A 113,943-nucleotide genomic window follows, 5' to 3' on the forward strand; every position below is an offset into this window, starting at 1 on the left:
CCCCCCCCCCCCCCCCCCCCCCCCCCCCCCCCCCCCCCCCCCCCCCCCCACGCCTGTCTCAGGCTCCGAATCTGCGGCATACTCGGCGCACCTCTGTGCCCGGATTTCACCATGCGCCCGCTGCTGCCCCTCGCCCTGATCCTGCTGCTCGCCGCCTGCGGCGACGGTGAACCCCTGTCGCCGCCGGATGCCCGGCTGCCCGATGGCGGCCGCTATCGGGGCCAGGTGATCGACGGCCTGCTGCAAGGCGAGGGTCGCATCGATTATCCCAACGGCAGCTGGTACGCCGGCACCTTCAAGGACGGCCAGTGGCAGGGCCAGGGCGAGTGGCATGGCAGCAACGGCGAGGTGTATCGCGGCCAGTTCGCCGCCGGCCTGTTCGAGGGGCTGGGCGATCTGAGCACGCCGGGCAGCCACTACGCCGGAACCTTCAAGCACGGACGACGCGACGGCGACGGCAGCCTCAGGCAGCACGACCAGACCTACCGGGGGCAATTCAAGGACGACCAGTACGAGGGGGCCGGTCAGCTGGAACTGGCCGACGGCAGCCGCTACCAGGGCCTGTTCGCCAAGGGCAAGCCCAATGGCGCGGGCGTGCGCAGCGATGCCAGCGGCAACCAGTTCAGCGGCCAGTTCGTCGACGGTCAGCTCGAAGGCGCCGGGACCTACGACAGCGTCGAGGGCGAACAGTACATCGGCGAGTTCAAGGCCAATCGTCTGGAAGGACGCGGCCGTTACGAAAATGCCGATGGCGATGTGTGGATCGGCGACTTCAAGGACGGCGCGCTCAGCGGCCAGGGCGAACTGCTCGGCAGCGATGGCAGCCGCTACAAAGGTGGCTTCCAGGACTGGCGCTTCGCCGGCCAGGGCCACCTGTTCCTGGCCGACGGTAGCCAGTACATCGGCACTTTCGACAACGATGCCTACCAGGGCCAGGGCCGGCTGATCCACGCCGATGGACGCGTGGAGGCCGGTCGCTGGGTCAATGGCGTGCGGGTGCGCGACGAGAAAGGCACGCTGTTGCCCGACCCACTGGACCTGGCCCTGCTCAACCAGGGCAAGCTGCTCGACCAGATGCTGGCCCGGGTCCCGCGCGCTGCGGCGAGCATCGGGTTATACAGCCTGGTCCTGGCCGGCGATGGCCAGCAGAGCGTGTTCCTGCGCGAAGCGGACTACGTCAGCAACCTGCTCAAGGTGCGCTTCGGCGCCCGGGGTCAGGTGACACTGGTCAACCACCGTGATCACTTCGCCGATCGGCCGATGGCCACTCGCGAGAACCTCACCCGCGCCGCGCGCACCCTGGCCGAGCGCAGCGGCCCGGACGACCTGGTGTTCGTCTACCTGACCAGCCATGGCAGCCACGACCACCAACTGGTGCTCGACCAGCCGCGCCTGCAACTGGCCGACATGAGCGCCGACGAGCTGGCCAGTGCCCTGGCGCCGCTGAAGAACCGTGACAAGGTGATCGTGATTTCCGCCTGCTACTCGGGCGGATACATCGCGCCGCTCAAGGACGACCGCACCCTGATCATCACTGCGGCACGGCCCGACCGGGTTTCCTTCGGCTGCTCGGAGGAAGCGGACTTCACCTACTTCGGTGACGCACTATTCGCCCAGGCCCTGAACCAGACCGACGATTTGAAACAGGCGTTTGAACTGGCGCGCGCCAGCGTTGCCGAACGGGAACGAAGGGAGGGCTTCGAAGCGTCCGAGCCACAGCTCTGGGCGCCGTCGCGAGTACTGGAACATTGGCAGCGACTGCGCCGCCAGCAGGCCGAGCAGGCCCTCGAAGACACCGCTCAACCCGCAACGGCGACGCAGGCGAAAAGGCCTGCCGCCCGCTAAGCTGAGCGTTATTGAAGGGAGAGTCATCATGTATCTGACGCCTCAGCATGTCCTGATCGCCGGCGCCACGGGCCTGACAGGTGAGCACCTGCTGGATCGCCTGCTCAACGAACCCACCATCAGCCGTGTGCTGGCGCCGACCCGGCGCCCCCTGGCCGAGCACCCTCACCTGGAAAACCCGGTTGGCGAGCCAGGCGTCGTCCTGCCGCAGTTGGCCGGGCGCGTGGACATCGCCTATTGCTGCCTGGGCACCACCTTGAAACAGGCAGGCTCGGAAGCGGCCTTCCGGGCGGTGGATCTGGACCTGGTGGTGGCGTTCGCCAAGCGTGCACGTGAGCTGGGCGCACGGCATCTGCTGGCGATCAGTGCGATTGGCGCCGACCCTAAGTCGTCGATCTTCTACAACCGGGTCAAAGGCGAAATGGAAGAGGCGCTCAAGGCCCAGGGCTGGCCGCAACTGACCCTGGCGCGGCCTTCCCTGTTGCTGGGTGACCGCCTGCAACCGCGGCTGGCTGAGCGCCTGGCGGCACCGTTCTCGCGCCTGTTGCTCGGCAAGTACCATGGCATCGAAGCCTGGACCCTGGCCCGGGCTCTGTGGCGGCTGGCCCTGGAAGAGGAGGACGGCGTGCGCGTGGTGGAGTCGGACGACCTGCGCAGGCTCGGCAAGAACTGACCCGCTCCGGTAGAGACCGGGTCAGAGACCGCCTCTGGCATTGAACATCACGCCCAGTGCCGTCAGCGCGGACAACGGCAGCAGCAGGGTATCCAGGAGCATGCTGCCCGGCAGGTCCAGGTGCGGATAGCGGGGCGCTTCGGTGCCGAAGCGGTCACCTGCGCAGCAGCCGCCATTGATCGCGTACAGGTCCAGCCGCGTACCGGCATACACCACAGGGGCGCCTGGCTGATTGGCATCCAGGGTACGCACCGTCGCGCAGCCGGTGGCAGTGACGAGCAGTCCGACACACAACGCGCGCTTCACTCTTCACCCCCATGATGATGTTCGCCCCAGCGCGGCAACATGTCCTGGGGAATGTCGAGCAGGTTCAAGATCCGCGCCACCACGAAGTCCACCAGATCATCGATGGTTTGCGGCTGGTGATAGAAGCCCGGCGCGGCCGGCAGGATCACTGCGCCCATGTGCGACAGCTTGAGCATGTTCTCCAGATGAATGGTGGAAAACGGCGCTTCTCGCGGCACCAGGATCAGCTGTCGACGCTCCTTGAGGGTGACGTCCGCCGCCCGCTCGATGAGGTTGTTGCACGCTCCCGTAGCGATCGCCGACAGCGTGCCAGTGGAACAGGGCACCACCACCATTGCGGCGGGCGCGCCTGAGCCGGAGGCCACCGGCGACATCCAGTCTTCCTTGCCATACACGCGGATCTGCCCATCGGCGGCACCGGTGTATTCGGTGAGAAAGGCCTGCATTGCCTGGGGCTTGGCCGGCAGCACCACGTCGGTCTCGGTGGACATCACCAGCTGTGCGGCCTTGGAGATGAGGAAATGCACCTCACGCTCTTCACGCACCAGGCAGTCGAGCAGCCGCAGGCCATACTGCGCGCCTGAGGCACCGGTCATGGCCAGGGTGACACGCTGAGGACCGCTCACTTGAGCGCCTCGGCCAGCTTGCCATGCAGGCCACCGAAGCCGCCGTTGCTCATGATCACCACATGGGTGCCGGGCCGCGCCAGGCCCTTGACCCGCGCGATGATCGCTTCGAGGCTATCGGCCACCACGCTCGGCACGCTGCACTGCGCGGCCGTGGCCGCCAGGTCCCAGCCCAGGTTCGGCGGGGCGTACCAGATCACCTGGTCGGCATCCTTGACGCTGTCGGGCAGACCGTCGCGGTGGGCGCCGAGCTTCATGGAGTTCGAACGCGGCTCGATGACCGCGATGACCGGCGCCTCCCCGACGCTCTTGCGCAACCCGTCCAGGGTCGTGGCGATGGCGGTGGGATGGTGGGCGAAATCGTCGTACAGGGTCACACCCTGTACCTCGGCGACCTTTTCCATACGCCGCTTGACGCTCTTGAACCCGCTCAGGCCCTCGATGCCCATGGCCGGAGCCACGCCTACATGGCGGGCCGCTGCCAGCGTGGCCAGGGCATTGGCCACGTTATGCTGGCCAGTGAGCGCCCAGGCCACCACGCCTTGTATCTGACCCTCGAACGACACCTCGAACCGCGAACCATCGGCGCTGAGCAGACGTGCCTGCCATTGGCCACCCTCGCCGGTGGTCTGCACCGGTGTCCAGCAGCCCATGCCGATGACTCGCGCCAGTGCCGGCTCGGTGGTGGGGTGGATCACCACGCCCTCGCTGGGAATGGTGCGCACCAGGTGGTGGAACTGACGCTCGATGGCGGCGAGGTCCGGGAAGATGTCCGCGTGGTCGAACTCGAGGTTGTTGAGGATGGCGGTGCGCGGGTGGTAGTGCACGAACTTGGAACGTTTGTCGAAGAAGGCGCTGTCGTACTCGTCCGCCTCGACCACGAAGAACGGCGTGTCGCCCAGGCGCGCCGAGACCGAGAAGTTCTGCGGCACGCCGCCGATCAGGAAACCCGGGCTCATGCCAGCATGCTCCAGTACCCAGGCCAGCATGCTGCTGGTGGTGGTCTTGCCATGGGTGCCAGCCACTGCCAGCACCCAGCGCCCTTGCAGCACGTGGTCGGCCAGCCACTGCGGGCCGGAAACGTAGGGCAGGCCCTTGTTCAGCACGTGCTCGACCGCCGGATTGCCGCGCGACAGGGCATTGCCGATCACCACCAGATCGGGCGCCGGCTCAAGTTGCGCCGCGTCGTAGCCCTGGGTCAGCTCGATGCCCTGGGCCTGCAGCTGGGTGCTCATCGGCGGATAGACATTGGCGTCGGAGCCGGTGACGCGATGGCCGAGCTCCTTGGCGAGCACCGCCAGCGAGCCCATGAAGGTGCCGCAAATACCGAGAATGTGAATGTGCATGATCGACCTCGCAAAACGTCGAGGCAGGGTAGCCCAGGGCGAGGCAAATCGCACCCGCTGTTTCGTATCAGACTGTGCGTGCGAGGCCGTGCCTGCGCAGTTTCCGATACAGCGTGTTGCGACTGATGCCCAGGTGCTCGGCCACGCGAGTGAGGTGCCAGCGGTGTGCCTCCAGCACGCTCAATAATGCGTCGCGCTCGGCGTGCAGCAGTGGCGTGGGGGCGCCGGTATGACCGCCTGACTCGCCCCCGCCCCGCCGGTCCTCGGTCGGCGCGGCCGCCGATCCACGCCCGCCGCGCAGGCTGCTCGGCAGATCAGCCAGGTGCACCACTGCGCCATCGCACAACGCCACCAGGGTTCTCAGCACATTGCGCATCTGCCGCACATTGCCCGGCCAGGCGAAGTCCAGCAGCGCCTGGCGCGCCTGGGGATGCAGGACGATCGTCTGCCCTGCGGCCTCCTCGGCCAGCAGCGCGTCTAGCAGCGCGGCCCGGTCCGCCCGCTCGCGCACGGCGGGCAGGTGAATTTCCAGCCCGTTGAGCCGGTAGTACAGGTCTTCGCGGAAACTGCCCTGCTCCACCCGCTGCAACAGGTCACGGTGAGTGGCGCTGACGATGCGCAGGTCGACCGCCTGCGGCGCGCCGCCGATCGGTACCACATGACGCTCTTCCAGCACCCGCAGCAGGCGCGTCTGCAACGCCAGCGGCATGTCGCCGATCTCGTCCAGCAGCAAGGTGCCACCGTCGGCCTGCAACAGCTTGCCGCGCATGCCTTCCTTGCGGGCGCCCGTGAAACTGCCGCCGCGATAGCCGAACAGCTCGCTTTCGATCAGGCTTTCCGGGATCGACGCGCAGTTGATCGCCACGAACGGCTGGTCACGCCGCGCGCTGGCCTGGTGCACGGCGCGGGCGAAGGCTTCCTTGCCGCAGCCGGTCTCCCCGCGCAGCAACAACGGCACGTCACGCGGGTAGACGCGCACCGCGCGGCGAAAATCCGCTTGCAGCCCAGGGTCCATCAGGCACAGGCCAGGCGCGGGCGAGCGCTCCACCAGAGCACGCGGCACGGCCTGTACGCGCGGCGCCGACTGCCCGCGCAAGCTGGCGTACACCTGCCGCCCATCATGGGTGTGCAGCGGCCAGACCGCGCTCCCTTCGGGGCTGGCGCGACTGAACAGCTGGTCGTGGCTACAAGCGAAGAAGCGCTCCAGGGGCAGACCCAGCACCGCCTCGCGGCGGCTGCCGAGCAGGTTCAGGGCGCTCTGGTTGGCAGCACGGATGCGGCCCTCGCCATCCAGCGCCAGCAGCGCTTCGCTGAACAGGCCGACCGACTCGGCGTGCAGGTGAAAGCGCAGCAGCCAGTGCTGGTCGAAGTGGCGCAGGAAATAGCGGCTCTCGATCATCTTCGCCGAGAGGTTGACCAGCGCCATGGTGTGGAACTGGCTCTGGCGCGAAACCGCGACGCGCGCCGAGGACACGTCCAGCACTGCCAGCAGCTCGCCATGGGGATCGAACACCGGGCTGGCCGAGCAGGTCAGCCCGGTGTGAAGGCCGCGGAAATGTTCTTCCTGGTGGATGGTCAGCGGCTGGCGCTCGACCACGCAGGTGCCGATGCCATTAGTGCCCTCGCGCGCTTCGCTCCAGTCGGCGCCCAGCCACAGCCCGGCCCGTTCGAAGGTGCGGCGCTCGCTGGGGGCGGTGATGCGATCAAGGATCACTCCACGGGCATCGGTCAGCAGCACCGCATGGCCGGCGCCGCAGAGCTGCTGGTGCAGGCTGTTCATCTCGCCCTCGGCGATCTGGCGCACCTGATGCAGGCGCTCGCGGCTCTCCAGCAAGCGCTCGTGCTCGAGCACCACCGGGGCCTGGGCCAGGGCCGGGTCCAGGTGGTGGTCTTCCAGGCAGCGCAACCAGGAACGCGCGATGGAGGGGTCGCTGCCTGGCCCGTGAGCCGAGCCCTGGGCGACCGTGAGTACCTGCCGGGCATGGCGGCTGAAAGCGGTGCTCTGCATGTTTGTTGTTCTCCGCAGATCGAGCATCACCCCAGCATCCTCTTGCGAGGAACGCTTTGCAATATCGACGCGACTGGCGAGTCGCGATCGTTCCGAAATCGGTACGAAATGTCACCCGCACTGTCTCGCCACTGGGGCATGCGGACAAACTGCGCGACTTGAAAAATTTCCAAACCGTTGATTTGCAAGGCCTGCCAAACGCTGGCCCGGGCTTTGCTCTACGCTTGATCACTCCCCATAAACACAATAGCCAGGAGACACACCATGCGTTATGCACATCCCGGTACCGAAGGCGCCAAGGTGTCCTTCAAGCAGCGCTACGGCAACTACATCGGCGGCGAATTCGTCGCCCCGGTCAAAGGCCAGTACTTCGAGACCACCTCGCCGGTCACCGGCAAGCCAATCGCCGAATTCCCCCGCTCCAGCGCCGAGGACATCGACAAGGCCCTGGACGCCGCCCACGCCGCTGCCGACGCCTGGGGCCGTACTTCGGTGCAGGAGCGCGCCAACGTGCTGCTGCGCATCGCCGATCGCATCGAGCAGAACCTCGAGGTGCTGGCCATCACCGAAACCTGGGACAACGGCAAGCCGATCCGCGAAACCCTCAACGCCGACATCCCCCTGGCAGTGGATCACTTCCGTTACTTCGCCGGCTGCCTGCGCGCCCAGGAAGGCGGCGCTGCCGAGATCGACGAACACACCGTGGCCTACCACATTCACGAGCCACTGGGCGTGGTCGGGCAGATCATCCCGTGGAACTTCCCGCTGCTGATGGCCGCCTGGAAACTCGCCCCGGCCCTGGCCGCCGGCAACTGCGTGGTGCTCAAGCCGGCCGAGCAGACCCCGCTGGGCATCACCGTGCTGCTGGAGCTGATCGGCGACCTGCTGCCCAAGGGCGTGCTCAACGTGGTGCAAGGCTATGGCCGCGAAGCCGGCGAAGCCCTGGCCACCAGCAAGCGCATCGCCAAGATCGCCTTCACCGGCTCCACCCCGGTGGGCTCGCACATCATGAAATGCGCGGCCGAGAACATCATTCCGTCCACCGTCGAGTTGGGCGGCAAGTCGCCCAACGTCTACTTCGAAGACATCATGCAGGCCGAGCCGAGCTTCATCGACAAGGCGGCCGAGGGTCTCGTGCTGGCCTTCTTCAACCAGGGTGAGGTGTGCACCTGCCCTTCGCGCGCCCTGGTGCAGGAATCGATCTACCCGCAGTTCATGGACGTGGTGATGAAGAAGGTGCTGCAGATCAAGCGCGGCGATCCACTGGACACCGACACCATGGTCGGCGCCCAGGCCTCTGAGCAGCAGTTCGACAAGATCCAGTCGTACCTGAAAATTGCCCAGGAAGAGGGCGCCGAGCTGTTGACCGGCGGCAAAGTGGAGCAGCTCGAAGGCTCACTGGCCAGCGGCTACTACATCCAGCCGACCCTGCTCAAGGGCAACAACAAGATGCGCGTGTTCCAGGAGGAAATCTTCGGGCCGGTGGTCAGCGTCACCACCTTCAAGGACGAAGCCGAGGCCCTGGCCATCGCCAACGACACCGAGTTCGGCCTCGGCGCCGGCGTCTGGACCCGCGACATCAACCGCGCCTACCGCATGGGTCGCGGCATCAAGGCCGGCCGCGTATGGACCAACTGCTACCACCTGTACCCCGCCCATGCGGCATTCGGTGGCTACAAGAAGTCCGGCGTCGGTCGTGAAACCCACAAGATGATGCTCGACCACTACCAGCAGACCAAGAACCTGCTGGTCAGCTACGACATCAACCCGCTGGGCTTCTTCTGAGTCGCTGCGTGCCCATCGCGGTCGTTCCCGCGCCTGCAAGTCTGCAGGCGCGGGAACACCTGCACTGAATCGACCCGACACCCCGAGCGCTCATCGTCGATGAACCGCTCTGGCTCGCTTCCTGCACTCGACCACATCACCAAAGGCCCGGCGTCCCTCCGGTGACCTACAAGAACAAACAGGTGAAACCATGCCAAGCGATCAGTCCGCCGGTACGCCGGCCCATCATTCCGTCGACTTCGAGAAGGTCGGCAGCGACTATTTCCAACAACGCGAACTCAAGAAAGGCGCCGCCGGCTGGGTGCTGCTGGTGGGGCTGGGGGTCGCCTATGTGATTTCCGGCGACTACGCCGGCTGGAACTTCGGGCTGGCCCAAGGCGGTTGGGGTGGCATGTTCCTCGCGACCCTGCTCATGGCCACCATGTACCTGTGCATGTGCTTTTCCCTGGCCGAGCTCTCCTCGATGATCCCCACGGCAGGCGGCGGCTATGGCTTCGCCCGCAGCGCCTTCGGCCCCTGGGGCGGCTTTCTCACCGGCACGGCGATCCTCATCGAGTACGCCATCGCCCCAGCGGCCATCGCTACCTTCATCGGTGCGTACTGCCAGTCGCTGTTCGGCATCGGCGGCTGGATGATCTACCTGGCCTTCTACGTGGTGTTCATCGGCATCCACATCTTCGGCGTGGGTGAGGCGCTGAAGCTGATGTTCGTGATCACGGCCGTCGCCGCCATCGCCCTGGTGGTGTTCCTGCTGGGCATGCTGCCGCATTTCGACGCCGCCAACCTGTTCGATATCGCCGCCACCGACGCCGCCGGTGCCAGCAGTTTCCTGCCGTTCGGCTACGTTGGCGTGTGGGCGGCGATTCCCTATGCGATCTGGTTCTTCCTGGCCGTCGAAGGCGTGCCGCTGGCCGCCGAGGAAACCAAGAATCCGCGCCGCGACCTGCCTCGTGGCCTGATCGGCGCAATGCTGGTGCTGCTGGCCTTCGCCCTGCTGATCCTCGTGGTCGGCCCCGGTGGCGCGGGCGCCGATGCGCTCAAGGCCTCGGGCAACCCGCTGGTCGAAGCCCTGGCCAAGGCCTACGGTGGCTCGACCTGGATGGGCGGCTTCGTCAACCTGGTGGGCCTGGCCGGGCTGATCGCCAGCTTTTTCTCGATCATCTATGCCTACTCGCGGCAGATCTTCGCCCTGTCGCGGGCCGGTTACCTACCGCGCAAACTCTCCGAAACCAACAAGAGCAAGGCGCCGGTCATGGCCCTGGTGATTCCCGGGCTGATCGGCTTCGCCCTGTCGCTGACCGGCCAGGGCGACCTGCTGATCCTGGTGGCGGTGTTCGGCGCCACGCTGTCCTATGTCCTGATGATGGCGGCGCACATCACCCTGCGCATCCGCCGGCCGAAGATGGCCCGCCCCTATCGCACCCCAGGCGGCATCTTCACCTCCGGGCTGGCGATGGTGCTGGCGTGCATCGCCGTGGTCGCCGGTTTCCTGGTGGATCCACGGGTGGTGATCGGAGCGGCGGTGATCTATGCCATATTGATCGCGTACTTCGCTTTCTACAGTCGCCACCACCTGGTCGCCGGTACGCCGGAAGAGGAATTCGCCGCGATCCAGCAGGCCGAAGAGGCCCTGCACTGATCGCCGACCCACGCCGCAGGCCCGACCTGCGGCGCCCTGGAGATTCTGTATGGCACGTTTCGTACACACGGTAGGCAACCTGGTCTACCGCTTCGACAGCCTCAAGGAAGTCATGGCCAAGGCCAGCCCCGCCCGCTCGGGCGACTTCCTGGCAGGCGTGGCCGCCAGCAACGACGGCGAACGGGTGGCGGCGCAGATGGCCCTGGCCGACATCCCGCTCACCCACTTTCTCAACGAAGCGCTGATCCCCTACGAACAGGACGAGATCACCCGGCTGATCGTCGACACCCACGATGCCAAGGCCTTCGCCGCGGTCAGCCACCTCACGGTGGGCGGCTTGCGCGACTGGCTGCTCGGCGACGCGGCGGACGAAACCAGCCTGCGTGCGCTGGCCCCGGGCCTGACGCCGGAAATGGCCGCCGCCGTGTCGAAGATCATGCGCGTGCAGGATCTGGTGCTGGTGGCGCAGAAGATCCGCGTGGTCACCGCGTTTCGCGGCACCATGGGCCTGCGCGGACGCCTCTCGACCCGGCTGCAACCCAATCATCCCACCGACGAACCCGCCGGCATCGCCGCCAGCATCCTCGACGGCCTGTTGTACGGCAACGGCGATGCCATGATCGGCATCAACCCGGCCACCGACAGCCTGTCCTCGATCTGCGCGCTGCTGGAAATGCTCGATGCCATCATCCAGCGCTACGACATTCCGACCCAGGCCTGCGTGCTGACCCACGTCACCACCTCGATCGAGGCGATCAACCGTGGCGTGCCGCTTGACCTGGTGTTCCAGTCCATCGCCGGAACCGAGGCGGCCAACGCCGGCTTCGGCATCAACCTCAACCTGTTGCAGGAAGGCTACGAGGCCGGGCTGTCGCTCAAGCGCGGCACCCTCGGGCAGAACCTGATGTACTTCGAGACCGGCCAGGGCAGCGCGCTGTCGGCCAACGCGCACCACGGCGTCGACCAGCAGACCTGCGAAACCCGAGCCTACGCCGTGGCGCGGCACTTCAAGCCGTTCCTGGTGAACACCGTGGTCGGCTTCATCGGCCCGGAATACCTGTACAACGGCAAGCAGATCATCCGCGCGGGTCTGGAGGATCACTTCTGCGGCAAGCTGCTCGGCGTGCCGATGGGCTGCGACATCTGCTACACCAACCACGCCGAGGCCGACCAGGACGACATGGACACCCTGCTGACCCTGCTGGGCGTGGCCGGGATCAACTTCATCATGGGCATCCCAGGCTCCGACGACATCATGCTCAACTACCAGACCACCTCGTTCCACGACGCGCTCTACGCGCGCCAGACCCTGGGCCTGAAGCCAGGTCCGGAGTTCGAAGCGTGGCTGGCGCGCACCGGCATCCTCACCCAGGCCGACGGCCAGGTGCGCTTCGGCGACAACCTGCCACCGGCCTTCCGCCAGGCCTTGGCACAGCTCGCATAGGGGGCATCATCATGGACCGACACGTACCGAGCGCAGACAACCCCTGGCTGGCCCTGCGCAACCTGACCCCGGCGCGCATCGCCCTGGGCCGCACCGGCACCAGCCTGCCGACCGGCGCACAGCTGGACTTCCAGTTCGCCCACGCCCAGGCCCGCGATGCGGTGCACCTGCCCTTCGACCATGGTGCGCTGCGCGAGCAATTGCAGGCCCGCGGGCGCGAAACCCTGCTGCTGCACAGCGCCGCCGCCGATCGACACCAGTACCTGCAGCGCCCCGACCTCGGCCGACGCCTGTGCGACGACTCTGTCGCCGCCCTGCGCGAGCACGCTCAGGCCCATCCGGGGGGCGTCGACCTGGCGATCGTGGTCGCCGACGGCCTGTCGGCGCTGGCAGTGCATCGACACACCCTGCCGCTGCTCGGCCGATTCGAGGAACAGGCCAGCGCGGACGGCTGGAGCATGGCGCCGATCGTGCTCGTCGAGCAAGGCCGCGTGGCGGTGGCCGACGAAGTGGGCGAACTGCTGGGTGCGCGCATGACGGTGATGCTGATCGGCGAGCGTCCCGGGCTGAGCTCACCCGACAGCCTGGGGCTGTACTTCACCTACGGGCCCAAGGTGGGCCTGACCGACGCCTACCGCAATTGCATTTCCAACGTGCGCCTGGAAGGCCTGAGCTATGGCATGGCCGCGCATCGCCTGCTGTACCTGATGCGCGAGGCCTGCCGACGCAAGCTGTCAGGGGTGAACCTCAAGGACGAAGCCGAAGTCCACAGCCTGGACGCCGACCAGCCGCCGGCCAAGGGCGGCAACTTCCTGCTCGGCGACCGGTAAGGACCTGCTGTCCCGGGCCGATTGCGCTGGCAACCTGGCCTGGGGCAGCATGGCGGTCTGCGTACCCTTTCCGAACGACGCTGAGGCCTGTGCATGCGCATCATCAAGGCAACCCTGGATCACCTCGACCTGCTCACCCCGCTGTTCGTGGAGTACCGCGAGTTCTTCGGCGAACAGCCGTACCCGGACACCTCACGGCGCTTTCTGGAAAAGCGCCTGAAGCGCGACGAGTCGGTGATCTACCTGGCCCTGGCGGACGATGACGCCAACCGCCTGCTGGGCTTCTGCCAGCTCTACCCGAGCTTTTCTTCGCTGTCGCTCAAGCGCGTGTGGATCCTCAACGACATCTACGTCGCCGGAAGCGCCCGACGCATGCTGGTCGCCGACCACCTGATGCGCGAAGCCAGGAAGATGGCCCGTAAAACCAACGCCGTGCGCATGCGCGTGTCCACCAGCCGCAGCAACGAGGTGGCCAAGCGCACCTACGAGTCCATGGGCTTTCGCAAGGACGCCGAGTTCGAGAACTACATCCTGCCCCTCCAGCCGGAGTGAACGATCGGCACCTCACGCAGATCGTAACCCCTCGCTACAAACTCCCCGGGCATCTTCACGACTTAGCCGTATAATGCCCCGTTCGTCATCCTGGAAAAATCGCCCCCATCGCGGGGAAGATACCCACGCCAACAATGACCCCGTCCGTCATCGCGCGCCCGTAGAAGCGGGTCAAGCCAACAGGTGCTGTACATGGAATTCAACCCGCTGGACCTTATCCTGCATCTCGATGCCTACCTCGACCTGCTGGTGACCAACTACGGTCCCTGGATCTACGCCATTCTCTTCGCCGTGATCTTCTGCGAGACCGGCCTGGTGGTCATGCCCTTCCTGCCCGGTGATTCCCTGCTGTTCATCGCCGGCGCCGTGGCCGCCGGTGGCGGCATGGACCCGGTGCTGCTGGGCGGCCTGCTGATGATCGCCGCGATCCTGGGCGACAGCACCAACTACGTGGTCGGGCGTACCGCCGGCGAGCGGCTGTTCCGCAATCCCAACTCGAAGATCTTCCGCCGCGACTACCTGCAGCGGACCCATGAGTTCTACGAACGCCACGGCGGCAAGACCGTCACCCTGGCGCGCTTCCTGCCCATCCTGCGCACCTTCGCGCCGTTCGTCGCCGGCATCGCCCACATGCACTACCCGCGTTTCCTGGCCTTCAGCGTGGCCGGCACCGTGCTCTGGGTGGGCGGCCTGGTCACCCTCGGCTACTTCTTCGGCAACGTGCCGTTCATCAAGCAGCACCTGTCGCTGATGGTGGTCGCCATCATCGTCCTGTCGCTGGTACCGATGATCCTCGGGGTGCTGCGCGGCCGCCTGGGTCGCACCGCCAAGGCGCAGTGACGGTCCATGTGGTCGTTCGCCGCCTGGCGGCGCAAGCGCACGCTGGCGCGCTACCCGGTTCAGCCCGAGTCGTGGCAGGCGGTACGCCAGCGCCTGCCGCTGCTCGACGGACTTGATGACGAAGAGGACCGCTGGCTGCGCGAGGCCAGCGTGCTGTTCCTGCACGACAAGCACCTGACCACCTTGCCCGGCGTGGAACTGGACGACGAGCAGCGCCTGTTTCTCGCCGCCCAGGCCCAGCTGCCGCTGCTGCACCTGGGCGCGCTGAACTGGTACCAAGGCTTTCACGAGATCATTCTCTACCCCGACGACTTCAAGAGCCCGCAACGACACCGCGATGCCAGTGGCGTGGAGCATGTCTGGGACGCCGAGCACAGCGGCGAGGCCTGGCAGCAGGGGCCGGTGATCATGGCCTGGCCAGGGGTGCTGGCCAGTGGCGGGTGGGAGGCCTACAACCTGGTCATCCACGAGCTGGCGCACAAGCTCGACATGCTCAACGGCGAGGCCAACGGCCTGCCGCCGCTGCACCCGGACATGGACATCGGCGCCTGGGCCCAGGCCATGCAGCAGGCCTATGACGACCTCAACCGCCAGCTCGACGCCGACCCCGACCTGGAAACCGTCATCGACCCGTACGCGGCGGAAAACCCGGCGGAGTTCTTCGCCGTCACCAGCGAATACTTCTTCAGCGCGCCCGATCTGCTGCACCAGAGCTATGCCCAGGTCTACCGGCAACTGGCGCTGTTCTACCGCCAGGACCCGCTGGCGCGCCTGAGTCGCCTGCAGGCCGAGCACCCGGAGTACCGCGACGCCCCCGCCTGAGCCGCCCGCGCCGCAGTCGAGCCGTGCATGCGCTGACGGAATGTGCCTATAATCGCCGCCACTTTTTCTGGTCAATCAGGGGGGCGAAGCCCAATGAGCTACAGCAAGATTCCTGCGGGCAAAGACCTGCCGAACGACATCTACGTCGCCATCGAGATCCCGGCCAACCACGCGCCGATCAAGTACGAGATCGACAAGGACAGCGACACTCTGTTCGTCGACCGTTTCATGGCCACTCCGATGTTCTACCCGGCCAACTACGGTTTCATCCCTAACACCCTGGCCGATGACGGCGACCCGCTCGACGTGCTGGTGGTCACCCCTTACCCGGTCGCGCCCGGCTCGGTGATTCGCGCTCGCCCGGTCGGCGTGCTGAACATGACCGACGACGGCGGCGGCGACGCCAAGGTCATCGCCGTGCCGCACGACAAGCTGTCGCAGCTGTACGTCGACGTGAAGGAATACACCGACCTGCCGCCACTGCTGATCCAGCAGATCGAGCACTTCTTCGCCAACTACAAGGATCTGGAGAAGGGCAAGTGGGTCAAGATCGAAGGCTGGGACGGCGCCGATGCCGCCCGCGCCGCGATCACCAAGTCGGTCGCGGCCTACAAGGGCTGATACCGCTCGAGAGGGGTCGCCCAGCGGCCCCGCTCCCACTGCTGGGTAGGCAAGCACCCTCAAGCTATGCAGAACTTTCCCACAGAGCCCTTCAAGCCCTTCTGACGCATCCCGCCAACACCCTTCCTCGCCGTCATCACCGCGTTTATTCCCTCGGCCAGCGCCACCCTCTAGACTCGCGGCCATGAACAACTCCGGTGAACGCCTCAAGACACTGCTGCTCGAATGCGGCCTGACGCCGTCAGACTTCGCCGCCCAACGCCACGTCACGCCCCAGCACGTGAACAACTGGTTCAAGCGCGGTGTGCCCCTCGCGCGACTGGACGAAGTCGCCGACCTGTTCTGCGTCAACCGCCGTTGGCTACGCAGCGGCGAAGGACCGAAGCACCCCAGCCCGATCCTGCGCCCCTGCCCCACGCAGGTGGAGCCTGCATTGCCTGGCCACGGCGGCCGGCAGGTCTGCGTCGACTTCCATCGCCTGCAGGACGGGCTGTTGCAGGCCGACCCCGAGCGCCACCTGCTGATCTCGGCCCAGGCCCTGGAAACCCTGGGGATCGCGGCGCAGAACGTGATCTGCCTGGATATGCCGGCGGCCAACATGGCGCCGCTGATGCCCATCGGTGCGGCCCTGGCCATCGACCGCAGCCTCACGCGAGTGGTCGACGGCCAGACCTACGCCCTGCTGCACGAGGGCAAACTGCGGGTGCACAGCCTGAGCCTGGGCCAGAACGACACCTTGTGCCTGCACAGCAACGACCGGCGCAATTACGCAGTGGAGCGCTACACCTCAGCCCAGCGCCACGCCCAGGGCATGCAGGTGCTCGGCTGGGTGTTCTGGTGGTCGTGGTTCAGCCGCCAGCGGCCGCTGTGACGATTGCGGACAATTTCCGCTGGGCATCCCCGACCCACCCTTGTATGCTACCGGCCACCCCTGCTCGGGCCGGCCAAGCCGCATCCCAGAGCAGCTGACGACGCCCCACATGGCCGTCCGTCATCTTTTTCAGGCCTCCATGGCCAACCTGTTAAGGCGGTTGCGGCTTACCAAAAATGAGCCAAGCCCGTCCCCTAAAGCCGGCCACAAGCCGGCTTTTCAATGCCCGCAGACTAGCCCGCAGCTTCACTCGCACGACCAGCCGCCATCACTAGGCCATTGCCCTCCCCCACGCCGAATGGGATCATTCGCAACTGCATCTGATTCCTATCAAAGGCCTGCCGCGGTGCCCATCAAGCTTCTCCTAGCCGAAGACGACCCTCATCTGCGCCACGACCTGCAGCAGCATTTCCTGCGCCGCCAGTTCCAGGTGCAGGCCTGCGCCGATGGTAGCGAGGCGCTGGCGGCGATGTCGTCAGGGACCTTCGACCTGGTGCTGCTGGACATCATGCTGCCGGGCATCGATGGCCTCAGCCTGCTCGATGTGTTGCGCCGAGGCCAGGCCGTGCCGGTGATGCTGATGTCGGCGCTGGGCGCCGAGCAGGACCGTATCAGCGGCTTCACCCGCGGCGCCGACGACTACCTGCCCAAGCCCTTCAGCCTGGCCGAGCTGGATGCGCGGGTCGATGCGCTGCTGCGCCGGGTAGCCTTCGATCGCCAACCGCTGCCGACCCGCGCGCACAGCGACCTGAGCATCGATACGGTGAACCAGGACGTCAGTCACCAAGGGCGCCGCGCCGGGCTCACCGGCTCCGAGTTCCGGCTGCTGGACACCTTGCAGGCCCACGCCGGCGAGCCCTTGAGCAAGCCGTTCCTGTACCAGAGCGTGCTGCACCGACCCTACACCCGGCTGGACCGTGGCCTGGACGTGCATGTCTGCAACCTGCGCCGCAAGCTGGCTGCCATCGGCGCAGCGCATGTGCAGATCCAGGCGGTGCGCGGCCAGGGTTACGTGCTGATCGACAGCGTCAGCGCCTGATGCGCCGGCATCCGCTGCTGTGGAAACTGGCGCTGCTGCAGGTGTGCTTCTGCCTGCTGCTGACCTGGATTCTCTGGACCTGGGGCTTGTCGGTCGAGCGCAGTACCTATTTCCTCGCCCCGGCCGACCGGGCGTATCTGGCGCAGTTCGCCGCCCAGGCCGAGCAGGCCTGGCGGCGCGACGGTGCCCAAGGGGTGGAGGAGTTTCAGCGTACCTTGGCCCAACGCGAGCAAACCTGGGTGGCCGTGGTGGGCCCGCGCCTGGAGAGTCTCGGTCGCACGCCGTTGAGCGCCGATGAAGCCAGCCGCCTGACGTTCATGCGCAAGCTCGACTGGCCCATGAGCCGGCGTTTGCAGGACGAATTGCCCTTCGTCAGCATCGCCTTCCCCGAGCACCCCGAAGACGGTCGCCTGGTCATCCAGTTGCCCGAACACCTGCTGCCCACCGGCCTCACGCCCTGGACACACGTGGTCACCCATGGCGTGGCGCCCGCCTTGCTGGCCTTGCTGCTGGGGTTGCTGCTGTACCGCCATCTGGTGGCGCCCCTGAACAGGCTGCGCGATCGTGCCGATGCCCTGCGCGCCGACGACCTGGACAGCCCCGGCCTGGCCCTGGAAACCCGCCACGACGAACTGGGCGAACTGGCCCAGGCCTTCGAGCACATGGCGCTGCGCTTGCGCCGCAGCCTGGAGCAGCAGCGGCTGTTGTTGCGCACCCTCTCCCATGAACTGCGCACGCCCCTGGCGCGCCTGCGCATCGCCCACGACAGCGAACTGCCCCCCGAGCAGTTGCGCCAGCGCCTTGCACGGGAGGTGGACGACATGCAGAAGCTGCTCGAGGACACCCTGGACCTCGCCTGGATGGACACCGAGCAGCCCCGACTGGTCTGCGAAGCGGTCCAGGTGGTGTCCGTCTGGGAAGCGCTGGTCCAGGACGCCTGCTTCGAAAGCGGCTGGTCGCCCGAACGCCTGATCTGCTCCCTGGGGCCGGACTGCCGGGTACAGGCTCACCTGGACAGCTTCGCCCAGGCACTGGAAAACCTGCTGCGCAACGCCATTCGCCACTCCCCGACCGGTGGCGAGGTGCGCCTGGACGGCTGGCGGGAGGATGGTCATTGGCACCTGTGCTTGCGCGACCAGGGCCCGGGGGTGCCACCGGCCGAGCTGGAGCAGATTTTCCAGCCCTATCGCCGTCTGCCCGACAGTGGCAGCGGTTTCGGCCTGGGCCTGCCGATCGCACGGCGCGCCATCGAACTGCAGGGCGGCAGGTTATGGGCCAGCAACGGCGAGCCTGGCCTGGTGCAGCACCTGTATCTGCCCGCGGCGCCAAGTGTTTAGAAAGTTAATGCGCTTTACTCTCAAATAAGAGTAATTACCATCTGTGATCTCTCGAACTCAGCCCGTCGTGCCGGAGATCCCAATGTCACCCCGTCCGCTTACCACCCTTCCTTTCCTGCTGCTCTCCAGCGGCCTGCTGGCCAGTGCCGTGCAGGCCGCCACGGCACCTGACGCGCCAGCCCCGCTCGAACTGGAACCGCAGTCGGTGGTCGCCACCGCGCTGGAAGAAACCAAGCAGGCCCCCGGCGTGTCGGTGATCACCGCAGAGGACATTGCCAAGCGCCCACCGGCCAACGACCTGTCGCAGATCATCCGCACCATGCCAGGCGTGAACCTCACCGGCAACTCCACCAGCGGCCAGCGTGGCAACAACCGCCAGATCGACATCCGCGGCATGGGCCCGGAGAACACCCTGATCCTGGTCGACGGCAAGCCCGTGGCCAGCCGCAACGCCGTGCGCTATGGCTGGCGCGGCGAGCGCGATACCCGCGGCGACAGCAACTGGGTGCCCGCCGATCAGGTCGAGCGCATCGAGGTGATCCGTGGTCCCGCCGCGGCGCGCTACGGCTCCGGTGCCATGGGCGGGGTGATCAACATCATCACCAAGCAGCCGGGCGAGCAGACCCACGGCAACATGACCGTGTACCAGAACTTCCCGCAACACGGCGAGGAAGGCGCCAGCAAACGCGTGAGCTTCGGCCTCAACGGCCCGCTCACCGATGCCCTGAGCTACCGGGTCTATGGCAACGTGGCCAAGACCGACGCCGACGACTGGGACATCAACGAAGGGCATCAGTCCACCCGCAGTGGCAATCAGGTCGGCACCCTGCCGGCCGGGCGCGAGGGCGTGCGCAACAAGGACGTCAACGGGCTGCTGAGCTGGAAGCTCGATCCTCGGCAGACGCTGGACCTGGAAGCCGGTTTCAGCCGCCAGGGCAACATCTACAGCGGCGATACCCAGAACACCAACTCCAACGCCACGGTCAAGAACCTGCTCGGCCACGAAACCAACCTGATGTACCGCGAGAACTACGCCCTCACCCATCGCGGCGACTGGGACTTCGGCTCCAGCATGGCCTACCTGCAATACGCCAAGACCCGCAACAGCCGCATCAACGAAGGGCTGGCCGGCGGCACCGAGGGCATCTTCAGCAACGCCGACATGTCCACCTCGACCCTGCGCGACCTGACCGCCCATGGCGAGCTGAACCTGCCACTGCACGCCTGGCGCGACCAGACCCTGACCCTGGGCAGCGAATGGAGCCAGCAGAAGCTCGACGACCCCAGCTCCAACACCCAGAGCACCAGCGAAGGTGGCAGCGTCGCGGGCCTGGCCAGCAGCGGCCGCAGCACCACGTCCCAGGCGCAGATCTTCTCGCTGTTCGCCGAGGACAACATCGAGCTGCAACCGGGCACCATGCTCACCCCGGCGCTGCGCCTGGACCATCACAGCGTGGTCGGTGACAATTGGAGCCCATCGCTGAACCTGTCCCATGCGCTCAGCGACACCCTCACCCTCAAGGCCGGCATCGCCCGTGCCTACAAGGCGCCGAACCTGTACCAGCTCAACCCCGACTACCTGCTCTACAGCCGCGGCCAGGGCTGCTATGGGCAGAGCACCAGTTGCTACCTGCAAGGCAACGACAAGCTCGAAGCGGAAACCAGCGTCAACAAGGAACTGGGCCTGGAATTCCAGCGCGACGGCTGGGTGGCCGGCCTCACCTACTTCCGCAACGACTACAAGAACAAAATCGACTCCGGCCTGGGCCGCATCGGCAGCGCCAGCGGTGGCACCGGCAGCTACGCCAACGCCGCCATCTACCAGTGGGAGAACATTCCCAAGGCACTGGTCGAAGGCCTGGAAGGCACCTTGACGATTCCGCTGGCCGAGCAGTTGAAGTGGAGCAACAACTTCACCTACATGCTCCAGTCCAAGAACAAGGAAACCGGCGACACCTTGTCGGTGACCCCGGCCTATACCCTCAACTCGATGCTCGACTGGCAGGCCACCGACGACCTGTCGCTGCAACTGAGCGTGGCCTGGTACGGCAAGCAGAAGCCCAAGAAGTACGACTATCACGGCGACCGGGTGACCGGTTCCTCCAACGACCAGCTCGCCCCCTACGCCCTGGTCGGTGCCAGCGGCACCTACGCGATCACTCGCAACCTCAGCGTCACCGCCGGCGTCGACAACCTGTTCGACAAGCGCCTGTTCCGGGCCGGCAACGCCCAGGGCGTGAACAACATCGATGGCGCGGGCGCCGCGACCTACAACGAACCGGGTCGCACCCTCTACACCAGCCTCACCGCGTCCTTCTGAAGCCGACCTGCGCGCCGTCCACCACGGCGCGCAGGCCGCCTGCCCCGCCTACCGAGATCGCCCGATGAACACGACCCTCCGCGGCCTGGCCCTGGCCCTGCTACTACCACTGGCCGCCCAGGCCCAGCCCCCTGCGCATCCGCACCCCGACCAGCCGATGGACACGCGGCTGTTGCAGCGCGAGGACCTACCCTATCACTTCAGTACCCTGGACCTCGACTCGGCCGATGGCCAGCGCCACTATCGGCTGTGGATCGGCAAACCCGACCGACCGGCGCCCGCCAGTGGCTACCCGGTGCTATGGATGCTCGATGGCAACGCGGCCCTTGGCGCGCTGGAACCTTCCGCCCTGCAAGCATTGGCCCAGGGCCAGGCGCCACTGCTGGTGGCCATCGGTTACCAGAGCGCGCGGCGCATCGAACGCGACGCCCGCACCTACGACTACACGCCACCCGTGCCGGGCCGGGCCGAGCAGCGCGATCCGCTGACCGACCTGCCCAGCGGCGGGGTTGACGCGTTCCTGGACCTGCTGCAACAGCGCATGCGCCCAATGGTGGCCGAACGTGCGCCGCTGGACCCGCAGCGCCAGACGCTCTGGGGCCATTCCTATGGCGGCCTCGCCGTGCTGCATGCACTGCTCGCCCGCCCCGGCCTGTTCAGCGATTACGTGGCCGCCAGCCCTTCGCTGTGGTGGAACGACGGCGCGATCCTGGCCGAGGTCGATGGGCTGGATGCCCGCCTGCACGCGTACCGACCCCACCTGTGGCTGATGCGCGGAGGCGAGGAGCCAGGCGATCCGCGCAGCGCGCCGGGCGAGGACCGCGAAAACGCCATGGACCGCCTGCGTGCGCGGCTCGCCTCGACCCCTCAGGTGCAGGTGGAGTACCGCCGCTTCGACGGCCTGGGCCACGGGCCGATGCTGCCCGCGTCCCTGGCCGCGGTGCTGCAGCGCCTGAGCACCGCTCCCGCACCTTGAGCGAACATGCCGCTCAGGTCGGGACACGGGTTGCGCAACGCCAGACGGTCTCGCACAGGAAGCGATCCAGCGCCTGGCTGTCTGCGCGTTCCCCACGCGCGACCTCGACGCCCTCGGCCCGCGCCAGCTCACCCTCGATGAACGCGTGCAGCACGGCGTCCCGCGGGCCATGTTCCGCTTCGCCAGCCTGGCGCTTGCGCTCGAGCAGGCGATCGATGGCCTGGCGCAGCTCAGGCTCGTGGGCGGTGCGCGCCAGCAAGGTGGTGAACGCCGTGGGCGGCATGCCCAGCCCCTGATCGATCCAGCGCACCGCCAGCAGCGGGCGGATCACGTACAGGTATTTCTTCAGCCGCACCGTGTCGCCCAGCAGGTAGCCGCGCAGGTTCTTGCGCGCCATCGCCAGGTAGTGATGACGCACCGCCCGTGGCGAGTAGAAGGTCCGCGCCAGCGCGGCCAGGCCCTCACGTGCCTGCGGGTCGGCGCGGTAGACCAGTGGCGAGCCCAGCCATTCGAGCAGGCTCGGGTTGGCGCCGCGCAACAGCCGCAAGGCCTTGCGCAGCTCCCAGCCGCTGACGTCCAGTTCGTCGTCCAGCGGTCGCTCGATGACGTCGCGCGGTTCATCCACCCGCAGATACCACTCAGGCCGCTGCACGTAGACGAAGCGCACATCGTAGTCGCTGTCCGGCGAGGCGAAGCCCCAGGCGCGGCTGCCCGATTCGCAGGCGTACAGCACCGTCACCTCGTGCTCGCGTTCGAGGCGTTGCAGTTCATCCAGCACCCGCGCGCGCATGGCGTCGGACAAAGGGTGCGGGTCGTGTTCATTCATGATCTGACTCCTGTTCTGCGTGCGGCGCCGCCTGGGCGCCGCTTTCAACCTTTCACGCACACCACCTGACGCAGGGTGTGCAGCACTTCGACCAGCTCGCGCTGGGCGTGCATGACCGCATCGATGTCCTTGTAGGCCATGGGAATCTCGTCGATCACCGCCGCATCCTTGCGGCATTCCACATGGGCCGTGGCCCGGCGCTGGTCGTCGAGGGTGAAGCGCTGCTTGGCCTGGGTCCGGCTCATCACCCGGCCCGCACCATGGCTGCACGAGCAGAACGATTCGACATTGCCCAGGCCGCGCACGATGAAGCTCTTGGCGCCCATGGAACCGGGAATGATGCCCAGCTCGCCCTTTTTCGCCGACACCGCGCCCTTGCGCGTCACCAGCACCTCGTGCCCGTAGTGCTGCTCGCGCTGCACGTAGTTGTGATGGCAGTTGATCGCCTCCAGGCTGGCCTCGAAGGGCCTGCCCAGCACGCTGCGAGTCGCCTCCACCACAGCACGCATCATCAGCTCGCGGTTGTGCCGGGCGAAGTCCTGGGCCCACTCCACCGCTTCGACGTAGTCGGCGAAATGCCGGCTGCCTTCCTCGAAATACGCCAGGTTACGATCCGGCAGGTTGGCCAGGTGCTGACGCATGTCGGCCTGGGCACGCTCGATGAACAGGCTGCCGATGGCGTTGCCCACCCCGCGCGATCCGCTGTGCAGCATGAACCAGACCCGGTCGGCTTCGTCCAGGCACACCTCGACGAAATGGTTGCCACCCCCGAGGGTGCCCAGGTGCTGGCGGTTGTTGGTCTTTTCCAGCTGCGGATACTTGTCGGTGATGGCCTTGAAGCGCCCCGCCAGCGCGCTCCACGCCTGGTCGGCCTGGCTCGGCACATCGCCCCACGCGCCCTGGTCGCGGCGCCCGTGCGTTTTGCCATGGGGCACCGCTTTCTCGATGGCGCTGCGCAGGCCGTGCAGGTGGTCCGGCAGGTCACGGGCATGCAGCGAGGTGCGCGCCGCGATCATGCCGCAGCCGATATCCACCCCCACCGCAGCCGGGATGATCGCCCCGACCGTGGGAATCACGCTGCCGATGGTCGAGCCCTTGCCCACATGCACATCGGGCATCACCGCCAGGTGTTCGAAGATGAACGGCAGGCGCGCCGTGTTCATCAGTTGCAGGCGCGCAGCCTCGTCCACCGGCACGCCCTCGGTCCACAGCTTGATGGGCTTGCCGCCCGCCACTTCCAGTATGTTCATGTCCTGTTCCTCGTGGATCAGCCCGCCTTCAGGCTGACCAATCCGTTCAATACTTGATCCAGGCCGCCGAACACCGAAATCCGGTCGATCCGTTCGGCCACCCGCTCCAGGGTTTCGAGCTCCTTGAGCCGCAGCGCCGTCGGGCTGCCCTCCATCACCTTGGCGGTGTTGAGCAACGAGCGCGTCGCCTGGGTTTCCTCACGACGCCGAATCACGTTCGACTGCGCGGCTTTTTCCGCCTCCACCACCTGCGCCAGCAAGGTCTTCATCTCGCCCGGCAGGATGATGTCGCGCACTCCGAGGCTGCTCACTTCCAGCCCGCTGCCGGGCAGCAGTGCCTGCAAGTGCTGGCCGACGCTGTCGTCGATGCACTGCTTGTCGTCGAGCAGTTCATCCAGCGTGCGGGTGCCGACCGCCGCGCGCAGGCCGAACTGCAGCTCACGGTACAGATGCTCCACGGGCTTGCTGAAGCGCGAGTGGGCTGCCAGCACATCGGCGAAGCGCCAGTTGGCGACCAGGTTCAGGCGCAGGCTGACCTTGTCGCGGGTCAGGATCTCCTGGCCGTTGACCTCCAGGGCCTGGACCCGGGTGTCGATGGCGTCCACCGTCACCTGGCTGCCGCAGCGCCAGAAACCGTATTGCCCGGCCTGCAACAGGTCGTGCACGGCGCCATCGATCTTTAGCACGCCGACATGGAAGGCCGGCACCGTGACCAGCAGCACATGCTCCAGCCCGGCGATGCCTGGGCGATTCAGACGCGCCAGCAGCGCCGACGGCACTTGCCGGCCCTGGGTCAGGTCGACGCGCTCCAGACGCTGTTCGGCCTGGCCTTTCCAGTACAGCCGACGGCTGTCCGGGCCGAGCAGTTCCACCAGCTTGCCATCTTCCAGGCGCAGGCCCAGTTCGTGCTCGCCCAGGTCCATCGCCTCGAAATAGCGCTCGACCAGCTGCGGCTGGTGCTGACGCAGGTAACCGGCCAGCGGATGGTCGAACAGCGGTGAGTTGAGGCTGAAGGTCTGCACCGCCAGCCGGTCGTGCCAGTCGAAACGCTGGTACAGCCCGGGTTCGAGGAGCGCCTCGAAGTCGCCTTCGTTGAGCAACAGGCCGCGTTCGTTCTTTTTCACGATGAAGCGTTTCAACAATTTCATGGATTCGTTCCTTTCTCGCTATCCAGGGGTGCCGGTGGTGCCGCCCCACCGAGCGCTGCGGGCGGGACCTGGCGGGAGTCCGGTGCCGGGAGCCAAGCTCCGGCGGCAGCCTTCGTTGCGCCAGGCCCGGCCGGCAGGCCGGGTGAAGCGGCGGTGGTGCCGAGGATCCTCCTCGTGTGGCGGCCTTCCTGGCCCTGCACCGCACCAGCGGGTGTTGCGTTCGAGCTACCTTAGAAGGGTAGTGCCGGGTAATCCGGCGAGCGTCCGAGCAGCCGTTTCACGGGTCGTGCGCGGTATGACCGGTCGTTGCGGCGGCGGCATGCACGACACCGACACCTGAGTGGGTACGTGCACCGGCGGGGTTGGAACCCCTGGCCCAGGGCCTGCCTGGCGAATCGGTCGCAAGGGATATAGCGAGAGGCGTGCCAGACTTTCACGAGCACACTCAAATTTTTCTTAACTAATTGATTTAAATGAATTTATTAAACGGATCAATGTTTCCTAGCCTATGGGCCGCTGGGCTTGAAGACGTCTAGTTTTATATACTGAGATATATGCTTATCTTTTTGGATAAACCCAATGACTCGTCCACGCGTCGCCATCGGCTTTCTCGGCACCACCCTCGACCGCAACGGTAAAGGCGCAGCCCGCTGGAACCGCTGGCGCCCCACCATCGGCCTGTGTCGTCAGCCCGAGCTGCCCCTTGATCGCCTGGAACTCATCCACGGGCTGGCCGCACGCGACATCGGCCTGGCCGAACGCATCCGCGCCGACATCCGCCAGGTCTCGCCGCACACCGAGGTGCGCCTGCACCCGCTGACCCTGGGCAATCCCTGGGACTTCGAGGAGGTCTACGCCGCGCTGCACGACTTCGCCAGCGCCTACCCGTTCGATACCGAGCGCGAGGACTACCTGGTGCACATCACCACCGGCACCCACGTCGCGCAGATCTGCTGGTTCCTGCTGACCGAAGCCCGCTACCTGCCGGCGCGGCTGGTGCAGACCGCCCCTTCGCGCCAGCGCGAAGAGGCCAGCGACCCCGCCGGCCAGGTCACCCTGATCGACCTGGACCTGTCGCGTTACGACCGGATCGCCTCGCGCTTTCGCCAGGAGCAAGCCCAGGGCCAGTCGCTGCTCAAGTCCGGTATCGCCACGCGCAACGCCGCCTTCAACCGCACCATCGAGCAGATCGAGCGGGTGGCCCTGCGCTCCCAGGCGCCGGTGCTGCTGGTGGGGCCGACCGGTGCCGGCAAGTCGTTCCTCGCGCGGCGCATCCACGAACTCAAGCGCGGCCGCCACCAGCTCGAAGGGCGCTTCATCGAAGTGAACTGCGCGACCCTGCGCGGCGACGGCGCCATGTCCACGCTGTTCGGTCATGCTAAGGGCGCCTTCACCGGCGCGCAGAACGCCCGCGAGGGCCTGCTGCGCGCGGCCGATGGCGGCATGCTGTTCCTGGACGAGATCGGCGAGCTGGGCGCGGACGAGCAGGCCATGCTGCTCAAGGCCATCGAAGAGAAGCGCTTCTTCCCCCTGGGCTCGGACCGTGAAGTGCAGAGCGACTTCCAGCTCATCGCCGGTACTCACCGCGACCTGCGCGCGCGGGTCGCCGACGGCACCTTCCGCGAAGACCTGTTCGCCCGCATCAACCTGTGGACCTTCGCCCTGCCGGGCCTGGCCCAGCGCCGCGAAGACATCGAGCCGAACCTGGATTTCGAGCTGCAACGCCACGCCCGCGAACAGAATCGTCAGGTGCGTTTCAACCTCGAAGCCAAGCGCCGCTACCTGGCGTTCGCCCACGCCAGCGAAGCGCGCTGGGCGGGCAACTTCCGCGAATTGTCGGCGTCGATCACGCGCATGGCCACCCTGGCCGACAGTGGGCGCATCGATGAAGCCTTGGTCAACGAGGAGATCGAGCGGCTACGCCACGCCTGGGGCCTGGAGTCAACGGTGCAGGCCGATCCGCTACTGACCGGGCGCGAGCTCGACCTGTTCGATGAGGTGCAACTGCGCGCCGTGCTCGAGGTGTGTCGACGCAGCGCCAGCTTGTCCGAGGCCGGACGCGAGCTGTTCGCGGTGTCCCGGCAGGAGAAAGCCAACCCTAATGACGCCGACCGCCTGCGCAAGTACCTGGCACGGTTCGGATTGGACTGGCAGGGGATCAAAATCAAGGCCTGAACGCTACACGCCCTGCGCCTCGATCACATCCAGGACCTGATCCAGGCGCGCGCACCGCAACGAGCTCAACCAACTCAGCGGCGCTGTTTTGCTGGTTGCAGGCTTCTGCCAACAGCGTTTTCAGAGGGCGCGGCGCATCGTCATTGCCCGGCTCGTCTTCCAGTCGTTCGCAGTGCTGGTAGGCCGATTGGCGCATGGCACAGAGCAGCCAGGATTCGGACTTGGGCTGTGGCAGCATGGGCACACCGATCGTCGAATCACCCGACTCGAAGCCATCGAGCATGGACTGCCATTTTTCCTGCCATTGCTGGCGAGAAGACGAGCACAAGGTATCGGCGTCGCGAAACAGCACAGGAATCACGGGACGCCCCTGTTCCGCCGCCATTTGCACAGCCGTGATCGCAAGCCGTTGAGCATTTTCGAAGTAGTATCGTGTTTCCTGCTCCTTGCGCTTGCCCGGCGCCTTGAACTGCCGCCCCGCATGATTGCGTTTCGCAGCGACAAGCTCGGACTTGTGCATGAACTCCACGCAGTCCGCGCCCAGCATCGAGTACTCGAATCGATGTTCGACCAGGCGATCAATGAAATGCGTCATGGGCCCAGCGCTGAATACCCACCCCTGCTGGCCATGTTCTTGTGCGCCGATATCGCTCGGCCCTTCCCCGCTGACCAGCAAAAGCATCAGCGTTCTGCGTGGATGCGCACCAGGCGCTGATTCAATGCGATGAGATTGGTGTCGACGAACACTTCTCCCGGCCCCATCACCGACAGCTTTTCGGCCATTTCGGGAATCGCGAAGAAACGAACGGCACGGGTTCGACCTTCGGCCGTCTTGTAGATGAACTGCACAGCCTTGCGAACCACCGCATCCTCCAAATAGTTGAGGACCATTGGGCTGTGAGTGGTCACCATGACCTCCTGCGGCGTATTCACCAGATGATCGAGCAAAAACTCGATGACCTCGGGGTTGATGCCGTTTTCTACTTCGTCGAACAACATGAATTGGTGATCGGACAGGGTTTCGGCCAGAATCGCCATGAGCCGCAACATGCCATCGTTCATGTGACGCGCTTCGATGACGAACCGGTGATCGGCATAGCGCTCATGAATGCTCAAGGACTTCCAGCCTGCACGCAAGGCGGACAGATCGATTTCCTGAATCTGTGGGTAAGGACCACTCAACAACTCGCGCAGTCGATGCCTGCTGGACTCGGGCAAGGCGTGCAGAAACGAAGACAGTTTCTCGCCCGCAAAACCCAGGCCGCCATCGGCCTCCCGCGACTTGCGCCGCAGGTGCTGTGGCGAAAGAGCGTCGAGCGAAGTGATCGAGGCGATGAAGCGCTTGAACGCAACCAGCTGCTCGCTGACGCTGTCTTCCTTGAGCTGTGAAGGCAACGAGCCCTGGTACTCGAAGGCAATCTCGCCGGTCAGCCACTGCTGATTCCGAGATTGTTCGACGACATACTTGCCGTCATCCACTTTCAAGATAACAACATCGTCGACTTCGATGCTTTCCTGTGTGCAACGCAACAGCGAGCGATTGAAACTGCTTCGCCAGACAATGCTCACACCGTCCAGATCACACTGGATTTCGAACGTGATATTACTCGCCTTGCTGAGTTTGGACTTGAGGTCGAGCGCTTTCCACTCTCGGCTCTTCAGCCAGCCGGAAAGGTCTCCGTGCATCTGCTGGGAAAGAAAGTCCATGGCCTGGAGGATGGTCGACTTGCCCGCACCGTTGAGACTGATCAGACAAGTGAACTGACTGAGCCCCATGGAAAAGCCGACCAACGACTTGAAGTTGTCGACGGTGATTCGCCGGAGCTGAATTCGCCCCTCGCGGCTCGTGTTCACTGGAGTATCTGCGGTCATATGTGAGTCTTCCGAATCCCTTTCACTACGCAGGCCGAACGATAGCGCTTTCTGATGAAGGCGTTCCTAGCTCGGCTGTTTTCCAGATGACGCAGCGCAATGGACGTCGGACATTTCTGAACTTGAAAATGAATGCTTCAGGGCCTGCCCGTCCAGGAAGTATCCTACGCATCTTGCCGAAGCCTATCTGTTGTCGGGGTGCGACCTGAGGAATAACGTCCTCGGGTCGCGATGCTGCGACCGGGCGTGAGAACCCGCAGATGAGTAATCCGGCATGTCCATATGGCAGCCGTGCGCGGGCAGACTTCGGTCTGGCCGAGTTTGCCTTTACTCCCTCGGTTTCTCACCCCGCGTACGGCCGCCACCATATCCTTGAGAAAGATCGTGGCGGTCCCCTTGGATCAAGGAGTAAAGCCATGAAAAAGATCGTCCCCGATCCGCCGACCAGTGCCCCTACCCTCCCTGGCGCAGCACCTTCCTCTCCCAACAGCGCGACGCCACCTGTGACCACGCTCGGCCTGGAAACCTTCCACGAGGTCGGTCATCCGCCCGTCGATCTGTTCCGCGTGCTGCCGGGCATCCCCGCCGACCACGCCCTGGACGAAGTGACCAATCTGCTCGGCTGCATTCGTCACTTGCTCAGCGAAGGCCTGCTGGAGCAAGACACCCGGCAACTGGCCGCCGCCGACTACCTCAGCGCCTTCGCCAAGGCGATCATGGCCGACCTGCAGCGCGCCCGCCTGAGCTGAATCGCCCGGCCTCGCACGCGGTCAGGGGTGCATGTACTTGAGCACGTACAGGCTCAGCTCGCGGAACACCGAGGCCGGAATCCTCGGCATCAGCGCCTGGGCCTTGTCCAGCGTCTGGCAGCAGCGCTGGACCATCTGCTGGCGAATCGACGGCTCGACCATGCCCGCGTGCACCACCTGGGAATATTGCAGATAGGAACAGGGGAAATTGGCCTGGGCACTGCGCACGATCTCGAAGCGCGGATTGAACTGCGGCGCCAGCACGAACGGCTGGCCCTTGAAGTCGGGCTGCGGCGCCAGCTCGCTGGGCGCCTCGCAGCGGCTGTGGCACAACGCCTTGCTGTCCATGCCGGTTTCGAAGCCGCGGTGATACAGGGTGATCTCGGACCCTGGCGAGTGCATGCAGGCGTTCTCGAAGGCATCCAGGATCGCCCGGGCGTTGCCCTGGGAGGTCTCGATACTGCTCAGCGGCACGAACCGCTCGAAGGCATCTTCCCCCACGGCCTTGACTCCACGGTGCAAGGTGGACCAGTGGCTGAACTCCTTCTGGCAGGCGATCAGGTGCACCTCGAACCGATAGCCCAGCGCTACCGCCGTGGCCGGGAAACTGGCGAACTCCGCGCTGTCCAGCGCGCTCTCCAGAATGATGTTGTAGCGGTTCTGCAACGCATAGCCGAACAGCTTGGCCCCCAGCGCCCAGATGAACGGTTCGGTATGGGCGTACACCTGCAGCACCCCCTGCTCGCGCATCTGCTGGTAACGCGGATGCAGCGCACGGTAGGCGGGCAGGTACAGGCGCACATAGTTGCCATAGGCATCGCCGGGCAGCAGGCTGTTCTCCAGCAGATAGGTCTTGCCCGAGCCCTGGGCGCCGGCGACGATCAACAGCTTGGGCGCGAGCTGGCCGTCGGCGCCGATGTCTCGGGTCTTGTCGAACAGGGTGACGGCCAGGCTATCGAACACGGCCTGCAATTCAGCGTCGGTATAGGCATATTCGGGGTTCATGATGAGGCTCTCTGGTGAACGACCACGGATCGGTCGGCCGCAGCACTGTCGATCAGCCCGGTGCCCGGAACGCGGTAGATAAGCGCCGCACGACCTTCGCAGGGGTTGCTCGCCCCCGGGCGCCTTGGGTTATGCTGCCGGGGTCTTCAGGGCGGGGTGAAAGTCCCCACCGGCGGTGAATCGAAAGATGAGCCCGCGAGCGCCCCGGCCATGCCGGGGGTCAGCAGATCTGGTGAGATCCCAGAGCCGACGGTCAGAGTCCGGATGAAAGAAGGCGCAAGCGCGGGGCTTCCGAGCCTCTGCGTGCGCATGTGTTCGCCCCGAGACGTTCATCGATCATTCACGAGGAGCGTTTCATGTCCCAATTCCACCCTTCCCAGTTTCCCAACGTCAGCGCGGCCATTGCCGCGTTCAAGGCCGGTCGGCCGGTCCTGTTGCTCGACGACGACGATCGCGAGGACGAGGCCGACGTGGTCGCGGCTGCCGAGAACCTGTCGTTGTCCACCATGGCCATGATGATCCGCGATTGCAGCGGCATCGTTTGCCTGTGCCTGGACGAGACCACCGTCGAGGCCCTGCAACTGGCGCCGATGGTGCAGCACAACCAGGCACGCCACGGCACCGGCTTCACCGTCAGCATCGAGGCGGCGCAGGGCGTCAGCACCGGCGTGTCGGCCCAGGATCGGCTCACCACCATCGAAGCGGCGCTGCGCTCCACGGCGCAACAGCGGCACATCGTCAGCCCTGGCCATGTATTCCCCCTGCGCGCCCGCGACGGCGGCGTGCTGACCCGCCGTGGCCACACCGAAGGCTCGGTGGACCTGGCCCGATTGGCCGGGTTGCGGCCGGCTGCCGTCTTGTGCGAGCTGATGAACCCCGACGGCAGTATGGCGCGCGGCGAGCAGGTGGCGGTGTACGCCCGCCAGTACGACCTGCCGGTGCTCACCATCGAGGAGCTGGCGCGCTACCGCGAGGCGATGCTGACCATGGAGGCTCAGCCAGCCTGATCCGCCGCCACCGGGCGCGGCGACGGTAGCGAGTGGGCGCAGGCCTCAGCGCAACCCCAGCCGCGCCTTGAGGAATCCGTACAGCAGGGTCGCGCTCTTGCGGTAGCCATCGGCGGTCAGGTGAACCAGGTCGGGACGGCCCAGGCCGCTGGCCTGCCACGCGGCGATGGAGCACGGCCCGCCCATTTCGGCTTGCCAGTCCCAGAACAGCGCCTTGTGCTGCTGCGCGGCCTGGCGCTGGATGCGGATCACGCTGGCCAGGGGTTGCGGCTGGCGCGCCGCGCAGCTGGACGCGCGGCGCTGCTTGATCGAGTCGGGTGGACCCACCAGCAGGATCACGGCCTTGGGCATCTGCTGGCGCAGCTGCGTCAGGGTGGCGTCCAGATGCGCCTTGTACAGTTCCAGGTCCAGCGTGTCGTCGAAGGCCTCGTTGGTGCCGTAGGCCAGGATCACCAGGTCCGGGCGCAACGCCTTGAGGGTGTCCTGCCAGCCGGCCTGCCATTTGTCGATCACGTCCAGCCGTGCACCGTTGATGCCCAGCGAAGAATAGGTCACACCGGTGTTCTTCTGCCCCTGGATGTACCAACCGCCCAGCATCAGGCCCTGGCTTCCCTGCACACTCAGCTGCACCGGCAAGCCGACGTTCGCCAAGGCAGGTCCCAGACGCCACTGGCCATTGGTCGCCGACAGCAGGCGACGCTGACCGGCATCGGCCACCAGGGTGGCGTTGCGGCTGGCCTGGTACAGCGGCGAAATCCGATAGCGTTGTGGGTCCGGGTCGCGCGCCTGGATCTTCACCCCGGCCCGCTCGACCTGCGGCAACGACAGATAGCCTCCCAGGGGAAAGTGATCGCTGGCCTGATTGCGCGCCGACACCAGTTCCCACTGGCGTCGTTCGCTACTGACGATCACCCGGTCGTTGCGGATCCCTGGCACCGGGGAGGCCGGCACCAGGCCGATGCCGCCATCGCCATAGCGCGCCTGCAGCAAGGTGCGCAGCTCGCCGCTGAACAGGTCGGCCGCGGTGTGCGAGTCACCCAGCTGGACGATGGCGATCGGCGTGCTCGGCGCACGGCGGAACTTGCTGGCCAGCAGGGCCAGGTTGCCGTCATCGCGCACCGGCGCAGCGGGCCGCACGGCAGGCTTGGCGACGGGCGCGGGTGGCGCGCTGGCGCCGGTGCTGCAGGCTGGCAGGGCGCTGACCAGCAGCGCCGCCCCCAGCAGGTGATGCCATGGGCGCATCTCAGTGTCCTGTTGCGGTGAGAACCGGGAAGTTGATCAGCGACAGTACCTGCGCGGCGATCAGTTTCTGGCCGGTGATGGTGAAATGAATGCCGTCGTCGACCCGCACCTTGACCCGCTTGCCGTCCGGCGTCTGCACCGTATACGAGAAGCTGTCGTCGGCATAGCCGAGGATCGGGTTGGCCGAAATGTAGTGCTGGCCGAACTGCGCGGTGCGCTCCTGGTACAGGCCGCTGAGGTAGTGCATGGCAGTGGACAGTCGCGCTTTCTCCATGTTCGGCGGCCCCACCCAGATGACCTGCACGTTGTGCAGGCGCGCCTGTTCGAGGATCGAATCGATCCGCGCGCGGTAGGCCACTTCCCAGTCCGGCGACTTGAAGCGCAGGAACGGCTTGCCCTTGCCCTGAGGCATGTCCCACGGGTCGTTGGGTCCCAGGAAGATCACCATCAGGCGGATCTTCGGATCGCTGGCCAGGGTCTCGGCCACGGTGCGCGGCCAGTCGAAGAAGCCCGGGTAGGCCAGGCCGGTACTCTGCCGGCTGAGGTTGATGGTATTGATCTGGTAGCGTTTGCGCAGGCTGTTGGCCAGGTGCGGGGCGACGCCCTGCATCAGCGAATCGCCGACCAGGAACACCTCGTCGCCGGCCGCGAGCGTGGCCAGGGCGGCCGGGTTCGCCGGGACCGATGCCGGCGCCGGCGTGGCGACGGGTGGCACAGATGCAGTGGACGCAGGCGGCACAGGCGGCACAGGCGGGTGAGTCGGCGACGGCTCCGGGCTGGCTGCCATCGCCGGGGCCATCTGTGCTGCCGCAGGCGCCTGGGCATCGACGGTCACTACGGGCGTTGGCGGCGGCAGCTCCACCACCGGTGGAGCCTCCGCCATCGCGATCTGGCCGTGCAGACTCTGCAGGAAACTGTCGCGGCCTTGCTCCAGTGCGGTGGTCAGCCCAGCGCCCAGGCGCCAGGTCGAGGACTGTCCCAGCCAGGGCAGCTCGCAACTGCGGTGGTACTTCTGCTGGCAGTACAGGCCGATCGAGTCCTGGTTGAGCCACAGCAGCAAGCCGGTGGCGACCACCAGTGCGTAGAGGGTGCGGGCCGCGCCCATCAGCACCGGCACTGTACCCTTTTCAGAAGCTCGCATAGATGAACCCCGGCACGCCCGACTGCGATGCGAAGATCACCAGTGACACGAACAGCGCCAGCGGCAAGGGGTAGATGGGCCAGGGCAGACGCTGGCTGGCGGTGAACCCCTGGCGCAGGGCGGCCAGCCATAGCGGGTAGCTGGCGATGTACAGGACGCAGGCCAGCAGCAGCACACCGGTGCTCGAATCCAGCCCCGCCAGACTCACCTGGGCGATGTCGCCAAGCATTTCCCAAGCGCCGTCCAGGGTGGGGCTGCGGAAGAAGATCCAAGCGAACGCGACGTAGTGGAAGGTCAGCAGCCGGGCCAGCAGGTCCGCGCCCGGCAACCGGGAAAACCCAGGGCACCATTGCTCGAACAGCTTGTACACGGCCAGGCCTACGCCGTGCAGCGCACCCCATAGGACGAAGTTCAGGCTGGCGCCATGCCACAGGCCCGAGACCAGCATGGCCAGCAGCATGTTCAGGTTGCCGCGCCACACGCCAAGGCGGTTGCCACCCAAGGGAATGTAGATGTAATCGCGGATGAACCGCGACAGGCTGATGTGCCAGCGCCCCCAGAAGTCCTTGAGGTTGCGCGCGGCATAGGGCGCGTTGAAGTTGTCGGGCAGACGGAAACCCAGCAGCAGGGCGATGCCAGTGACCAGGTGGGTGTAGCCGCTGAAGTTGAAGTAGATGAGCAGGCTGTAGCCGTAGACGCTGAGCAGCACCTGCTCGGGGGTGAAGCTGCCGGGCGTCTCGAACACCGGATCGACCCACTGGCTGCCCAGCCAGCCGCTGAGCAGGAACAGCTTGACCACCGCCAGGGCGATCAGCCCCAGCGCCCGCTGCGGCTCCAGTACCTGGCGCATCGCCGTGGGCCGAATCTGCGGCAGCAAGTGCGCGGCGCGGTTGACCGGGCCGGCGATCAGGCTGGGGAAGAAGGCCAGGTACAACGCCAGGTCCAACGGTGCCGCGGAGTCCATTTCCCCCCGGTTGATCGACACCAAGTAGCTCACCGAATGAAACGCATAGAATGAAAGGCCGATGGGCACCAGCAACTCCAGCACCGGCAGCGACAGTTGCAGGCCCAGGCTGGCGAATGCACCCTGCACGCCAGCGGCGAAGAATTCCTGGTACTTGAACAGATAGAAGCAGCCCAGCACCAGTGTCAGCATTAGTGCCGCGTTGAACCAGCGCCCTGGCCGGCGTGCGGCCAACAGGCCGAGCAGATACACCGACAGGCTATAGCCGAGCAACACGTACAGCGATTGCAGGCTGAAACTCGCCACCAGCGCATAGCTGGCCACCAGCAGCAGAAGATTCTGCAGGCGCAGGCTCCAGCACAGGCACCAGTAGAGGATGAAGAACAGCGTGAAGCACAGGCCGAATTCGATCGAGAGGAAGCTCACAACGTATTCCGTTACGTGACGTCGAGGAAGGGGGATGTCGAAGCCGCCAACACGGCACATCGAAGCGCAGCGGATTATGGCAGAGGGTAATAGGCCGAACAATCGGACGTGGGTTAAAAACGCAAGAGATAAATGAAGAAACAAATGCAACAAAATGCGTCTAAAGCCTGACACCAGATTCGCAGCCCTGATTTGCTCGCCCTGCGCCGCTCTGCTAGTGTCGCGCCGTTGAAACCGCCACCGAGACAGCCGCCATGGCCCGCAAGAAGAGCTCCATCGATTTCGAACAATCCCTCGCCGACCTGCAAGCCCTGGTCGAGCGCCTGGAGACCGGCGAGCTGTCGCTGGAAGAGTCGCTGGCAGCGTTCGAGCAGGGTATCACCCTGACCCGCGACTGCCAGGGCGCCCTGTCCCAGGCCGAACAGAAAGTGCAGATCCTGCTGGAACGTGACGGCGAGCTGGCTGCCCAGCCCTTCGACGCGGAACCGGAGGCATGATCGGCGAGTACCAGGCACGCTCCCAGGCACGCGTGGATGCCGCCCTCGAACCTTTGTTCGTGGCGCCCTCCCCCGAACTGGAACGGCTCTACGCCGCCATGCGCTACAGCGTGATGAACGGCGGCAAGCGCGTGCGGCCCTTGCTGGCCTACGCCGCCTGCGAAGCGTTTGGGGTGGACGCCGAGCGGGCCAATGGCGCGGCCTGCGCGGTAGAGTTGATCCACGCCTACTCACTGGTGCACGACGACCTGCCGGCCATGGACGACGATGACCTGCGTCGTGGCCAGCCCACCACCCACAAGGCTTTCGACGAGGCCTGCGCGATCCTTGCCGGCGACGGTTTGCAGAGCCTGGCCTTCGCCGCCCTGCTCGACCCACGTCTGAGCCCGCAGTCGGACGCCACTCGCCTGGCCATGGTCGGCACCCTGGCCCAGGCGGCGGGGCCAGCCGGCATGGTCGGAGGCCAGGCGATCGATCTCGGCTCGGTGGGCGTCAAGCTCGACCAGCCAGCGCTGGAGTACATGCATCGACACAAGACCGGCGCGCTGATCGAAGCCAGCGTACGCCTGGGCGCCCTGGCCAGCGAGCGTGCCGAGCCCGCTCACCTGCAAGCGCTGCAACGCTATGCCAAGGCCGTGGGCCTGGCTTTCCAGGTGCAGGACGATATCCTTGACGTGGAGAGCGACACCGCCACCCTGGGCAAGCGCCAGGGCGCCGACATCGCCCGCGACAAGCCGACCTACCCCGCGCTGCTCGGTCTGCAAGCGGCCAAGGCCTATGCGATCGAACTGCGCGACCTGGCGCTGGTCGCACTGGAAGGGTTCGGTGAAAAGGCCGAGCCGCTGCGCGACCTGGCGCGCTACATCGTCGAACGCCGTCACTGATACCCGCACCTGTGCACGCGCGCTGTCGAGGCGCGGCGCCGCTATCGCCACCGCGGGTGTCGTCGCGCTGGTGTCATCGGCTTGTAGCGCTCCCGGATCCGCGTCGCACCCGAGCCGGGGCTTGACCATCCGCTCGAATGGGCAGCGTTTCTCCAATGGGGTAAACTGCCGCGTCTTCACACACCTATAACGACTCGCCTGATGCCCACGACGTTTCAAGAGATTCCCCGCGAACGCCCGGTCACGCCTCTGCTGGACCGCGCCGACACGCCCGCCGGCCTTCGCCGGCTGGCTGAAGCCGACCTGGAGAGCCTGGCCGACGAACTGCGCCAGGAGCTGCTCTACACCGTGGGCCAGACCGGCGGGCATTTCGGTGCCGGCCTGGGCGTCATCGAGCTGACCATCGCCCTGCACTACGTGTTCGATACCCCGGACGACCGCCTGGTGTGGGACGTCGGCCATCAGGCGTACCCGCACAAGATCCTCACCGGACGCCGCCAGCGCATGCTCAGCCTGCGCCAGAAGGACGGCATCGCCGCCTTCCCGCGCCGCAGCGAGAGCGAGTACGACACCTTCGGCGTCGGTCACTCCAGCACCTCGATCAGCGCGGCGCTGGGCATGGCCATCGCGGCCCGCCTGCAACGCAGCGCGCGCAAGTCCATCGCGGTGATCGGCGACGGCGCCCTCACCGCCGGCATGGCCTTCGAAGCGTTGAATCACGCCCAGGAAGTCGATGCGGACATGCTGGTGATCCTCAACGACAACGACATGTCGATTTCGCGCAATGTCGGCGGACTGTCCAACTACCTGGCCAAGATCCTCTCCAGCCGCACCTATGCGAGCATGCGCGAAGGCAGCAAGAAAGTGCTCTCGCGCCTGCCCGGCGCATGGGAAATCGCTCGTCGCACCGAAGAATACGCCAAGGGCATGCTGGTGCCCGGCACGCTGTTCGAAGAACTGGGCTGGAACTACATCGGCCCCATCGACGGCCACGACCTGCCCACGCTGATCGCCACCTTGCGCAACATGCGCGACCTCAAGGGGCCGCAGTTCCTGCACGTGGTGACCAAGAAGGGCAAGGGCTTCGCGCCGGCCGAGGTCGACCCCATCGGCTATCACGCCATCACCAAGCTGGAGCCGGCGAACAAGCCTGCTGCGCCGAAAAAACCGAGTGGGCCGAAGTATTCGGCCGTCTTCGGTCAATGGCTGTGCGACATGGCCGCAGCCGACGATCGCCTGGTGGGCATCACCCCGGCGATGAAGGAAGGCTCGGACCTGGTCGCCTTCAGCGAGCGATTCCCCCAGCGCTACTTCGATGTGGCGATCGCCGAGCAGCACGCCGTCACCTTCGCCGCGGGCATGGCCTGCGAAGGCGCCAAGCCGGTGGTGGCGATCTACTCGACCTTCCTGCAACGCGCCTACGACCAACTGATCCACGACGTGGCGGTGCAGGACCTGGACGTGCTGTTCGCCATCGACCGCGCCGGCCTGGTGGGTGAAGATGGCCCGACCCACGCCGGCAGCTTCGACCTGTCCTACCTGCGCTGCATCCCCGGAATGCTGGTGATGACCCCCAGCGACGAGAACGAACTGCGCAAGATGCTCAGCACCGGCTACCACTATCACGGCCCTGCCGCCGTGCGCTACCCGCGCGGCACCGGCCCCAACGCGCCGATCAACGCCGACCTGGAACCGCTGGAAATCGGCAAGGGCGTGATTCGCCGCCAGGGCGCGAAGGTGGCGGTGCTGGTGTTCGGCGTGCAACTGGCCGAAGCGTTGCAGGTGGCCGAGCGCATCGACGCCACGGTGGTCGACATGCGCTTCGTCAAGCCACTGGACGAGGCGCTGGTGCTGCAACTGGCCGCCAGCCACGAACTGCTGGTCACGCTCGAAGAGAACGCCATCATGGGCGGTGCCGGTTCGGCCGTGAGCGAGTACCTCTCGCGTGAGGCACTGGTCAAGCCATTGCTGCACCTCGGGCTGCCGGACCTCTATGTCGAGCATGCCAAGCCCGAGCAGATGCTCGCCGAATGCGGGCTGGACGCAGCCGGCATCGAAGCCTCGATCGCAGCGCGGATGGCCAGCCTGGGCCTCTGAGGCTCGCCGGCACGCGCTGTGCACGCCAGTGAGAGCGGCGTCTGGCCGCTCGGATGCGCCCGCAGTCGCTAGCAACACTGGCTCGCTTGCGCGATCATCGCGGGTCGCTGCGCCCGCCCCATCGCGAATGAACTCGCGGCCTGCACCTGGCAAAGGACCCGCCATGAATATCCCGACCCTGGCCACGCTGCTGTGCGCCCCCACCCTCCTGATGGCGGCCGAACCGTCTCGAGACGACGCGCTCAAACTCTCCGACACCCTGGTCACCGCCAACCGCCAGGTGGAGTCACGCGACAGTACCAGCAGCGCGAACACCGTGCTCACCCGAGACGACATCGACCGCCTGCAACCGAGCAGCGTCACCGATCTGCTGGCCCGCGTGCCAGGTGTACAGGTCGCGCCGAGCGGAGGCCGGGGCAGCCTGCCCGGAATTTTCATCCGCGGCACCAAGACCGCGCAGAGCCTGGTGCTGGTCGATGGCGTGCGCATCGCCAACGCGACGTCCGGCGACAGCGGCCTGCACTACCTGGACGTCGATCAGATCGAGCGCGTCGAAGTACTGCGCGGCCCGCGTTCAGCGGTGTATGGCAGCGATGCCATCGGCGGTGTGATCCAGATCTTCACCCGTCGCGCCAGTGGTCCCGGCCTGCACCCTCGACTGCGCCTGGCCGCCGGCAGCCGGCAGACCTACCAGCGCAGCCTCGGCCTGTCCGCAGGCGACGGGCAGACCCGCCTCAACCTCGGCGCCAGCCTGGACGAAACCGCCGGCATCGATTCCACCGGCCCTTCCTTCGCCAGCGATGACGACCACGACGCCTACCGCAACCGCACCCTCAATCTGAGCCTGAGCCATGTGTTCAACGAACGCTTCGAGGCGGGGCTGAACCTGCTGGACAGCCATGGCCGCAGCGAGTACGACAATCCGTTCGGCCTGTTCGACCCGGACACTTTCACCAGCAGCGGCCAGAAGCCCTACACCGACTTCACCGTCAGCAGCCTGGGCTCCTACCTGGACGCCCAGCTCACTGAACGCTGGCACTCGCGCCTGGAGCTGGCCCACAGCGAAAACCGTGATCACAAACGCGACACGCTCAGCGACGATGGCAGCGTGTTCAACACCTACCGCGACCAGGTCACGTGGCAGAACGACCTGGCCCTGGATTCGGCCAACGACCTGACACTGGGCGCCGATGGGTACCAGGAGCGGTTTCACGGCAGCACCCGTTTCGATGAGGACAGCCGTTACAATCGCGCCGCGTTCGTTCAGCATCGCTACCACGGTGAACGGTTCTCCACCGAGCTGGGCGTACGCCACGACGACAACCAGCAGTTCGGCGGCCAGACCACCTGGAGCGGCAGCCTCACCCTGCCGCTGAATCCGGATAATGAGATCCTGCTGTCCTACAGCGAAGGCTTCCGCGCGCCGACCTTCAATGACCTGTACTACCCGCAGTTCAGCAACCCGAACCTCGATCCCGAGCGGTCGAAGAGCTATGAGGTGCAGTGGCGCAGTCAGCCTGGTGCCGACACGCGCCTGGAAACCTCGCTGTACCGCACCGAGTTGCGCGATGCGATCGTCTTCGGCGCAGATGCCACGCCGCGCAACGTCGCCTCGGCACGCATCGATGGCGCGGAGGTGAGCCTCACGCAGGATTGGGGGCCTTGGCGCAGCCAGCTCGGCCTTGCCATGATCGACCCACGCGATCGCGACAGCGGCCACACCCTGGCCCGTCGTGCCCGGCGTACCGCCAGCCTGGACCTGGACCGGCACTGGGAGCGCTTCACCCTGGGCGCCAGCTGGCAGGCGGTCAGCAGCAGCTTCGACGACGAAGCCAATCGCAACCGCATCGGCGGGTATTCGCTGTTCGGCCTGCGTGGAAGCTGGGCGGCAAGCGATGAGCTGAAGCTGGAGGCCAAGCTCGACAATCTGCTGGACAAGCGCTACAGCCGCGCCTTGTACAGTTATGAAGGTGACGCTCGAGGCTATCGCGAGGAAGGCCGCACCTGGCTGCTGAGCCTGACCTGGACACCGGCGCTGTAGCGGCCAGGCGCAGCCCCTGAGTCAGTCGGCCACCGTGTCGATCAGCGCACACAGACGTGCGGTGGCTTCGATCATCTGCCCACTGGGGCGCTCCAGCCCCTTGTCCGGCAGCACCAGCAGCCGCTTGCCAGCCACGGCAGCGATGCCAGACCAGGCCTCCCACTTGCGCAACTGCGCAGCGTCGCCGGCCACGATCAGTTCCGGATCGCGCGCCAGCACCGACTCCACGCTCACCTGCGGGGCGGGCTGTGGGAGTTCGGCGAACACATTGCGCGCACCGCACACCGCCAGCGCATCGCTGATCACCTGCCCACCGCCGACGGTGTACAGCGGCTGGTCCCAGACCTGATAGAACGCCCGCAGGGGTCGCTGACGGTGATGACGCTGGCGCAGCTGCGCCAGGTGCGCGCGCAGCCCACCGGTATAGCGCTGGCCCGCTTCAGCCCGGCCCAGGCGCACTGCGATGGTCTGAATCTGCTCGATCACTTCATCGAGCGTGTGGGGTTCGCCGCTGAAGGTCGCGATGCCCAGCTCGCGCAATTGCTGACGCTGGGCCGGCGGCACGCTGCCGGGCCAGACCAGCAGCAGATCAGGCTTGAGCGCCAGCAGGCGTTCGATGTTCAGTTGGCCATAGCGCCCAACCGATGGCACACCCTGCACACGCGGTCGCGGCTCGCCACCGTCGACCACCCCGACCAACAAGTCCTGGGCATCGAGCTCCAGCATGATCTCGGTCATCGATGGCGCTAGGCTCACCACCCGCAGAGCGGCGTGTGCCTGCACGCCCAGAAGCAGCAGCAGACACAACAGCCCGGCACGCATCAACGCGAGACCCGACTCACGCCTGAGGCACTTCGCCCTGATGGCGGTTGCCCATCATATGGCCGAGCTTGTCGGCCTTGGTCGCCAGGTACAGGCGGTTGTGCGGGTTCTGCCCGGTGTGCAACGGCACGCGCTCGGCCACGGCGATGTTCATGTCGGTCAGCGCCTTGACCTTGCGCGGATTGTTGGTCATCAGGCGCAGCGACTTGACGCCCAGGTGCTCGAGCATCGGCAGGCAAATGGCGTAGTCGCGCTGGTCGGCGGCGAAGCCCAGGCGCTCGTTGGCCTCGACGGTGTCGGCGCCCCCGTCCTGCAGTTCGTAGGCGCGGATCTTGTTCAGCAGGCCGATGCCACGGCCTTCCTGGCGCAGGTACAGCAGCACGCCGCGACCTTCACGGGCGATGGCCTGCAGGGCCGCTTCCAGCTGGGAGCCGCAATCGCAACGCTGACTGAACAACGCATCGCCGGTCAGGCATTCGGAATGCAGACGCCCGAGCACCGGCTCGCCGTCGGCGATATCACCCAGGCTCAGCACCACGTGCTCACGGCCCGTGGCCTGCTCGAGAAAGCCATGCATGGTGAAGGTCGCGAAGGGCGTCGGAAGTTTGGAGGCGGCAACAAAGACGACGGGCACGTTGTGCTCCTGAATAAGTAGGACATTTCGATGGGCGAGATTGTATCAGCAGCCCGGCGGCCATGGGCACGCGGATATTCGAGGGGTGGGATCGAAGCGTTCGATGCATTCCAGCCAGGCGAGCCCTATTGCGGCTGGCTGTCCGTCTTGAACGGGTAAGGCTGCTTCCAGCGTTGGAAGATCGGCTTCAGTTCACCGCTTCGGACCAATTGCTCCATGCGTCGGTCGAACAGGTCCCGCAATTGGGTGCCCCGTGCGCTGTCGGTGAACGCCAGGTACAGCGGCAGTTCGACCAGATGGCTGCGACGAAAACGCGAAGGCTGGCTGGCCTGCTCCAGGACGTAGTCGACCTCGGTCTGGGCGTCGATGTAGTAATCCACGCGATCGTGTTCGAGCATGGGCAGGATCCCTTCGCGTCGCTGGATCTCGCGGTAGTTGTCGACGCCGGGCAGATAGCGGTGGAAGTCGTAGCCGCGCACCCACGCCAGGCGCGATCGGCCGATGTCGGCGAGCACCGGCAGCGGTTTGTCGGCCAGGCTGAGGGCGTAGATATGGTCCATATCGAAGTGCCAGCGGGGATAGAGGCTGTCCGGGTCCTCCTGCTTGTACGAGCCCACCCAGGCATCGGCTTCGCCGCGCTTGACCAGGCCGATGGCACGGCTGTAGGGCGCGGTCTCGGGCAGTACCTTCACGCCCGCGGGTTCGAAGACCTTGCGCAACACGTCCCAGGCCACACCGCTGCCGTCGGCGTTGGTGTAGTCGATCCATTGTTCGCTGACCAGGCGCACCTGGCCAAGCGGCTCGGCGGCCCGGGCCATGCAGGCGACGACACTGAGCATCAGTGCCAGCAGTACAGTCTTCATGACCATGGACCCGCTCCCTGTATCAGGCTACTGCCCAGACCAGTACCTGCATGCCGAGCCAGGCGAACACCCCGGCGAGGACGTCGTCGAGCATGATGCCCACGCCGCCGTGTACGTGGCGGTCGATCCAGCGGATCGGCCACGGCTTGAGAATGTCGAAGAAGCGGAACATCAGGAACCCTGCCAGCAACCACTGCCAGCCCTCGGGCACCAGCCACAGGGTGATCCACATCCCGACCATTTCGTCCCACACGATCCCTTCATGATCGTGCACGCGCAGGTCGTTCGCCACTTTTCCGCACAGCCAGAAGCCGAACAGCATGGTGATGCCCAGCAGCAGCCAGTAGCCCCAGTCCGGCAGCATCTGCCACAGCGGGATGAACGGCAGCGCCACCAGCGAGCCCCAGGTGCCCGGAGCCTTGGGCAGAGTGCCTGAGCCAAAGCCGAAGGCGATGAAGTGCCACGGGTTGCGCCAGACCGAGGGCGGGACGAACTCCGCAGGCACCTGATTGGGGTGGTCGGTCACGGTGTCTCCCTGAAATGTTGGTAGCCCCGTTGCAGCGGGGTGACGTCATGGCCCTGGCGATCCCGCAGGACCACGCCTTGTCCTTCCAGGACGCGGCCGATGACATGGACACGAAGGAAGCCCGGCAGCACCAGGGCTTGCAGGGCCGCAGGCGCGATGGTGAAGGCCAGTACGTAGTCATCGCCACCGGTCAGTGCAGCCTGGATCGCAGCATCGCGACCCAGTAGCGCTTCCAGTTCGGTAGATACCGGCACCTGGTGCTGGTTCACTTCCAGCGCCACGCCAGAAGCCTTGGCGATGTGGCCACAATCGGCGAGCAGGCCATCGGAGATGTCCAGCGCGGCACTGGCATGGCCCAGCAGCCACTGGCCGAGGGTCAGTTGCGGCATGGGCGCCCAGTACCGTCCCAGCAGCACACGGGCCAGCTCCGGCGGGGCTTCATGCTCGCCGAGCACCAGCGGCAGGGCACCGGCGGCCGCACCCAGGGTGTCGCCCACGCACAGCAGATCACCGGGCCTGGCGCCATCGCGCCGCAGGGCCTTGCCGGCCGGTACCTGGCCGAACACCGTCAACGTGAGACTCAAGGGGCCGCGGGTGGTGTCACCGCCGATCAGGCTCATGCGGCAGCGATGGGCTGCCCGGCTCAGCCCTTCGCTGAACCCCTTGAGCCACTGGGCGTCGACCTCGGGCAGGGTCAGCGCCAGGGTGAAACCGATGGCCTTCGCGCCCATGGCCGCCAGGTCGCTGGCGGCCACTGCCAGGGCACGCTGGCCCAGCAGCGACGGATCGCACACTGCCGGAAAATGCACGCCGGCCACCAGGGTGTCGGTGGACACCGCCAGTTGCTGGCCAGCGGCCAGCTCCAGCAGCGCGCAGTCGTCACCGATCCCCAGTACCACGCCCTGGCCCTCGCCATGCAGCGCGCAGTGCGCCGTGGCGAAGAAGCGGCGGATCAGCTCGAACTCATCCATGGCCAGGCTGCGCCGACATCAGCGCTTGTTGGCCTTGACTTCGGCTTCGCGCAGACTCGGCGCGAGCTTGTCCAGCACACCGTTGACGAACTTGTGGCCGTCGGTGGCGCCGAAGACCTTCGCCAGTTCCACGCCTTCGTTGATCACCACGCGATACGGCACGTCGATCCGCTTGATGAACTCCCAGGTGGACAGGCGCAGCACGGCCAGCTCGACCGGGTCGAGTTCATCCAGCGCCAGATCCAGGCAAGGGCTCAATACGCTGTCGATCTCGCTCTTGATGGCCGGAACGCCGTGAAGGATTTCACGGAAGTAAGCGCCGTCGATGTCGGAGAAATCGTTGTCGACGCGGAACTGCGCCTCGATCTCGTTAAGCGAATGCTGAGCCATGTGCCACTGGTAGAGGGCCTGGGTGGCGAGCTTGCGCGCTTCGCGACGCTTGGCGCTCTTGGACGGCTTGCCGGCCTGCCCAGGGTTGGGATCGCGCGGGTTGAAACGATCGCTGTCGTCGCTAATCACTTGGCCTCCAACTGCGCCAGCAGGCTGACCATTTCCAGAGCCGACAGGGCCGCTTCGGCGCCCTTGTTGCCCGCCTTGGTGCCGGAGCGCTCGATGGCTTGCTCGATGGAGTCGACGGTGAGCACGCCGAAGGCCACCGGAACACCGAACTCCATGGACACCTGGGCCAGGCCCTTGGTGCACTCGCCCGCCACGTATTCGAAGTGCGGGGTACCGCCGCGGATGACCGCACCCAGGGCGATGATCGCGCTGTAGTCGCCTTGCTGGGCGACTTTCTGCGCCACCAGCGGAATCTCGAACGCGCCCGGGGCACGGATGAGGGTGATGTCGCTTTCGCTGACGCCATGGCGCACCAGGGCATCGACGGCACCGCTCACCAGGCTTTCGACGACGAAGCTGTTGAAACGGCCAACCACCAAGGCATAGCGACCTTTGGGGGCGATGAAGGTACCTTCGATGGTCTTCAGGGTCATTGCGGTAGTCTCATATTAAAGAGCGAGGCCGCTGCAGGCGGCCTTCGGTAGGGTTCGGACACGAGCGCCAGGGCCAGGCTGGCGCGTCGAAATCACTCAGAGGGCACGTATTCTACAACTTCCAGATCGAATCCGGATATCGCGTTGAACTTCATCGGCGAACTCATCAGGCGCATCTTGCGCACGCCCAGGTCGCGCAGGATCTGCGAACCGGCACCGACGGTGCTGTAGGTGGTCGGGGTCTTGGTCGGCAGGTCGCCGGCGCTTTCGCGGATATGTGCCAGCAGCACGTCGCCGTCCACAGGATGCCCCAGCAGCAGCACCACGCCACTGCCGGCCTCGGCCACGGCAGCCATCGCCGCACGCAGGCTCCAGCGCCCCGGCTGCTTGACCAGCAGCAGGTCGCGCAGCGGGTCCATGTTGTGCACCCGCACCAGGGTCGGTTGTTCGGCGCAGATCTGGCCCAGGGTCAGGGCCATGTGCACATCGCCCTCGACCGCATCACGGTAGGTGACCAGGTTGAACTCGCCCAGCTCGCTCTCGATCGGCTGCTCGGACACCCGCTGCACGGTACGCTCGTGAATCATGCGGTAGTGGATGAGGTCGGCGATGGTGCCGATCTTCAGGTTATGCTCGGCGGCGAACACTTCCAGCTCGGCGCGACGGGACATGGTGCCGTCGTCGTTCATCACCTCGCAGATCACCCCGCTGGGCTCGAAACCGGCCATGCGCGCCAGGTCGCACGCCGCTTCGGTGTGACCGGCGCGGGCCAGGGTGCCGCCGGGCTGGGCCATCAGCGGGAAGATGTGGCCAGGGCTGACGATGTCCTCGGCCTTGGCCTCCTTGGCCGCCGCCGCCTGCACGGTGCGCGCGCGGTCGGCGGCGGAAATGCCGGTGGTCACGCCTTCTGCCGCTTCGATCGACACGGTGAACTTGGTGCCGAAGCCCGAGCCGTTGCGCGGTGCCATCAGCGGCAGCCTGAGGGTTTCGCAGCGCTCGCGGGTCATCGGCATGCAGATCAGGCCACGCGCGTGCTTGGCCATGAAGTTGATGTGCTCGGGCTGGCAGCATTCGGCTGCCATGATGATGTCGCCTTCGTTCTCGCGGTCTTCGTCATCCATGAGGATGACCATTTTGCCCTGGCGAATGTCTTCGACCAGTTCTTCGATGCTGTTGAGCGCCACTGGCACCCCCTTCTCAATCAGGATTTCAAGAAGCCGTTGGCGGCCAGGAAGCTTTCGGTGATACCGCTGCCTTTGCTCGGCTCGGCGGCCTTGTCGCCCAGTAGCAGGCGCTCGAGGTAGCGGGCCAGCAGGTCCACTTCCAGGTTGATGCGTCGGCCTGCGCGGTAGTCGGCCATGATGGTCTCGGCCAGGGTGTGCGGGACGATGGTCAGTTCGAATTCGGCGCCGTCGACCTCGTTGACCGTCAGGCTGGTGCCATCGACGGTGATCGAGCCCTTGTGCGCGATGTAGCGCGCCAGCTCCTTGGGGGCACGCACGCGGAACTGGATGGCGCGGGCGCTATCGCTGCGCGAGACGATCTCGCCGACGCCGTCGACATGGCCGCTGACCAGATGGCCGCCCAGGCGGGTGGTGGGGGTCAGGGCCTTTTCCAGGTTGACCGGGCTGCCGCTCTTGAGGTCGACCATGGCGGTGCGCTTGAGGGTTTCGACGCTGACGTCGGCCCAGAAGCCGTCGCCCGGCAGCTCCACGGCGGTCAGGCACACGCCGTTGACGGCAATGCTGTCGCCGAGCTTGACGTCGCCCAGGTCGAGCTTGCCGGTGCGCACGTGCACGCGCACGTCACCGCCCTTGGGGGTGATGGCGCCGATGGTGCCGATGGCTTCGATGATACCGGTGAACATGCAGGTCTCCTCAGGTACGGGCTGCGCGGCGCAGGCCCGGCATTATACGCCGGGCGCGGGCAGAGGAATGGCGGTGATGCGCCAGTCGTCGCCCACGGCGCGCATGTCGGTGATCTTCAGGCGTGGCGCATCGGCCATGCGCTGCAACGGCCAGTCCAGCAGCGGCCGGGCCTCGGAGCCAAGGAAAGTGCCGGCGACGAACAACTGGTACTCGTCGATCAGCCCCTGGCGAGCGAAGGCGCCCACCAGCCCGGCGCCGGCTTCGAGCAGGATCTCGCTGGCGCCGCGCTCGGCCAGCAGGCGCAGCAGCGCCGGCAGGTCGACCTGTCCGTCACTGCCAGCCAGCACCAGCAGTTCGTGCCCGGCGGCGGCGTAGCGTGGGTCGGCCTGGGCGGCGGTGACCACCAGCGCGGCGCCTGCCTGGAAGAACGGCGCGTCCAGCGGCAGGCGCAGGCGACCGTCGATCAGCACGCGCAGGGGCGCACGCGCCAGCGCCAGGGCCGTGGTCTCGGCGTCCAGGCCCAACTCGGCGCCGCGCACGGTCATCCGCGCGCCATCGGCCAGCACGCTCTGGGCGCTGGTCAGCACCACGCTGGACCGTGCGCGCAGGCGCTGCACCGCCGCACGCGCGGCGGGCCCGGTGATCCACTGGCTCTCGCCGCTGGCCATGGCGGTGCGACCATCCAGGCTCATGGCCAGCTTGGCCCGAACGAACGGCAGACCCTGTTCCATACGCTTGAGAAAGCCGGGGTTGAGCGCCCGCGCCTGGGCCTCGAGCACGCCGCTGGTCACTTCGACGCCGGCCTCGGCCAGGCGCCGCAGGCCGCGTCCGGCCACCTGCGGGTTCGGGTCCTGCATCGCCGTCACCACCCGCGAGACGCCAGCCTGCACCAGGGCCTCGGCGCACGGCGGCGTGCGTCCGTGGTGGCTGCACGGCTCCAGGGTGACGTAGGCACAAGCGCCCCGCGCGCGCTCACCGGCCTGGCGCAAGGCGTGCACTTCGGCATGCGGTTCGCCGGCGCGCACATGCCAGCCCTCGCCCACCACCTCGCCGTGCTGCACGATCACGCAGCCCACGCGCGGGTTGGGGTGGGTGCTGTACAGGCCCTTGCGGGCCAGCTCCAGGGCACGGGCCATGTAGTGGGCGTCGAGGATGGCGGTCTGGCTGGACATGCTTACTCTTTGGCCGGCTCGCGGGCCAGGCGGTCGATTTCTTCGCGGAACTCGTCCAGTGCCTGGAAGCGCCGGTAGACCGAGGCGAAACGGATGTAGGCGACTTCATCGAGCTTGCGCAGTTCGGACATCACCAGTTCGCCCACCACCAGCGACTTCACCTCGCGCTCGCCGGTGGCGCGCAGGCGGCTCTTGATGTGCGCCAGTGCCGCCTCCAGACGCTCGATGCTCACCGGGCGCTTTTCCAGCGCGCGCTGCATGCCGGCGCGCAGCTTGTCTTCGTCGAACGGCTGGCGCGTGCCGTCCTGCTTGATCAGCCGGGGCAGGACCAGTTCGGCGGTCTCGAAGGTGGTGAAGCGCTCGCCACAGGCGACGCATTCGCGGCGACGGCGCACCTGCTCGCCTTCGGCGACCAGTCGCGAGTCGATGACCTTGGTGTCGTTGGCACCGCAAAACGGACAGTGCATGGTGGCAGGCAACAAAAAAAGGGAGGGCCATGGTAGCGCATCCCACTGGCAAGACAAGCCAAAGGGGTTACCATCCAGAGAAATCTGCCCCTGAAGGATTGCCCCATGCACCACCGTGCCCTCGTCGTCCTGTGCCTGGCCGGCCTGCTCGCCGCCTGCGGCAGCGATCGTCCGAAGAGCGAAGCGCCCGCACCCGCCGCCCCGGTGGCCAAGGCCGTGAACAAGCCGGTCGACGCACCTGGACCGCTACCGGCCTACCAACGCGAGCTCAGCGGCACCCTGCTGGAAGTACCGGCCGGTGCCGACGTCGAGCTGGCCCTGCTGGTGATCGACGAGCGCGGCCGCCCGCAGCGGCTGCTGGCCAGCAGCGACCTGACCGGTACTGGCCAGGCCCTGCCCTACCACCTGCGCTTCAATCCCGAGGCCTTCCCTGCCGGGGCACGCGTGGAACTGCGCGGTCGTGCCAGCCGTTCCGGGCAGCTGATCCTGCATCTGCCGTCGCAGCGCATCGCCCAGGCGCAGACCCAGGCCACCGGCCCCCTGCGCTTCGAGAAGGCGCCCTAGGTGCCACTGCCGCAGCTTCAGCAAGCCCTTGGCGAGTTGATCGGTGATGCGCGTCTGGTGGTGAGCGAACTTCCCGGCTGCGACCTCAAGCTGTGGCTGATCGACGCCGCCAACATGGACCGCGCCTTCAGCCCGGACGAAACCCGACGCATTCTTCACGAGCCCCCGTACTGGAGCTTCTGCTGGGCCAGCGGCCTGGCCATGGCCCGCTACCTGGCCGAGCATCCACAGTGGGTGCGCGGCAAGCGCGTGCTTGATTTCGGCGCCGGCTCCGGTATCGCTGGCATAGCCGCGGCCCGCCTCGGCGCTCGCGAGGTGGTGGCCTGCGACCTCGATCCACTGGCGCTGCAGGCCTGCGCGGCCAACGCCGCGCTGAACGGGGTCGCGCTCGGCTACAGCGCCGACTTCTTCGCCGAAGCCGACCGCTTCGACCTGATCCTGGTGGCCGACGTGCTCTACGACCGGGCCAACCTGCCCCTGCTCGATGCCTTCCTGCACCGTGGGCGCCAAGCGCTGGTGGCCGATTCGCGGGTGCGCGACTTCAGACATCCGTCGTATCGCCCCCTGAGCGTGCTCGACGCGCTCACCCTGCCGGATCTGGCCGAACCGCACGAATTCCGCCGCGTCAGCCTGTACCACGCCAGCCGCGAGCCTTTATAGTGGTCGCCATCCCGGATTTGCGAGAGTCGTGATGAACCCAGCTTCCTCCAACGCCACGCCGTACATCTTCGACGTCACCGATGCCGACTTCCAGCAACTGGTGATCGAGAATTCCTTCCACAAGCCCGTGCTGGTGGACTTCTGGGCCGAGTGGTGCGCGCCGTGCAAGGCGCTGATGCCGCTGCTGGCCAAGATCGCCGAGGGCTATCAGGGCGAACTGCTGCTGGCCAAGGTCAACTGCGACGTCGAACAACAGGTGGTCGCGCAGTTCGGCATCCGCAGTCTGCCGACCGTGGTGCTGTTCAAGGATGGCCAGCCGGTGGACGGTTTCGCCGGCGCGCAGCCCGAGCCGGGCATCCGCGCCATGCTCGAACCTCACGTGCAGATGCCCGCCGCGCCGCAGGCCTCGCCCCTGGAGCAGGCCAAGGCGCTGTTCGCCGAAAGCCGTTTCAGCGAGGCCGAAAGTCTGCTGCAAGCGCTGCTCGGCGAAGACAACGGTAATGCCGAGGCGCTGATCTATTACGCTCGCTGCCTGGCCGAGCGTGGTGACCTGGACGGCGCCCAGCAGGTGCTCGATGCGGTCAAGGGCGACGAGCACAAGGCCGCGCTGGCCGGTGCCAAGGCCCAGCTCACCTTCCTGCGCCAGGCTGCGAGCCTGCCGGAGGTGGCCGAGCTGAAGACGCGCCTGGCGCAGAATCCGCACGACGATGAAGCCGCCTACCAGTTGTGCATTCAGCAGTTGGCGCGCCAGCAGTACGAAGCGGCGCTGGACGGCCTGCTCAAACTGTTCCAGCACAATCGCGGTTATGAGAACGGGCTGCCGCAGAAGGCCATGCTTCAGGTGTTCGACCTGCTCGGTGGCGATCATCCGCTGGTGGGTGTGTACCGTCGTCGGCTGTCTTCGGCGATGTTCTGAAGGCCACGCGAGGGCTCACTCTCGCGGGCGGCTACACGCGAGGATGGTTCACCAGGGCTGCGCCGCAGCCCTTAGCGGGTGAACGGCCGTACCCACAGGCGCGCGCTCCAGCGTATGGCCAGCCCTCACCCCACCCAGCGATACACCGGCGCATCACCACCGCTATGGACCTGCACATCAGCACTGTGGCGCAGCCGAACCAGCAGGCGTTTGCCCGCCGAAACGCTCCCGGCCAGCCCTTCCAGACGCTCGAGCAGCGCCGGACCGGTCAGCTCGCCCGCCTCGCGCAGCAGCTCGCAGGCGGCCAGCCACTGACCCTGGTCGGCGCGCACGGGTGCTGCCGTGGTCGGCGCGCTCTGCGTCGGCGCCTCGGGTACGGCGGCCTCCAGCCTGCGCCCCAACTGCGCCCACTCCGCCGGCTCCAGCTCGATGCTCAGGTCCACGGGCCAGTCGCCAATCTGTCCTCGAATTCTCACGCTGCCTTCCTTCGATCATCGGTCGTTGCCGGGCATGCTCCCACGACATGAAACCTGCGCCAAGCCTCTGGCAGCCCGAGCGAAATCCGTTATAACATTACCAATCACATTTCCTGCTTTCGGAGTCGTCCATGCGCCGCCTGCTCCTTGCCCTGCCCTTCGCCCTGCTGCCCCTGGCCGTCGCCCAGGCCCACGATGACCACGACGAGGCGCATGGCACCCTGCCGGCGCACGAACATGGCGTGGCCCGCTTGAACGTGGGCCTGGACGGCAACACCCTGGAGCTGGCCCTGGAAAGCCCGGCGATGAACCTGGTCGGCTTCGAACACATGCCCGGCAGTGATGCCGACAAGGCCAAGGTCGAGGCGGTGCGCAAGCAGCTCGAACAACCGCTCAAGCTGTTCGGCCTGGCCAGCGCCGCCGGCTGCAAGGAGGACCAGCAGGAGCTGGAGAGCCCGCTGTTCGGCGACGACCCCGCGGCCAAGCATGATGACGACGACGATGACGATCATGATGACGCCCACGCCCACGCCCATGAGCACCAGCACAGCGAGATCCACGCCCACTACCAGCTGACCTGCGCCAACCCGGCCAAGCTCACCCAGGTCGATCTGTCGCCGCTGTACAAGGCCTATCCGCAAACCCAGAAGATCAATGTGCAACTGGTCGGCCCGAACGGCCAGAAAGGCTTCGCCAGCACCCCGGGCAACGCCGTGGTTTCCTTCTGAATGAGCCAGCCGCTGATCGAGCTGCGTGACCTGGTGTTCGCCTGGCCCCGCCAGGCGCCCTTCCTGGATATTCCCAGCTTCCAGCTGGAGGCCGGCGAGGCCCTGTTCCTCAAGGGGCCCAGCGGCAGCGGCAAGACCACCCTGCTCGGCTTGCTGGGTGGGGTCAATCTGCCCGCCGCCGGCCAGGTGCGGCTGCTCGGGCAGGACCTGGCCACGCTCGGCCAGGCCGCCCGCGATCGGTTTCGCGTCGACCATACCGGCTACATCTTCCAACAGTTCAACCTGCTGCCGTTTCTGTCCGTCCAGGAGAACGTCGAGCTGCCCTGCCGCTTCTCGCGCAGCCGCGCCGAGCGTGCCACCCAGCGCCAGGGCAGCGTCTCGCAGGCATCGGCGCAGTTGCTCGCGCATCTGGGGCTGGATGATCCGTCCCTGCTGGCCCGCCGCGCCGACACCTTGTCCATCGGTCAACAGCAGCGGGTGGCTGCCGCCCGCGCGCTGATCGGCCAGCCCGAACTGGTGATCGCCGACGAGCCGACCTCGGCCCTGGACGCCGACACGCGCGAGGCGTTCATTCGCCTGCTGTTCGCCGAGTGCCGCGCGGCCGGCTCCAGCCTGTTGTTCGTCAGCCATGACCAGAGCCTGGCGCCCCTGTTCGACCGCGACCTGTCGCTGGCCGAGCTCAACCGTGCGGCCGCGCCCCGGGAGGCCTGATGTACCTGTTCCGCCTTGCCCTGGCCAGCCTGGCCAATCGCCGCTTCACCGCCCTGCTCACCGCATTCGCCATTGCCCTGTCGGTCTGCCTGCTGCTGGCGGTGGAACGTGTGCGCACCGAAGCACGCGCCAGCTTCGCCAGCACCATCAGCGGCACCGACCTGATCGTCGGCGCACGCTCCGGCTCGGTCAACCTGCTGCTGTACTCGGTGTTTCGCATCGGCAACGCCACCAACAACATCCGCTGGGACAGCTTCGAGCATTACGCCAAGGACCCGCGGGTCAAGTGGGCTATTCCCATCTCGCTGGGCGACTCGCACCGCGGCTATCGAGTGATGGGCACCAATGCCGACTATTTCAGCCACTATCAGTACGGGCGTCAGCAACACCTGCAACTGAGCCAGGGCCGTCCGTTCGCCAGCGACCCGTTCGAAGTGGTGCTCGGCGCCGAGGTGGCCCAGGCCCTGCACTACAAGCTGGGCGACAGCCTGGTGCTGGCCCATGGCATTGCCACCATCAGCCTGGTCAAGCATGACGACAAGCCGTTCACCGTGGTCGGCATCCTGCAACGCACCGGCACGCCCGTGGACCGTACCCTGCACATCAGTCTGGCCGGCATGGAAGCCATCCACGTCGACTGGCACAACGGCGTGCCCGCCCGCGGCGCAGGCCGCATCAGCGCCGAGCAGGCCCGCACCATGGACTTGCAGCCCAGCGCCATCACCGCCTTCATGCTGGGCCTGAACAGCAAGATCGCGACCTTCAGCGTGCAGCGCGAGATCAACGAGTTCCGCGGCGAGCCGCTGCTGGCGATCCTGCCTGGGGTGGCCCTGCAGGAACTGTGGGGCATGATGGGCATCGCCGAGCAGGCGCTGTTCGTGGTCTCGGTGTTCGTGGTGCTGACGGGCCTGATCGGCATGCTCACGGCCATCCTCACCAGCCTCAACGAGCGCCGGCGAGAGATGGCGATCCTGCGCTCGGTCGGGGCACGCCCCTGGCACATCGCGGGGCTGCTGGTGGTCGAGGCGCTGGCCTTGGCGCTGGGCGGTATCGTCGTCGGCCTGGGCCTGCTGTATGGTGGCATCGCCCTGGCGCAGGACGCCGTGCAGGCCAGTTACGGCCTGTACCTGCCGCTGGACTGGCCGAGCGTCCATGAATGGACGCTGCTGGCGATCATCCTGGGCGCGGCACTGCTGATGGGCAGTGTGCCGGCCTGGCGCGCGTACCGGCAGTCGCTGGCCGACGGCCTGTCGATCCATCTCTGAGGAGCAGGCATGTCGATTTGCGCACTCGCGCCCGGCCGCCGTGGCGATACGAACATGAAGACGGCGCTGCAGATCCTGCTGCTGGTACTGCTGGTGGTGGTGATCCCGGCCTGGGCGGACGAACCCCGCGAATTGGACTGGCCAGCGCTGATTCCCGAAGGCGCGCCGGTCATCGCGCCGCAGCTTGCACCGCTGCACGACCTGTCGCAGATGGGCAGCTCCCTGAGCGATGCACTGGCGGCCGAATCCGCCCCTGCTGCCCGCCAGCAGGCGCCAGATGCGCCGGTGGTCAAGGCGCTGGACGGCCAGCAGGTCAAGCTGCCCGGTTACATCGTGCCGCTGGAAGTGAGCGAGGAAGGACGCACCACCGAGTTCCTGCTGGTGCCCTACTACGGCGCCTGCATTCATGTGCCGCCACCGCCTTCGAACCAGATCGTGCACGTGTTCAGCGAAATGGGCGTGCGCGTCGAGGACCTCTACCAGCCCTACTGGATCGAGGGCCGGATGCAGGTCAAGAGCACCAGCAGCGAGCTGGCCGAGGCCGGTTACCAGCTGGACGCCGAGAAAATCTACCCCTACGAACTCAAATGAGCGCTACGTCACCCTCGGTGGCGCGCTTCGTTGAGCTGAGTCAAACATTGTGTTCAGGCAGCTCCCTAAAATTGGACAACTCGATTTTTCCTACGTCCTTTTGGAGCTTTCATGAACAAGAACATGCTCGGTGCCTCGCTCGTCGCGTTGGCACTCGCAGCCCCGGCTGTCCACGCCCACCAGGCCGGTGACTTCATCCTGCGGTCCGGTGCCATCACCACCGCGCCCAACGAAGACAGCGGCAACCTGAAGCTCGACGGCGCCAAGGTCTCCGGCACCAAAGCCACACTGGACAGCGACACCCAGCTGGGCCTGGCCTTCGCCTACATGCTCACCGACCACGTGGGGATCGAGCTGTTGGCCGCCACGCCGTTCAAGCACACCGTGGGCGTCAAGGGCCTGGGCGGCGGCCTGGACGGCAAGCTGGCCGACATCAAGCAGCTTCCGCCGACCCTGTCGCTGCAGTACTACCCGATGGATCCCGCCTCGAAGTTCCAGCCCTATGCCGGCATCGGCGTCAACTACACGCTGTTCTTCGATGAAGACCTCAGCAGCGCACGCAAACAGCAGGGTTTCAGCAACATGAAGCTGCAGGACTCCATCGGCCTGGCAGGTCAGCTGGGCATGGACTACATGCTCACCGACAACTTCCTGCTCAACGCTGCCGTGTGGTACGTCGACATCAATACCAAGGCCAGCATCGATGGTCCGAGCGCACTGGGCGTCGGCAAGACCAAGGTCAACGTCGAAGTCGATCCCTGGGTCTACATGGTGGGTGTCGGCTACAAGTTCTAGGCAGAACCGCCCTGCGTAGCGGCGGTGCGGCTACCAGGCACTTGAACGGCGCGGCCCCGGTCTTACCCGTGGGCCGCAGTCGTTTCAGCGCCCGTCCAGCAACCGCGCCAGCCCCTGGCCCAAGGGTGTAGGCTCGGGGAAATCGAAACGCGCCAGCAAGCGCTGGTTATTCGCCCGCGAATGGCGGATGTCCCCCGCGCGTCCCGGGGCATGGCTGACGACGGGCACCTGACCCACCACCTTCGCCAGGGCTGCGAGCAACTGGTTCAACGAGGTCGCCTGGTTCAGGCCGACGTTCACCGCCCCCTCTTCGACCTGCTCCTGCTCGAGCGCCTGCACCATGACCTGCACCAGATCGCCCACGAACAGGAAATCGCGGGTCTGCTCGCCGTCGCCGAACACGGTAATGGGCAGCCCGCGGCTGGCGCGCTCGCAGAAGATGCTGATCACCCCTGAATAAGGCGATGAAGGATCCTGGCGCGGACCGAAGATATTGAAGAACCGGAACACCACCGGCTCCAGGCCATGCTGGCGCCGGTAGAAATCCAGGTACTGCTCGCCGGCGAGCTTGTCCACCGCATAGGGCGTCAGCGGCGCCTTGGGCGTGTCCTCGCCGATCGACTGGCCTTCACCGTTGTTGCCATAGACAGCCGCGCTGGAGGCGAACAGCACACGACGAACGCCGTTGACGCGCATCGCCTCGCACACGTTCAGGGTGCCGATGAAGTTGCTCTGGTGAGTCTTCACTGGATCCTCCACCGAGGCCTGCACCGAAGCCACCGCGGCCAGGTGCACCACGGCCGCGCAGCCCGCAGCCGCCTGGGTCACCAGTGCGGCGTCGGCCACATCGCCCTCGATCAATTGCAGGCGCGGATGGTCCAGGCGCAGGTTGCTGCGTTTACCGGTGGACAAGTCGTCCAGTACCCGCACCGCATGGCCCTTGTCCAGCAGTGCATCGCACAGGTGCGAGCCGATGAAACCAGCCCCACCGGTGATCAGGATGGGGGCTTCAGCCATGACGATAGAACCTGTCCAGTAGAGGGGGCAGCCCCGCACGCCAGGCGCGTGGCTTGATGCCGAAGGTATGAAGGATTTTCTTGCACGCCAGCACCGCGTGTTGCGGCTCCTCGCTGGCGTCCGGCCGCGCCGCGTGAGCTTGCGGGGTCGGTGCCTGAATCGCCAGGGTCTGCCATTGCGCCGCTTCGGTCAGGATCGCCTGGCCCAGCGCCAGTGGCGTGGTCGCCTCATTGCCGGCGTAGTGATAGGTGCCCCATAGGGGCGCGGCGCAGTCCAGTTGCTTGAGCACCGAGAGAATCACCCGGGCGGCATCGTCCACCGGGGTGGGATTGCCGCGTCGGTCATCGGCCAGCAACAGTTCCTGAGGTTGCTCGGCGCGGGTCAGGAAGCGGCCAAGGATGCCATCGCGGCTCTCGTCCAGCACCCAGCCCAGGCGCAGCAGCACGTGCTGCGGACAGGCTGCGCGCACGCTCTGCTCGATACGCCACAGCGCCTGGCCGCGCGTACCCAGCGGTACCGGCTCGTCCTTCTCGCTGTACGAGGTGGCGCGAGAGCCGTCGAACACCCGGTAGCTGGAAGGCTGCAGCAAGGTGATCTGGTGATGCTGGCACAGTTCGGCCAGACGCTCGACCGCACGTTCCTGCCCAGCCAGGCGCTGCTCGCTGACCGACTCGGCCTGGAACCAGTCGAAGTAGTAGGCCAGGTTGACCAGGGTGTCGGGGCGATGATCGTCGAGCAACTGGGTGAGGCTTGCGGCGTCCCAGCCGTCCTGCGGGGGGCGTGGCGCCAGGAACGTGATGTCTTCCTCGGCCCCGAGACGAATCAGCGCTTGCCCAAGGGCATTGCCACCACCCAACAGCATCAGGCGCATACGCATAGAGTCAGCAGGTCCGCTCAGATCGATTAGGGAAAGGCGATCATTTTGCGGTTTCCGTTCGGGGAAGTCCAACCCCGGCGCCTCAAGCCCAGGGCTGCAGGGGATTTTGCCTCGGCCTCTTCTGTGCGCAGGCAATCTGTTCGATACTTCGAGCGGTCAATCGTCCCCCGGCAGGAGCGCCATGGATTTTGCGATCAGCACCGAGCAGCGCGGTCGTTGGCAGTACGACGAGCCGGCGCCTGGCCGGGAACACTTCATCGAAGAGGCCTTCGACGGCTACCGCCAACAGGCGCGCCTGCTACAGCCGGACGTGGAGCGCGCGCCGCCCCTGTTCGTGGTCGGCGGGGCACGTTCGGATTTCACCCGCCTCAACCCGCTGCTCTATCGCCTGCAACGCCAGGGCATCGGCTCGCTGACTGCGAACCTGTCCGGTCACAGCCTGGCCAGCGAACCTGGCGCCGAGGGCGCGTCGCTGGCGATCAACCTGGACGAGGCGCAGCGCTTCGTCCAGCACCTGTCGGGGCGCTGCCGCACCCTGCTCGGCCACAGCCTCGGCGCCGCCATCGCCCTGAAGCTGGCCGCGCAATTGCCGCAAATCGACAAACTGGTGCTGATCTGCCCGGCGGTGTACCCCGACGCCGCCCATACCGAGCCATTCGGCCCCGCCTTCAGCGCTGCGATCCGCCAACCCTGGGCATTCCTGGACTGCGACAGCTACGCCTTCCTGCGCCAGTTCAATGGCCGAGTACTGCTGGTGATCGGTGAGTACGACGGCCTCAACTCCAAGGCTCACGGTCAAGGCCCGGGCACCTCGGCCGGCACCCGTGTGCTGCGCGGCGTGTCGCGCTACAGCCCGATTCCCGAGGAGGTCACCCATGCCCTGCTGCGCTCGGTGCCGGCGCCCCATGCCGAGTGCCTGCTGCTCACCGACTGCGATCATGGCATCGCTGCGCACCTGCGCGATGTGCCGCAGGTGGCCGATCAGGTAGCCGACACGGTGGCCGGGTTCGTTCTGGACAGCGAGTGAACCGCTGCGCCTTGGTTAGCGAGCTATTCGATCTCGAACAAGCCGTTGCTCACCGTGCCGGCACTGAGGCGCTCGCGGATGTCGTCGTCGATACGCGGATCGTCCGGGCGGTAGAGCTTGACCTGGCGGTAGGCGTTGATGCGATTGATTTCCTCGCCGAGGAACTCCCACACCACGCGGGTACAGGCCGGATTGCGCCGGTCACCGCTGGAAACGCCGGTCTTCAGGCCGTTTAGACGCGTGATGCGGCTCTTGAAGCTGGGGATGAGGATGGTCTGGCTCATTTCATTGAGGGTCAGCGACTCGTAGTCGATCAGAAACACCCGATCCTGCAACTGGAATGCCGCGCCCAGGTAACGGCAGCGCACCTCGGCCTGCTGGAGGCCGGCACTGCTGCGCTCCTGTCGCTCCTGGCGCTCGAACAGGAAACTGCCGCGCTCTTCCCATAGATGCACCAGCGACACCAGGATCGTGCCCGGCACCGACATGCAGTTGGAATACTCGAAGTAGTACCCGCAATAGCGCGACAGGTTGCCGGCATGGGCGTGCAACGGCTTGAACAGTTCGCTGATCGGGTCGGTCTGCGGGCCGGATACGGCCGAGGGATTGCGCGCGCCGATGAGACGGGCGAACTGCTCCGGCGGCAAGGTCAGCTCGTAGTCTTCCACGCCGAAGAAGTCGCCGATGCGCTTGAGGTTGTATTTCGTCGGCTGGCTCTGGCCGCTGAGGTACTTGTTGAACTGCGCGCGGTTGATCGACAGCTGGCGGCAAACCTCTGAAATGGAACGGTAATGGCTGCAGGCGAGCTTGAGATTGGCGGCTAGAAAATCGGCCATGGGCGCTGTTCCGGATGATGCGAGTGCAGCCATTGTAGCATCAACTCGCATCAAAACAGACCAACCCGCGAAATTGTAACCACAGGTGTCATGGCCAACCATGCGCGGCAACGAGAGCGCGTGCCCCTGCCACCGCTGGTCAATTCACATAAAAAATAAGAATCGAGGTCATTTCCCAATGCTCGAAGCACTTAACGATTTCCTGTCAGGAAAACTGCTCATCGTCCTGATCGTCGGGCTCGGTAGCTACTTCACCATTCGATCCCGGTTCGTCCAGTTCCGTCACTTCGTGCACATGTTCAGCGTGTTCAAGGAGTCTCTTCGCGGCCAGGCTGGCCAGCTGAGCTCGTTCCAGGCCCTGATGCTGAGCCTGGCCGGTCGCGTCGGCGCCGGTAACATCGCGGGCGTCGGTATCGCCGTGACCCTGGGCGGCCCAGGTGCAGTGTTCTGGATGTGGGTCACCGCACTGGTGGGCATGTCCAGCAGCTTCTTCGAATGCACCCTGGCCCAGGTCTACAAGCGCGCCGACGGTGACGGCCTGTACCGCGGTGGCCCAGCCTACTACATCCTGCACGGCTTGAAGCTGCGCAGCATGGCCATCGTGTTCTCGATCCTGCTGCTGGTCACCTACGGCTTCGCCTTCATCGGCCTGCAGTCGTACACCGTGACCCACTCGCTGCAGAACGCCTTCAACTTCAGCCCGCAGCACACCGGCATCGTCCTGGCCGTCCTGCTGGCGATCACCTTCATCGGTGGCATCAAGCGCATCGCCGCGGTCTCCGACCTGCTGGTGCCGATCAAGACCCTGGCCTACATCGGTGTCACCCTGTATGTCATCGGCACCCAGATCGAACACGTGCCGGCCATGCTGGAAACCATCTTCAAGAGCGCCTTCGGCCTCGACCCGGCCTTCGGCGGCCTGTTGGGCAGCGCCATCGTCATGGGTGTGAAGCGCGGCGTGTTCGCCAACGAAGCCGGTCTGGGCAGTGCGCCGAACGTGGCGGCCGTGGCCGCGGTGAAACATCCCGGCGCCCAGGGCGTGGTGCAGGCGTTCAGCGTGTTCCTCGACACCTTCGTGATCTGCACCTGCACCGCGCTGCTGATCCTGCTGTCGGGCTTCTACACCCCAGGTTTCGAAGGCGACGGCATCGTCCTGACACAGAACTCGCTGGCCGCCGTGGTCGGTGACTGGGGCCGCATCTTCGTCAGCGTTGCGCTGTCGCTGTTCGTCTTCACCTGCATCCTCTACAACTACTACCTGGGCGAGAACAGCCTGCAGTTCCTGAGCCGCAACCGCGGTGTGCTGATGGGCTTCCGCGTGCTGGTACTGGCGCTGGTGGTGTGGGGCTCGATGCAGGACCTGTCCACGGTGTTCGCCTTCGCCGACATCACCATGACCTGCCTGGCGTTCGTCAACCTGGTGGCCCTGGCCCTGCTGTTCAAGGTCGGCCTGCGGGTGATGCGCGACTACGATGCCCAGCGCAAGGCCGGCATCAAGCAACCGGTGTTCGATTCCTCGAAATTCGCCGACCTGGACCTGGACCGCGCCGCCTGGCCGGCCAACCCGTCGGCCGAACCTGCCGCCGACAAGGCGGCTGGCGAGCTTCAGCACCAGCGCTGATCCGCCCGCCCCAGCCGCCCCGTTCGCGGGCGGCTGACTCCTTCTCGATTCGCTTGGGAATGCTTCCATGGACGCAGTCAAGAACCTTCTCGTGCTCTACACCGGGGGCACCATCGGCATGCTGGAAACGCCCGAGGGCCTTGCCCCGGCAGGCGGCTTCGAGGCGCGCATGCGCCAGCACCTGGCTCATTGCACCGATGCGCCCCAGTTGCACTGGACCCTGCGCGAGCTCGATCCGCTGATCGACAGCGCCAACATGCAACAAGCCAACTGGCTGGCCATGCAGGCGGCGATCGTCGAGGCGGTCGAGCGCGACGGCCACGACGCCATCCTGGTGCTGCACGGCACGGACACCCTGGCCTACAGCGCTGCCGCCCTGTCGTTCCTGCTGCTGGACTTGCCGGTGCCGGTGCTGCTCACCGGCTCCATGCTGCCAGCCGGCGCAGCGGATAGCGACGCCTGGGACAACCTGCTGGGCGCGCTGCGCCACTTCGAGCGCGGTCTCGAAAACGGCGTGCAACTCTCTTTCCACGGCCAGCTCCTGCATGGCTGCCGCGCCACCAAGCTGCGCAGCGAAGCCTTCGACGCCTTCACCGTGCTGCCGCGCCATCGCGACGGAGAACGGGCGGCTCAGTTGCCTGCCGAGCTGAGCTACCGTCAGGCGCGCCAACCGGTGCAACTGGCAGTGCTGCCAGTGTTCCCTGGCCTGAGCGCCGCTTACCTGCAAGGGCTGCTCGATGCCGGGATCAAAGGCCTGGTGCTGGAGTGCTATGGCAGCGGAACCGGTCCATCCGACGACCAGGCGCTGCTCGAGGTGCTGCGCCAGGCTCGCCAGCGCGGCGTGCTGATCGCCGCGATCAGCCAGTGCCCGGAAGGTGCGGTGGTGTTCGACACTTACGCCGCCGGCAGCCGGCTACGCGATGCCGGCCTGATCAGCGCCGGTGGCATGACCCGCGAAGCGGCGCTGGGCAAGCTGTTCGCCCTGCTCGGCGCTGGCCTGGACATTCAGACGGCCGAGCGCTGGTTCAGCCTGGACCTGTGCGGGGAACGCGCGTAGTCGGGAGCAGGAAAACGGCCTCACGCCCATGGCGGGCGCCCCGTTTCGGCGGGGCGATGGTTCAGCGGGGCCGTGTCGAAGATGGCGGAAGGCAGCGGGAGTCGAACCTGCCCGGGAACGGCTGCCGTCCCCAACCGGGTTTGAAGCCCGGCCGCGCCACCGGACGCGATTGCCTTCCTTGAAGTCAGGGCCTGGGCGATTGCCTGGCCAATGCGCTATCGGCGCGGATGTAGCGCTGGTCGCCCACCCGGCGAGTGAGGCCCAGCCGGTCGAAATACTCCAGTATCTGCACACTGCGCTTGCGACCGATGCACAACATATCGCGAAACGCCGCCACCTGCACTACCGGCGTGTCCGCGGCCTGCTGCAACAGCAGCGCAGCCATGCGCTCAAGGGTCACTTGCGGGTAGAACAGGTCGCGCACCACCTGATGCACCAGCCCCAACCGCGCCAGCTTGCGCATCAGCAGCCGTACCTGGGCCTCCTCCACCTGCTCGGCGGCCGCCAGGGTGCGCACCCATGGTGGGTCGAACGCGCCATCCAGCAGCCACGGCTGCAGGCGTGACCACAGCGCCGTATCGGTCTCGCTCAGTTTCACCTTGTGGTCGGGCAAGTGCAGCCAAGGCCCGCTGCTGGCAATGAAGCCATCGCTCAGCAGCTCATCGACCAGACTGACGAATGCGGGCCGCTCCAAGGGCAGCGCACAGAAACGGCGCAGGCGATCGCGGTCCGGGCCCAGTTGATCCGGCTCCTGGGCGTGGAAATCGGCCAACTGCGCCAGCACCTCGTCGCGCAGCGCCTGCCACTGGGCGCGGTCGAACAGCAGGCTGCCCTGGCGAGTCGCGATCACCTCGACGCTGTCCGGGAGCTGCCAGCTGTCGCGCAGGCGATTGAACTGGCGCTCCAATCGCTGTGGGTCGAGCCCACCCGGGGCATTGGCCAGCAGTGCCGGCAGCGCCTGCTCCAGCTCATCGGCATCGCGCAGCACTTGCAACTGGCGCAGCCGCTCAGCGCTCCTGCGCTGGCGACTCGGCGCGAACGGGTCGAGCACTCGTCCCCCGCCCAGGGTGCGCTGGGCGCGTTGATCGCGCAGCACCAGCCGATCGCCGTGCACGGCCTGAAGCGGCGCGTTGAGCAGCAACTGAGCGAACATCCGCTGGCCGGCCGGCAGGCGCTCTCCTTCCAGCAGTGCGACACGGGCGGTGACATCCTGGGTGCCCAGGTGCACATGCACCGCACTGAAGTGCTCGAAGGCGCACGCTTCGCCCGGCAGCAGGCTCAACTCGATATCGATCCGCGTGCTGGGCGCGTGCAGCCACGCCGGCACCAGCCAGTCACCGCGCTGCACCTGGTCTGCCGACAGGCGCTCGGCACTGATGTTCAAGGCCACCCGCTGCCCGGCCTCGGCCACCAGCGCCGCTTGATTCTGCGCGTGCAAGCCGCGCACCCGTACCGGTTTGCCGACCTTGCCCAGCAGCAGGCTCTCGCCGGTCGCGACGCGGCCGGCCAGGGCCGTGCCCGTCACCACCACCCCGGCGCCAGACACGGCGAAGGCGCGGTCGATGGCCAGGCGGAAACCGCCCTGGGTGGACCGCCGTCGCACTGCACCTGCCGCCACCAGCAACGCCTGGCGCAGGGCCTTGACGCCTTCGCCGGTCACGCTAGACAGCGCGAACTGCCGCGCACCTGCGTAGGGCCCTGGCGCCAGCAAGTCGGCGACCTGCTGCTGCACCTCGGCCAGCCGCGCCGGCTCGACCCGATCGCACTTGCTGATCGCTACCAACGCCTGGGGAATACCCAGCAACTGAATGATCGCCAGATGCTCGCGGGTCTGCGGCATCACGCCGTCGTCGGCCGCCACCACCAGCAACACCAGGTCGATACCCTGGGCACCGGCCAGCATGTTGTGGATGAAGCGTTCGTGCCCCGGCACATCGATGAATCCCGTCAGAGGCTCGCCCTCGGCCAGCGCCGCATAGCGATAGCCAAGGTCGATGGTCATGCCCCGGGCACGCTCCTCCTGCCGTCGGTCACCCACCTGGCCGGTCAGGGCCTGGAGCAAGGCGGTCTTGCCATGGTCGATGTGCCCGGCGGTGCCGACGATCACTGCACCCGCCCCAACAGCGAGGTCGGCAATTGCGCCAGCCACTGCCCTTCATCGTCCATCTGCCTGAGGTCGAGCCACAGGGCGTCGTCGTCGATACGCCCCAGCACCGGTACAGGCAGCTCGCGCAGGGCCTGCTCCAACCTGCGCAGGCAGCGTCCACGCAATTTCTTCGTGACCTGTGGCCGCACGCACAGGGCAGCGCTGGGCAGGCGCGCCACGGGTTGGCTGCCACTGCCGATCATGCCCAGGGCCGGCTCGACAGTGACACTCCACTGCTCGCCCAGGCAGGCCGCCAGGGCCGGGGCCAGGCGCGCAGCCTGCTCGGCGATCTCGGCCTGCGGGCGGGTCAGCAGGCGCAGGCTGGGCAGACGCTCGGCAAGCCGATCAGGATCGCGGTACAGCGCCAGCACCGCCTCCAGCGCCGCCAGGGTGATCTTGTCGACGCGCAGGGCACGCTTGAGCGGGTTCTTCTTGATTCTCGCGATCAGTTCCTTGCGCCCGACGATGATGCCGGCCTGGGGGCCGCCGAGTAGCTTGTCGCCGCTGAAGGTGACGATGTCGGCGCCATCGGCCAGGGCCTGGCGCACCGTCGGCTCGGCAGGCAGGCCCCAGCGCGTCAGGTCCAGCAGGCTGCCGCTGCCCAGGTCTTCGAGCAACGGCAGCTGGTGGGCATGGGCGATGCGCGCGAGCTCCGCCGTCGGCACCTGTGCGGTGAAGCCCTGGATGCTGTAGTTGCTGCAATGCACGCGCATCAGCAGGCCGGTGCGCGGGTTGATCGCCGCTTCGTAGTCGCGGGGGTGGGTACGGTTGGTGGTGCCGATCTCGTGCAGGCGCACGCCGGCTCGAGCCATGATGTCGGGAATGCGAAACGCGCCGCCGATCTCGATCAGCTCGCCACGAGAGATGATGCCCTCACGGCGTGCGCCCAGGCTGCTGAGGGCCAGCAGCACGGCAGCGGCGTTGTTGTTGACCACGGTGACCGCCTCGGCGCCGGTCAGCTCGCGGATCAGCCCCTCGATCAGGTCGTCGCGGTCACCGCGCTTGCCGGTGGCCAGGTCGAACTCCAGGTTCAACGGGTAGCGCGCGGCAGTCTGCATGGCCTCGAGCGCCGACTCGGGCAGCAGTGCGCGCCCCAGGTTGGTATGCAGCACGATGCCGGTGAGATTGAACACCCGCCGCACCTGGCTGCGCTGATGCACCGCCAGGCGCTCGCCAGCACGCCCGAGCAGCACCTCGGCGCTCAGTTCCACAGCACTCAGCTGGCCCAGATGCGCCGGTTCGCGCAGGTCGTCGAGCAACTGGCGCAGCGCCGCGAGGCTAGCCTCGCGGCCATGGCGGTCGAGCAGTGGATGGCAGGCGGGGTGCCGCAGCAGCGTGTCGATGGAGGGTAGGCGCAAAGCAGATGGGGCAGAACTGGACGGCATGCGGTAACGACCTTGACTGATCCGATGGCTGTGCGAACGCTATCGCGGCCAACGCCCTTCCACAGCCTCCGAACCCGCGTCCGTGCAGGTCGGCGGTTGGCAAGGGGTATCACCCGCGACAGCCGCGACAAGGCCATCAGTGTAGCCCCTTATCCGCCCCCTGGGGCCAGCATCAGATTCGGCGCCAGCCGATGGAACCCTTCTTCGTCCAGGCGAATGTCGAGCGCCAGACTGGCCAGGTCATCGGCCAACGCTTCGCCCGCCGCATCGTTTTCCAGGTAACAGTGCTTAAGGTAGCTGTGGCACCCCGGACAACACTCGGCCTGCAAGGGCGCCTTGCCCGGCGCCCAACCATCGTGCTCCAGGCTGGTGTAATGCAGGCCCTTGCTCGACTCGCAGTACACGCACTTGACCCGCACCACGTGCCATTCGCAGGCACACAGCGAACACACCAGGTAACGCAAGCCGTTGTGCTTGCCGCGATTGCGCATCACACCGGCCATGGCCGGCGATCCACAGCACGGACACTGCGCCAGGCTGCCGCCCGGCTTGAGTTCATCGCTGGACAGGGCCCGGCGCCAGCTGGCCCACGCCGCCTGCAACGCCGCACCAAGGAACGGCACCACGGCAGCCGGCAGCGCATCGTACTGCCCGCCCAGCAAAGCGATGCCCCAGCCTTTGCGCTGCACCTCGTCGCTGTCGCGCAGGCTTTCCAGCGCCACGGCCAGGGGCCCTGGCTCAGGCGCCTGGAAACGCTCGAGCAACGCTTGCAGCCACACCAGCCAAGCCCCCTCGCGCACCAGCCCGTCGGCCGCCAGTGGCGGCAGGCCATGGTCGATGCACAGCCGCTGGCGTACCTCGGCCACCGGCACCGGCGACGGGGGAGCGTCCAGCAACTGCTGCTGGATCCGGCACAATCGCGCGATCAGCCTCAGGTAGTCGCCCAAGGCATGCCCCTGGGCCAGACACTCCAGCCGCTCGGCACGCTGGTCGAACAAATCGTCGGCCGGCAGGTGCAGAAACGGCGGCATCACCGCCGAGGCCTCGATCTGCCCAGGTTCGAGAATCGTACTCACGGGTTCATCCTTCCTTTCTCCCTGAGTTGTGCCCTGACTTGTCGCCTGTCACATCCCGGTACCACAGTTCATGATGCTTGCGCGCCCAGGCGCGGCTGACCCAGCCGTGCAGCATGGCGCCGATCGAGCCCTTGATCCAGATCCCGGCATAGATGTGCACGATGATGCTCAGCACCAGCACGAACGCCGCCAGGGCGTGCAGCAAGGCCGCCAGGCGAATGGCACCGATGCCGAAGAAGGCACTGAAATAGGCGCGCCAGATCACCACGCCGCTCACCAGCAGAACCAGCATGCAGGCCAGCAGCGTCCAGAACAGCAACTTCTGGCCGGCGTTGTACTTGCCGATCGGCGGTACACCCTCTTCCTTGTTGAGCATCACCCGATCGACGCGGCGCAGCCACAATCGATCGTTGGCGGTGATGAAGTTGGCACGCCAGAAGCGCACCACCAGCCCCAGGAAGAACACGAACATCGCCACGCCCAGGAAGGGGTGCAGGATGCGCGTCCAGGGCCCGCCGCCGAACAGATTGCTCAGCCAGAACAAGGCCGGGTGAAACAACGCCAGCCCCGACAGTGCGGCCATGAAGAACAGGATCGCGACGATCCAGTGGTTGGTCCGCTCATTGGCGTTGTAGCGCAGGATAGGCTTGTCGTCCTTCATGGCCGCGCCTCCCCTTGCTCGCCCGGCTTGCCCGGATCATAGACCTGCACGGCCGGATCCACCTGCTGCACGGCGGTGTCCACCGGCGCCGGATGCTCATCCTCCTCGACCCGTTGCGGCCCCACGCGCACATAGTGGAAGAAGCCCGCCAGCACCGCCGCCCCCATCGCCAGCAACGACAGCGGCTTGCTGATACCTTTCCACAGCCCCACCAGCGGGCTGATCACCGGCTGGTCCGGCAAGCCGGCGTAGATCCTCGGCGTGTCGGCATGGTGCAGCACGTACATCACATGGGTGCCGCCCACGCCGTCGGGATCGTACAAGCCGGCGTTCTGGTAACCGCGCGACTTCAGGTCGACGATGCGCTCGTCGGCATGCACCTTCATCTCGTCCTTGCTGCCGAACACGATAGCCCCGGTCGGGCAGGTCTTCACGCAGGCCGGCTCCAGGCCCACGGCCACGCGGTCCGAACACAGGCTGCACTTGTACGCCTTGTGGTCCTTCTGCGAGATCCGCGGGATATTGAACGGGCATCCGGTGATGCAGTAGCCGCAGCCGATGCAGTGGTCCTGGTTGAAGTCGACGATGCCATTGGCGTGCTTGATGATCGCGCCGGGGCTCGGGCAGGCCTTCAGGCAGCCCGGCTCGGCGCAGTGCATGCAGCCATCCTTGCGGATCAGCCACTCGAGATTGCCGTCGTCGCGCTCGTGCTCGGTGAAGCGCATCAGGGTCCAGGTGTCGGCGGTCAGGTCCTGCGGGTTGTCGTAGGTGCCATGGTTGTGGCCCACCTCGTCACGCAACTCGTTCCACTCCGAACACGCCACCTGGCAAGCCTTGCAGCCGATGCACTTGGTGGTGTCGATCAGCTTGGCGACCTGCTCCTGCTGACGCACCGAAGACGGCACGGTCGTGGTGGCCGAGCGGGCGATGATGTCTTGCTGGGCCATCAGATCTTCTCCACGTTGACGAGAAACGACTTGGACTCCGGCGTCTGGGTATTGCCATCACCCAGGAACGGCACCAGGGTGTTGGTCAGGTAGCCATGCCGGGTCGAACCGGTGAAGCCCCAGTGCAGCGGAATGCCGACCTGATGCACCGTCTGGTTGTTGACCTGCAGCGGACGAATCCGCTTGGTCACCACCGCCACCGCCTCGATGTGCCCACGCTTGCACGACACCCGCACCCGATCCCCCGCCTTGATGCCCTTCTCACCGGCCAGCACTTCGCCGATCTCGACGAATTGCTCGGGCTGGATGATGGCGTTCAGTCGGCAGTGCTTGCTCCAGAAGTGGAAGTGCTCGGTCAGCCGGCAGGTGGTCGCCGCATAGGGAAAGTCCTCGTGCTTGCCCAGGGTGTCCCACACCGAGTCGAAGATCCGACCGGCCGGGTTGCTGATGGCCTTCTTGTTGTTCGGGTGCAGCGGGTTGATCCCGATCGGCGTCTCGAACGGCTCGTAGTGCTCGGGGAACGGGCCTTCGGCCATCTTGTCGATGGCGAAGAACCGCGCGACGCCCTCGGGGTTCATGATGAACGGATTCATTCCCGCTTCCGGTGGCGAGTCGACCTTGAAGTCCGGCACGTCGGTACCGCCCCAGGCCTTGCCGTTCCACCATACCAGACGCTTTTTCTGCGCATCCCAGGGCTTGCCCTGGGGATCGCTGGAGGCGCGGTTGTAGAGGATGCGGCGGTTGGCCGGCCAGGCCCAGGCCCAGTTCTGCGCCTGGTGCATGCCGTAGGGGTCGCTATTGTCGCGCCGCGCCATCTGGTTGCCCTGCTCGGTCCAGCAGCCGGCGAAGATCCAGCACCCGGACGCCGTGCTGCCGTCGTCCCTGAGCTGGCCGAAGCCGGAAAGCTGCTGCCCGCCCTTCACCGCCAAGCCCGTCGCATCGGTCATGTCGGTGAGCGCATAGCCGTTCATCTCCTTGGCGAGCTCTTCCGGGGAAGGCTCGTCGGCGATCTTGTACGGCCAGCTGATGTTGAGCAGCGGGTCGGGATAGGCGCCGCCCTCGGCCTTGTAGCGCTCGCGCAGGCGCAGGAACAGCTCGCTCATGATCTGCACGTCGGTGCGGGTTTCGCCCGGCCCGTCCGCGCCCTTCCAGTGCCATTGCAACCAGCGGCTGCTGTTGACCAGAGAGCCATCCTCCTCGGCGAAGCAGGTGGTGGGCAGGCGGATCACTTCGGTCTGGATGCTGGCGGTGTCGACATCGTTGTACGGGCCGACGTTACGCCAGAACTCGGACGTTTCGGTGGCCAGCGGATCCATGATCACCAGCCACTTGAGCCTGCCCAGCGCGGCAGTGACACGGTTCTTGTCCGGCAGCGCGGCGATCGGGTTGAAGCCCTGGCACAGGTAGCCATTGACCTTGCCCTGGCTCATCATCTCGAACATGCGCAGCACGTCGTAGGCGCCCACGTCCAGCTTGGGCAGCCAGGCGTAGCCCCAGTCGTTCTCGGCGGTGGCGTTGGCGCCATACCAGGCCTTCATCAGGCTGACGTGGAACTTGCCGTAGTTCTGCCAGTACGAGAGCTGGCCCGGACGCAGGGGCTTGGAGGCACGCTTGTCGATGTAGGTGGCGTAGTCCTGCTCGGCATCACCGGGCAGGGTGAGGTAGCCCGGCAGCGAGTTGGACAGCAGCCCCAGGTCGGTCAGCCCCTGGATGTTGGAGTGCCCGCGCAGGGCATTGACGCCACCGCCAGGCATCCCCACGTTGCCCAGCAGCAGCTGCACCATGGCCGCGCTGCGGATGATCTGCGCACCGATCGAATGCTGGGTCCAGCCCAATGCATAAAGGATCGTCATGGTCTTGCCGGGCGCCGAGCAGGTGGCGATCTCCTTCCACACCTTCATCATCTGCTCGTGGGGCATGCCGCAGGTCATGCTGGCGATTTCCGGCGTGTAGCGGCTGTAGTGCTGCTTCATCAGCTGGAACACGCAGCGTGGGTGCTGCAGGGTCGGATCGACCTTGGCGAATCCGTCCTCGCCCAGCTCGTAGCCCCAGCCGGACTTGTCGGCATAGATGCGCTTGGCCGCGTCATAGCCACTGAACAGGCCATCCTCGAAGCCGTAACCTTCCTTGACGATGAACGACACGTCGGTGTAATTGCGCACGTACTCGTGCTGGATCTGATCGGTACTTAGCAGGTAATTGATCAAACCGCCCATGAAGGCGATGTCGCTGCCGGTGCGGATCGGCGCGTAGTAGTCGGCCACCGACGCCGTGCGGGTGAAGCGCGGATCGACCACGATCAGGCGCGCCTTGTTGTGCGCCTTGGCTTCGGTCACCCATTTGAATCCGCAGGGGTGCGCCTCGGCTGCGTTGCCGCCCATCACCAGGACCAGGTTTGCGTTGGCGATATCTGACCAGTGATTGGTCATCGCGCCACGGCCGTACGTCGGGGCAAGACTTGCCACCGTCGGGCCGTGTCAGACACGCGCCTGGTTATCGAACCCCAGCATGCCGAGTGAACGGATGACCTTGTGGGTCAGGTAGCCCGCTTCGCTGGACGCTGCCGAGGCGGCCAGGAAACCGGTGCTGAGCCAACGATTGACCGTCTGACCCTGATCGTTCTTCTCGATGAAGTTGGCATCGCGGTCCTGCTTCATCAGCATGGCGACGCGGTCCAGCGCCTCGTCCCAGCTGACCCGCACCCACTCGTCGCTGCCCGGCTTGCGCACTTCAGGGTATTTGAGCCGGCTCGGGCTGTGGATGAAGTCGAGCAGACCGGCGCCTTTCGGGCACAGGGTTCCGCGGTTGACCGGATGATCGGCGTCGCCTTCGATATGGATGATGTTCTGCTTGACGTTCTTGCCCGCATCGCCCTGGCTGTACAGGATCAGGCCACAGCCGACCGAGCAGTAGGGACAGGTGTTGCGGGTTTCCTTGGTATGCGCCAGCTTGAAATGGCGCACCTGCTCGGCGAACGCGGGTGTCGGGGCCATGCCCAACGCCGCGAGGCTCGAGCCTCCAAGGCCGACGGCGGCGACCTTGAAGAACTGCCGACGGTTGAGATCCATCGTGCACTCCTGATCAGGTGTGGACGCACGGTCATGGCCGCGCGCCTCTCGGAAATCACGGTAGCGAGATGCAAAGCTCGCCAAGCCTGAGACTAGCCGAAAACACCGAAAGTGCAGTGATGAAGATCAATGACGGTCGTCGGATTCCGTAGCAACGGCCCCTGCAGCGACGCAGTACCGACGAATGGTCGGGGCGGCTCAGCGCATCAGATGCTTGAGCTGACGCGTCCAGGCATAGTCGGTGGCCTGCAACGCATCATCACCCTCCGTGACACCGTCACGATCGACGGCGTAGGAGAAAATACCGGCCTTCCTGCCCTGGGTTGGCTGCCAGAGCGCGAAATCCCGGGCAGTGCTGGCCTCCAGCGAAACCGTATCACCCCACCGCGCCCCGCGCTCCTCGTAGAAGGAAAAGCCCAGCATGAATTTGCTCGGGGGGAGAAAATCGGCGAACAATCGATCGTAATGCTGCTGAACCTGCGTGGTGCTCTGGCCATAGGCCTGGAACAGCACATAGTCCAGCTCGGGTTCGAGGGCGCGCAGCAATGCCATGTCACCCACCTCGCTGGTGTCGTAGATGAACAGCTTGCCTTCGGTCTTCAAGCGTTGACCCAGAATCCGTGACACCTCCCTGGCCTTGTTGCGTTCGGCATCGGACAGGTGCTTCTCCAGATCGATGTCCAGGCCATCGAGCCCCGGTATCGAGAGATAGTGCGCCTGAACATGATCGGCCAATCGCTGATGGCCTTCAGGCGAGTCGGTGAATTGTGGATCGATCAAGACATCGATGAACAGCGTGCGCACCACCTTGATGCCCTTGGCATGCATGGCAGGTATCAGTTCGGTACCCAGCTTTTCCCAGAACTGCGCAGTTTCCTCGCCATTGGGAAACACGAACGCGATGTCCACCTCCTCGGGCAAGTGCGACATCGAATTGTGGTTGTCGGCAACACCATTGGCAGTGTCGCGCCAGCTACGGAAGTAGCATCCCATCAGCGGTGTGGATGTGTCGGCCATGTTCGGACTCCATTGCTCTGAAAGAGTCCCGATTCAACCGTGCCGCAGACACCTGCGGCATCCTGAACACCTTCCTCGCAGGGCTGGGTGGCGTCCACCGCGAATGTAGCGACTGGCGCCACTGCCGCCTGCCGCGCCTAGCGCAGCAGGTTGTTCTTGGCCAGGTTCACCAGCTCCCGGGCCCGGCCGTCCATCACCGCGCGCAGCATGAACAGCCCGAAGCCTTTGACGTTCTCGGCAGTGATTTCCGGCGGCATGATCAACTCCTGCCGTTCGCTGACCACATCCACCAGTACCGGACCGTCATGGGCGAAGGCTTCGCGCAGAGCAGCTTCCAGATCCTGCGGGCGCTCCACCCGGATGCCCTTGATACCCATGCTCTGGGCGAGGACCGCGAAATCGGGATTGTGCAGCTCGCAACCAGTGTCCAGCAGGCCACTGGCCTTCATCTCCATCTCGACGAAACCCAGGGTACCGTTGTTCAGCACGATCACCTTGACCGGCAGCTTGGCCTGACCGAGGGTGAGGAAGTCGCCCATCATCATGCTGAAACCGCCATCACCGGACATCGACACCACTTGCCGCCCCGGAAAGCTTGCCTGGGCACCGATCGCCTGCAGCATGGCATTGGCCATCGAGCCATGGTTGAACGAGCCCACCAGACGACGCTTGCCATTCATCTTCAGGTAGCGTGCCGCCCAGGCCGTCGGTGTGCCCACATCGCAGGTGAATATCGCGTCCTCATCCGCCAGTTCGCTGACCAGCCGATTGAGGTACTGGGGGTGGATGATCGCGCTGTTCGGGCTGCTCTCGGCCAGGTTGTCGAGGCTCTTGCGGGCGCTGCGGTAATCGGCCAGCGACTTGTCCAGGTGGGCGCTGTCGGTGCGCTCGGCCAGGCGCGGCAACAGTTGCTGCAGCGAGTGCTTGATGTCGCCGATCAGGCCGATCTCCAGGGCACAGCGATTGCCCAGCGCCTCGGGCCGCAGGTCGATCTGGGCGATGCGTCCATGCTCGGGGAAGAATTGCCGATAGGGGAAGTTGGTGCCGAGCATCAGCAAGGTGTCGCAGTCCTTCATGGCATTGAAGCCCGAGGCGAAGCCGATCAGGCCCGTCATGCCCACGTCGTAAGGATTGTCGTATTCCAGGTGCTCCTTGCCACGCAGGGCGTGCACGATGGGCGCCTGCAACTGCTTGGCCAACGCCACCACCTCGGCATGGGCACCTGCGCAACCTGCGCCGCACAGCAAGGTGACGCGTTTGCCAGCGTTCAGGAACTGCGCCAGCTCATCCAGTCGGGCACGTTCGGGCACCACCACCGGTGGCGTCGGCGCCAGCCACTGGCTGACCTTGGCATCGAGCGAGGCCAGGGCCACATCGCCCGGGATCACCACCACCGCCACACCTCGCCGGCTCACGGCCACGCGCATGGCGCGTTCGAGGATCTGCGGCAACTGCTCGGCACGCGAGACCAGCTCGACATAATGGCTGCACTCCTTGAACAACGACTCCGGATGAGTGGCCTGGAAGTAATCGATGCCAATCTCGCTGCTGGGTATGTGCGCAGCGATCGCCAGAACCGGAACACCGCTGCGGTGGCAATCGAACAGGCCATTGATCAAGTGCAGGTTGCCCGGACCACAGCTACCGGCGCACACCGCCAGCTCTCCGGTCAGATGCGCCTCGCCCCCGGCGGCGAACGCTCCCGCCTCTTCGTTGCGCATGTGAATCCAGTCCAATCCGCCGAGTCGACGCATGGAATCGGTAAAGCCGTTCAGAGAGTCGCCGACCACCCCGTAGACGCGTTTGACGCCGGCTTGCTTTAGGGTGTTGACCATGAAATCAGCAGCGGTGGCCATGAAAAGGTCCTTGAGTGACGATGAGTTTCAAGGTCTGAGTCGTGGCAAAACGCGCATGTTCCACTCGGATCATTAAGAAAAAGCTAAGCGTACCCCCGACGTTATGAACCCTCACCTTTGCGATAAGCGAATCCAGCGACTGCGCGATTCTCTGCGGGCCTGTGACGTGGCGATGACCGTCAGGGGACTGACGCTGGATCCGTCGCGGCCTGCCGCACCCTACGACCTGGAGCATCGCGCAGTCCGTATTGCTGCAACCCGGGGACATCCTGATTTTCAAGAACCAGCAGTCCTGCACGCCCAGGTGGCTTAACGCCTCGCTATGACGGCCGCGATCGCTGGATGATTCGGGTGTTCGGCGTCGATGATCCGACACGCCTGGACCGTCTGGAAGAAGGACTCAGGCGCCCTGCACAATCCCATGCGCATCGGCACCAGAGAAAAGCTGCTGGCAATCAGTATCGGCTCCTATGATGGCCTGTTCGGTCCCGGCACCAGCAGCGTCCTGATCTTCCTGTTGATTGGCTGCTTCGCCTTCGATTTCCTTCATGCCTTGGCATCGGCCAAGCTAGTGAACATCGCGACCAACGTCGCCGCTCTGATGGTCGTCGACCCTGCCTTGACCACCTGATACGCTGAAATAGCGTTCAATGCAGGGCGGCTGGACGCATCGATGGTGCTCGAAACGCAGGACTATCTGGCGATTGCAAGGCCCCGATTGGTGGACATCAGCCGGACTGAATGAACAGGCTTCATCGCCGCAGAGACGCGGAAATCTTCAGCCACTGAAAACGCGAAGCCAGACTAATGGCTTCGCTTCTGATGTTTACAGTTCTAAAAAGCCACACTTCATACTGGTCAGGACCAGGACCTGCGAATCTCCCAACCTGTGACTAGGCCAAGCTCGCTGATGGCTCCATCAGCTTTCGCTATACCAGACGTAGACACGACCTTCATTAGCTGCTGGAACTGCGCCAGTTGAAGAATCACTTAATAGTGATGGTGAAGTTGTCGCCTCCCAAGTAGCGAAGTTCAACCTCGCCAGTGACGTCTTTTCCGTCCGGAGCAATGAGCTTGTAGCATGACAGTAGAAACACTTCCCAGCTGACGGCCCTTCTTGCATAAAGGTGGGTGCCTAGCGCAAAAAGGACGCCACCCACACTGAATATCGGCCCGGGATACATCTGTAGATACTGCAGCCAGGTTGGGCCCGTCACTCTGTTATAGGTAATCGTTTCAGGGCCTAAAACGAGCGCACCGAAACCTAACAAGGCTATGACGAGACCCATCACCATCATTAACCCACCAGAATAGATAGCATTTCCATCGCAACCATTGACATAGTCCGCGTAGTCTTCGCTGAATCCTGAAACGTGATAGTCCCCAGCCGAAGCTGTCAGCCTTATTTCCAACCGTTCGATTTCTGGTTGCATGAGCCTCTCCCTGTGAAAACGGAGATACTAAGCAAGATTGATACTTCATAGGCCGTATCAGGAAAGTTTGGGAATATCCTGCGGCAGAAGGAGAAACACCATTGAATATTGTCGAATTCGCCGACAACCTTGATACTTGACTATCCCTCAGGTATAAAAAACCCGGAGCACTTGCCCCGGGTTTTCGTTGTAGCGCGATGCCCTACCGTTGCTCTAGAACGGAATATCGTCATCGAAACTGTCGAAGTCAGCCGCCGGCTGCGGAGCCTGCTGCGGCTGTTGCTGCGGCGCCGGACGCTGCTGGGGACGCGGCGCTTGCTGGCGTGGGGCCTGGTTGTAGTTGCCGCCCTGACCGCCTTGGCCACCCTGGTTGAAGTCGTTACCACCCTGGTTGTAGTTGTTGCCGCCTTGGCCGCCCTGGTTGTAGTTGTTGCCACCCTGGCCGCCATCCGGACGCCCGCCAAGCAGCTGCATGGTTCCCTGCATGTCGACGATGATCTCGGTGGTGTAGCGCTTGATACCGTCCTTCTCCCACTCGCGGGTCTGCAGCTTGCCCTCGATATAGCACTGCGAGCCTTTGCGCAGGTATTGGCCGGCGATCTCGGCCACCTTGCCGAACAACGACACGCGGTGCCATTCGGTACGCTCGACCTTCTGCCCCGACTGCTTGTCGGTCCACTGCTCGCTGGTCGCCAGGCTCAGGTTGGTCACGGCGTTACCGTTGGGCAGGTAGCGGACTTCGGGATCCTGGCCGCATGTACCTACCAGAATGACTTTGTTAACCCCACGGGCCATAACGTTCTCCTAGGCTTCGCACGCCGCCGGGGCTGGGTTCACCAGACGCTCCAGGGTCGCGCGGTCCAAAATTTTCGTATCCAGTTTGATGTAGACGGCGGCTTCTTCGGCCACCACTACGGCGTCGGTGACACCCGCCACAGCCATCAGACGCTCGGCCAGGCCGGCTTCGCGAGCCGCTTGCGGTGTCAGCGGCATGCGCAGGCTGGTCACATAGGGCGGCTCGTTCATGCCCAGGGCAGAGATCAGCCATATGACACACAGTACAGCACATCCGAGGAACACAGTGCCCAGGCCACCGTGCTGGAACAACCAGCCACCGATGATGCCTCCCAGCGCTGCACCGAGGAACTGGCTGGTGGAATACACCCCCATCGCCGTTCCCTTGCCACCGGCAGGGGACACCTTGCTGACCAGCGAAGGCAAGGATGCCTCCAGCAGGTTGAAGGCGGTGAAGAATATCACGGTGCCAATCACCAGTCCCCGCAAGTCGTCAGCCCATTGCCAAAAGAACACTTCGGTCAGCAACAACACGCTGACGGCGCCAATCAACACGCGCTTCATCTTGCGCTTCTTTTCGCCGTAGATGATGAACGGCACCATTGCAAAAAATGAGACGAGCAGCGCGGTCAGGTACACCCACCAATGCTGTTCCTTGGGCAATCCGCCACGCTCGACGAAGGCCAGCGGCAGTGCCACGAAGCTCGCCATCAGGATCGCGTGAAGGATGAAAATACTCAGGTCCAGGCGCAGAAGGTCCGGATTGCGCAGGGTTGGACCGAGCGCCTGGCGCGCGACACCCGACTCACGATGCTGCAATGCGCTATGCGCACTCGGCACGACGAAGGCAATCAGGGCGATACCGACTACCGCAAGTCCTGCGGTGGCCAGGAACAATCCTGACAAACCGAAGGCGCTTGTCAACAGCGGGCCGATCACCATGGCGACGGCGAACGACAGCCCGATGCTCATGCCGATCATGGCCATGGCCTTGGTCCGGTGCTGCTCCCGGGTCAGGTCCGAGAGCAGTGCCATCACCGCTGCCGAGATCGCGCCGGCGCCCTGCAGGATACGGCCGGCGATCACGCCCCAGATGGAGTCGGCCTGCGCCGCCAGCACGCTACCCAGGGCGAATACCAGCAATCCCAGGTAGATCACCGGCCGACGTCCGATGCGGTCCGAAATCATGCCGAATGGAATCTGCAGCACGGCCTGGGTCAGGCCATAGGCGCCGATCGCCAGGCCGATGAGCGCGGGCGTGGCGCCGGCCAGGTCCATGCCGTAGGTGGCCAACACGGGCAAGACCATGAACATGCCCAGCATGCGGAAGGCGAAGACCAGGGCAAGGCCGCCTGCGGCGCGGGTTTCGCTGCCGCTCATGCGTTCTTGATGGATGTCGTGCATGGATGAACCTCGTCTGAACCGGCGGCGATTCTATCAGTCCCACGACCAGACGGCATCTGCGCGACGCTTTGCCGCGTGGTGGCAGCGCGCCGTATACTTCTTCGTTTATGCCCGCCGAGCGAGGCTGCTTTGGACACGATCCTGATCCGTGGGGCACGTACCCACAACCTGAAGAACATCGACCTGACCCTGCCCCGGGACAAACTGATCGTCATCACCGGTCTGTCCGGTTCCGGCAAGTCTTCCCTGGCCTTCGACACCCTCTATGCCGAGGGGCAGCGCCGCTATGTGGAGTCGCTCTCGGCCTATGCCCGACAGTTCCTGTCGATGATGGAAAAGCCCGATGTCGACACCATCGAAGGCCTGTCGCCAGCGATCTCCATCGAGCAGAAATCCACCTCCCACAACCCCCGCTCCACCGTCGGCACCATCACCGAGATCTACGATTACCTGCGCCTGTTGTATGCGCGGGTGGGCACGCCGCGCTGCCCGGACCACGACATTCCCCTGGAAGCGCAGACCGTCAGCCAGATGGTCGACCAGGTCCTGGAGCAGCCCGAAGGCAGCCGCCTGATGCTGCTGGCCCCGGTGGTGCGCGAGCGCAAGGGCGAGCACCTGGCGGTGTTCGACGAGATGCGCGCGCAAGGCTTCGTCCGCGTGCGGGTCGATGGCAAGTTGTACGAGCTCGACGAGCTGCCCAAGCTCGACAAGCAGAAAAAGCACAGCATCGACGTGGTGGTCGACCGCTTCAAGGTCCGTGAAGACCTTCAGCAGCGCCTCGCCGAGTCGTTCGAAACCGCTTTGAAACTGGCCGACGGTCTGGCCTTGGTCGCGTCGATGGACGACGACAGCGCCGAAGACACCATCTTCTCCGCACGCTTCGCCTGCCCCATCTGCGGCCACTCCATCAGCGAGCTGGAGCCCAAGCTGTTCTCCTTCAACAACCCGGCTGGCGCCTGCCCCACCTGCGACGGCCTGGGCGTGAAGCAGTACTTCGATACCAAGCGCCTGGTCAACGCCGGCCTCACCCTGGCCGAAGGCGCGATTCGCGGCTGGGATCGACGCAACGTGTACTACTTCCAGATGCTCGGTTCACTGGCCGCGCACTACGGTTTCAGCCTCGAGCAGCCATTCGGCGAGCTGTCGGCAGAGCACCAGAAAGTCATTCTGCAAGGCAGCGGCAAGCACAGCGTCGACTTCAAGTACCTCAACGATCGCGGCGATATCGTCAAGCGCTCACACCCCTTCGAGGGCATCGTGCCGAACCTGGAGCGTCGCTATCGCGAGACCGAGTCGGCGACCGTGCGCGAAGAGCTGGCCAAGTTTCTCGGCACCCAGCCCTGCCCCGACTGCCGCGGCACCCGCCTTCGCCGTGAAGCACGCCACGTATGGGTGGGCGAGAAAACCCTGCCGGCCGTGACCAATCTGCCGATCGGCGAGGCCAGCCACTACTTCGCCCATCTGAGCCTGACTGGCCGCCGCGGCGAAATTGCCGCAAAGATCCTCAAGGAAATCTGCGAGCGACTGCAGTTCCTGGTCAACGTGGGCCTGGACTACCTCACCCTGGACCGCAGCGCCGAGACGCTGTCCGGCGGCGAGGCGCAGCGCATCCGCCTGGCCAGCCAGATCGGTGCCGGCCTGGTAGGCGTCATGTACATCCTCGATGAACCCTCGATCGGCCTGCACCAGCGGGACAACGATCGACTGCTCGCCACGCTCAACCACCTCCGAGACCTGGGCAACACGGTGATCGTGGTCGAGCACGACGAGGACGCCATACGCCTGGCCGACTATGTGGTGGACATCGGCCCCGGTGCCGGCGTACACGGCGGGCAGATCGTCGCCGAGGGCACCCCGGACGAGGTCATGGCCCACCCTGACTCGGTCACCGGCATGTACCTGTCCGGTCGCAAGAAGATCGTCGTGCCGGCCAAGCGCACGCCACGCAACAAGAAACTCCAGCTCAAGCTCAAAGGCGCGCGCGGCAACAACCTGCAAAACGTCGATCTGGAAGTGCCGATCGGCTTGCTGACGTGCGTGACCGGTGTATCAGGGTCGGGCAAATCGACCCTGATCAACAACACCCTGTTCCCCCTGGCAGCGACTGCGCTCAACGGTGCGAGCAGCCTGGAGCCGGCTGCGCACACCAGCATCGACGGCCTGCAACACTTGGACAAGGTGGTCGATATCGACCAGAGCCCTATCGGCCGAACCCCGCGCTCCAACCCGGCCACCTACACAGGCATTTTCACGCCGATCCGCGAGCTGTTCGCAGGTGTGCCGGAATCGCGCTCGCGCGGCTACGGGCCCGGTCGGTTCTCCTTCAACGTCAAGGGTGGCCGTTGCGAGGCCTGTCAGGGTGACGGCCTGATCAAGGTGGAAATGCACTTCCTGCCGGACATCTACGTACCCTGTGACGTGTGCAAGAGCAAGCGCTACAACCGCGAGACCTTGGAGATCAAATACAAGGGCAAGAACATCCACGAGGTGCTGGAGATGACCATCGAGGATGCCCGCGAATTCTTCGATGCGGTACCGGCGCTTGCGCGCAAGTTGCAGACATTGATGGATGTCGGTCTTTCGTACATCAAACTCGGTCAGTCAGCGACCACCTTGTCCGGAGGCGAAGCTCAGCGGGTAAAGCTGTCCCGCGAACTGTCCAAGCGTGATACCGGCAAGACCCTGTACATCCTCGACGAGCCCACGACCGGTCTGCACTTCGCGGATATACAGCAGTTGCTGGACGTCCTGCATCGTCTGCGCGACCACGGCAACACGGTGGTGGTGATCGAGCACAACCTGGATGTGATCAAGACGGCGGACTGGTTGGTGGACTTGGGTCCGGAGGGCGGTTCCAAGGGCGGGCAGATCATTGCCAGTGGTACGCCTGAAGAACTGGCGAAGATGAAACAGTCCTACACAGGACACTATCTGAAGCCGTTGCTGGAGCGGGATCGGGCGTAACGCATCGGGGGCGCACTTGGCGCCCCCGGTTCTTTACATCTGCGACTGCAAGTAGTTCTGTAGTCCGATGGACTTGATAAGCCCCTGCTGCTTCTCGAGCCAATAGGTATGGTCTTCCTCGGTATCGGCCAACTGCGCGCGCAGGATGTCACGGCTGATGTAGTCTTTGTGCGATTCGCACAACGCGATACCCTTGCACAATGCGGCACGGACCTTGTACTCGAGGCGAAGGTCGGCAGCGATCATCTCCGGCACCGTGGTACCGACATCCAAGTCATCAGGCCGCATGCGCGGCGTGCCTTCCAGCATGAGAATACGGCGCATCAGCGCATCGGCGTGTTGCGCCTCTTCTTCCATCTCATGATTGATGCGCTCGTAGAGCTTCGACAAGCCCCAGTCTTCGTACATCCGCGAGTGGATGAAGTACTGATCGCGCGCTGCGAGCTCGCCCGTAAGCAACGTGTTGAGATAATCGATGACGTCCGGGTGACCTTGCATCGCCCTGGTACTCCTGCAGAAAAACTGGATAGGCTCATAGTGTGAACCATGATTTTCCCAAGGTCACTGAATAACGCGCAATTTATGTAAAAAAAGTCGCCAAACAGTAGTGATTTTCATTGAAAAACCGCCCAAATGCGGGCGGTTCTTCTTATCACTTTCACTCAGAACAGATTGATGCCCAAGGCCTTGGCAATGCCCTCTCCATAAGCGGCATCTGCCTTGTGGAAGTGCGCCAACTGACGACGCACCACATCCTCGGTCACACCCGCCAGGGTACCTGCGATGTTGTCGATCAGCAGGGCCTGTTGTTCGGCGCTCATCAGACGGAACAGCGCCCCGGCGTGGCTGTAGTAGTCCTCGTCCTCGCGATGGTCGAAGCGATCGGCCGCACCACTGAGTGCCAGCGCAGGTTCCGCATGACGGGGCGACTGTTTCGGTGCCTCCGCAAAGCTGTTCGGCTCGTAGTTCGGCGCACTGCCGTAGCTGCCGAAATTCATGGCACCGTCGCGCTGATAGGTGTTTACCGGGCAGCGCGGTGCATTGACCGGCAGGTGCTGGTGGTTGGTTCCTACGCGGTAGCGGTGAGCGTCGGCGTAGGCGAACACGCGCCCCTGCAGCATGCGATCAGGCGACAGGCCGACTCCGGGCACCATGTTGCTCGGACCGAACGCCGCCTGCTCGACTTCGGCGAAGTAATTGAGCGGATTACGGTTCAGCTCCAATACACCCACTTCGATCAGCGGGTAGTCCTTCTGCGACCAAGTCTTGGTGACGTCGAACGGATTCTCCGCGCGACCTGCAGCCTCCTCCTCGCTCATGACCTGGATGCAGACGGTCCAACGTGGGTAATCACCCTGTTCGATGGCCTCGAACAGATCACGCTGGGCGTAGTCAGGATCGGTGCCGGCAATTCGCGCGGCCTCGGCGGGCGCCAGGTTCTTGATGCCCTGTTGGGTCTTGAAGTGCCACTTCACCCAGGTGCGCTGGCCATCGGCTGCGATCAGGCTGTAAGTGTGGCTGCCGAAGCCGTGCATGTGCCGGTAACCATCGGGGATACCGCGATCAGAGAACAAGATGGTGACCTGGTGCAGGGCCTCCGGGGAATGCGACCAGAAATCCCACATCATCTGGGCGCTTTTCAGGTTGGTCTGCGGATTACGCTTTTGCGTATGAATGAAGTCGGGAAACTTCATCGGGTCGCGGATGAAAAACACCGGCGTGTTGTTGCCGACGATGTCCCAATTGCCCTCTTCGGTGTAGAACTTGACGGCGAAGCCACGAGGATCCCGTTCGGTATCGGCCGAACCACGCTCACCCCCCACTGTGGAAAAGCGCAGGAAAGTCTCGGTCTGCTTGCCGACGCTTTCGAACAGCCGCGCACTGGTATAACGCGTGATGTCACGGGTCACGGTGAACGTACCGTAGGCACCAGACCCCTTGGCATGTACACGGCGCTCAGGAATGTTTTCACGGTTGAAGTGGGCCAGTTTCTCGACCAGCTGGAAGTCGTCGAGCAGCAACGGGCCACGGGGGCCAGCCGAACGGGAGTTCTGGTTGTCGGCAACGGGGGCGCCGCTGGCGGTGGTGAGGGTCTTGCTCATGGGCTCTCCTTATCAGACTCATGTGCCGTTTATCGGCTTGAGAGTCAGTATGAGACCCACAACACTGAAGATCTAATTAATTAACGGGCCCTACCTGATAGTTTATTACAATATATTCCGAAACAAAAAACCGGGCACTAGGCCCGGTTTTCTGTAGCAGACAGATGTCTTACTCGGCAGCTTCTACAGCACCACCGACTGGACGATCGACCAGCTCGACGTACGCCATAGGCGCGTTGTCACCAGCGCGGAAGCCGCACTTCAGGATGCGCAGGTAGCCGCCCTGACGGGTGGCGTAGCGCTTGCCCAGATCGTTGAACAGCTTGCCTACGGCAGACTTCGAACGGGTACGGTCGAAAGCCAGACGACGGTTGGCAACGCTGTCTTCCTTGGCCAGGGTGATCAGCGGCTCGGCAACGCGACGCAGTTCCTTGGCTTTCGGCAGGGTGGTTTTGATCAGCTCGTGCTCGATCAGCGACACTGCCATGTTCTGGAACATGGCCTTGCGGTGAGAGCTGGTACGGCTCAGGTGACGTCCACTTTTACGATGACGCATGATTCATTCCTTACCAAACACTACGTTCGGTGATTACGACGATCAGGCAGTCGCCTTGTCGTCTTTCTTAAGGCTTGCGGGCGGCCAGTTGTCGAGGCGCATGCCGAGAGACAGACCACGGGAGGCCAGGACGTCCTTGATTTCGGTCAGGGACTTCTTGCCCAGGTTAGGAGTTTTCAACAGCTCTACTTCGGTACGCTGAATCAGGTCGCCGATGTAGTAGATGTTCTCCGCCTTGAGGCAGTTGGCCGAACGTACGGTCAGTTCCAGGTCGTCAACTGGGCGCAGCAGGATCGGATCGATCTCGTCTTCCTGCTCGACCACAACCGGCTCGCTGTCACCCTTGAGGTCCACGAACGCGGCCAGCTGCTGTTGCAGAATGGTCGCGGCACGACGGATGGCCTCTTCAGGATCCAGGGTACCGTTGGTTTCCAGATCGATGACCAGCTTGTCCAGGTTGGTACGCTGTTCAACACGGGCGTTCTCGACCACGTAGGCGATACGACGCACCGGGCTGAACGAAGCGTCCAGCTGGAGACGGCCAATGCTGCGGCTTTCGTCCTCGTCGGTCTGACGGGAGTCGGCCGGCTCGTAACCACGACCACGAGCTACGGTGAGCTTCATGTTCAGGGCGCCATTGGACGCCAGGTTCGCGATTACGTGATCGGGGTTGACGATCTCGACATCGTGATCCAGCTGAATATCGGCAGCGGTAACCACCCCCGAACCCTTTTTCGACAAGGTCAGCGTAACTTCGTCACGACCGTGCAGCTTGATCGCCAGGCCTTTCAGGTTCAACAGGATTTCAATGACGTCTTCCTGTACACCTTCGATGGCGGAGTACTCATGAAGTACGCCGTCGATCTCGGCCTCGACTACTGCACAGCCAGGCATGGAGGACAACAGGATGCGGCGCAGCGCGTTGCCCAGGGTATGGCCGAAACCACGCTCGAGAGGCTCGAGCGTGATCTTGGCGCGGGTTGGACTGACTACCTGAACGTCGATGTGACGAGGAGTCAGGAACTCATTTACCGAAATCTGCATGGATGCACCTATTTTCTAGCCCTTACTTGGAGTAGAGCTCGACAATCAGGTTTTCGTTGATGTCGGCGGACAGGTCGCTGCGAGCAGGAACGTTCTTGAAAACGCCCGACTTTTTAGCGGAATCAACGTCTACCCACTCAACGCGGCCACGCTGAGCGCACAGTTCAAGGGCCTGAACAATGCGCAGCTGGTTCAGCGACTTCTCGCGAACTGCGACCACGTCACCCGGACGAACTTGGTAGGATGGAATGTTTACGGTCTTGCCGTTGACGCTGATTGCCTTGTGCGACACCAGCTGACGGGACTCGGAACGGGTCGAACCGAAGCCCATACGGTAAACGACGTTGTCCAGGCGGCATTCCAGCAGTTGCAGCAGGTTCTCACCGGTTGCGCCTTTTTTCGAGGCTGCAGCTTGGTAGTAACCGCGGAACTGACGCTCCAGGACACCGTAGATACGGCGGACTTTCTGTTTCTCGCGCAGCTGGGTGCCGTAGTCGGACTGACGGCCACGGCGCTGGCCGTGGATACCTGGGGCTGCTTCGATGTTGCACTTCGATTCCAGAGCGCGAACGCCGCTCTTCAGGAACAGATCGGTGCCTTCACGACGAGACAGTTTGCATTTTGGACCAATGTAACGTGCCATTTATCTGTCTCCTGATTACACGCGACGCTTCTTCGGCGGACGGCACCCGTTATGCGGGATAGGCGTCACGTCGGTGATGCTGGCGATCTTGTAGCCGCAGCTGTTCAAAGCACGAACGGCGGACTCACGACCTGGACCTGGACCCTTGACGTTCACGTCGAGGTTCTTCAGACCGTATTCCAGCGCAGCTTGACCAGCACGCTCGGCAGCGATCTGAGCTGCGAACGGGGTGGATTTGCGCGAACCACGGAAACCCGAACCACCGGAGGTCGCCCAGGACAATGCGTTGCCCTGACGGTCGGTGATGGTCACGATGGTGTTGTTGAAAGAGGCATGGATGTGGGCGATGCCATCAACCACTGTCTTTTTGACTTTCTTACGAGGACGAGCAGCAGGTTTTGCCATGTCTATATTCCTGGGCGATTACTTGCGGATCGGCTTACGCGGGCCCTTACGGGTGCGTGCGTTGGTCTTGGTGCGCTGACCGCGAACCGGCAGACCTTTACGATGACGCAGGCCGCGGTAGCAACCCAGGTCCATCAAGCGCTTGATCTTCATGTTGACGTCACGACGCAGGTCACCTTCGGTGGTGAACTTCGCGACTTCGCCACGCAGGGTTTCGATTTGCTCGTCGCTCAGATCCTTGATCTTAGCGGCTGGATTTACACCAGCGTCTGCACAGATTTTCTGCGCAGTAGTGCGACCGACACCATAGATGTAGGTCAGCGAGATAACAGTATGCTTGTTATCTGGAATGTTGACGCCTGCAATACGGGCCATTCAGTGGGACTCCAATTGACAGCTACCTACGCCCCGGAAGCCAAGAAATAGGGCGCGAGATAATATCGCTGTAGAAACGATTAATCAACCCAGCAGCGCACTAGCTGCTGGGTTTGAAGCGCGGATCACACTCAGCCTTGGCGCTGCTTGTGACGCGGTTCCGCGCTGCAGATCACGCGCACGATACCTTCGCGACGAATGATCTTGCAGTTGCGGCACAGCTTTTTCACCGATGCACGAACTTTCATTACCGACTCCTCGAACCTTAGGGGTCTATCAGCGCAGCAGTCCGCTGCCACCGTAGCCTTTCAGGTTGGCTTTCTTCATCAGGGATTCGTACTGGTGCGAAACGAGGTGCGATTGTACTTGGGACATGAAGTCCATCACAACCACTACCACAATCAGCAACGAGGTCCCGCCAAGGTAGAACGGCACGTTTGCAGCCACCACCAGGAACTGGGGCAGGAGGCAGACGGCCATCATGTAAAGAGCACCGAACATGGTCAGACGGGTCAGAACGCCATCAATGTAGCGCGCCGACTGCTCACCAGGACGGATACCCGGAATAAAGGCACCGGACTTCTTCAGGTTTTCCGCTACGTCTTTCGGGTTGAACATCAACGCTGTGTAGAAGAAGCAGAAGAAGATGATCCCTGCACTAAACAGCAGAATGTTCAACGGCTGACCAGGAGCGATCGACTGCGAGATGTCCTGCAGCCAGCCCATACCTTCGGACTGACCGAACCAGGCACCCAGCGAAGCCGGGAACAGCAGGATGCTGCTGGCGAAAATGGCAGGAATGACGCCCGCCATGTTCACCTTCAACGGCAAGTGGCTGGTCTGCGCGGCGAAGACCTTGCGGCCCTGCTGGCGCTTGGCGTAATGAACGGCAATACGCCGCTGACCACGCTCGATGAACACCACGAAACCGATGATCGCTACTGCAAGCAAACCGATAGCGACCAGGGCGAAGATATTGATATCGCCTGTGCGCGCAGACTCGAAAGACTGCCCGATTGCTCTCGGAAGACCGGCAACGATACCTGCGAAGATCAACATCGAGATACCGTTGCCCACACCGCGCTCGGTGATCTGCTCGCCAAGCCACATCATGAACATTGCGCCGGCCACGAACGTGGAGACGGCAACGACATGGAAGCCCAGACCTACAGAAAACGCCACGCCCTGGTTGGCCAGGCCAATGGACATGCCAATGGCTTGAACCAGCGCCAGGATAACGGTGCCGTAGCGGGTGTACTGGCTGATCTTGCGACGGCCAGCTTCACCTTCCTTCTTCAACTGCTCCAGCTGTGGGCTGATCGCGGTCATGAGCTGCATGATGATCGACGCCGAAATGTACGGCATGATCCCCAGTGCAAAGATGCTCATGCGCTCCAGCGCACCGCCGGAAAACATGTTGAACAAGCTAAGAATGGTCCCCTCATTCTGTCGAAACAGATCCGCCAGACGGTCTGGATTGATGCCAGGTACCGGGATGTGCGCGCCGATCCGATAGACGATGATCGCCATGAACAGAAAGCGCAGACGAGCCCAGAGTTCCGACATCCCGCCCTTACCGAGCGAAGAGAGAGCACCTTGCTTAGCCATTTATTCCTCGAACTTGCCGCCAGCTGCTTCGATAGCCGCACGCGCACCTTTGGTGGCTGCGATGCCCTTGATGGTGACAGCGCGAGTGACTTCGCCCGACAGCATGATTTTCACACGCTGAACGTTCTGGCCAATCACGTTGGCGTCCTTCAGGGACTGTACGGTAACCACGTCGCCTTCCACCTTGGCCAGCTCGGACAGACGCACTTCGGCGCGGTCCATGGCTTTCAGGGAAACGAAGCCGAACTTCGGCAGACGACGGTGCAGCGGCTGTTGACCGCCTTCGAAGCCCGGAGCGATGGTGCCACCGGAACGGGAGGTCTGACCCTTGTGGCCGCGGCCACCGGTCTTGCCCAAACCGCTACCGATACCACGGCCCGGACGATGCTTCTCGCGACGGGAACCCGGCGCTGGACTCAGATCATTGAGTTTCATCGATTAACCCTCGACGCGCAGCATGTAGTAAGCCTTGTTGATCATCCCGCGGTTCTCGGGAGTATCCTGGACTTCTACAGTGTGACCGATGCGACGCAGACCCAGGCCTTTAACGCACAGAATGTGGTTAGGCAGACGGCCGGCGGTGCTTTTGATCAGCGTTACTTTTACGGTTGCCATGATCAGAAGATCTCCTCGACGCTCTTGCCGCGCTTGGCAGCAATGGATTCAGGAGATTGCATGGCTTTCAGACCCTTGAAGGTGGCGTAGACCACGTTCACTGGGTTGGTCGAACCGTAGCACTTGGCCAGAACGTTCTGGACGCCAGCAACTTCCAGGACGGCGCGCATGGCACCGCCGGCGATGATACCGGTACCTTCCGAGGCAGGCTGCATGTAGACCTTCGAGGCGCCGTGGGCGGCCTTGGTGGCGTACTGCAGGGTGGTGCCCTTCAGGTCGACCTGAATCATGTTGCGACGAGCAGCTTCCATGGCTTTCTGGATCGCAGCAGGTACTTCGCGCGATTTGCCACGGCCGAAGCCGACACGGCCCTTGCCATCACCTACCACGGTCAACGCGGTGAAGGTGAAGATACGGCCGCCCTTGACGGTCTTGGCAACGCGGTTAACTTGAACCAGCTTCTCGATGTAGCCTTCGTCGCGCTTTTGATCGTTATTTGCCATAACTTAGAACTCCAGCCCGCCTTCACGAGCAGCATCGGCCAGCGCTTTGACGCGGCCATGGTACTTGAAGCCGGAACGGTCAAAGGCAACTTGAGATACACCGGCGGCTTTCGCACGCTCAGCAACCAGCTTGCCAACCTTAGTGGCCGCGTCGATGTTGCCGGTGGCGCCATCACGCAGGTCTTTGTCCAAGGTCGAGGCGCTTGCCAGAACCTTGCTGCCGTCGGCCGAAATGACCTGGGCATAGATGTGCTGCGAGGAGCGGAACACGCACAGACGCACGGCTTCGAGCTCGTGCATTTTCAGGCGTGCCTTGCGAGCGCGACGCAGTCGAGTAACTTTTTTGTCGGTCATTTGCTAGGCCCTACTTCTTCTTGGCTTCTTTACGACGGACTACTTCGTCCGCGTAACGCACACCCTTGCCTTTGTAAGGCTCTGGCGGACGGAAATCGCGGATTTCAGCGGCCACCTGACCCACGAGCTGCTTGTCGATACCCTTGATCAGGATGTCGGTCTGGCTTGGGGTTTCAGCGGTGATACCGGCTGGCAGTTCGTAGTCCACTGGGTGCGAGAAGCCCAGAGCCAGGTTCAGGATGGTGCCCTTGGCCTGTGCCTTGTAACCAACACCGACCAGCTGGAGCTTGCGCTCGAAGCCTTGGCTTACGCCCTGGACCATGTTGTTCACCAGAGCACGGGTGGTACCGGCCATGGCGCGAGCTTGCTGGTCACCATTGCGAGCGACGAAGCGCAGCTCGCCAGACTCTTCGGTAACTTCAACAGACGAGTGAACGTTCAGTTCGAGAGTGCCCTTGGCACCCTTCACCGAAAGCTGCTGGCCGGCGAATTTGACTTCGACGCCGGAAGGCAGCTTAACGGGGTTCTTAGCGACGCGAGACATGCCTATCTCCCCTTAGAACACTGTGCACAGAACTTCGCCACCGACACCGGCAGCGCGCGCAGCGCGATCAGTCATCACACCTTTGTTGGTGGAGACGATAGACACGCCCAGACCGCCACGTACTTTCGGCAGGTCGGAGACGGACTTGTACTGGCGCAGGCCTGGACGGCTGGAGCGCTTCAGTTCCTCGATGACCGGACGGCCTTCGAAGTACTTCAGTTCGATCGACAGGGAGGGCTTGGCTTCGCCACTGACTTGGTAGCCAGCGATATAACCTTCGTCCTTCAGAACTTTGGCAACCGCGACCTTCAACGTGGAGGAAGGCATGCTTACGACGGACTTTTCAGCCATCTGGGCATTACGGATGCGAGTTAGCATGTCCGCTAACGGGTCCTGCATACTCATGGGCTAGATGCTCCTGATACAAGAATTATTAGCCTTGCGGCTATCACAACCACCTCTCCGCCCAGGACAAAAAACCCGGGCTCAGGTGAGCCGGTCATTCTAGACACAAGACAGAAACGAAACAAGCCCCACGAGGGGGCTTGTTTGGGTGCACTGCCACCGGCGGTCGGAAGATCGCTCCCTGCCCGCCGGCGTCATGCCAACAGCGATTACCAGCTGGCCTTGACCAGACCTGGTACGTCGCCGCGCATTGCAGCCTGGCGCAGCATGTTACGGCCCAGGCCGAACTTACGGTATACACCGTGAGGACGACCGGTCAGGCGGCAACGGTTGCGCAGGCGCGAGGCGCTGGCGTCACGCGGTTGCTTCTGCAGAGCGACGACGGCGGCGAAACGCGCTTCCGGAGAGGCGTTCAGGTCGACGATGGTCGCTTTCAGCTCGGCACGCTTTTTGGCGTACTTGGCTACCGTCAGCTGACGCTTCAGCTCACGGTTTTTCATGCTCTTCTTGGCCATTTTCCTACTCCAATCAGTTGCGGAACGGGAACTTGAAAGCACGCAGCAGAGCGCGGCCTTCGTCGTCCGAACGAGCAGTGGTGGTCAGGGTGATGTCCAAACCGCGCAGAGCATCGATCTTGTCGTAGTCGATTTCCGGGAAGATGATCTGCTCTTTCACGCCCATGCTGTAGTTGCCACGACCATCGAAGGACTTGGCATTCAGGCCGCGGAAGTCGCGAACCCGAGGCAGGGAGATCGCCAGCAGGCGGTCCAGGAACTCGTACATTTTTTCGCGACGCAGGGTCACCTTGACGCCGATCGGCCAGCCCTCACGGACCTTGAAGCCCGCGATGGATTTACGAGCGAAAGTCACGACCGGCTTTTGACCGGTGATCTTTTCCAGGTCGGCTACCGCGTGCTCGATGACTTTCTTGTCGCCGATCGCTTCGCCCAGGCCCATGTTCAGGGTGATCTTGGTAACGCGCGGAACTTCCATCACGTTCGACAGCTTAAGTTCTTCCTTAAGCTTGGGAGCGATTTCGTTCCGGTAAATCTCTTTCAGTCGTGCCATGGTCTTCTACCTAGCAGTGTTCAAGCATCAACCGCTTTTTGGGTCGACTTGAAGACACGAATTTTCTTACCGTCTTCTACTTTGAAACCAACACGGTCAGCCTTGTTGGTTTCGCCATTGAAGATGGCAACGTTGGAAGCGTGCAGAGGCGCTTCTTTCTCGACGATACCGCCCTGAACGCCTGCCATCGGGTTCGGCTTGGTATGACGCTTGACCAGGTTGACACCACCGACGACCAGACGGTCGTCAGCGAGCACCTTCAGCACCTTACCGCGCTTGCCCTTGTCTTTGCCGGCGATCACGATGATCTCGTCGTCACGACGAATCTTTTGCATGTCGGATCTCCTTACAGCACTTCAGGGGCGAGCGAGACGATCTTCATGAACTTCTCGTTGCGAAGTTCACGGGTCACTGGCCCGAAGATGCGAGTACCGATCGGCTCTTGCTTGTTGTTCAGCAGAACAGCAGCGTTGCCGTCGAAACGAATGATGGAACCGTCAGCGCGACGTACACCGTGACGGGTACGGACGACAACAGCGGTCATCACCTGGCCTTTCTTGACCTTGCCGCGAGGAATCGCTTCCTTGACGGTCACCTTGATGATGTCACCGATGCCAGCGTAACGGCGGTGCGAACCACCGAGCACCTTGATGCACATGACGCGACGAGCGCCGCTGTTATCGGCCACATCGAGCATGGATTGAGTCTGAATCATAAAATTTCTCCGACCCCTAGCCCTTAGACTTCAACAGCGCGTTCGAGGACTTCAACCAGTGCCCAGGACTTGGTCTTGGCCAGCGGACGGGTTTCGGTAATGGAAACCTTGTCGCCGATTTTGCACTGGTTGGTTTCGTCGTGCGCGTGCAGCTTAGTCGAACGCTTAACGTATTTACCGTAGATCGGGTGCTTGACGCGACGCTCGATCAGAACGGTGATGGTCTTGTCCATTTTGTCGCTGACGACACGGCCAGTCAGCGTACGGACGGTTTTTTCAGCTTCAGCCATGATCACTTACCTGCCTGCTGGTTGAGCACAGTTTTCACGCGAGCGATGTCACGCTTAACTTGCGAGAGCAGGTGCGACTGCCCCAACTGGCCAGTTGCTTTCTGCATGCGCAGATTGAACTGGTCGCGCAGCAGGCCGAGCAGTTGCTCGTTCAGCTGCTGTGCCGATTTTTCACGAAGTTCATTCGCTTTCATCACATCACCGTCCGCTTAACAAAGGAGGTGGCGAGAGGCAGCTTCGCAGCGGCCAGAGCGAAAGCTTCGCGCGCCAGCTCTTCAGAAACACCCTCGATCTCGTACAGGACCTTGCCTGGCTGGATCTGGGCAACCCAGTACTCCACGGAACCCTTACCTTTACCCATCCGCACTTCGAGAGGCTTCTTGGTGACAGGCTTGTCCGGGAAGACACGGATCCAGATCTTGCCGCCACGTTTTACGTGACGGGTCAGAGCACGACGTGCCGACTCGATCTGGCGAGCGGTGAGGCGACCGCGAGCAACAGCTTTCAGGGCGAATTCGCCGAAGCTGACTTTGCTACCGCGCAGTGCCAGACCACGGTTGTGGCCAGTCATCTGCTTGCGGAATTTTGTACGCTTTGGTTGCAACATTTGGCGTACCCCTTACTTAGCAGCTTTTTTACGAGGCGCTGGTGCTTGCGGCTTCAGCTCTTCCTGGCGACCACCAATCACTTCGCCTTTGAAGATCCAAACCTTGACACCGATCACACCATAGGTGGTGTGAGCTTCGTAGGTGTTGTAGTCGATATCGGCACGCAGGGTGTGCAGAGGCACACGACCTTCGCGATACCACTCGGTACGGGCGATCTCGGCACCGCCAAGACGACCGCTCACCTGGATCTTGATGCCCTTGGCACCAATACGCATGGCGTTCTGTACAGCGCGCTTCATGGCGCGACGGAACATAACGCGGCGCTCCAGCTGCTGGGCAACGCTTTGCGCAACCAGCATGGCGTCGAGTTCCGGCTTGCGGATCTCTTCGATGTTGATGTGCACAGGCACACCCATCTGCTTGGTCAGGTCCTGACGCAGCTTCTCGACATCCTCACCCTTCTTGCCGATAACGATACCGGGACGAGCGGTGTGGATGGTGATGCGTGCAGTTTGAGCCGGACGATGAATATCGATACGGCTTACGGACGCGCTTTTTAGTTTGTCTTGGAGGTACTCACGCGTTTTCAGATCCTTCAACAGGTAATCTGCGTAAGTAGCACCGTCTGCGTACCAGACGGAGGTGTGCTCCTTGACGATTCCCAGGCGAATGCCAGTGGGATGTACTTTCTGACCCATCTGATCGACTCCGTTACTTGTCCGCAACCTTGACAGTGATATGGCAAGACCGCTTGACGATGCGATCAGCGCGGCCTTTGGCACGCGGCATGATGCGCTTCAGCGAACGCCCTTCGTTGACGAAAACGGTGGAGACCTTCAGGTCATCAACGTCTGCGCCTTCGTTGTGTTCGGCGTTGGCAACGGCCGACTCGAGGACTTTCTTCATGATTTCAGCGGCTTTTTTGCTGCTGAAGGCCAACAGGTTGAGCGCTTCGCCCACCTTCTTCCCGCGGATCTGGTCGGCGACCAAGCGGGCTTTCTGGGCGGAGATTCGAGCGCCCGACAACTTAGCGGCTACTTCCATTTCCTTACCCCTTAACGCTTGGCTTTCTTGTCAGCCACGTGCCCACGATAAGTGCGGGTACCGGCGAACTCGCCCAGTTTGTGGCCGACCATGTCTTCGTTCACGAGAACGGGGACGTGTTGGCGACCGTTGTGTACCGCGATGGTCAGACCGACCATTTGTGGCAGGATCATCGAACGGCGCGACCAGGTTTTCACCGGCTTGCGATCGTTCTTCTCCACCGCCACTTCGATCTTCTTCAGAAGGTGAAGATCGATAAAAGGACCTTTTTTCAGAGAACGTGGCACTGTCGTATCCCTCTAGTTACTTGCGACGACGGACGATCATTTTGTCGGTACGCTTATTACCGCGGGTCTTCGCACCCTTGGTTGGGAAGCCCCATGGCGATACCGGATGACGACCACCGGAGGTACGACCTTCACCACCACCATGCGGGTGGTCAACCGGGTTCATGGCAACACCACGAACGGTTGGGCGAACGCCGCGCCAGCGTTTAGCACCTGCTTTACCCAGCGAACGCAGGCTGTGCTCGGAGTTCGAGACTTCGCCCAGGGTCGCACGGCATTCAGCCAGTACTTTGCGCATCTCACCGGAGCGCAGACGCAGAGTCACATAGGCACCTTCACGAGCGATCAGCTGAGCCGAAGCACCAGCGGAACGAGCGATCTGTGCACCTTTACCCGGCTTCAGTTCGATGCCGTGAACGGTGCTACCTACTGGGATGTTGCGCAGTTGCAAGGAGTTACCGGCCTTGATTGGGGCCAGGGCACCTGCGATCAGCTGGTCGCCAGCGCTCACGCCTTTAGGGGCGATGATGTAGCGGCGTTCGCCGTCTGCGTAGCACAGCAGTGCGATGTGAGCAGTACGGTTCGGGTCGTATTCGACGCGCTCGACGGTGGCAGGGATGCCATCTTTGTCGTTGCGACGGAAGTCGACCAGACGGTAATGCTGCTTGTGACCACCACCCACGTGACGGGTAGTAATGCGGCCATTGTTGTTACGACCACCAGACTTCGATTTCTTCTCGAGCAGCGGTGCGTGAGGAGCGCCTTTATGCAGCTCCTTGTTGACCACCTTGACCACGAAACGGCGGCCAGGGGAAGTCGGTTTGCATTTAACGATTGCCATGATGCACCCCTTCCTTACTCAGCACTGCTGCTGAAATCGAGATCTTGGCCTGGCTGAAGGGAGACGATCGCCTTCTTCCAGTCATTACGCTTGCCCAGACCACGTGCGGTACGCTTGGTTTTACCCAGAACGTTGACAGTCGACACGTTTTCAACTTTTACGTTGAACAGGCCTTCGACAGCTTTCTTGATTTCCAGCTTGGTTGCATCAGTGGCAACCTTGAATACGAACTGGCCTTTCTTCTCAGCCAGAACGGTAGCCTTCTCGGAAACGTGCGGGCCAAGGAGGACTTTGAATACGCGTTCCTGGTTCATCCCAGCAGCTCCTCGAATTTCTTCACGGCCGAGACAGTGATCAACACTTTCTCGTAGGCGATCAGGCTGACCGGGTCGGAACCTTGAACGTCACGAACATCGACGTGCGGCAGGTTGCGAGCAGCCAGGTACAGATTCTGATCAACGGCGTCCGAAACGATCAGGACGTCATTCAGGCCCATGCCATTCAGCTTGTTCAGCAGGTCTTTGGTTTTCGGCGCTTCGACAGCGAAGTCCTGAACCACGACCAGACGATCGCTGCGCACCAACTCGGAGAGGATGGAGCGCAGAGCAGCGCGATACATCTTCTTGTTGAGCTTTTGCGAGTGATCTTGAGGGCGAGCTGCGAAGGTGACACCACCGCCACGCCAGATCGGACCACGAGTGGTACCGGCACGTGCACGGCCAGTACCCTTCTGACGCCATGGGCGCTTACCGCCACCGGCTACGTCAGAACGGGTCTTCTGCTGCTTGGTGCCCTGACGGCCGCCGGCCATGTAGGCCACGACTGCTTGGTGTACCAGCGTCTCGTTGAATTCGCCACCGAAAGTCAGTTCGGAAACTTCGATCGCCTGAGCGTCATTTACATTGAGTTGCATGTCAGTTTCCCCTTAACCGCGAGCCTTGACAGCCGGACGCACAACCACGTCGCCGCCAGTAGCGCCTGGAACGGCACCCTTGATCAGCAGCAGGTTGCGTTCAGCGTCTACGCGTACCACTTCCAGGGACTGAACAGTCACGCGCTCGGCGCCCATGTGACCGGACATCTTCTTGCCCTTGAATACACGACCAGGAGTCTGGCACTGGCCGATGGAGCCAGGGACACGGTGCGATACGGAGTTACCGTGGGTGTTGTCCTGACCACGGAAGTTCCAACGCTTGATGGTACCGGCGAAGCCTTTACCTTTGGACTGACCGGTTACGTCTACCAGCTGGCCTGCAGTGAAGAGTTCAGCTTTGATCAGATCGCCAGCCTGGAAATCGCCTTCTTCAAGACGGAACTCCCAAACACTGCGACCAGCGGCAACGTTAGCCTTGGCGAAGTGACCTGCCTGAGCGGCAGTCACGCGCGAAGCACGACGCTCGCCGACAGTGACTTGCACTGCACGGTAGCCATCGGTTTCTTCAGTTTTGAACTGGGTGACGCGATTCGGCTCGATCTCGATGACCGTGACCGGAATGGAGACACCTTCTTCGGTGAAAACGCGGGTCATACCGCATTTGCGACCGACTACACCAATAGTCATGTTGTAAACCTCATGAGTGTACGGGGCTTTCACCCGCTATGGCCGCCCATTTCAGAGCGTTACACGACTAGGACCGAAGTCTTAGCCGAGGCTGATCTGCACTTCCACGCCTGCCGCGAGATCAAGCTTCATCAGCGCATCAACGGTTTTATCCGTAGGCTGGACGATGTCCAGAACGCGCTTATGAGTGCGAATCTCGTACTGGTCACGCGCATCTTTGTTGACGTGCGGGGAGACCAGAACGGTGAAACGCTCTTTGCGGGTTGGCAGTGGAATTGGACCACGCACTTGTGCCCCAGTACGTTTCGCGGTTTCCACGATTTCCTGGGTGGATTGGTCGATCAGGCGATGGTCAAAAGCCTTCAACCTGATACGGATTTGCTGATTTTGCATTGGATTTCAGACTCCAGGCTGTTCCCATCGGGCGCACTACGCCCGTTAAAAGGAGGCGTGATTCTATAGACGCCCCCTTTTTGTGTCAACCCAATAAAAAAGCCCCCGCTAGGCGGGGGCTCTTTCAATCGATCGAGAGATTACTCGATGATTTTGGCTACGACGCCGGCGCCGACGGTACGACCGCCTTCACGGATGGCGAAGCGCAGACCGTCTTCCATCGCGATGGTCTTGATCAGGGTGACAGTCATCTGAATGTTGTCACCTGGCATTACCATCTCAACGCCTTCCGGCAGTTCGCAGTTACCGGTCACGTCAGTGGTACGGAAGTAGAACTGAGGACGGTAGCCTTTGAAGAACGGCGTGTGACGGCCGCCTTCTTCTTTGGACAGCACGTAGACTTCTGCGGTGAACTTGGTGTGCGGCTTGACCGAACCCGGCTTGACCAGAACCTGGCCACGCTCGACGTCGTCACGCTTGGTACCACGCAGCAGAACGCCGCAGTTCTCGCCAGCACGACCTTCGTCCAGCAGCTTGCGGAACATCTCAACACCGGTGCAGGTGGTGGTGGTGGTGTCACGCAGACCAACGATTTCCAGGGCGTCCTGAACGCGGACGATGCCACGCTCGATACGGCCGGTCACAACGGTACCGCGACCCGAGATCGAGAACACGTCTTCGATCGGCATCAGGAACGGCTGGTCGATTGCACGAACTGGCTCAGGGATGTAGGCATCCAGAGTCTCTACCAGCTTCTTGACAGCGGTAGTGCCCATTTCGTTGTCGTCTTTGCCTTCCAGCGCCATACGAGCCGAACCGATGATGATCGGGGTGTCGTCGCCTGGGAAGTCGTAGGTGGACAGCAGGTCGCGAACTTCCATCTCGACCAGTTCCAGCAGCTCGGCGTCGTCTACCAGGTCAGCCTTGTTCAGGAAGACCACGATGTACGGAACGCCAACCTGACGCGACAGCAGGATGTGCTCACGGGTTTGCGGCATCGGACCATCGGCGGCCGAGCACACCAGGATCGCGCCGTCCATCTGCGCAGCACCGGTGATCATGTTCTTCACGTAGTCAGCGTGACCTGGGCAGTCGACGTGAGCGTAGTGACGAATGTTCGAGTTGTACTCGACGTGCGCGGTGTTGATGGTGATACCGCGTGCTTTTTCTTCCGGAGCCGAGTCGATCTTGTCGAACTCGACGACTGCCGAACCGAAGACTTCGGAGCAGACGCGAGTCAGAGCTGCGGTCAGAGTGGTCTTACCGTGGTCAACGTGGCCGATGGTGCCGACGTTGACGTGGGGAAGGGAACGATCAAATTTTTCTTTAGCCACGACAGTGAACCTCTTGCCTAAAGGGGATTAGCCTTGTTTTTTAACGAGTGCTTCGACGATGTTCGACGGAGCTTCGGCGTATTTGGAGAATTCCATGGAGTAGCTTGCGCGACCCTGAGACATGGAACGAACGTCGGTCGCGTAACCGAACATCTCTCCGAGCGGAACTTCAGCGCGGACGACGCGGCCGGAGACCGATTCATCCATACCCTGTACCAGACCACGACGACGGTTCAGGTCACCCATCACGTCACCCAGGTAGTCTTCCGGGGTTACAACTTCGACCTTCATGATCGGCTCGAGAACCACGCCACCGCCCTTCTGGGCCAGTTGCTTGGTCGCCATCGAAGCAGCGATTTTGAACGCCATTTCGTTGGAGTCGACGTCGTGGTACGAACCGTCGAATACCGTGGCCTTGAGGCCGATCAGAGGATAACCGGCAACGACGCCGTTTTTCATCTGCTCTTCGATACCCTTCTGGATCGGGGCAATGAATTCCTTCGGAATCACACCACCAACGACTTCGTTCTTGAATTCCAGACCTTCGGTGATGTTGCCTTTCGCATCGACGTCCGGCTCCGAGAAACGGATCCAGCAGTGACCGAACTGACCACGACCACCCGACTGACGAACGAATTTGCCTTCGATCTCGACGTTGGACTTGGTGATCTTCTCGCGATACGAAACCTGCGGCTTGCCGATGTTGGCTTCGACGTTGAATTCGCGCTTCATGCGGTCAACGAGGATGTCCAGGTGCAGCTCACCCATACCGGAGATGATGGTCTGGCCAGTCTCTTCGTCGGTCTTGACGCGGAACGACGGGTCTTCCTGGGCCAGCTTGCCCAATGCAATACCCATCTTCTCCTGGTCAGCCTTGGTTTTCGGCTCTACGGAGAGCGAAATGACCGGCTCAGGGAAGTCCATGCGCTCGAGGATGATTGGCTTGTCGGCGTTGCACAGGGTTTCGCCCGTGGTCACGTCCTTCATACCGATCAAAGCAGCGATGTCGCCTGCACGTACTTCTTTGATCTCTTCACGCTGGTTGGCGTGCATCTGCACCATACGGCCAACGCGCTCTTTCTTGCCTTTGACCGAGTTGATGACCGAGTCACCGGAGCTCAGAACGCCCGAGTAGACGCGGACGAAGGTCAACGTACCCACGAACGGGTCGGTCGCGATCTTGAACGCCAGGGCCGAGAACGGCTCGTCGTCGTCAGCGTGACGCTCGTCCTTGCGAACGGCCGGGTCTTCTTTGTCCAGATCCTTGTCGTCCGGGTTGATACCCTGGATTGCAGGGATCTCGGTCGGAGCAGGCAGGAACTCGATGACGGCGTCGAGAACCAGGGGAACGCCCTTGTTCTTGAACGACGAACCGCAGACAGCCGGAACGATCTCGCCGGCCAGGGTGCGCGCGCGCAGGCCTGCCTTGATCTCTTCGACGGTCAGCTCACCTTCTTCAAGGTACTTGTTCATCAGCTCTTCGTTGGCTTCGGCGGCAGCTTCAACCATGTCGCCGCGCCACTTTTCAGCCTCGGCCAGCAGATCGGCAGGAATTTCTTCCTCACGATAGGTGGTGCCTTTGTCTTCTTCGTTCCAGTAGATAGCCTTCATCTTGATCAGGTCGATCTGACCCTGGAAGTTATCTTCCGAACCGATGGCCAGCTGAATCGGAACCGGGGTGTGACCCAGGCGATTCTTGATCTGACCTACGACACGCAGGAAGTTGGCACCGGCACGGTCCATCTTGTTCACGTAGACGATACGCGGAACACCGTACTTGTTGGCCTGACGCCATACGGTTTCGGACTGCGGCTCAACGCCGGAGGTGCCGCAGAACACAACGACCGCACCGTCGAGTACGCGCAGCGAACGCTCTACTTCGATGGTGAAGTCAACGTGGCCGGGGGTATCGATGACGTTGACGCGGTAGTTGTCATACTGACCAACCGAACCTTTCCAGAAGGTGGTCACGGCAGCGGAGGTAATGGTGATACCCCGCTCCTGCTCCTGCACCATCCAGTCGGTGGTCGCGGCGCCGTCGTGCACCTCGCCCATCTTGTGGCTCAAGCCTGTGTAGAACAGGATCCGCTCGGTAGTGGTAGTCTTGCCCGCGTCAACGTGGGCGCAAATACCGATGTTGCGGTAGCGGTTAATTGCTGTAGTACGAGCCATAAAGCCCTCGCAAAATGATTGATGCTTGAATTAGAAGCGGTAGTGCGAGAACGCTTTGTTGGCCTCGGCCATACGGTGCACGTCTTCACGCTTCTTGACTGCAGCACCCTTGCCTTCAGCAGCATCCAGCAGCTCGCCGGCCAGGCGCAGAGCCATCGACTTCTCGCCGCGCTTGCGGGCGTAGTCTACGAGCCAGCGCATTGCCAGAGCGTTACGACGGGACGGACGAACTTCAACCGGAACCTGGTAAGTGGCACCGCCGACACGGCGGGACTTGACTTCGACCAGCGGAGCGATGGCGTCGAGAGCTTTCTCGAAGATTTCCAGGGGGTCGCTGTTCTTGCGTGCTTTGACGGTATCCAGGGCACCGTAAACGATGCGCTCGGCTACGGCCTTCTTGCCGCTTTCCATCACGTGGTTCATGAACTTGGCGAGGATCTGCGATCCGTACTTAGGATCGTCCAGGATCTCACGTTTTGCTGCTACACGACGTCTTGGCATGATAAGCCCTCAAACGGTCTTCAGGTTAGCCCGGGACTTGGGTCTTCGACCCCTGCCCGACCTTACTCTTATCGACTCAAATAAATGGATGTCTGCAAACGGCCGATTACTTCGGACGCTTGGTACCGTATTTCGAACGACCCTGGTTACGGCCTTTGACGCCCGAAGTATCCAGAGAGCCGCGAACGGTGTGGTAACGAACACCTGGCAAGTCTTTTACACGGCCGCCACGAATCAGGACGACGCTGTGCTCTTGCAGGTTGTGGCCTTCACCACCGATGTACGAGGAAACCTCGAAACCGTTGGTCAGACGCACACGGCATACTTTACGCAGTGCCGAGTTAGGTTTTTTCGGCGTGGTGGTGTACACACGGGTGCACACGCCACGACGTTGCGGGCAGTTCTGCAGCGCAGGTACGTCGGATTTCTCGACGGTACGCTTGCGCGGCTGACGTACCAGCTGGTTGATAGTTGCCATCTACTAGCTCCACTGAATGTCTTGCGACGCTATTGTCTTGCAAGAAAGCCAAAAAATGGCGAGACGGAGCCTCACCAAATTTAAGGGTACAAAAGTCTAAAGAGGATCTTGCGCCCAGTCAAGACAAGGCCCCGACCCTTCCTGCCCGGTCATCGGCAACACAGGGTGTCGCCGCCTTGCGGGAGGAAGGGGCCGGGGCCCCGCCTCGTCTTAGTTACCGCTCGAGTTCAGCGCTTCGGTCAGTGCGGCTTCCACCTCACTGGCGCTCACACGCAGCGGCTTGTCGGCATCACGGCGACGCTTGCGCTCGCTGTGGTAGGCCAGGCCGGTACCGGCCGGGATCAGACGACCCACCACCACGTTCTCTTTCAGGCCGCGCAGGTAGTCGCGCTTGCCGGTGACCGCCGCTTCGGTCAGTACCCGGGTGGTTTCCTGGAAGGAAGCCGCCGAGATGAACGATTCGGTGGACAGCGACGCCTTGGTGATACCCAGCAGCACACGCGAGAACTTGGAAATGAACTTGTCCTCGCCTGCCAGACGCTCGTTCTCCACCAGCACCTGGGTCAGCTCCATCTGGTCGCCCTTGATGAAGCTGGAGTCGCCCGACTCGCTGATCTCGACCTTGCGCAGCATCTGACGCAGGATGGTCTCGATGTGCTTGTCGTTGATCTTCACGCCCTGCAGGCGGTACACGTCCTGGATCTCGTTGACGATGTACTTGGCCAGCGCGCTGACACCCAGCAGACGCAGGATGTCGTGCGGGTCGCTCGGACCATCCGAGATGACTTCCCCGCGGTTGACCTGTTCGCCTTCGAAGACGTTGAGGTGGCGCCACTTCGGAATCAGCTCTTCGTACGGATCGCTGCCATCGGTCGGCGTGATCACCAGTCGACGCTTGCCCTTGGTCTCTTTACCGAAGGCGATGGTGCCGCTGACTTCCGCCAGGATCGACGCTTCCTTCGGACGACGCGCTTCGAACAGGTCGGCGACGCGCGGCAGACCACCGGTGATGTCACGGGTCTTCGACGTCTCTTGCGGGATACGCGCGATAACGTCACCGACGCCGATCTGGGCACCGTCAGCCACGCCGACGAGGGCGTTGGCCGGCAGGAAGTACTGTGCCGGTACGTCGGTACCTGGCAGGTACAGGTCCTTGCCGCTGGCATCGACCATCTTGATGGCTGGACGGATTTCCTTGCCGGCGGCAGGGCGATCCTTGACGTCCATCACTTCGATGTTGGTCAGACCGGTCAGTTCGTCGGTCTGGCGCTTGATGGTGATGTTCTCTTCCATGCCCACGAAGGTCACGGTACCTTTGAGCTCAGTCACGATCGGGTGGGTGTGCGGGTCCCACTTGGCGACGATGGCGCCAGCTTCGACCTTGTCACCTTCCTTGACCGAAATCACGGCGCCATAAGGCAGCTTGTAGCGCTCGCGCTCACGACCGAACTCGTCGGCAATGGCCAGCTCGCCGGAACGCGATACCGCGACCAGGTTGCCATCGGCGCGCTCGACCTGCTTCAGGTTGTGCAGACGCACCATGCCGCCGTTCTTCACCTGGACGCTGTCGGCAGCCGAGGTCCGGCTTGCAGCACCACCGATGTGGAAGGTACGCATGGTCAGCTGGGTACCCGGCTCACCGATCGACTGGGCGGCGATGACGCCGACCGCTTCACCGATGTTGACCTGGTGACCACGCGCCAGGTCACGACCGTAGCACTTGGCGCAGATGCCGTAGCGGGTTTCACAGCTGATCGGCGAGCGCACGACGACTTCGTCGATGCTGTTCAGCTCGATGAACTCGACCCACTTCTCGTCGACCAGAGTACCGGCCGGAACGATCACGTCCTCGGTGCCTGGCTTGAACACGTCGCGCGCGATGACACGACCCAGAACGCGCTCACCCAACGGTTCGACGACGTCACCGCCTTCGATGTGCGGGGTCATCAGCAGGCCCTGGTCGGTGCCGCAGTCGATCTCGGTGACGACCAGATCCTGGGCCACGTCGACCAGACGGCGAGTCAGGTAACCGGAGTTCGCAGTCTTCAACGCGGTATCGGCCAGACCCTTACGAGCACCGTGAGTCGAGATGAAGTACTGCAGTACGCTCAGGCCTTCACGGAAGTTCGCGGTGATCGGCGTCTCGATGATCGAGCCATCGGGCTTGGCCATCAGACCACGCATACCGGCCAGCTGGCGGATCTGCGCTGCCGAACCCCGGGCGCCGGAGTCGGCCATCATGTACATCGAGTTGAAGGATTCCTGATCGACTTCGTTGCCCTCGCGGTCGATGACCTTCTCTTTCGAGAGGTTGGCCATCATCGCCTTGGACACTTCATCGTTCGCCTTCGACCACAAGTCGATGACCTTGTTGTACTTCTCGCCCTGGGTAACCAGGCCGGAGGCGTACTGGCTCTCGATTTCCTTCACTTCGTCGGTCGCGGTACCGATGATGCGAGCCTTCTCGTCCGGGATGACGAAGTCGTTCACACCGATCGACACGCCGGAAATGGTCGAGTAGGCGAAACCGGTGTACATCAGCTGGTCGGCGAAGATCACGGTTTCCTTCAGACCCACCACGCGATAGCACTGGTTGATCAGCTTGGAAATCGCCTTCTTCTTCATCGGCTGGTTGACCACATCGTACGGCAGACCTGCCGGCACGACCTGGAACAGCAGCGCGCGGCCGACGGTGGTGTCGACGATACGGGTGTTCTTGGTGACGCTGCCATCACGGTCTTTCACGGTCTCGTTGATACGGACCTTGATTTTCGCGTGCAGGGCGGCCTCGCCGGCGCGGAATACGCGGTCGACTTCCTGCAGGTCGGCGAACACGCGACCTTCGCCCTTGGCGTTGATGGCTTCACGGGTCATGTAGTACAGACCCAGAACCACGTCCTGCGACGGAACGATGATCGGCTCACCGTTGGCTGGCGACAGGATGTTGTTGGTCGACATCATCAGCGCACGCGCTTCGAGCTGGGCTTCCAGCGTCAGCGGCACGTGAACGGCCATCTGGTCACCGTCGAAGTCGGCGTTGTACGCAGCACAGACCAGCGGGTGCAGCTGGATGGCCTTGCCTTCGATCAGAACCGGCTCGAACGCCTGGATACCCAGACGGTGCAGAGTCGGTGCACGGTTGAGCAGCACGGGGTGTTCGCGGATCACCTCGGCGAGCACGTCCCAGACCTCGGGCAGCTCACGCTCGACCATTTTCTTGGCAGCCTTGATGGTGGTCGCCAGACCACGCATTTCCAGCTTGCCAAAAATGAACGGCTTGAACAGTTCCAGGGCCATCTTCTTCGGCAGGCCGCACTGGTGCAGGCGCAGGGTCGGACCGACGGTAATCACCGAACGGCCGGAGTAGTCCACGCGCTTACCCAGCAGGTTCTGACGGAAGCGACCTTGCTTACCTTTGATCATGTCGGCCAGCGACTTCAGCGGACGCTTGTTCGAGCCGGTGATGGCGCGACCGCGACGGCCGTTGTCGAGCAGGGCGTCGACCGCTTCCTGCAGCATGCGCTTTTCGTTGCGCACGATGATGTCCGGCGCCGACAGATCGAGCAGGCGCTTGAGACGGTTGTTACGGTTGATCACCCGACGATACAGGTCGTTCAGGTCGGACGTCGCGAAGCGGCCGCCATCGAGCGGAACCAGTGGACGCAGGTCCGGTGGCAGCACGGGCAGAACGGTCAGCACCATCCACTCAGGCAGGTTGCCCGAGCCCTGGAACGCTTCCATCAGCTTCAGCCGCTTGGACAGCTTCTTGATCTTGGTTTCCGAGTTGGTCTGCGGAATCTCTTCGCGCAGGCGACCAATCTCGTGCTCCAGATCGATGGCGTGCAGCAGTTCACGAACGGCCTCGGCACCCATGCGGGCATCGAAGTCGTCGCCGAACTCTTCCAGCGCTTCGAAGTACTGCTCGTCGTTGAGCAGCTGACCCTTCTCGAGGGTGGTCATGCCCGGATCGATCACCACGTAGCTCTCGAAGTAGAGCACGCGCTCGATGTCACGCAGGGTCATGTCCATCAGCAGGCCGATACGGGACGGCAGCGACTTCAGGAACCAGATGTGGGCGACAGGCGAGGCCAGTTCGATGTGCGCCATGCGCTCACGACGAACCTTGGCCAGGGCGACTTCAACGCCACACTTCTCGCAGATCACACCACGGTGCTTGAGGCGCTTGTACTTGCCGCACAGGCACTCGTAGTCCTTGACTGGGCCAAAGATCTTGGCGCAGAACAGGCCGTCACGCTCGGGCTTGAACGTACGGTAGTTGATGGTTTCCGGTTTCTTGACTTCACCGAACGACCACGAACGGATCATCTCAGGCGACGCCAGACCGATGCGGATGGCGTCGAACTCTTCGACTTGACCCTGGTTTTTCAGCAGATTCAATAGGTCTTTCAAGGCCTTTCCTCCTGGCGGAGCAGGAAGCGGGCTGTGCCAGCCCCACTCCCCTTCGCGTCACGTGTTATTCGGTTTCCAGATCGATATCGATACCGAGCGAACGGATCTCTTTGATCAACACGTTGAAGGACTCGGGCATGCCCGGCTCCATACGGTGATCGCCATCCACGATGTTCTTGTACATCTTGGTACGGCCGTTCACGTCGTCCGACTTCACTGTGAGCATTTCTTGCAGGGTGTATGCCGCGCCGTATGCTTCCAGCGCCCACACTTCCATCTCCCCGAAACGCTGACCACCGAACTGCGCCTTACCACCCAGCGGCTGCTGGGTGACCAGGCTGTAGGAACCAGTGGAACGCGCGTGCATCTTGTCGTCCACCAGGTGGTTCAGCTTGAGCATGTACATGTAACCCACGGTCACAGGACGCTCGAACTTGTTGCCGGTGCGGCCATCGAACAGCACCATCTGGCCGCTCTCGGGCAGATCGGCCAGCTTCAGCATGGCCTTGATCTCGCGCTCCTTGGCACCGTCGAAGACCGGCGTGGCCATCGGCACACCTTTCTTCAGGTTGTGAGCCAGGGCGAGGATCTCCGCGTCGGAGAACTCGTCGAGGTTTTCCTGACGACCACCGATCTCATTGTAGATCTCGGTCAGGAACGTGCGCAGCTCAGCGGCCTTGCGCTGCTCTTCGATCATGCGGTCGATCTTCTCGCCCAGGCCCTTGGCCGCGAGGCCCAGGTGGGTTTCGAGGATCTGCCCGACGTTCATACGCGAAGGTACGCCCAGGGGGTTGAGGACCACGTCGACCGGAGTACCGTGAGCGTCATGCGGCATGTCTTCGACCGGCATGATCACCGAGACGACACCCTTGTTACCGTGACGACCGGCCATCTTGTCACCCGGCTGGATGCGACGGCGGATGGCCAGGTAGACCTTGACGATCTTCAGTACGCCTGGAGCCAGGTCATCGCCCTGCTGCAGCTTGCGCTTCTTGTCTTCGAACTTGTCATCCAGCAGACGGCGACGATCGACGATGTACTGCTGAGCCTTTTCCAGCTGCTCGTTCAGTGCATCTTCGGCCATGCGCAGTTTGAACCACTGACCGTGCTCCAGACCGCCCAGCACTTCGTCGGAGATCACGGTGCCTTTCTTCAGGCCCGCGCCGCCGTCGACCAGCTGGCCGTTCAGTGCCGAACGCAGACGCTCGAAGGTGGCGCCTTCGACGATGCGGAACTCTTCGTTCAGGTCCTTGCGGATCTCGTCCAGCTGCATCTTCTCGATGGCCAGGGCGCGGCTGTCGCGCTCGACGCCATCACGGGTGAAGACCTGAACGTCGATGACGGTGCCCTTGGTGCCGGTCGGCACGCGCAGGGACGTGTCTTTGACGTCGCTGGCCTTCTCGCCGAAGATCGCGCGCAGCAGTTTTTCTTCCGGAGTCAGCTGGGTCTCGCCTTTGGGCGTGACCTTGCCGACCAGGATGTCGCCCGCGCCGACTTCGGCACCCACGTAGACAATACCGGCTTCGTCCAGCTTGTTCAGCGCAGCCTCACCCACGTTCGGGATGTCCGCGGTGATTTCCTCTGGGCCAAGCTTGGTGTCACGCGCCACACAGGTCAGTTCCTGAATGTGGATCGTGGTGAAACGGTCTTCCTGCACCACGCGCTCGGATAGGCAGATGGAGTCTTCGAAGTTGAAGCCGTTCCATGCCATGAAGGCGATGCGCATGTTCTGACCCAGTGCCAGCTCGCCCATGTCGGTGGACGGGCCGTCGGCCATGATGTCGCCACGTGCGACCACATCACCCTTGCTTACCAGCGGACGCTGGTTGATGCAGGTGTTCTGGTTCGAACGGGTGTACTTGGTCAGGTTGTAGATGTCGACACCCGCTTCGCCGGTCTCGACTTCGTCGTCAGCCACACGCACCACGATACGGCTGGCGTCGACCGAGTCGATCACACCGCCACGACGGGCCACGACGCAGACACCGGAATCACGGGCGACGTTGCGCTCCATGCCGGTACCTACCAGCGGCTTGTCGGCACGCAGGGTCGGAACGGCCTGACGCTGCATGTTCGAACCCATCAGGGCGCGGTTGGCGTCGTCGTGCTCCAGGAACGGGATCAGCGAGGCAGCGACCGACACGACCTGCTTGGGCGAAACGTCCATCAGGGTGACGTCTTCCGGTGCCTTGACCGTGAATTCGTTCAGGTGACGCACGGCGACCAGCTCGTCGATCAGCTGCTTCTGGTCGTTCATCGCGGCCGAAGCCTGGGCGATGACGTGGTCGGCCTCTTCGATCGCCGACAGGAACACGATGTCGTCGCTGACCACACCTTCCTTCACCACACGGTACGGGCTTTCCAGGAAGCCGTACTGGTTGGTGCGGGCATAGGCGGCCAGGGAGTTGATCAGGCCGATGTTCGGACCTTCCGGCGTTTCGATCGGGCACACACGGCCGTAGTGGGTCGGGTGTACGTCACGCACTTCGAAGCCGGCGCGCTCACGGGTCAGACCACCTGGGCCGAGTGCAGAAACACGGCGCTTGTGGGTGATCTCGGACAGTGGGTTGTTCTGGTCCATGAACTGCGAGAGCTGGCTGGAACCGAAGAACTCCTTGACCGCCGCCGCGACCGGCTTGGCATTGATCAGGTCCTGCGGCATCAGGCCTTCGCTTTCTGCCATCGACAGACGTTCCTTGACCGCACGCTCGACGCGCACCAGGCCGACACGGAACTGGTTCTCGGCCATCTCGCCGACGCAACGCACGCGACGGTTACCCAGGTGGTCGATGTCGTCGACGATGCCCTTGCCGTTACGGATGTCGACCAGGGTCTTGAGCACATCGACGATGTCTTCCTTGCTCAACACACCCGAACCTTCGATCTCGGTACGACCGATACGACGGTTGAACTTCATGCGGCCGACGGCGGACAGATCGTAACGCTCGGCACTGAAGAACAGGTTGTTGAACAGGGTCTCGGCAGCATCCTTGGTTGGCGGCTCGCCAGGACGCATCATGCGATAGATCTCGACCAGCGCTTCGAGTTGGTTGCTGGTGGTGTCGATCTTCAGGGTGTCGGCGATGAACGGACCGCAGTCGATGTCGTTGGTGTACAACGTCTCGATGCGTACGACCTGGGCCTTGGCGATCTTGACCAGCAGATCGGTGGTCAGCTCGGTGTTGCACTCGGCCAGGATCTCACCGGTCGCCGGGTGCACGATGGCCTTGGCGGTGGTACGGCCAATCACGTAGTCCAGAGGAACTTCCAGCTCTTTGACGCCGGCTTTCTCGATCTGGTTGATGTGACGTGCGGTGATTCGACGACCCTGCTCGACGATGACCTTGCCGGTTTCGTCGGTGATGTCCATTGCCGCCACTTCGCCACGCAGACGTTGGGCGACCAGTTCCAGGCTCAGCTTCTCACCGGAAACGTGGAACACGTTGGTGGTGTAGAAGGTGTCCAGGATCTCTTCGGTGCTGTAGCCCAGGGCACGCAGCAGGACCGAGGCCGGCAGCTTGCGGCGACGGTCGATACGCACGAACACGCAGTCCTTCGGGTCGAACTCGAAGTCCAGCCAGGAGCCGCGGTAAGGGATGATGCGAGCGGAGTACAGCAGCTTGCCGGAGCTGTGGGTCTTGCCACGGTCGTGGTCGAAGAACACACCAGGCGAACGGTGCAGCTGGGAAACGATCACACGCTCGGTACCGTTGATAACGAAGGTACCGTTCTCAGTCATCAGGGGGATTTCACCCATGTAGACTTCTTGCTCTTTGATGTCCTTGATCGCTTTGTTCGACGACTCTTTGTCGAAGATGATCAGGCGCACCTTGACCCGCAGTGGGACCGCGAAGGTCACGCCACGCAGGACACATTCCTTCACATCGAAGGCAGGCTCGCCCAGGCGATAGCCCACGTACTCCAGGGCAGCATTGCCGGAGTAGCTGATGATCGGGAATACCGATTTGAAGGCCGCATGCAGACCGACGTCGCGGAACTGATCCTTGGATGCTCCCGCCTGCAGGAATTCGCGATACGAATCCAGCTGGATGGCCAGGAGGTACGGCACATCCATGACGTCCGGCAACTTGCTAAAGTCCTTGCGGATACGTTTTTTCTCAGTGTATGAGTAAGCCATCAGCGTTCCCCAGCTTGGTCACCTGCTTGTTTGGCTTCTCCCCGGCGGGAGCAGCCAGAAAATCGTGCAAACCCTTTGGTTTGCGCCACCCACATGGGTGTCTTGCAGCTCGCTATCGGGGCCGACGGGATCGGCCACCAATAACGGAAAAAGGCCGGTGGCACAGGCCACCAGCCATCAGCCCTACGCGAGACGCTCGGGCTGCAGACGCAGAGTCGAAATTACTTCAGCTCGACTTTGGCGCCAGCTTCTTCCAGCTTCTTCTTGGCGTCTTCAGCGGCTTCTTTCGAAACGCCTTCAGCTACGACCTGAGGAGCGCCGTCGACTTTCTCTTTGGCTTCTTTCAGGCCCAGACCGGTCAGTTCGCGAACGGCTTTGATGACGTTCACTTTCTTGTCGCCAGCTTCCAGCAGGACAACGTTGAACTCGGTCTGCTCTTCGACGACAGCGGCAGCAGCAGCTGGGCCAGCGGCAACAGCGGCAGCGGCGGTAACGCCGAAGGTTTCTTCCATCGCTTTGATCAGTTCAACGATTTCCAGAACGGTTTTCTCGCCGATTGCCTGGATGATTTGCTCGTTAGTCAGAGACATGACTATGAATTCCTGTATTGGGGGACAGCCTACGCGGCCATCAAATTAAACGTTTGATTTCGAGAGAAGCTACGCTGCCTCAGGCAGCTGCGGCTTCTTTCTGGTCGCGCAGAGCAGCCAGGGTACGGGCCAGCTTGCTGGTTGCACCTTGGATCACGCTCATCAGCTGTGCGATGGCCTCGTCGCGAGTTGGCAGGGTCGCCAGCACGTCGATCTGGTTAGCGGCAAGGAACTTGCCGTCGAACGCAGCTGCCTTGATCTCGAACTTGTCCTGACCCTTGGCGAACTCCTTGAACAGACGGGCAGCAGCGCCCGGGTGCTCGTTGGAGAAAGCGATCAGGGTCGGGCCAGTGAAGGCGTCGTTGAGGACACTGAATTCAGTGTCGGCAACAGCGCGCTTGAGCAGGGTGTTACGTACGACACGTACGTACACGCCGGCTTCACGAGCCTCTTTACGGAGTCCGGTCATTGCGCCTACAGTCACACCACGGGCATCGGCCACGACAGCGGACAGAGCGACTTTGGCAGCCTCGTTGACTTCAGCGACGATGGCCTTCTTGTCTTCGAGTTTAATTGCCACGGGTTTACTCCTGGTTTCTACCGTTTCATCTGGCCGGGGCCGGATGTCGTTTTGGTGTCTGATTCGCGAGCGAATCGGGAGCACCATCTGCGTAGGCTTGGGTTTTAAGACTTGCGCCGCCTACGGTCTTGGATAGCCCCCGCCAGGCAGGGACCCCAATCTTGTTGCAGTCGGCGCGCTCCAGAGGACCGCGCCGACCTGGTGTTACACGTCCAGCGAGCTTTGATCGATGATCAGACCTGGGCCCATGGTGGTGCTCAGGGTGACGCGCTTGACGTAGATACCTTTCGACGAAGCCGGCTTGATACGCTTGAGGTCAGCGATCAGGGCCTCGACGTTCTCCTTCAGCTTGCCGGCTTCGAAGCCGATCTTGCCGACGGAGGTGTGGATGATACCGTTCTTGTCGGTACGGTAGCGAACCTGACCAGCCTTGGCGTTCTTCACGGCTGTGGCTACGTCTGGGGTCACGGTACCGACTTTCGGGTTAGGCATCAGGCCGCGAGGACCGAGAACCTGACCCAACTGGCCAACAACGCGCATGGCATCCGGAGATGCGATGACGACGTCATAGTTCAGGTCGCCGCCTTTCATTTCGGCAGCCAGGTCGTCCATGCCCACGCGGTCTGCGCCGGCAGCCAGAGCGGCCTCGGCAGCAGGGCCCTGGGTGAAGACGGCAACGCGAACGGTCTTGCCAGTGCCGTGTGGCAGCACGGTAGCGCTACGTACGACCTGGTCGGATTTACGCGGGTCAACGCCCAGGTTCACGGCGATGTCGAACGACTCGACGAACTTGGCAGCCGGCAGCGAAGCCAGCAGGGTTGCAGCTTCTTCGAAGCCGTAGGCCTTGCCTGCTTCGATTTTTTCGGCGATAGCCTTTTGGCGCTTGGTCAGCTTAGCCATTACACACCCTCCACGTTCAGGCCCATGCTGCGGGCAGAGCCAGCGATGGTGCGCACAGCAGCGTCCAGGTCAGCGGAAGTCAGGTCGGCCTGCTTGGCCTTCGCGATCTCTTCGAGCTGGGCGCGGGTAACGGTACCGACCTTGACGGTGTTCGGACGAGCCGAACCACTGGTCAGGCCAGCAGCTTTCTTCAGCAGAACCGAGGCAGGGGTGCTCTTGGTCTCGAAGGTGAAGCTACGGTCACTGTAGACAGTGATGATCACGGGAGTCGGCAGGCCGGCTTCCTGGCCCTGAGTACGGGCGTTGAAGGCCTTGCAGAATTCCATGATGTTCACGCCGTGCTGACCCAGTGCTGGGCCGACGGGTGGGCTTGGGTTGGCCTGGCCGGCCTTTACTTGCAGCTTGATGTAAGCCTGAATCTTCTTAGCCATGAGCTACTCCAAAATCGGGTTCGAACGCCTGTTAGCTCCCCGGATGACTTGCGTTTTATCCCAGTGACGACAAAACCCCGCAGCACTAAGGGCTGCGGGGTAGCGGGATGCGTCGCTCAGTTAGACCTTCTCGACCTGACTGAACTCGAGCTCCACCGGAGTGGAGCGACCGAAAATGAGCACTGCGACCTGCAGGCGGCTCTTCTCGTAGTTGACCTCTTCGACGCTACCATTGAAGTCTGCGAACGGACCATCAATGACACGAACCACTTCACCCGGCTCGAACAGCGTCTTCGGCTTGGGCTTGTCACTGCCGTCGGCGACGCGACGCAGGATGGCCTCAGCCTCTTTATCGGTGATCGGCGCAGGCTTGTCTGCAGTACCACCGATGAAACCCATGACTCGAGGGGTGTCCTTGACCAAGTGCCAAGTCCCTTCGTTCATGTCCATTTGCACCAGGACGTAACCCGGGAAGAACTTACGCTCACTCTTGCGCTTCTGGCCATTGCGCATTTCGACGACCTCTTCGGTCGGAACGAGAATCTCGCCGAACCCGTCTTCCATGCCTGCCAGCTTTACGCGCTCGATGAGGGAGCGCATGACATGCTTCTCGTAACCCGAGTAAGCATGCACAACATACCAACGCTTAGCCACGAGACACCCTTAGCCAACAATCAAGGAAACCAACCACCCGAGCAGGGAATCAAGACCCCACAACAGCAGCGCCATGACGAGCACCACAGCCACAACGATCAACGTGGTCTGGGTAGTCTCCTGGCGGGTTGGCCACACGACTTTACGGATCTCGGCACGAGCTTCCTTCGCCAGCGTAAAGAACGACTTGCCCTTGGCGGTCTGCAAGGCGACGAAGCCTGCGACAGCAGCCAGAGCGAGCAGCGCGAGAACGCGGTACAGGATAGGAGCGGCGGAATAGTACTGGTTACCCACCACACCCACGACCACCAATACAACGACAGCCAGCCACTTGAACAGGTCGAAACGCGATTCTTGGGCTTCAGTTTTGGGAGTCATCGGG

The 113,943-nt window shown here is 63.6% G+C and carries 115 protein-coding genes, 1 tRNA gene, 1 pseudogene and 1 riboswitch; of the genes and pseudogenes, 35 read left to right on the plus strand and 82 right to left on the minus strand.

Features of this window, described 5'->3' with window-relative positions; translation table 11 throughout:
• Positions 1-111 precede the first annotated feature (111 nt).
• Both IAE34_RS18435 and IAE34_RS18440 read left to right on the plus strand, forming a co-directional pair.
• A complete protein-coding gene (locus IAE34_RS18435) occupies positions 112-1,845 on the plus strand; it encodes a C13 family peptidase (RefSeq protein WP_200140415.1) in 1,734 nt (577 codons plus the stop codon).
• A 28-nt stretch (positions 1,846-1,873) separates the two neighbouring features.
• Positions 1,874-2,518: an oxidoreductase gene (locus tag IAE34_RS18440; RefSeq protein ID WP_200140416.1), complete on the plus strand. Its 645-nt coding sequence runs from the start codon at positions 1,874-1,876 to the stop codon at positions 2,516-2,518.
• A gap of 21 nt (positions 2,519-2,539) precedes the next feature.
• On the opposite strand, the gene IAE34_RS18445 is transcribed toward IAE34_RS18440, so the two are convergent.
• The 4 genes from IAE34_RS18445 to IAE34_RS18460 all read right to left on the minus strand — a co-directional run bounded on the left by IAE34_RS18445 (position 2,540) and on the right by IAE34_RS18460 (position 6,804).
• Positions 2,540-2,824, minus strand: coding sequence for a YceK/YidQ family lipoprotein (locus tag IAE34_RS18445; RefSeq protein ID WP_200140417.1), 285 nt, complete (start codon positions 2,822-2,824; stop codon positions 2,540-2,542).
• Positions 2,821-3,450 (minus strand): flavin prenyltransferase UbiX, encoded by a 630-nt coding sequence (gene ubiX / locus IAE34_RS18450; RefSeq protein ID WP_200140418.1) that lies wholly within the window; start codon positions 3,448-3,450, stop codon positions 2,821-2,823. The genes IAE34_RS18445 and ubiX overlap by 4 nt, the downstream gene beginning before the upstream one ends.
• Positions 3,447-4,796, minus strand: a complete 1,350-nt coding sequence (gene mpl / locus IAE34_RS18455) for a UDP-N-acetylmuramate:L-alanyl-gamma-D-glutamyl-meso-diaminopimelate ligase (RefSeq protein WP_200140419.1) — start codon at positions 4,794-4,796, stop codon at positions 3,447-3,449. The genes ubiX and mpl overlap by 4 nt, the downstream gene beginning before the upstream one ends.
• 67 nt (positions 4,797-4,863) lie before the next feature.
• Positions 4,864-6,804 (minus strand): sigma-54-dependent Fis family transcriptional regulator, encoded by a 1,941-nt coding sequence (locus IAE34_RS18460; RefSeq protein ID WP_200140420.1) that lies wholly within the window; start codon positions 6,802-6,804, stop codon positions 4,864-4,866.
• 264 nt (positions 6,805-7,068) lie between these two features.
• Between IAE34_RS18460 and exaC the strand changes: the two genes are divergently transcribed.
• The 13 genes from exaC to IAE34_RS18525 all read left to right on the plus strand — a co-directional run bounded on the left by exaC (position 7,069) and on the right by IAE34_RS18525 (position 21,880).
• Positions 7,069-8,589, plus strand: a complete 1,521-nt coding sequence (gene exaC / locus IAE34_RS18465) for an acetaldehyde dehydrogenase ExaC (RefSeq protein WP_200140421.1) — start codon at positions 7,069-7,071, stop codon at positions 8,587-8,589.
• A gap of 190 nt (positions 8,590-8,779) precedes the next feature.
• A complete protein-coding gene (gene eat, locus IAE34_RS18470) occupies positions 8,780-10,228 on the plus strand; it encodes an ethanolamine permease (protein WP_200140422.1) in 1,449 nt (482 codons plus the stop codon).
• 49 nt (positions 10,229-10,277) lie between these two features.
• Complete coding sequence (locus IAE34_RS18475; protein WP_200140423.1) at positions 10,278-11,672, plus strand: ethanolamine ammonia-lyase subunit EutB; 1,395 nt, start codon at positions 10,278-10,280, stop codon at positions 11,670-11,672.
• Between the two features lie 8 nt (positions 11,673-11,680).
• On the plus strand, positions 11,681-12,502 hold the full coding sequence (eutC, locus tag IAE34_RS18480) for an ethanolamine ammonia-lyase subunit EutC (protein WP_200140497.1): 822 nt from the start codon (positions 11,681-11,683) through the stop codon (positions 12,500-12,502).
• A gap of 93 nt (positions 12,503-12,595) precedes the next feature.
• A complete protein-coding gene (locus IAE34_RS18485) occupies positions 12,596-13,054 on the plus strand; it encodes a GNAT family N-acetyltransferase (protein ID WP_200140424.1) in 459 nt (152 codons plus the stop codon).
• 192 nt (positions 13,055-13,246) lie between these two features.
• The gene (locus tag IAE34_RS18490; protein ID WP_200140425.1) at positions 13,247-13,894 is read left to right on the plus strand and encodes a DedA family protein; all 648 of its coding nucleotides are present in this window, start codon (positions 13,247-13,249) and stop codon (positions 13,892-13,894) included.
• 6 nt (positions 13,895-13,900) lie between these two features.
• Entirely contained in the window at positions 13,901-14,716 is an 816-nt protein-coding gene (locus tag IAE34_RS18495; RefSeq protein ID WP_200140426.1) for a zinc-dependent peptidase, read from the plus strand.
• 93 nt (positions 14,717-14,809) lie between these two features.
• On the plus strand, positions 14,810-15,337 hold the full coding sequence (gene ppa / locus IAE34_RS18500; protein WP_029611948.1) for an inorganic diphosphatase: 528 nt from the start codon (positions 14,810-14,812) through the stop codon (positions 15,335-15,337).
• A 184-nt stretch (positions 15,338-15,521) separates the two neighbouring features.
• Positions 15,522-16,208 carry an XRE family transcriptional regulator gene (locus IAE34_RS18505; RefSeq protein WP_200140427.1) on the plus strand — a complete coding sequence of 229 codons (687 nt, stop codon included), beginning with the start codon at positions 15,522-15,524 and terminating at the stop codon, positions 16,206-16,208.
• A gap of 346 nt (positions 16,209-16,554) precedes the next feature.
• A complete protein-coding gene (locus tag IAE34_RS18510) occupies positions 16,555-17,247 on the plus strand; it encodes a response regulator transcription factor (RefSeq protein WP_200140428.1) in 693 nt (230 codons plus the stop codon).
• Positions 17,247-18,584, plus strand: a complete 1,338-nt coding sequence (locus IAE34_RS18515) for a HAMP domain-containing sensor histidine kinase (RefSeq protein ID WP_200140429.1) — start codon at positions 17,247-17,249, stop codon at positions 18,582-18,584. The genes IAE34_RS18510 and IAE34_RS18515 overlap by 1 nt, the downstream gene beginning before the upstream one ends.
• Positions 18,585-18,666: 82 nt before the next feature.
• On the plus strand, positions 18,667-20,904 hold the full coding sequence (locus tag IAE34_RS18520; RefSeq protein WP_200140430.1) for a TonB-dependent siderophore receptor: 2,238 nt from the start codon (positions 18,667-18,669) through the stop codon (positions 20,902-20,904).
• 64 nt (positions 20,905-20,968) lie between these two features.
• Entirely contained in the window at positions 20,969-21,880 is a 912-nt protein-coding gene (locus IAE34_RS18525; RefSeq protein ID WP_200140431.1) for an alpha/beta hydrolase, read from the plus strand.
• A gap of 13 nt (positions 21,881-21,893) precedes the next feature.
• On the opposite strand, the gene IAE34_RS18530 is transcribed toward IAE34_RS18525, so the two are convergent.
• The 3 genes from IAE34_RS18530 to IAE34_RS18540 are packed head-to-tail and all read right to left on the minus strand — an operon-like array spanning position 21,894 to position 25,104.
• Positions 21,894-22,706, minus strand: a complete 813-nt coding sequence (locus IAE34_RS18530; RefSeq protein ID WP_200140432.1) for a nucleotidyltransferase domain-containing protein — start codon at positions 22,704-22,706, stop codon at positions 21,894-21,896.
• Positions 22,707-22,750: 44 nt separating this feature from the next.
• Positions 22,751-23,956, minus strand: coding sequence for an RtcB family protein (locus IAE34_RS18535; RefSeq protein ID WP_200140433.1), 1,206 nt, complete (start codon positions 23,954-23,956; stop codon positions 22,751-22,753).
• A 17-nt stretch (positions 23,957-23,973) separates the two neighbouring features.
• Entirely contained in the window at positions 23,974-25,104 is a 1,131-nt protein-coding gene (locus IAE34_RS18540; RefSeq protein WP_200140434.1) for a slipin family protein, read from the minus strand.
• Between the two features lie 579 nt (positions 25,105-25,683).
• On the opposite strand from IAE34_RS18540, the gene rtcR reads away from it, so the two are divergent.
• Positions 25,684-27,279, plus strand: a complete 1,596-nt coding sequence (rtcR, locus tag IAE34_RS18545; protein WP_200140435.1) for an RNA repair transcriptional activator RtcR — start codon at positions 25,684-25,686, stop codon at positions 27,277-27,279.
• Here the strand turns inward: rtcR and IAE34_RS18550 are convergent.
• Together IAE34_RS18550 and IAE34_RS18555 are read right to left on the minus strand one after the other, a co-directional pair.
• Positions 27,269-27,961, minus strand: coding sequence for a hypothetical protein (locus tag IAE34_RS18550; protein ID WP_200140436.1), 693 nt, complete (start codon positions 27,959-27,961; stop codon positions 27,269-27,271). The two genes, rtcR and IAE34_RS18550, sit on opposite strands and share 11 nt — an antisense overlap.
• Positions 27,961-29,151: an AAA family ATPase gene (locus IAE34_RS18555; RefSeq protein WP_200140437.1), complete on the minus strand. Its 1,191-nt coding sequence runs from the start codon at positions 29,149-29,151 to the stop codon at positions 27,961-27,963. Before IAE34_RS18555 ends, IAE34_RS18550 begins: the two co-directional genes overlap by 1 nt.
• Before the next feature lie 416 nt (positions 29,152-29,567).
• Here IAE34_RS18555 and IAE34_RS18560 point away from each other — a divergent pair, with 416 nt between their 5' ends.
• Positions 29,568-29,900, plus strand: coding sequence for a DUF3077 domain-containing protein (locus IAE34_RS18560; RefSeq protein WP_200140438.1), 333 nt, complete (start codon positions 29,568-29,570; stop codon positions 29,898-29,900).
• A gap of 21 nt (positions 29,901-29,921) precedes the next feature.
• Here IAE34_RS18560 and IAE34_RS18565 read toward each other — a convergent pair whose 3' ends face one another.
• Entirely contained in the window at positions 29,922-30,905 is a 984-nt protein-coding gene (locus tag IAE34_RS18565; protein WP_200140439.1) for a zeta toxin family protein, read from the minus strand.
• A 138-nt stretch (positions 30,906-31,043) separates the two neighbouring features.
• Positions 31,044-31,185: riboswitch (FMN riboswitch) on the plus strand.
• A gap of 76 nt (positions 31,186-31,261) precedes the next feature.
• Between IAE34_RS18565 and ribB the strand changes: the two genes are divergently transcribed.
• Positions 31,262-31,912: a 3,4-dihydroxy-2-butanone-4-phosphate synthase gene (gene ribB / locus IAE34_RS18570; RefSeq protein ID WP_200140440.1), complete on the plus strand. Its 651-nt coding sequence runs from the start codon at positions 31,262-31,264 to the stop codon at positions 31,910-31,912.
• Between the two features lie 45 nt (positions 31,913-31,957).
• Here ribB and IAE34_RS18575 read toward each other — a convergent pair whose 3' ends face one another.
• Genes IAE34_RS18575 through IAE34_RS18585 form a run of 3 tightly spaced genes read right to left on the minus strand, consistent with a single transcriptional unit; the run spans position 31,958 to position 35,685 of the window.
• Positions 31,958-33,154 carry an SGNH/GDSL hydrolase family protein gene (locus IAE34_RS18575; RefSeq protein WP_200140441.1) on the minus strand — a complete coding sequence of 399 codons (1,197 nt, stop codon included), beginning with the start codon at positions 33,152-33,154 and terminating at the stop codon, positions 31,958-31,960.
• A gap of 1 nt (position 33,155) precedes the next feature.
• Positions 33,156-34,295, minus strand: a complete 1,140-nt coding sequence (locus tag IAE34_RS18580; RefSeq protein ID WP_200140442.1) for an SGNH/GDSL hydrolase family protein — start codon at positions 34,293-34,295, stop codon at positions 33,156-33,158.
• The gene (locus IAE34_RS18585) at positions 34,282-35,685 is read right to left on the minus strand and encodes an MBOAT family O-acyltransferase (RefSeq protein WP_200140443.1); all 1,404 of its coding nucleotides are present in this window, start codon (positions 35,683-35,685) and stop codon (positions 34,282-34,284) included. Before IAE34_RS18585 ends, IAE34_RS18580 begins: the two co-directional genes overlap by 14 nt.
• A gap of 254 nt (positions 35,686-35,939) precedes the next feature.
• On the opposite strand from IAE34_RS18585, the gene IAE34_RS18590 reads away from it, so the two are divergent.
• From IAE34_RS18590 to IAE34_RS18605, 4 genes are all read left to right on the plus strand, one after another.
• Positions 35,940-36,182 (plus strand): exodeoxyribonuclease VII small subunit, encoded by a 243-nt coding sequence (locus tag IAE34_RS18590; RefSeq protein ID WP_200140444.1) that lies wholly within the window; start codon positions 35,940-35,942, stop codon positions 36,180-36,182.
• Complete coding sequence (ispA, locus tag IAE34_RS18595) at positions 36,179-37,066, plus strand: (2E,6E)-farnesyl diphosphate synthase (RefSeq protein ID WP_200140445.1); 888 nt, start codon at positions 36,179-36,181, stop codon at positions 37,064-37,066. Before IAE34_RS18590 ends, ispA begins: the two co-directional genes overlap by 4 nt.
• Before the next feature lie 201 nt (positions 37,067-37,267).
• Positions 37,268-39,163, plus strand: a complete 1,896-nt coding sequence (dxs, locus tag IAE34_RS18600) for a 1-deoxy-D-xylulose-5-phosphate synthase (RefSeq protein WP_200140446.1) — start codon at positions 37,268-37,270, stop codon at positions 39,161-39,163.
• Positions 39,164-39,326: 163 nt separating this feature from the next.
• Positions 39,327-41,204, plus strand: a complete 1,878-nt coding sequence (locus IAE34_RS18605; RefSeq protein ID WP_200140447.1) for a TonB-dependent receptor domain-containing protein — start codon at positions 39,327-39,329, stop codon at positions 41,202-41,204.
• A 21-nt stretch (positions 41,205-41,225) separates the two neighbouring features.
• Here IAE34_RS18605 and IAE34_RS18610 read toward each other — a convergent pair whose 3' ends face one another.
• From IAE34_RS18610 to nrdR, 11 genes are all read right to left on the minus strand, one after another.
• Entirely contained in the window at positions 41,226-42,026 is an 801-nt protein-coding gene (locus IAE34_RS18610) for a cobalamin-binding protein (RefSeq protein WP_200140448.1), read from the minus strand.
• Between the two features lie 16 nt (positions 42,027-42,042).
• Positions 42,043-42,660 (minus strand): GTP cyclohydrolase II, encoded by a 618-nt coding sequence (gene ribA / locus IAE34_RS18615; RefSeq protein WP_200140449.1) that lies wholly within the window; start codon positions 42,658-42,660, stop codon positions 42,043-42,045.
• A gap of 125 nt (positions 42,661-42,785) precedes the next feature.
• Positions 42,786-43,529, minus strand: coding sequence for a substrate-binding periplasmic protein (locus IAE34_RS18620; protein WP_200140450.1), 744 nt, complete (start codon positions 43,527-43,529; stop codon positions 42,786-42,788).
• Positions 43,530-43,545: 16 nt separating this feature from the next.
• Positions 43,546-44,049, minus strand: a complete 504-nt coding sequence (locus tag IAE34_RS18625) for a phosphatidylglycerophosphatase A family protein (protein WP_029614515.1) — start codon at positions 44,047-44,049, stop codon at positions 43,546-43,548.
• Positions 44,046-45,020, minus strand: coding sequence for a thiamine-phosphate kinase (gene thiL / locus IAE34_RS18630; RefSeq protein WP_200140451.1), 975 nt, complete (start codon positions 45,018-45,020; stop codon positions 44,046-44,048). The genes IAE34_RS18625 and thiL overlap by 4 nt, the downstream gene beginning before the upstream one ends.
• An 18-nt stretch (positions 45,021-45,038) precedes the next feature.
• Positions 45,039-45,539, minus strand: coding sequence for a transcription antitermination factor NusB (gene nusB / locus IAE34_RS18635; protein ID WP_200140452.1), 501 nt, complete (start codon positions 45,537-45,539; stop codon positions 45,039-45,041).
• On the minus strand, positions 45,536-46,012 hold the full coding sequence (gene ribH, locus IAE34_RS18640; protein WP_029614513.1) for a 6,7-dimethyl-8-ribityllumazine synthase: 477 nt from the start codon (positions 46,010-46,012) through the stop codon (positions 45,536-45,538). Before ribH ends, nusB begins: the two co-directional genes overlap by 4 nt.
• Positions 46,013-46,104: 92 nt before the next feature.
• Positions 46,105-47,196, minus strand: a complete 1,092-nt coding sequence (ribBA, locus tag IAE34_RS18645; RefSeq protein ID WP_200140453.1) for a bifunctional 3,4-dihydroxy-2-butanone-4-phosphate synthase/GTP cyclohydrolase II — start codon at positions 47,194-47,196, stop codon at positions 46,105-46,107.
• A 17-nt stretch (positions 47,197-47,213) separates the two neighbouring features.
• Positions 47,214-47,879, minus strand: coding sequence for a riboflavin synthase (locus IAE34_RS18650; RefSeq protein WP_200140454.1), 666 nt, complete (start codon positions 47,877-47,879; stop codon positions 47,214-47,216).
• Between the two features lie 42 nt (positions 47,880-47,921).
• The gene (gene ribD, locus IAE34_RS18655; protein WP_200140455.1) at positions 47,922-49,052 is read right to left on the minus strand and encodes a bifunctional diaminohydroxyphosphoribosylaminopyrimidine deaminase/5-amino-6-(5-phosphoribosylamino)uracil reductase RibD; all 1,131 of its coding nucleotides are present in this window, start codon (positions 49,050-49,052) and stop codon (positions 47,922-47,924) included.
• A 2-nt stretch (positions 49,053-49,054) separates the two neighbouring features.
• A complete protein-coding gene (gene nrdR / locus IAE34_RS18660; protein WP_029614510.1) occupies positions 49,055-49,519 on the minus strand; it encodes a transcriptional regulator NrdR in 465 nt (154 codons plus the stop codon).
• Between the two features lie 105 nt (positions 49,520-49,624).
• On the opposite strand from nrdR, the gene IAE34_RS18665 reads away from it, so the two are divergent.
• From IAE34_RS18665 to trxA, 3 genes are read left to right on the plus strand one after another with little or no spacing between them, the layout of a single operon-like run.
• On the plus strand, positions 49,625-50,083 hold the full coding sequence (locus IAE34_RS18665; RefSeq protein ID WP_200140456.1) for a hypothetical protein: 459 nt from the start codon (positions 49,625-49,627) through the stop codon (positions 50,081-50,083).
• Complete coding sequence (locus tag IAE34_RS18670; RefSeq protein WP_200140457.1) at positions 50,084-50,743, plus strand: class I SAM-dependent methyltransferase; 660 nt, start codon at positions 50,084-50,086, stop codon at positions 50,741-50,743. It begins immediately after the preceding gene.
• A gap of 31 nt (positions 50,744-50,774) precedes the next feature.
• Positions 50,775-51,659, plus strand: a complete 885-nt coding sequence (trxA, locus tag IAE34_RS18675; RefSeq protein WP_200140458.1) for a thioredoxin — start codon at positions 50,775-50,777, stop codon at positions 51,657-51,659.
• Positions 51,660-51,784: 125 nt separating this feature from the next.
• Here trxA and IAE34_RS18680 read toward each other — a convergent pair whose 3' ends face one another.
• The gene (locus tag IAE34_RS18680) at positions 51,785-52,135 is read right to left on the minus strand and encodes a hypothetical protein (protein ID WP_200140459.1); all 351 of its coding nucleotides are present in this window, start codon (positions 52,133-52,135) and stop codon (positions 51,785-51,787) included.
• 131 nt (positions 52,136-52,266) lie between these two features.
• Between IAE34_RS18680 and IAE34_RS18685 the strand changes: the two genes are divergently transcribed.
• From IAE34_RS18685 to IAE34_RS18705, 5 genes are all read left to right on the plus strand, one after another.
• A complete protein-coding gene (locus IAE34_RS18685; RefSeq protein ID WP_200140460.1) occupies positions 52,267-52,863 on the plus strand; it encodes a DUF2796 domain-containing protein in 597 nt (198 codons plus the stop codon).
• Positions 52,864-53,574, plus strand: coding sequence for an ATP-binding cassette domain-containing protein (locus tag IAE34_RS18690; protein ID WP_200140461.1), 711 nt, complete (start codon positions 52,864-52,866; stop codon positions 53,572-53,574). It begins immediately after the preceding gene.
• Positions 53,574-54,839 carry an ABC transporter permease gene (locus IAE34_RS18695; protein ID WP_200140462.1) on the plus strand — a complete coding sequence of 422 codons (1,266 nt, stop codon included), beginning with the start codon at positions 53,574-53,576 and terminating at the stop codon, positions 54,837-54,839. Before IAE34_RS18690 ends, IAE34_RS18695 begins: the two co-directional genes overlap by 1 nt.
• 54 nt (positions 54,840-54,893) lie before the next feature.
• A complete protein-coding gene (locus IAE34_RS18700) occupies positions 54,894-55,430 on the plus strand; it encodes a DUF3299 domain-containing protein (protein ID WP_442793221.1) in 537 nt (178 codons plus the stop codon).
• A 111-nt stretch (positions 55,431-55,541) separates the two neighbouring features.
• Positions 55,542-56,225, plus strand: a complete 684-nt coding sequence (locus IAE34_RS18705; RefSeq protein WP_200140463.1) for an OmpW/AlkL family protein — start codon at positions 55,542-55,544, stop codon at positions 56,223-56,225.
• Between the two features lie 84 nt (positions 56,226-56,309).
• Here IAE34_RS18705 and IAE34_RS18710 read toward each other — a convergent pair whose 3' ends face one another.
• Positions 56,310-57,242, minus strand: coding sequence for an NAD-dependent epimerase/dehydratase family protein (locus tag IAE34_RS18710; protein WP_200140464.1), 933 nt, complete (start codon positions 57,240-57,242; stop codon positions 56,310-56,312).
• Positions 57,235-58,119 carry a sugar nucleotide-binding protein gene (locus tag IAE34_RS18715; RefSeq protein WP_200140465.1) on the minus strand — a complete coding sequence of 295 codons (885 nt, stop codon included), beginning with the start codon at positions 58,117-58,119 and terminating at the stop codon, positions 57,235-57,237. Before IAE34_RS18715 ends, IAE34_RS18710 begins: the two co-directional genes overlap by 8 nt.
• A 181-nt stretch (positions 58,120-58,300) precedes the next feature.
• On the opposite strand from IAE34_RS18715, the gene IAE34_RS18720 reads away from it, so the two are divergent.
• Positions 58,301-59,146 carry an alpha/beta hydrolase gene (locus IAE34_RS18720; protein WP_200140466.1) on the plus strand — a complete coding sequence of 282 codons (846 nt, stop codon included), beginning with the start codon at positions 58,301-58,303 and terminating at the stop codon, positions 59,144-59,146.
• A gap of 23 nt (positions 59,147-59,169) precedes the next feature.
• On the opposite strand, the gene IAE34_RS18725 is transcribed toward IAE34_RS18720, so the two are convergent.
• Positions 59,170-59,982, minus strand: a complete 813-nt coding sequence (locus IAE34_RS18725; RefSeq protein WP_200140467.1) for a helix-turn-helix domain-containing protein — start codon at positions 59,980-59,982, stop codon at positions 59,170-59,172.
• A 178-nt stretch (positions 59,983-60,160) separates the two neighbouring features.
• Here IAE34_RS18725 and IAE34_RS18730 point away from each other — a divergent pair, with 178 nt between their 5' ends.
• Entirely contained in the window at positions 60,161-61,603 is a 1,443-nt protein-coding gene (locus IAE34_RS18730; protein WP_200140468.1) for an alanine/glycine:cation symporter family protein, read from the plus strand.
• A gap of 67 nt (positions 61,604-61,670) precedes the next feature.
• Complete coding sequence (locus tag IAE34_RS18735) at positions 61,671-62,660, plus strand: asparaginase (protein WP_200140469.1); 990 nt, start codon at positions 61,671-61,673, stop codon at positions 62,658-62,660.
• Positions 62,661-62,742: 82 nt separating this feature from the next.
• Here the strand turns inward: IAE34_RS18735 and IAE34_RS18740 are convergent.
• The 9 genes from IAE34_RS18740 to poxB all read right to left on the minus strand — a co-directional run bounded on the left by IAE34_RS18740 (position 62,743) and on the right by poxB (position 74,816).
• Positions 62,743-62,838 (minus strand) — tRNA-Sec (locus tag IAE34_RS18740).
• A gap of 6 nt (positions 62,839-62,844) precedes the next feature.
• A complete protein-coding gene (selB, locus tag IAE34_RS18745) occupies positions 62,845-64,767 on the minus strand; it encodes a selenocysteine-specific translation elongation factor (RefSeq protein WP_200140499.1) in 1,923 nt (640 codons plus the stop codon).
• Positions 64,764-66,191: an L-seryl-tRNA(Sec) selenium transferase gene (selA, locus tag IAE34_RS18750; RefSeq protein WP_200140470.1), complete on the minus strand. Its 1,428-nt coding sequence runs from the start codon at positions 66,189-66,191 to the stop codon at positions 64,764-64,766. The genes selB and selA overlap by 4 nt, the downstream gene beginning before the upstream one ends.
• A gap of 149 nt (positions 66,192-66,340) precedes the next feature.
• Positions 66,341-67,267, minus strand: coding sequence for a formate dehydrogenase accessory protein FdhE (fdhE, locus tag IAE34_RS18755; RefSeq protein WP_200140471.1), 927 nt, complete (start codon positions 67,265-67,267; stop codon positions 66,341-66,343).
• 4 nt (positions 67,268-67,271) lie between these two features.
• The gene (locus tag IAE34_RS18760; protein WP_200140472.1) at positions 67,272-67,928 is read right to left on the minus strand and encodes a formate dehydrogenase subunit gamma; all 657 of its coding nucleotides are present in this window, start codon (positions 67,926-67,928) and stop codon (positions 67,272-67,274) included.
• Positions 67,925-68,875, minus strand: coding sequence for a formate dehydrogenase subunit beta (gene fdxH, locus IAE34_RS18765; RefSeq protein WP_200140473.1), 951 nt, complete (start codon positions 68,873-68,875; stop codon positions 67,925-67,927). Before fdxH ends, IAE34_RS18760 begins: the two co-directional genes overlap by 4 nt.
• Entirely contained in the window at positions 68,875-71,943 is a 3,069-nt protein-coding gene (gene fdnG / locus IAE34_RS18770; protein WP_200140474.1) for a formate dehydrogenase-N subunit alpha, read from the minus strand. The genes fdxH and fdnG overlap by 1 nt, the downstream gene beginning before the upstream one ends.
• Before the next feature lie 198 nt (positions 71,944-72,141).
• Complete coding sequence (locus IAE34_RS18775) at positions 72,142-72,960, minus strand: EndoS/ChiA family endoglycosidase (protein ID WP_200140475.1); 819 nt, start codon at positions 72,958-72,960, stop codon at positions 72,142-72,144.
• Between the two features lie 137 nt (positions 72,961-73,097).
• Positions 73,098-74,816, minus strand: a complete 1,719-nt coding sequence (gene poxB, locus IAE34_RS18780; protein ID WP_200140476.1) for a ubiquinone-dependent pyruvate dehydrogenase — start codon at positions 74,814-74,816, stop codon at positions 73,098-73,100.
• 379 nt (positions 74,817-75,195) lie between these two features.
• Between poxB and IAE34_RS18785 the strand changes: the two are divergent.
• Positions 75,196-75,432: pseudogene (locus tag IAE34_RS18785) on the plus strand (TSUP family transporter); the annotation flags it as partial.
• Between the two features lie 370 nt (positions 75,433-75,802).
• Here IAE34_RS18785 and IAE34_RS18795 read toward each other — a convergent pair.
• The 3 genes from IAE34_RS18795 to IAE34_RS18805 form a co-directional block, all read right to left on the minus strand.
• A complete protein-coding gene (locus IAE34_RS18795; protein ID WP_200140477.1) occupies positions 75,803-76,249 on the minus strand; it encodes a hypothetical protein in 447 nt (148 codons plus the stop codon).
• A 213-nt stretch (positions 76,250-76,462) separates the two neighbouring features.
• Complete coding sequence (locus IAE34_RS18800) at positions 76,463-77,044, minus strand: single-stranded DNA-binding protein (protein WP_200140478.1); 582 nt, start codon at positions 77,042-77,044, stop codon at positions 76,463-76,465.
• 9 nt (positions 77,045-77,053) lie between these two features.
• Complete coding sequence (locus tag IAE34_RS18805; RefSeq protein ID WP_200140479.1) at positions 77,054-78,448, minus strand: MFS transporter; 1,395 nt, start codon at positions 78,446-78,448, stop codon at positions 77,054-77,056.
• Positions 78,449-78,577: 129 nt separating this feature from the next.
• Between IAE34_RS18805 and uvrA the strand changes: the two genes are divergently transcribed.
• Positions 78,578-81,412, plus strand: a complete 2,835-nt coding sequence (gene uvrA, locus IAE34_RS18810) for an excinuclease ABC subunit UvrA (protein ID WP_200140480.1) — start codon at positions 78,578-78,580, stop codon at positions 81,410-81,412.
• Positions 81,413-81,445: 33 nt separating this feature from the next.
• On the opposite strand, the gene bfr is transcribed toward uvrA, so the two are convergent.
• From bfr to secE, 42 genes are all read right to left on the minus strand, one after another.
• On the minus strand, positions 81,446-81,910 hold the full coding sequence (gene bfr, locus IAE34_RS18815) for a bacterioferritin (RefSeq protein WP_200140481.1): 465 nt from the start codon (positions 81,908-81,910) through the stop codon (positions 81,446-81,448).
• A gap of 164 nt (positions 81,911-82,074) precedes the next feature.
• The gene (locus IAE34_RS18820; protein WP_200140482.1) at positions 82,075-83,514 is read right to left on the minus strand and encodes a catalase; all 1,440 of its coding nucleotides are present in this window, start codon (positions 83,512-83,514) and stop codon (positions 82,075-82,077) included.
• 169 nt (positions 83,515-83,683) lie between these two features.
• Positions 83,684-84,070: a 50S ribosomal protein L17 gene (gene rplQ / locus IAE34_RS18825; protein ID WP_003255451.1), complete on the minus strand. Its 387-nt coding sequence runs from the start codon at positions 84,068-84,070 to the stop codon at positions 83,684-83,686.
• Positions 84,071-84,112: 42 nt separating this feature from the next.
• A complete protein-coding gene (locus IAE34_RS18830; RefSeq protein ID WP_003255452.1) occupies positions 84,113-85,114 on the minus strand; it encodes a DNA-directed RNA polymerase subunit alpha in 1,002 nt (333 codons plus the stop codon).
• A gap of 22 nt (positions 85,115-85,136) precedes the next feature.
• Positions 85,137-85,757 carry a 30S ribosomal protein S4 gene (gene rpsD, locus IAE34_RS18835; protein ID WP_200140483.1) on the minus strand — a complete coding sequence of 207 codons (621 nt, stop codon included), beginning with the start codon at positions 85,755-85,757 and terminating at the stop codon, positions 85,137-85,139.
• A gap of 15 nt (positions 85,758-85,772) precedes the next feature.
• Complete coding sequence (gene rpsK, locus IAE34_RS18840; protein WP_003255454.1) at positions 85,773-86,162, minus strand: 30S ribosomal protein S11; 390 nt, start codon at positions 86,160-86,162, stop codon at positions 85,773-85,775.
• 18 nt (positions 86,163-86,180) lie between these two features.
• The gene (rpsM, locus tag IAE34_RS18845; protein ID WP_012316515.1) at positions 86,181-86,537 is read right to left on the minus strand and encodes a 30S ribosomal protein S13; all 357 of its coding nucleotides are present in this window, start codon (positions 86,535-86,537) and stop codon (positions 86,181-86,183) included.
• 131 nt (positions 86,538-86,668) lie between these two features.
• A complete protein-coding gene (gene rpmJ / locus IAE34_RS18850) occupies positions 86,669-86,785 on the minus strand; it encodes a 50S ribosomal protein L36 (protein ID WP_011531897.1) in 117 nt (38 codons plus the stop codon).
• A 28-nt stretch (positions 86,786-86,813) separates the two neighbouring features.
• Complete coding sequence (secY, locus tag IAE34_RS18855) at positions 86,814-88,145, minus strand: preprotein translocase subunit SecY (protein WP_200140484.1); 1,332 nt, start codon at positions 88,143-88,145, stop codon at positions 86,814-86,816.
• A complete protein-coding gene (rplO, locus tag IAE34_RS18860; RefSeq protein WP_039580851.1) occupies positions 88,146-88,580 on the minus strand; it encodes a 50S ribosomal protein L15 in 435 nt (144 codons plus the stop codon).
• Between the two features lie 3 nt (positions 88,581-88,583).
• A complete protein-coding gene (rpmD, locus tag IAE34_RS18865; RefSeq protein WP_029614570.1) occupies positions 88,584-88,760 on the minus strand; it encodes a 50S ribosomal protein L30 in 177 nt (58 codons plus the stop codon).
• A gap of 2 nt (positions 88,761-88,762) precedes the next feature.
• Entirely contained in the window at positions 88,763-89,263 is a 501-nt protein-coding gene (gene rpsE / locus IAE34_RS18870; protein WP_003255465.1) for a 30S ribosomal protein S5, read from the minus strand.
• Between the two features lie 3 nt (positions 89,264-89,266).
• Complete coding sequence (gene rplR / locus IAE34_RS18875) at positions 89,267-89,617, minus strand: 50S ribosomal protein L18 (protein ID WP_029614571.1); 351 nt, start codon at positions 89,615-89,617, stop codon at positions 89,267-89,269.
• Positions 89,618-89,627: 10 nt separating this feature from the next.
• Positions 89,628-90,161, minus strand: a complete 534-nt coding sequence (rplF, locus tag IAE34_RS18880; protein WP_027594874.1) for a 50S ribosomal protein L6 — start codon at positions 90,159-90,161, stop codon at positions 89,628-89,630.
• A gap of 12 nt (positions 90,162-90,173) precedes the next feature.
• The gene (gene rpsH, locus IAE34_RS18885) at positions 90,174-90,566 is read right to left on the minus strand and encodes a 30S ribosomal protein S8 (protein WP_023382627.1); all 393 of its coding nucleotides are present in this window, start codon (positions 90,564-90,566) and stop codon (positions 90,174-90,176) included.
• Between the two features lie 209 nt (positions 90,567-90,775).
• On the minus strand, positions 90,776-91,081 hold the full coding sequence (rpsN, locus tag IAE34_RS18890) for a 30S ribosomal protein S14 (protein ID WP_200140485.1): 306 nt from the start codon (positions 91,079-91,081) through the stop codon (positions 90,776-90,778).
• 13 nt (positions 91,082-91,094) lie between these two features.
• Positions 91,095-91,634, minus strand: a complete 540-nt coding sequence (gene rplE / locus IAE34_RS18895; protein ID WP_012316517.1) for a 50S ribosomal protein L5 — start codon at positions 91,632-91,634, stop codon at positions 91,095-91,097.
• Positions 91,635-91,654: 20 nt separating this feature from the next.
• Entirely contained in the window at positions 91,655-91,969 is a 315-nt protein-coding gene (gene rplX, locus IAE34_RS18900) for a 50S ribosomal protein L24 (RefSeq protein ID WP_016715319.1), read from the minus strand.
• A gap of 11 nt (positions 91,970-91,980) precedes the next feature.
• Positions 91,981-92,349, minus strand: a complete 369-nt coding sequence (gene rplN, locus IAE34_RS18905) for a 50S ribosomal protein L14 (RefSeq protein WP_011063774.1) — start codon at positions 92,347-92,349, stop codon at positions 91,981-91,983.
• 23 nt (positions 92,350-92,372) lie between these two features.
• Complete coding sequence (rpsQ, locus tag IAE34_RS18910; RefSeq protein WP_023534981.1) at positions 92,373-92,639, minus strand: 30S ribosomal protein S17; 267 nt, start codon at positions 92,637-92,639, stop codon at positions 92,373-92,375.
• 2 nt (positions 92,640-92,641) lie between these two features.
• Entirely contained in the window at positions 92,642-92,833 is a 192-nt protein-coding gene (rpmC, locus tag IAE34_RS18915) for a 50S ribosomal protein L29 (RefSeq protein WP_002555481.1), read from the minus strand.
• Positions 92,833-93,246, minus strand: coding sequence for a 50S ribosomal protein L16 (gene rplP, locus IAE34_RS18920; protein WP_009397508.1), 414 nt, complete (start codon positions 93,244-93,246; stop codon positions 92,833-92,835). Before rplP ends, rpmC begins: the two co-directional genes overlap by 1 nt.
• 12 nt (positions 93,247-93,258) lie before the next feature.
• The gene (gene rpsC / locus IAE34_RS18925; protein ID WP_003255481.1) at positions 93,259-93,945 is read right to left on the minus strand and encodes a 30S ribosomal protein S3; all 687 of its coding nucleotides are present in this window, start codon (positions 93,943-93,945) and stop codon (positions 93,259-93,261) included.
• Positions 93,946-93,958: 13 nt separating this feature from the next.
• Positions 93,959-94,291 (minus strand): 50S ribosomal protein L22, encoded by a 333-nt coding sequence (gene rplV / locus IAE34_RS18930; protein WP_003103908.1) that lies wholly within the window; start codon positions 94,289-94,291, stop codon positions 93,959-93,961.
• Between the two features lie 11 nt (positions 94,292-94,302).
• A complete protein-coding gene (gene rpsS, locus IAE34_RS18935; protein ID WP_010486981.1) occupies positions 94,303-94,578 on the minus strand; it encodes a 30S ribosomal protein S19 in 276 nt (91 codons plus the stop codon).
• Between the two features lie 16 nt (positions 94,579-94,594).
• Positions 94,595-95,419 carry a 50S ribosomal protein L2 gene (rplB, locus tag IAE34_RS18940; protein ID WP_200140486.1) on the minus strand — a complete coding sequence of 275 codons (825 nt, stop codon included), beginning with the start codon at positions 95,417-95,419 and terminating at the stop codon, positions 94,595-94,597.
• A 14-nt stretch (positions 95,420-95,433) separates the two neighbouring features.
• Positions 95,434-95,733, minus strand: a complete 300-nt coding sequence (gene rplW / locus IAE34_RS18945) for a 50S ribosomal protein L23 (protein WP_003255484.1) — start codon at positions 95,731-95,733, stop codon at positions 95,434-95,436.
• Positions 95,730-96,332: a 50S ribosomal protein L4 gene (gene rplD, locus IAE34_RS18950; protein WP_009397517.1), complete on the minus strand. Its 603-nt coding sequence runs from the start codon at positions 96,330-96,332 to the stop codon at positions 95,730-95,732. Before rplD ends, rplW begins: the two co-directional genes overlap by 4 nt.
• Before the next feature lie 12 nt (positions 96,333-96,344).
• Positions 96,345-96,980 carry a 50S ribosomal protein L3 gene (gene rplC, locus IAE34_RS18955; RefSeq protein ID WP_200140487.1) on the minus strand — a complete coding sequence of 212 codons (636 nt, stop codon included), beginning with the start codon at positions 96,978-96,980 and terminating at the stop codon, positions 96,345-96,347.
• An 81-nt stretch (positions 96,981-97,061) separates the two neighbouring features.
• A complete protein-coding gene (rpsJ, locus tag IAE34_RS18960) occupies positions 97,062-97,373 on the minus strand; it encodes a 30S ribosomal protein S10 (RefSeq protein WP_003186070.1) in 312 nt (103 codons plus the stop codon).
• 140 nt (positions 97,374-97,513) lie between these two features.
• Positions 97,514-98,707, minus strand: a complete 1,194-nt coding sequence (gene tuf, locus IAE34_RS18965) for an elongation factor Tu (protein ID WP_038707241.1) — start codon at positions 98,705-98,707, stop codon at positions 97,514-97,516.
• 27 nt (positions 98,708-98,734) lie between these two features.
• Positions 98,735-100,879: an elongation factor G gene (fusA, locus tag IAE34_RS18970; RefSeq protein ID WP_200140488.1), complete on the minus strand. Its 2,145-nt coding sequence runs from the start codon at positions 100,877-100,879 to the stop codon at positions 98,735-98,737.
• Between the two features lie 30 nt (positions 100,880-100,909).
• Positions 100,910-101,380, minus strand: coding sequence for a 30S ribosomal protein S7 (gene rpsG / locus IAE34_RS18975; protein ID WP_003246741.1), 471 nt, complete (start codon positions 101,378-101,380; stop codon positions 100,910-100,912).
• A gap of 106 nt (positions 101,381-101,486) precedes the next feature.
• Positions 101,487-101,858, minus strand: a complete 372-nt coding sequence (gene rpsL, locus IAE34_RS18980; RefSeq protein ID WP_003257088.1) for a 30S ribosomal protein S12 — start codon at positions 101,856-101,858, stop codon at positions 101,487-101,489.
• A 210-nt stretch (positions 101,859-102,068) separates the two neighbouring features.
• A complete protein-coding gene (gene rpoC / locus IAE34_RS18985; protein WP_200140489.1) occupies positions 102,069-106,268 on the minus strand; it encodes a DNA-directed RNA polymerase subunit beta' in 4,200 nt (1,399 codons plus the stop codon).
• Between the two features lie 64 nt (positions 106,269-106,332).
• Entirely contained in the window at positions 106,333-110,406 is a 4,074-nt protein-coding gene (rpoB, locus tag IAE34_RS18990; protein WP_200140490.1) for a DNA-directed RNA polymerase subunit beta, read from the minus strand.
• A 221-nt stretch (positions 110,407-110,627) separates the two neighbouring features.
• Positions 110,628-110,996 (minus strand): 50S ribosomal protein L7/L12, encoded by a 369-nt coding sequence (gene rplL / locus IAE34_RS18995; RefSeq protein ID WP_200140491.1) that lies wholly within the window; start codon positions 110,994-110,996, stop codon positions 110,628-110,630.
• Between the two features lie 79 nt (positions 110,997-111,075).
• Complete coding sequence (gene rplJ, locus IAE34_RS19000; RefSeq protein ID WP_029614620.1) at positions 111,076-111,576, minus strand: 50S ribosomal protein L10; 501 nt, start codon at positions 111,574-111,576, stop codon at positions 111,076-111,078.
• A 204-nt stretch (positions 111,577-111,780) separates the two neighbouring features.
• A complete protein-coding gene (gene rplA / locus IAE34_RS19005) occupies positions 111,781-112,476 on the minus strand; it encodes a 50S ribosomal protein L1 (protein WP_200140492.1) in 696 nt (231 codons plus the stop codon).
• The gene (gene rplK / locus IAE34_RS19010) at positions 112,476-112,907 is read right to left on the minus strand and encodes a 50S ribosomal protein L11 (RefSeq protein ID WP_027915748.1); all 432 of its coding nucleotides are present in this window, start codon (positions 112,905-112,907) and stop codon (positions 112,476-112,478) included. Before rplK ends, rplA begins: the two co-directional genes overlap by 1 nt.
• 120 nt (positions 112,908-113,027) lie before the next feature.
• Positions 113,028-113,561 (minus strand): transcription termination/antitermination protein NusG, encoded by a 534-nt coding sequence (gene nusG, locus IAE34_RS19015; RefSeq protein ID WP_075805197.1) that lies wholly within the window; start codon positions 113,559-113,561, stop codon positions 113,028-113,030.
• Between the two features lie 9 nt (positions 113,562-113,570).
• A complete protein-coding gene (gene secE / locus IAE34_RS19020; protein WP_200140493.1) occupies positions 113,571-113,939 on the minus strand; it encodes a preprotein translocase subunit SecE in 369 nt (122 codons plus the stop codon).
• Between the last annotated feature and the right edge of the window lie 4 nt (positions 113,940-113,943).

It is taken from the genome of Pseudomonas sp. S30 (assembly GCF_016518545.1).
Taxonomy (GTDB): domain Bacteria; phylum Pseudomonadota; class Gammaproteobacteria; order Pseudomonadales; family Pseudomonadaceae; genus Aquipseudomonas.

Coding starts and splice junctions, on each gene's coding strand:
- IAE34_RS18435 (WP_200140415.1), top strand. CDS start 112: ATGCGCCCGCTGCTGCCCCTCGCCCTGATCCTGCTGCTCGCCGCCTGC.
- IAE34_RS18440 (WP_200140416.1), top strand. CDS start 1,874: ATGTATCTGACGCCTCAGCATGTCCTGATCGCCGGCGCCACGGGCCTG.
- mpl (WP_200140419.1), bottom strand. CDS start 4,796: ATGCACATTCACATTCTCGGTATTTGCGGCACCTTCATGGGCTCGCTG.
- IAE34_RS18460 (WP_200140420.1), bottom strand. CDS start 6,804: ATGCAGAGCACCGCTTTCAGCCGCCATGCCCGGCAGGTACTCACGGTC.
- exaC (WP_200140421.1), top strand. CDS start 7,069: ATGCGTTATGCACATCCCGGTACCGAAGGCGCCAAGGTGTCCTTCAAG.
- eat (WP_200140422.1), top strand. CDS start 8,780: ATGCCAAGCGATCAGTCCGCCGGTACGCCGGCCCATCATTCCGTCGAC.
- IAE34_RS18475 (WP_200140423.1), top strand. CDS start 10,278: ATGGCACGTTTCGTACACACGGTAGGCAACCTGGTCTACCGCTTCGAC.
- IAE34_RS18485 (WP_200140424.1), top strand. CDS start 12,596: ATGCGCATCATCAAGGCAACCCTGGATCACCTCGACCTGCTCACCCCG.
- IAE34_RS18490 (WP_200140425.1), top strand. CDS start 13,247: ATGGAATTCAACCCGCTGGACCTTATCCTGCATCTCGATGCCTACCTC.
- IAE34_RS18495 (WP_200140426.1), top strand. CDS start 13,901: ATGTGGTCGTTCGCCGCCTGGCGGCGCAAGCGCACGCTGGCGCGCTAC.
- ppa (WP_029611948.1), top strand. CDS start 14,810: ATGAGCTACAGCAAGATTCCTGCGGGCAAAGACCTGCCGAACGACATC.
- IAE34_RS18505 (WP_200140427.1), top strand. CDS start 15,522: ATGAACAACTCCGGTGAACGCCTCAAGACACTGCTGCTCGAATGCGGC.
- IAE34_RS18515 (WP_200140429.1), top strand. CDS start 17,247: ATGCGCCGGCATCCGCTGCTGTGGAAACTGGCGCTGCTGCAGGTGTGC.
- IAE34_RS18520 (WP_200140430.1), top strand. CDS start 18,667: ATGTCACCCCGTCCGCTTACCACCCTTCCTTTCCTGCTGCTCTCCAGC.
- IAE34_RS18525 (WP_200140431.1), top strand. CDS start 20,969: ATGAACACGACCCTCCGCGGCCTGGCCCTGGCCCTGCTACTACCACTG.
- IAE34_RS18530 (WP_200140432.1), bottom strand. CDS start 22,706: ATGAATGAACACGACCCGCACCCTTTGTCCGACGCCATGCGCGCGCGG.
- IAE34_RS18535 (WP_200140433.1), bottom strand. CDS start 23,956: ATGAACATACTGGAAGTGGCGGGCGGCAAGCCCATCAAGCTGTGGACC.
- IAE34_RS18540 (WP_200140434.1), bottom strand. CDS start 25,104: ATGAAATTGTTGAAACGCTTCATCGTGAAAAAGAACGAACGCGGCCTG.
- rtcR (WP_200140435.1), top strand. CDS start 25,684: ATGACTCGTCCACGCGTCGCCATCGGCTTTCTCGGCACCACCCTCGAC.
- IAE34_RS18550 (WP_200140436.1), bottom strand. CDS start 27,961: ATGCTTTTGCTGGTCAGCGGGGAAGGGCCGAGCGATATCGGCGCACAA.
- IAE34_RS18555 (WP_200140437.1), bottom strand. CDS start 29,151: ATGACCGCAGATACTCCAGTGAACACGAGCCGCGAGGGGCGAATTCAG.
- IAE34_RS18560 (WP_200140438.1), top strand. CDS start 29,568: ATGAAAAAGATCGTCCCCGATCCGCCGACCAGTGCCCCTACCCTCCCT.
- IAE34_RS18565 (WP_200140439.1), bottom strand. CDS start 30,905: ATGAACCCCGAATATGCCTATACCGACGCTGAATTGCAGGCCGTGTTC.
- ribB (WP_200140440.1), top strand. CDS start 31,262: ATGTCCCAATTCCACCCTTCCCAGTTTCCCAACGTCAGCGCGGCCATT.
- IAE34_RS18575 (WP_200140441.1), bottom strand. CDS start 33,154: ATGCGCCCATGGCATCACCTGCTGGGGGCGGCGCTGCTGGTCAGCGCC.
- IAE34_RS18580 (WP_200140442.1), bottom strand. CDS start 34,295: ATGCGAGCTTCTGAAAAGGGTACAGTGCCGGTGCTGATGGGCGCGGCC.
- IAE34_RS18590 (WP_200140444.1), top strand. CDS start 35,940: ATGGCCCGCAAGAAGAGCTCCATCGATTTCGAACAATCCCTCGCCGAC.
- ispA (WP_200140445.1), top strand. CDS start 36,179: ATGATCGGCGAGTACCAGGCACGCTCCCAGGCACGCGTGGATGCCGCC.
- dxs (WP_200140446.1), top strand. CDS start 37,268: ATGCCCACGACGTTTCAAGAGATTCCCCGCGAACGCCCGGTCACGCCT.
- IAE34_RS18605 (WP_200140447.1), top strand. CDS start 39,327: ATGAATATCCCGACCCTGGCCACGCTGCTGTGCGCCCCCACCCTCCTG.
- IAE34_RS18610 (WP_200140448.1), bottom strand. CDS start 42,026: ATGCGTGCCGGGCTGTTGTGTCTGCTGCTGCTTCTGGGCGTGCAGGCA.
- IAE34_RS18620 (WP_200140450.1), bottom strand. CDS start 43,529: ATGGTCATGAAGACTGTACTGCTGGCACTGATGCTCAGTGTCGTCGCC.
- thiL (WP_200140451.1), bottom strand. CDS start 45,020: ATGGATGAGTTCGAGCTGATCCGCCGCTTCTTCGCCACGGCGCACTGC.
- ribH (WP_029614513.1), bottom strand. CDS start 46,012: ATGACCCTGAAGACCATCGAAGGTACCTTCATCGCCCCCAAAGGTCGC.
- IAE34_RS18650 (WP_200140454.1), bottom strand. CDS start 47,879: ATGTTCACCGGTATCATCGAAGCCATCGGCACCATCGGCGCCATCACC.
- ribD (WP_200140455.1), bottom strand. CDS start 49,052: ATGTCCAGCCAGACCGCCATCCTCGACGCCCACTACATGGCCCGTGCC.
- nrdR (WP_029614510.1), bottom strand. CDS start 49,519: ATGCACTGTCCGTTTTGCGGTGCCAACGACACCAAGGTCATCGACTCG.
- IAE34_RS18665 (WP_200140456.1), top strand. CDS start 49,625: ATGCACCACCGTGCCCTCGTCGTCCTGTGCCTGGCCGGCCTGCTCGCC.
- trxA (WP_200140458.1), top strand. CDS start 50,775: ATGAACCCAGCTTCCTCCAACGCCACGCCGTACATCTTCGACGTCACC.
- IAE34_RS18685 (WP_200140460.1), top strand. CDS start 52,267: ATGCGCCGCCTGCTCCTTGCCCTGCCCTTCGCCCTGCTGCCCCTGGCC.
- IAE34_RS18690 (WP_200140461.1), top strand. CDS start 52,864: ATGAGCCAGCCGCTGATCGAGCTGCGTGACCTGGTGTTCGCCTGGCCC.
- IAE34_RS18695 (WP_200140462.1), top strand. CDS start 53,574: ATGTACCTGTTCCGCCTTGCCCTGGCCAGCCTGGCCAATCGCCGCTTC.
- IAE34_RS18700 (WP_442793221.1), top strand. CDS start 54,894: ATGAAGACGGCGCTGCAGATCCTGCTGCTGGTACTGCTGGTGGTGGTG.
- IAE34_RS18705 (WP_200140463.1), top strand. CDS start 55,542: ATGAACAAGAACATGCTCGGTGCCTCGCTCGTCGCGTTGGCACTCGCA.
- IAE34_RS18710 (WP_200140464.1), bottom strand. CDS start 57,242: ATGGCTGAAGCCCCCATCCTGATCACCGGTGGGGCTGGTTTCATCGGC.
- IAE34_RS18715 (WP_200140465.1), bottom strand. CDS start 58,119: ATGCGTATGCGCCTGATGCTGTTGGGTGGTGGCAATGCCCTTGGGCAA.
- IAE34_RS18720 (WP_200140466.1), top strand. CDS start 58,301: ATGGATTTTGCGATCAGCACCGAGCAGCGCGGTCGTTGGCAGTACGAC.
- IAE34_RS18725 (WP_200140467.1), bottom strand. CDS start 59,982: ATGGCCGATTTTCTAGCCGCCAATCTCAAGCTCGCCTGCAGCCATTAC.
- IAE34_RS18730 (WP_200140468.1), top strand. CDS start 60,161: ATGCTCGAAGCACTTAACGATTTCCTGTCAGGAAAACTGCTCATCGTC.
- IAE34_RS18735 (WP_200140469.1), top strand. CDS start 61,671: ATGGACGCAGTCAAGAACCTTCTCGTGCTCTACACCGGGGGCACCATC.
- selA (WP_200140470.1), bottom strand. CDS start 66,191: ATGCCGTCCAGTTCTGCCCCATCTGCTTTGCGCCTACCCTCCATCGAC.
- IAE34_RS18760 (WP_200140472.1), bottom strand. CDS start 67,928: ATGAAGGACGACAAGCCTATCCTGCGCTACAACGCCAATGAGCGGACC.
- fdxH (WP_200140473.1), bottom strand. CDS start 68,875: ATGGCCCAGCAAGACATCATCGCCCGCTCGGCCACCACGACCGTGCCG.
- IAE34_RS18775 (WP_200140475.1), bottom strand. CDS start 72,960: ATGGCCGACACATCCACACCGCTGATGGGATGCTACTTCCGTAGCTGG.
- poxB (WP_200140476.1), bottom strand. CDS start 74,816: ATGGCCACCGCTGCTGATTTCATGGTCAACACCCTAAAGCAAGCCGGC.
- IAE34_RS18795 (WP_200140477.1), bottom strand. CDS start 76,249: ATGCAACCAGAAATCGAACGGTTGGAAATAAGGCTGACAGCTTCGGCT.
- IAE34_RS18800 (WP_200140478.1), bottom strand. CDS start 77,044: ATGGCCCGTGGGGTTAACAAAGTCATTCTGGTAGGTACATGCGGCCAG.
- IAE34_RS18805 (WP_200140479.1), bottom strand. CDS start 78,448: ATGCACGACATCCATCAAGAACGCATGAGCGGCAGCGAAACCCGCGCC.
- bfr (WP_200140481.1), bottom strand. CDS start 81,910: ATGCAAGGTCACCCGGACGTCATCGATTATCTCAACACGTTGCTTACG.
- IAE34_RS18820 (WP_200140482.1), bottom strand. CDS start 83,514: ATGAGCAAGACCCTCACCACCGCCAGCGGCGCCCCCGTTGCCGACAAC.
- rplQ (WP_003255451.1), bottom strand. CDS start 84,070: ATGCGTCATCGTAAAAGTGGACGTCACCTGAGCCGTACCAGCTCTCAC.
- IAE34_RS18830 (WP_003255452.1), bottom strand. CDS start 85,114: ATGCAGATTTCGGTAAATGAGTTCCTGACTCCTCGTCACATCGACGTT.
- rpsD (WP_200140483.1), bottom strand. CDS start 85,757: ATGGCACGTTACATTGGTCCAAAATGCAAACTGTCTCGTCGTGAAGGC.
- rpsK (WP_003255454.1), bottom strand. CDS start 86,162: ATGGCAAAACCTGCTGCTCGTCCTCGTAAGAAAGTCAAAAAGACAGTG.
- rpsM (WP_012316515.1), bottom strand. CDS start 86,537: ATGGCCCGTATTGCAGGCGTCAACATTCCAGATAACAAGCATACTGTT.
- rpmJ (WP_011531897.1), bottom strand. CDS start 86,785: ATGAAAGTTCGTGCATCGGTGAAAAAGCTGTGCCGCAACTGCAAGATC.
- secY (WP_200140484.1), bottom strand. CDS start 88,145: ATGGCTAAGCAAGGTGCTCTCTCTTCGCTCGGTAAGGGCGGGATGTCG.
- rplO (WP_039580851.1), bottom strand. CDS start 88,580: ATGAAACTCAATGATCTGAGTCCAGCGCCGGGTTCCCGTCGCGAGAAG.
- rpmD (WP_029614570.1), bottom strand. CDS start 88,760: ATGGCAACCGTAAAAGTAACGCTGATCAAAAGCACCGCCGGCCGTCTG.
- rpsE (WP_003255465.1), bottom strand. CDS start 89,263: ATGGCAAATAACGATCAAAAGCGCGACGAAGGCTACATCGAGAAGCTG.
- rplR (WP_029614571.1), bottom strand. CDS start 89,617: ATGACCGACAAAAAAGTTACTCGACTGCGTCGCGCTCGCAAGGCACGC.
- rplF (WP_027594874.1), bottom strand. CDS start 90,161: ATGTCTCGCGTCGCTAAGAACCCCGTTAAGCTGCCTTCCGGCGTCGAA.
- rpsH (WP_023382627.1), bottom strand. CDS start 90,566: ATGAGTATGCAGGACCCGTTAGCGGACATGCTAACTCGCATCCGTAAT.
- rpsN (WP_200140485.1), bottom strand. CDS start 91,081: ATGGCCAAGAAGAGCATGAAAAACCGTGAGCTGAAGCGTCAGCTGACG.
- rplE (WP_012316517.1), bottom strand. CDS start 91,634: ATGGCACGACTGAAAGAGATTTACCGGAACGAAATCGCTCCCAAGCTT.
- rplX (WP_016715319.1), bottom strand. CDS start 91,969: ATGCAAAAGATTCGTCGTGACGACGAGATCATCGTGATCGCCGGCAAA.
- rplN (WP_011063774.1), bottom strand. CDS start 92,349: ATGATTCAGACTCAATCCATGCTCGATGTGGCCGATAACAGCGGCGCT.
- rpsQ (WP_023534981.1), bottom strand. CDS start 92,639: ATGGCTGAAGCTGAAAAAACCGTCCGTACGCTGACTGGCCGTGTCGTC.
- rpmC (WP_002555481.1), bottom strand. CDS start 92,833: ATGAAAGCGAATGAACTTCGTGAAAAATCGGCACAGCAGCTGAACGAG.
- rplP (WP_009397508.1), bottom strand. CDS start 93,246: ATGTTGCAACCAAAGCGTACAAAATTCCGCAAGCAGATGACTGGCCAC.
- rpsC (WP_003255481.1), bottom strand. CDS start 93,945: ATGGGTCAGAAAGTACATCCCACTGGCATTCGCCTGGGAATCGTCAAG.
- rplV (WP_003103908.1), bottom strand. CDS start 94,291: ATGGAAGTAGCCGCTAAGTTGTCGGGCGCTCGAATCTCCGCCCAGAAA.
- rplB (WP_200140486.1), bottom strand. CDS start 95,419: ATGGCAATCGTTAAATGCAAACCGACTTCCCCTGGCCGCCGTTTCGTG.
- rplW (WP_003255484.1), bottom strand. CDS start 95,733: ATGAACCAGGAACGCGTATTCAAAGTCCTCCTTGGCCCGCACGTTTCC.
- rplD (WP_009397517.1), bottom strand. CDS start 96,332: ATGCAACTCAATGTAAATGACGCTCAGGCGATCGAAGTTTCCGAACTG.
- rplC (WP_200140487.1), bottom strand. CDS start 96,980: ATGACTATTGGTGTAGTCGGTCGCAAATGCGGTATGACCCGCGTTTTC.
- rpsJ (WP_003186070.1), bottom strand. CDS start 97,373: ATGCAAAATCAGCAAATCCGTATCAGGTTGAAGGCTTTTGACCATCGC.
- fusA (WP_200140488.1), bottom strand. CDS start 100,879: ATGGCTCGTACTACAGCAATTAACCGCTACCGCAACATCGGTATTTGC.
- rpsG (WP_003246741.1), bottom strand. CDS start 101,380: ATGCCAAGACGTCGTGTAGCAGCAAAACGTGAGATCCTGGACGATCCT.
- rpsL (WP_003257088.1), bottom strand. CDS start 101,858: ATGGCAACTATCAACCAGCTGGTACGTCAGCCGCGCAAGCGTACCGTC.
- rpoB (WP_200140490.1), bottom strand. CDS start 110,406: ATGGCTTACTCATACACTGAGAAAAAACGTATCCGCAAGGACTTTAGC.
- rplL (WP_200140491.1), bottom strand. CDS start 110,996: ATGTCTCTGACTAACGAGCAAATCATCCAGGCAATCGGCGAGAAAACC.
- rplA (WP_200140492.1), bottom strand. CDS start 112,476: ATGGCTAAGCTGACCAAGCGCCAAAAGGCTATCGCCGAAAAAATCGAA.
- rplK (WP_027915748.1), bottom strand. CDS start 112,907: ATGGCTAAGAAGATTCAGGCTTACATCAAGCTGCAAGTAAAGGCCGGC.
- secE (WP_200140493.1), bottom strand. CDS start 113,939: ATGACTCCCAAAACTGAAGCCCAAGAATCGCGTTTCGACCTGTTCAAG.